The sequence below is a fragment of the Pseudomonas serbica genome (assembly GCF_028823535.1).
GTDB classification, from domain to species: domain Bacteria; phylum Pseudomonadota; class Gammaproteobacteria; order Pseudomonadales; family Pseudomonadaceae; genus Aquipseudomonas; species Aquipseudomonas serbica.
This window is the reverse complement of sequence record NZ_JAQIYM010000004.1, coordinates 57,672-168,291: the sequence shown is the minus strand read 5'-3', so window position 1 is coordinate 168,291 and position 110,620 is coordinate 57,672. Positions and strand designations below refer to the sequence as shown.

The following is a 110,620-nucleotide window of genomic DNA, read 5'->3' as shown; positions in this document are numbered from 1 at the left end:
CAGGACACGTGATTGCTGACCCACAGCATCGGCGCCTTCGGCAGTTGACCGTGCACCGTCACGGCAAAGGGCAGGGCGTTGCTCAGGCGCGCCATGAAAAAGCGCGACCAGCGCTGGCGGCGCTCCATCGAATGGGCCAGCGCCAATCGTTCGAATACACCGAACAGGGTTGCCATGCTCAGGCCGAGCCCGACCACCAGCAACACCCGGGCGATTCGCGCGTACACGCGCAAGCGACTCATTACACAGCCGCCTTGAAGTGTTTGGCGTAACGCGGGCAGAGTTCGTCGCGCTTGAGCAGGATGAACACATCGGCCACCTGGAAATCTTCGTCCCAGCACGGCTCGCCGCAGATCTTCGCGCCCAGGCGCATGTAGGCCTTGAGCAGCGGCGGCATTTCGGCGATCACGTTCGATGGAATATCCAGGGTCGGCAATGGCTTTTTCGGCTCGGCCCGCAGGTGTTCGGTGCACAGGTAGCGTTCGCGCAGACGCTGCATGATCGCGTGGGCCTGGATCCCGCCGTCCTGCATCGGAATGCTCGCGCACCCCATCAAGTAGCTGTAGCCGCCCTGGTTCAACACTTCGGCCAGCTCACCCCAGAGCACGGCGATGGTGCCGCCGTTGCGGTAGGCCGGGTCGACGCAGGTACGGCCGATCTCCAGGATCGGGCCTTGCAGATGGACCAGGCCGTGCAGGCTGAATTCTTCTTCGCTGTAGAATTTGCCCAGGCTGCTGGCGGCGGTGTGATCGAGCAGGCGGGTGGTCGCCACCAGGCGCCCGGTGTTCAGGTCGCGCACGCCGATGTGGGTGCAGTGAGCGTCATAGTCGTCCATGTCCAGGCCCAGCTCGGCACCTTTGAGCCTGGCGTTGAATTCGCCGCTGAACACGTTGAAGCGCAAGGCCTGGGCTTGCTGCAAAGCCTCGGCGCCCACCAGGCGTTCAGCTTGCAGGCGGCGTTCGTTGCCGGTGTCGCGGATGCGGGCGATCTGAGTCATGACGAATCTCCGTGCGGGCTGCTCACCCGTCTTTGGGTTACAGCGAATCGACTTTCTTTATCCAGCCTTGTTGTGCAAAGTCAGGCTATGTAGCCCCGGTGTCATCGCCATTAAGCTTTGGTGATGCTTGTATGACAGCCCTTGAGGAGCCTCTTATGCCCTGGCAAACCCTGTTGAACCGCCACGCTCGCTTGCCCGCCAACCCGGATCTGGGCGAGGGGTTCGCCACGTTGTTGCAGCAGCTGGGCAACGTCACCCCGTTTGAACTGGCCGTGGTCGGCGCACGGATGATGGCGACGCCGGGGCTGGCGTTCCTGGTGGGCTATCAGGCAGCGTTGCGCATGCTTTGGCCAAGTGCGCCGTTGAGCCTTGGCGCGTTGTGCGCGACCGAGCAGCGCAGCCTGCGGGTGGCTGACATGCAGACGCGCCTGGACGATTTGCGCTTGAGTGGTCGCAAGGATTTCGTCACCGCGGGCGATGCCGCCGACTGGCTGCTGATTGCTGCCCGCAGCGAACAGTCCGGCGAGACTGCGCGCCTGAGTCTGGCGGTGGTCTACCCCGATGAGCCGGGCGTGAGGGTGGAAAAACTGCCGCCGATCCCGTTGATGCCTGACATCAGCCATGGCCGCTTGTTTCTGGACAACGCACTGTGCGAACTGCTGGCGGGGGATGGCTGGGATGCCTACGTCAAGCCGTTCCGAACCCTCGAAGACATCTATGTATTGAGTGCCATGACGGCCTGGCTGTACGGCGTCGGCCAGGACTGTGCCTGGCCGCAGGCCTTGCAATTGCGCTTGCTGGCGCTGCTGGCCGGGTGTGCGGAAGTCAGTCGACATCCCCCGGTCAGCCCGGCGGGGCATGTGTTGCTCGGTGGGTTGTTTGCGCAGTTCGAAGGGCTCAAGGATGAAGTCAATGAAGCGTTGGCCGAGGGGCCGCCGGAGTGGGCGGCGATGTGGCAGCGGGATCAGGCGGTGATGGATCTGGCGGCGGGTGCACGGGGCAAGCGACTGGCCAAGGCGTTGGCGGTGTATTGACGGGCGCCTTCGCGAGCAAGCCCGCTCCCACATGTTGAAATGCGTTCCCCTGTGGGAGCGGGCTTGCTGGCGAAGGCGGCCTCATTGGGGACACAAATCCCGGAACTGTCATCAACCTCGACTAGGCTCTGCAGGCTATTCCTTGCGAGCCCACGCCATGTTCAAAGGCTTGTCACTGATCTTCATGTTGCTCAGCCTGACGGCTCACGCCGAAAACTGGCCTGCCGAACAATGGTCGACCGGCCGGGAAGCGACCGGGCCGGCGCTTGAGGCGTTGGAGCAGTACGCTTTCCCACCCCGCGACGACACCACTCGCCAAGGCATCCGCACCGACGCCTTGCTCGTCATCCGCGATGGCCAGTTGATCTACGAACGCTACGCCGGCCCGACCACCGCCGAAACGCCGCATCTCACCTGGTCCATCAGCAAAAGCCTGATGGCCACGGTACTCGGCGTGGCGTATGGCGAAGGCGGGTTCAAGCTGCAGGACCCGGTGGTCAAATTCTATCCACCCCTGCAAAAACACCCGGACCTGACCATGGCCGACCTGCTGCACTGGGCCTCGGGTCTGGACTGGCAGGAAGATTACGAATACGCACCGCTCAATTCCTCGGTGGTGGCCATGCTCTACACCCGAGGTCATCGGGACATGGCTGCCTTCACCGCGAATCACGGCACCTACGCGGCACCGGGGCAGTCGTTTCGTTACGCCAGTGGCGACACGAATCTGCTGTCCGCCGCGCTGAAAGCCATCGTCGGTGCAGAGCGCTACGCGGACTATCCGTGGACCGCGCTGTTCAACCCCCTGGGCATTCGCCGAGCGACCTGGGAAACCGATGCCACGGGAACCTTCGTCGCCTCGTCCTATGCCTACCTGACCGCCCGGGATCTGGCGCGCATCGGCCTGTTGATGGCGCGGGACGGTCGCTGGGGCGATAGACAACTGCTGCCCAAAAACTGGGTGGCATTCAATCGCGAGCCCTTCGCGGGCTATCGCGCCTACCGGGATGAGGCGGTGCCCGGTGGCCACTGGTGGCTCAATCGTGCAGTCGACGGGAGCGCCCGGCCCTGGCCCGATGCACCCGCCGATACGTTTGCCGCCCTGGGCCATTGGGGCCAGGCGATGTATGTGATTCCCGGGGAAAACCTGGTGATCGTGCGCTATGGCGATGATCGCGATGGCCTCTACCAGCACAACGAATTGCTCAACCTCGTGCTGAAGGCCTTTGCCGGGACGGTGAAACCATGAGCGGTTTCATGAGACGCCGACCGATCAGTTCATTGTTGTTGATCCTGCTGCTCGCCTTGCTTGGCTGGATCTGGCAGGAGCGGGTGGCGCTGTGGGCATTCCCGGACATCATCAGCGCCTACACCGCCAAGGAGTATTGTTCGTGCCGCTACGTGATGAACAACGACGCCGGCTATTGCCGTGGCTACGTCAGGCAATGGCTGCCCACCAGCGGCTTTACCGATGACGCTGCCGGCAAGCGCGTCACGGTCAGCGGGCTGGGGCGCAGCAATATTGCCGTGTGGGTCGGCGAGCACCAAGGCTGTCGCCTGAACCCCTGACCCGCAGGTTCCATCTGGTGGAACCACATTCGATTGTCCTCGCGCGCGACTCGCGGTTATCTGGTGGCGAGCGCGACCTGCCTTTCAAGCGTCGCGAAATCACTACGAACAAAAAGAACGGGAATACACCCGGCCTGAGGAAATCGTCATGACCCGACATCAACACATTCTGGCCTGGCTCAACGACGTCGCCAGCGACCTGCACGCCACCCGCCAGGACATCCATGCCCACCCTGAACTCGGCTTCGAGGAAAACCGCACGTCGGCGCTGGTAGCCAAATCGCTTTCGCAATGGGGCTACGAAGTGCATACGGGCATCGGCAAGACCGGAGTGGTCGGCGTTCTGCGCAACGGCAACAGCCCGCGCAAACTCGGCTTGCGCGCGGACATGGACGCGCTGCCGATCATCGAGAATACCGGCGCGGCCTACAGCAGCCGACACCAGGGCTGCATGCACGCCTGTGGGCACGACGGCCATACCACGATGCTGTTGGGCGCGGCGCGCTACCTGGCGGCGACGCGTCAGTTCGATGGCACCCTGACCCTGATTTTCCAGCCGGCCGAGGAAGGCCAGGGCGGCGCCGAAGCGATGCTCGCCGATGGCTTGCTCGAGCGTTTTCCCTGCGACGCACTGTTCGGCATGCACAACATGCCGGGCCTGCCAGCGGGGCACCTGGGCTTTCGCGAAGGGCCGATGATGGCCTCGCAGGATCTGCTCAACGTCTCCATTGAAGGCGTCGGCGGACACGGCTCGATGCCGCATCTGGCGGTCGATCCGCTGGTGGCAGCGGCCAGCGTGGTCATGGCCCTGCAAACCGTGGTCGCGCGCAACATCGATGCGCAGCAGGCGGCGGTGGTGACGGTCGGTGCATTGCAGGCCGGGGAGGCGGCCAACGTCATTCCCCAACAGGCGACCCTGCGCCTGAGCCTGCGTGCATTGAATGCCCAGGTGCGTGAGCAGACCCTCGAGCGGGTGTGCGCGATCATCGAATCCCAGGCCCGCAGTTTTGGTTGCAGCTCGACAATCGAACACCGTCCGGCCTATCCGGTGCTGGTCAACCACGCCGCCGAAACCGAGTTCGCCCGGCAAGTCGGCGTCGAGCTGGTCGGCGCCGACGCGGTCGATGGCAACACGCCCAAGCTGATGGGCAGCGAAGACTTCGCCTGGATGCTGCAACGTTGTCCCGGCGCCTACCTGTTCATCGGCAACGGCGTATCGCGCCCGATGGTGCACAACCCCGCCTACGACTTCAACGACGACATCCTGCTGACCGGCGCCGCGTATTGGGGCGCGCTGGCCGAGAGCTGGCTCAAGCCGGCCTGACCCTTTCACTTTCTACTGCCGCTGGACCCGGGTGCGCCAAGTCGCGCCCGACATCACCCAACAGGTTTCTGGAGAGTTCCCATGCACACTTCGAGCACAGGTGTTTCGCGCACCCGGCAGGTGGTCGCGGCCGTTATCGGCAACGCGCTGGAATGGTATGACTTCATTGTCTACGGCTTTCTGGCGAGCATCATCGCCCGGCAATTTTTCCCCTCCGACGACGAGTACGCGTCGCTGCTGATGGCCTTGGCGACCTTCGGCGTCGGTTTCTTCATGCGCCCGGTGGGCGGCGTCTTGCTGGGCATGTATTCGGACCGCAAGGGACGCAAGGCGGCGATGCAGATGATCATCCGCCTGATGACCGTGTCGATCGCGCTGATCGCCTTCGCGCCGAACTACGCCGCCATCGGCATGGGCGCACCGCTGCTGATCGTGGTCGCGCGGATGCTCCAGGGTTTCGCCACCGGTGGCGAATACGCCAGCGCCACCGCCTTCCTGGTGGAAAGCGCGCCAGCGCACCGCAAGGGGCTGTACGGCTCGTGGCAATTGGTCGGGCAATGCCTGGCGGTGTTTTCCGGAGCGGGGATGGTGGCGCTGTTCACCCATCTGCTGACCCCCGAGGCGCTGGACAGCTGGGGCTGGCGGATTCCCTTCATGATCGGCCTGTTGATCGGCCCGGTCGGGCTGTGGATTCGCAAGCACATGGAGGAACCGGAGGAGTTTCTCGAAGCGCGCAAACAAGCCAAAGGCGAGAGCCCGAGTTTGCTGCAAGTGATCCGCGAACATCGTCGCGCCATTCTGGTATCAATGGGCCTGGCCTGTGGCGCGACAGTGTCGTTCTACGTGGTGCTGGTGAACATGCCGACATTCGCCCACAAGAGCCTCGGCCTGCCGCTGGACCAGGTGCTGCTGGTGCAGATGCTCGCCGTGGCGGTGATGACCGTGGTGATTCCGCTGTCGGGCGCCTTGTCCGACCGCCTCGGCCGGCGTCCGGTGTTGATGGCCTTCACCCTGGCGTTTTTCCTGATGGTCTATCCGTTGTACGTGTGGGTCGCGGCGGCGCCCTCGGTGGAGCGTTTGCTGGTGATGCAACTGTTGCTGTGCACGGCGATCGGCGGTTTTTTCGGCCCGGCACCGACGGCGCTGGCCGAGCAGTTTCCGATTGAAGTGCGCTCCACCGGGGTGTCGGTGGCCTATAACGTGGCGGTCATGGTGTTCGGCGGTTTTGCCCCGCTGATCGTGACCTGGCTGAGCAAGGTCCTGGCCACGCCGGTGGCACCGTCGTTCTACGTGTTGTTCGCTTGCGTGCTGACGCTATTGGGCACTTACTGCATGCAGGAGGCACCACGGGCAAAGAAATCCGTTGCACTTAACCTTGGGGTGAAACCTTGAGCATGAATCCGATTGTTGAAATGGACGCTGATGCGCTGTCCCGGGCGATCCACGCGCGCCATGTGTCTTGCCGTGAAGTGATGCAGGCTTATCTGGCGCAGATCGAGCGCTTCAACCCGCAGGTCAATGCGCTGGTGTCGCTGCGACCGGCCGAGGAGTTGCTGGCAGAGGCCGATGCCTGCGACCGACAATTGGCCCAGGGCCAGTCCCGGGGCTGGATGCACGGCATGCCGCAAGCGGTCAAGGACCTGGCCGCCACCGCCGGGTTGCGCACGACCATGGGCTCGCCGCTGTTCGCCGAGCAAGTCCCGCTGCACGACGCCATCAGCGTGGCGCGAGTGCGTGCCAGCGGCGCGATCATCATCGGCAAGAGCAACGTACCGGAATTCGGCCTCGGCTCGCACACCTACAACAGCGTGTTCGGCACCACCACCAATGCCTACGATCCGTCGCTGGTCGCCGGTGGCAGCAGCGGCGGGGCGGCGGTGGCGCTGGCGTTGCGCATGCTGCCGGTGGCCGACGGCAGTGACATGATGGGTTCGTTGCGCAATCCGGCGGCGTTCAACAACGTGTTCGGTTTGCGCCCGTCCCAGGGCCGCGTGCCACACGGTCCGCAGCCCGAAGTTTTTGTCCAGCAACTGGCCACCGAAGGACCGATGGGGCGCACCGTCACCGATGTCGCCCGCTTGCTCGGTACCCAGGCCGGTTACGACCCGCGCGTGCCGTTGTCGCTGACTCAGGACCCGGAGATGTTCCATCAGTCGCTGGCGCAGGATTTCCGTGAGGTTCGCCTCGGCTGGCTGGGCGATTACAACGGCTACCTGCCAATGGAGCCTGGCGTGATGAGCCTGTGCGAGTCGGCGCTGCAGGACTTCGCAGAGCTGGGTTGCAAGGTTGAAGCCTGTCAGCCGGATTTCTCCATGGAACGCCTGTGGCAGACCTGGCTGGTGCACCGTCACTGGCTGGTGCAAGGTGGCCTCGGCGCGCTGTATGCCGACCCGCACAAACGCGAACAGCTCAAACCCGAAGCCCAATGGGAGATCGAGGGTGGCCTGCGCCTGACGGCAGCGGATGTCTATCAGGCCTCGGTCGCTCGCAGCGAGTGGTATCGCGCCTTGAACGAGTTGTTCGAGCGTTACGACTTCCTGCTGCTGCCCACGGCCCAAGTGTTTCCTTTTGATGCACAAACCCCTTGGCCACGTGTCGTCGGCGGGCGGAACATGGACACTTATCACCGCTGGATGGAGGTGGTGATCGGCCCCACCCTGGCCGGCTTGCCGAGCATGAGCGTGCCGGTGGGCTTCAACCCGGCCGGCCTGCCGATGGGCCTGCAGATCATAGGCCCGGCCCAGGCCGACCGCGCGGTGTTGCAGCTGGCTTATGCCCACGAACAGTTGACCCAGTGGGTCAAGCGCTGGCCGCCCGGTTGTCTGCCAAGTGCGTGAAACCGGTGGGCAGGCCCACATCTTGCTGCAAGAAGCGATCATCCATCAGCGCCCAAGGAGATCGAACACATGGACAGCAAGGCAGAAACCGGCAGTGTACGTTCCGTCGAGCGCGCCCTGGCGATCGTCGAGTTGCTGGGCGAGCATCAGGCACTGGGCCTGGAGGAGTTGCACTACCTGACCCGTCTGCCCAAGGCCACGGTGTCGCGCATGTTGCTGACCTTGCAGGAGCAAGGCTGGATCTATCGCGGCTTGAGCGACCGGCGTTACCGCTTGTGTGCCAGGCGCCTGTTCGGTGACAGTCGGCAGCGCTTCAAGCGGCGCCTGGTGGAGAACGCCGCGCCGCTACTGCTGGAATTGAGCGAGCGGACCGGGCTGGTGGCGGACCTGTCGTGCTTCGATGGCGAGCGGGTGGAGGTGATGGAAAGTGCGATCCCTGCCGTGCTGCGCAAGCGCTATCCGAACAACTGCCAGATCGTCGGCCAGCACGCCAGCCTGTTCCACTCGGCCATGGGCCGGGCCTGCCTGGGTGAGCTGCAAAGCGATGAAGTGGCGCGTCTGGCCGAGCGTGAGCGACTGAGCGATGAATCCCTGTTCAACGCCACCCAACAGGCATTGCATCAAGGCTTCGGCCAGCGCACCGAAGGCTACTGGGAATACCCGGTGCGATTACCTTTCCTGATTCGCGCGGTGGCCTTGCCGATTCACACCGATGGCCGGCTGGTCGGCAGCATGGCGTTGCACTGGCCGATGGATCAGGCGCCGGTGGAACGGGTGCTGAGCCTGCACCTGAGCAGCCTCGCCGCGACCATTGGCGATGTGCAGCAGGCGATGGCCTGATAGTTAAAGCGGTTTGCAATAGCGCCACGGGCAGTTAAGGTTCAGCACAGGTTTATCTGCCCCAGAGTTTCTATGTTCAAGCGGTCTGTCTGCAAAACCCTCGCCTGCCTGCTGTTGGCCGGCGCATCGCTGTCGGCCCAGGCCAACTGGTACCTGGACGGCGAGTCCTCGCGGCTGTCGTTCGTCAGCACCAAAAACGCCAATGTTTCCGAAGTGCAGCGCTTCCTGGTGTTGCACGGCAAAGTCGATCCCAGCGGAAAAGCCGAAGTGGAGGTCGAGCTGGAGTCGGTCAACAGTGGCATTCCGTTGCGCGATGAGCGCATGCGCAAGGCGCTGTTCGAGATCGACAGGTTTGCCGAAGCCCTGATCAGCACGCAAATCGACCTGCGCCCGATCAACGACCTCGCCCCCGGCGCGCAACTGGAATTGCGCCTGCCACTGATGGTCGACCTGCACGGCAAGCAGCACACCTACAACGCCGAACTGCTGGCCACCCGTCTCGATGACCGACGTTTCCAGGTGGTGACCCTGGAGCCGGTGGTGATCAATGCCGAAGACTTTGATCTGGCGCCCGGGCTGGAAGCGTTGCGCAAGGTCGCCGGCCTGTCGGCCATCAGTCTGTCGGTGCCGGTGGGTGCGGTGCTGATCTTCACGGCGCGCTGACATGGCTGGTCCGATCTTTCCCTGGCGTGAAGGCAATCGCTTCGAATTGCTGGTCGACGGCCCGCAATTTTTCCCGCGCATGTTGGTGGCGATTGCCCGTGCCGAAGAACAGGTTGAACTGGAACTTTACCTGGTGGAGGCGGGCGCTTGCGCCGAAGCCATGGTTCAGGCACTGGTCCAGGCCGCCGAGCGCGGTGTGCGGGTGCGCTGCCTGTTCGATGATTACGGCAGCCTCGCTTTTACCCTGACCCTGCGCCAGCGACTGACGGCCGCGGGCGTCGAGCTGCGTTTCTACAATCGCCTGAGCTGGCGACGCTGGGTCGGTAATTTCTACCGAGATCACCGCAAGCTGCTGCTGGTGGACCAGAGTCTGGCGGTGGTCGGTGGCACCGGTGTGACCGATGAATTCTGGACGCCGAACGAAGACGTCAGCGAGTGGCACGAAGTGATGGTGGGAATCACTGGCCCGCTGGTGCTCGACTGGCAATTGCTGTTCGACCGCCAATGGATCGCCAACCGCCATCGTCGCGCCTGGCGACCGGCTGCGCATTTCGGTCTGCCGCGCCTGCCCCGCGTGCCGTCCACGGGGGAGGGCATGGGCCGTGTCGCCTATGCCGACGCCCGCCAGCACCGGGATATCCTGCAATCGCTGATTCGTGCGTTGAACAGCGGACACAAACGCATCTGGCTGGCCACGCCGTATTTCCTGCCGACCTGGAAAGTCCGCCGTTCACTGCGCCGCGCGGCCTCCCGTGGCGTCGATGTGCGGCTGCTGCTGACCGGCCCGCGCACCGATCATCCTTCAGTGCGTTACGCCGGGCATCGCTACTACCCGCGACTGCTCAAGTCCGGGGTGAAAATTTTCGAATACCAGCCGTGTTTCCTGCATCTGAAAATGGTCCTGATCGATGATTGGGTGAGCATTGGTTCGTGCAATTTCGATCACTGGAATTTGCGATTCAACCTGGAGGCCAACCTTGAAGCGCTGGACCCTGGGTTGACCCGTGACGTGATGGCGAGTTTCGAGAAGGACTTCTCGCTTAGCCAGGAAGTGAGCCTGGAGGCATGGCAACGCCGACCGCTGTGGAAACGGGTCAAGCAGCGGGCGTGGGGGTGGGTGGATCGGTTGGTGGTCAATCTGCTGGATCGAAGGGGATAGTCGCTACACCCAATACCCTTGTAGGAGCTGGCTTGCCAGCGAAGAGGCCATAACATTCAACATCTTCGTTGGATGTTAGGCCGCCTTCGCTGGCAAGCCAGCTCCGACAAGGGGCGCGGAGTTTGAACGGTTAGAGCAACTCGAAGCTCTGCTGCGTCACATCCTGTGAATCCAGGCCGATCTGCACGTTGAACTTGCCTGGCTCCGCCGCGAACTTGAGCTGGGTGTTGTAGAACTTCAGGTCGTCTTCGGTGATGGTGAAGTGCACGACTTTCTGTTCACCGGCCTTGAGCATGACCTTCTGGAAGTTCTTCAGCTCCTTGATCGGGCGGATCATCGAGCCGGTCTCGTCCTGGATGTACAGCTGCACCACGGTTTCGCCGTCACGCTTGCCGGTGTTTTTCACCGTGATGCTGGCGTCGAGCTTGCCGGTCTTGTTCAGCGTGGTCGACGACAGCGCCATGTCGCTCAGGCTGAAATCGGTGTAGCTGAGGCCATAACCAAACGGGTACAGCGGGCCTGTAGTGTCATCGAAGTATTGCGAGGTGTAGTTGCCCGGTTTGCCCGGCGTGAATGGCCGGCCAATGGTCAGGTGGTTGTAGTAGGTCGGAATCTGGCCCACCGAGCGCGGGATGCTGATCGGCAGTTTGCCTGACGGGTTGTAGTCGCCGAACAGCACGTCGGCGATGGCGTTGCCGCCCTCGGTGCCGCTGAACCAGGTTTCCAGGATCGCGTCCGCCTGTTCTTTCTCCTCGAGAATCGTCAGCGGGCGGCCGTTCATCAACACCAGTACCAGCGGTTTGCCAGTGGCCTTCAGGGCACGGATCAGCTCGCGCTGGTTTTGCGGAATATCGAGATCGGTACGGCTCGACGATTCGTGGGACATGCCGCGGGACTCACCCACGGCGGCAACCACTACGTCGGCATTCCTGGCCGCTTTCACCGCTTCGTCGATCAGCACGTTCGCCGGACGCGGGTCATCCACCACTTCCGGGGCGTCGAAGTTGAGGAAGTTCAGGTAACCGAGAATGTTCTTGTCGCTCGTGATGTTGGCACCACGGGCGTAGATCAGTGTCGATTTATCACCCAGGGCGTTGGTCATGCCGTCGAACAGGGTCACCGATTGCGCCGGACGGCCGGCGGCGGCCCAACTGCCCATCATGTCGATTGGGGCCTTGGCCAGCGGGCCGACCAGGGCGATTTTCGCGGTTTTCTTCAGGGGCAGTGTTTCGCCCTGGTTCTTCAGCAACACCAGGCTGCGGCGCGCCACATCACGGGCCTCGGCACGGTGCAGGCGGCTGTCGGCGTAGGTGTCGACCGGATCATCCTCGGCCTTGCCAATGCGCAGGTACGGGTCCTTGAACAGGCCCATGTCGTACTTGGCGTCCAGTACTGCACGCACGGCGTTGTCGATGTCGCTCTGCTGGATCTCGCCGGCCTTGAGCAGCCCTGGCAGCTCTTTGCCGTAGAGGGTGTCGTTCATGCTCATGTGGATGCCGGCCTTGATCGCCAGCTTCGCGGCTTCACGACCGTCGGCGGCAACGCCGTGCTTGATCAGCTCGAAAATCGCCCCGTGGTCGCTGACCGCCAGGCCCTTGAAGCCCCATTCCTTGCGCAGCAGGTCGTTCATCAGCCAGGTGTTGGCAGTGGCCGGCACGCCGTTGATAGAGTTCAACGCGACCATCACCCCGCCAGCGCCGGCGTCAATCGCGGCGCGGTACGGCGGCAGGTAATCCTGGTACATCTTGACCGGGCTCATGTCGACCACGTTGTAGTCTCGACCGCCTTCAACGGCGCCATACAGGGCGAAGTGCTTGACGCTGGCCATGATGCTGTCGGCGGCGTTCGCACCAGCACCCTGGAACGCCTTGACCATCACGCCGGCAATGCGCGACACCAGGTAAGTGTCTTCGCCAAAGCCTTCGGACGTACGGCCCCAGCGCGGATCGCGGGAGATGTCGACCATCGGTGCGAAGGTGATGTCGAGGCTGTCAGCCGCAGCTTCCTTGGCGGCAATGCGCCCGGACAGGCCAATGGCATCCATGTCCCAGCTCGACGCCAGGGCCAGCGGAATCGGGAAAATGGTGCGGTGGCCGTGGATCACGTCGTAGGCGAAGAACATCGGGATCTTCAGGCGGCTGCGCATGGCCGCGTCCTGCATCGGACGGTTTTCCGGGCGGGTGATCGAGTTGAAGGTACCGCCGATGTTGCCCGCCGCGATTTCCTTGCGAATCATTTCGCGCGGCATTTCCGGCCCGATGCTGATCAGGCGCAACTGGCCGATTTTTTCTTCGAGGGTCATTTGCTTCATCAGGTTGCTGACGAAAGCGTCCTTGTTCTCCAGGGGTGCGGGCGTCGTGGCGGCCAGTACGTTATGACTGGCCAGGCTGACGAACAGGCCCAGCAAACACAGCTTCTTCATGAATAGTTTTCTCAAGGGCCCAAGCGGCGATGTACACGCCGGCCAGCCAAAATTTAGGGAGCGACTATTGTTGTTCGGGTGCTGACTCAAAAAGCGACAGCCGAAAATGGCAGTCGAACACCGGAAGCGGTTTTTGTGCAGGGCATCTTTTAGCCCATTTGCCCCGACGCGATCCAGTGCCGCGCCGATTATGCCCGAAGAGCCGGCCGAGAGGGTCGCCGGTTGTTTTTTCCATGACATGTGAACGGAGCATCACTCTGATGAATGTACGACAGTCCTACCGGTCGAGCCTGCAAGTGGTCACGTTGCTGGTGCTGGTCACATTGCTGACCGCCTGTGGCATCAACAACATCCCGACCCTCGATGAACAGGCCAAGGCTGCCTGGGGCCAGGTGCAAAACCAGTATCAGCGGCGCGCCGACCTGATTCCCAACCTGGTGGAAACCGTCAAGGGCTACGCCGCGCATGAACAGGACACCCTGACGGCCGTGATCGAAGCCAGGGCCAAGGCCACCTCGATCCAGGTCGATGCCTCCACGCTCGACAACCCGGAAAAGCTCAAGCAGTACCAACAGGCCCAGGATCAGCTCAGCGGTGCCTTGAGCCGCCTGATGGTGGTGTCCGAGCGCTATCCGGACCTCAAGGCCAACCAGAACTTCCTTGCCCTGCAATCGCAGCTTGAAGGCACCGAGAACCGGATCAGCGTAGCCCGGCGTGACTTCATCCTGGCGGTGCAGAAATACAACACCGAGATCCGCACGTTCCCCGGTCGCCTGTGGCACACCGTGATGTACAGCAACCTTCCGGAACGCCAGACATTCGAGGCCACGCCCGGTTCGGAGAAGCCACCCGAGGTCAAATTCTGAATCCTTGATGGCAGATAAATGACCCCTGTAGGAGCTGCCGCAGGGACGTGCGAGGTTGCCAATGCGAGTGTTGAAGATCGGCCTGGTGGTGTTGCTGGGGCTGTTTGCCCTGGCGGTCCAGGCCCAATTGAAGTTCCCGGAACTGACCGGACGGGTGGTGGATAACGCCCAGATGATCGAGCCAGCAGTGCGCGAGCAGCTGGTTCAGCAGTTGCAGGCCCATGAAAAGACCACTGGCGAGCAATTGGTGGTGGTCACGCTCGCCAACCTGCAGGGCACCGATATCGCCGATTTTGGCTATCAACTGGGCCGCTACTGGGGTATCGGCCAGAAAGACAAGAACAACGGCGCGCTGCTGATTGTTGCCCGTGATGAGCGCAAACTGCGCATCGAAGTCGGCTATGGCCTGGAAGATCGCCTGACCGACGCCCAGAGTTCGGTGATCATCCACCAGGTCATCACCCCGGCGTTCAAGGCTGGCAATTACAGCAAGGGCATCAGCGACGGGGTGGCAGCGATGCTGGTGGTGCTGGGCGGCAATCCCCTGGACGAGCCCTCGACGGTCTATGAGTCCAGCGGCGATCCGGGAGACGATTTCGTCTCGCGGCACCCGGGGTTGTTCGTGTTCCTGGTGTTGTTGTTCATCCTGACAGTATTTGTTTGCCAGATGCTCGGTATCCTTCCCTCCGGTCGTGGGGGCTCCGGTGGTTCCGGTGGCGGTTTTGGTGGCGGCGGATTTGGCGGTGGCGGCGGTGGATTCAGCGGCGGCGGGGGCAGTTTCGGTGGCGGCGGTTCGTCGGGCGGCTGGTAATGACTCGGCAGAAAAACTATAGCGAGCAGGCATTCAACACATGGCATTACTGACTGAACACGAACAACGCAAGGTGGCCGAGGCGATTGCCCGGGTCGAGCGCGACACCGACGCGGAGCTGGTCACCGTGCTCGCGGCCCGGGCCGATGACTACGTGTACATCCCGCTGCTCTGGGCCAGCCTGCTGGCATTGGTGGTGCCGGGGATCGTGCATTACCTGACGGGCTGGCTGACCTTGCACAGCCTGCTGCTGGTGCAATGGATCACCTTCATCGTGCTGTGCCTGGTATTGCGGTTACCGAAAATCACCACGCACCTGGTTCCTCGTTCGGTACGCCACTGGCGCGCCTCGAACCTGGCGCGCCGGCAATTCCTCGAACAGAACCTGCACCATACGGTCGGCAGCACCGGCATCCTGATTTTCGTCTCTGAAGCCGAGCGCTATGTGGAAATCCTGGTGGATGAGGGTATTTCCAGTCGGCTGGACAACAGCCATTGGGACGCGATTGTCGCGGCGTTCACCCGGCAGGTGCGACAGGGCCAGACGTTGCAGGGCTTCGTGGCCTGCGTCGAGGCGTGCGGCGAATTGCTCAAGGTGCACGTCCCGGTGACGCATGTACGCAACGAACTGCCTAACCGCCTGGTCGTGCTCAGCTAAGCGGGCCGTCGAACACTTTTGTAACGCCTGGCGGTACAACTGCGGCCGGTTGTCTGGCTGCTGCCCGGTCTTCAACATCTCCCTCCAACAGCGAACGCCCTGTGACGGGCGTTCTGACGTAGAGGGAGGTACTTATGTCAACGCATCGACCACTCGATTATTTCGCCGGTGCCGCGTCTGACGGCGCGGCAAATGAACCGCCGGTCCATCTGACGGCGAAAGAATCACAAGCCTTGATGTGGTGCTACAGGGGCAAGACTTCCTGGGAAATCGCCAGGATTCAGGATTGCTCGCCGACCACGATCAACTTTCACTTTTCCAATATTCGCCGCAAGTTTGCTGTCAGGTCCCGTCATGCTGCCTTGCTCAAAGCCATCGAGTCGGGCGTCATTTGCGTCGACAGCGTCGATGAGCGAGGTGGCCATGAACTTGTCTGATTCGGCCTATAACAGTATCAGTGGCCTGCTACTGGGATTGGGGATCGCGACGCTGCCTTCGATTGATGGCGAAGCGCTATTCGGTGCATCGCTCGGGGCGTGGCTGGTCATCACCACTCGTGCTGACTTCAAGACCTGGCAGCGTATCGGCTCCTGGTTGCTGTCGGCGGGCGTTGGCTATCTGTTTACCCCTGTCGCGCTGCCGCTGGCACCTTTCCTGACCGAAGGGGTAACGGCATTTCTTTGCGCGCTGATCATTATTCCCATCAGCGTCAAGCTCATGCAGTGGGTCGACGGCGCTGGCCTGGGTGAAATCATTGAGCGCCTGAAAGGACGACGCTGATGGGTATCAACTTGTCATGAACACGTGCAGCGGGACATTGCGGGTGTGACGCGCCTTCAAGTAAGCGGCCATATGACACTATGTTTCGTTCGACTGTTGCAATGTCGACAGGATAGACGCCATCTCTGAAAGTTTGAGTTCCATTTCACGCAGGCGACGTTTTTCCTCCAGGGCATTTTGTATGGCGCAGCGATCTTCTTCACTAAGCAATCGCCACATGGAGAGAATTGTATCTTCCCGAGTGGCTGTTTCCTGACTGAGTTCCGAGGCATTAACAGCGGCGCTATGGCGCAGGATCGGACCTTCACCCAGCAGCAACCAGTCGAGCGAAACGCCGCGCGATTGAGCGATTTCTACGCATAATGAGTATGGCGTACTGTCACGACCCTTCCAGCTGCTAAGGGTCTGCGGGCTGACTTGTAGCGCAGAAGACAAGGAGGCATCGCTTTTGGTGCCGGTTATTTGCTTCAGTCGCGCTAAAACAGCTTGTGATTTTTTGCTACGCAATTTGAGCCTATTCCTTTTGACACATGCTGTTTGAGTGCTTAACGTATGCGCAATGAGTACTTTTTTTATTATGAATAATCATTTTTCAACTATGAGTCAGATGAATTTGATGTCGAAACTTCCTAATGGTAGCAGGGTGATTTCCTACATGTTTGGTTCTTACCCATTACGCCGTTGTTCATTGCACTTTCTTTTTTCGGGGGCGCGTTACTTGCAGTGCCGGGTGGCAGCGATCATCACATCAAGCAGTATTGCGTTTGATTATGTTGATTACCACCCGATGAACAGCAGGATCCAGGCATGAGTACTTACAAGATGGTTTGTCCACACTGCTTGAGCCGGATGCGCATCCGCACCAGCGAGGGCCGTCATATTTTCCTGCGGGTAGCGTACTTGCAATGCACGTCGGAAGCCTGCGGCTGGTCGGTACGGGCAGAGTTCGAGATGACCCACGAACTTTCACCCAGTGGAATGCCCAACCCCGCCGTGCACTTGCCTTTCGCCGGGCCCGATTTGCGGCGCGACGCGCGCCCGGTTGCGCCGCCGACCACGGCGTCGCCGGAGTCATGAATATGTCCACTACGGTTGAAGGCGAGGACCTGAACGAGCAATTGCTGGGCATTGCCCAGGCATTTCTGGCCCGACATGAAGGCGATGCGGTGGTTGATGATCAGGTGCTGTTCTGTCGTGCCGTAAAACACTTGCAAGGGATTGATGTACCGATGCACCTGGCGGAGCGACTGGTCAGCCACGCCTACGGGACGCTCAAGTCCTGCAACGATCGACGACGCCTGGACATGGGCGCAAGCTCCGAAACCGTCGCTGTCATCACTGACCCCGCCAATGGCCTGACGTGGGCGGTACCGGTGGGATTGATCGTCAGGTACGTGATCAATTCACCGGTCAATCGCAAACTTCGGCTGGTGGAGCCCTGACGCATCGGTGAATACAAGCAGGTCTGGGAGGAGTATTACCGGGCCTGCGAAAATAACCCCGTGCCCAAAACCCGCATCCCCCCTAAAATATCGGGCATTCTTCGTTTCGCACTGCCCGAGGCCGTTTTTCCATGTCCGTCACCGCCACTCCCGCCAGCCTCGCGCCGGACCATCACGCCCAGTTCATCGACCTGTTGCAATCGAGCCTCGACCAGAGCGCCTTTATCAAGCTGGTGCTGGCCAAGTACGTCGGCGATGAAGCGGACCTGCAGCGGATCATCATCAAGCCGGTGACGGTCAAGGCGCAGTCTTGCCTGTCCTTCGTCTATCGGTACAAGACCCGCGACATCACCAAGAATCTGCCATTGGTCGAAGGTGTGGCAGTCATCGCCGGTTTGTTGCCGGCGTCCTTCAAGAATGCGCATTTGTTGGCATTGACCGATGAAGCCCAGCTCGAATACGGCAAAAAGGGCAAGGCTTCGCTGTTCAAGAGCAAACCCCAGCAACTGCGCGAAGTGCCGACCGCTGGGCACAACCGTGAGAAACACCGTTTCCTTGATCTGGACCGGCCGTTTCTCGTCGACCTGGGCGTCACCAACAAGCAGCATGAACTGATCCCGGCGATGTCACGCAAGTGGAAGCAGATCAACAAGTTCATCGAAGTCTTCAGCCACGCGCTGACCTCGTCGCCATTGGCGCTGGACAGCCCGGTTCGGGTGGCGGACTTCGGGTCCGGCAAGGGTTACCTGACCTTCGCGATCCATGACTATCTGAGCAATACCCTGAAGGCCGAAGCGCAAGTGACTGGCGTCGAGTTGCGCGAAGACATGGTCACCTTGTGCAACACTGCCGCAGCCAAGCTTGAGCATCCCGGGCTGGTCTTCAGGTGCGGTGATGTACGCAGCGTGGCACCGAGCGAGCTGGATGTGATGATCGCGCTGCATGCCTGCGACATCGCCACCGACTATGCGATTCATACCGGCATTCGTTCCGGTGCCTCGATCATCATGTGCTCGCCGTGCTGTCACAAACAGATTCGCCTGCAAATCCAGAGCCCGGCATTGCTCAAGCCGATGCTGCAATACGGCTTGCACCTGGGGCAGCAGGCGGAAATGGTCACCGACAGCTTGCGCGCGCTATTCCTCGAAGCCTGCGGCTACGAGACCAAGGTGTTCGAGTTCATCTCGCTGGACCACACCAACAAGAACAAGATGATCCTGGCGGTCAAGCGCGCCGAGCCGGGTGATCCGGCCCAGCTGCTGGCGAAGATCGAAGAACTCAAGGCGTTCTACCACATCACCGAGCATTGCCTGGAAACCCTGTTGCGGGCTGACGGTTACCTCTGACCCCTCAGGTTTACGCGGTGGCAATGCGTGCGGGCTTGACCGCCGTCTTACGGCCCAACACGACGGTCACGATCACCCCGCCCGCAAACAGCCAGGTGATCGGCTCGACCTGTTCGCCAAAGAACAGTGCGGAAAAGCCGATGGTGAAGAAAATCTGCAGCAGCTGGATCTGGCTGACCCGGGCAATGCCACCGATGGCCAGCCCGGCATACCAGGCAAAAAAACCGATGAATTGCGAAAACAGCGAGACGTAGCCGAAGGCCCACCAGGTTTTCGCCGAAATCTCGCCCTGATGTTGCAACCCAAGGTACAGCACCGGCCCGATCAACAGCGGCGTCGACAGCACCAGCGCCCAGCAGATCACTTGCCAGCCGCCCATTTCCCTGGCCAGGCGGCCACCCTCGGCGTAGCCCAGGCCGCCCACCGCAATTGCCCCCAGCATCAACAAGTCTCCGGCCTGAATGCTGCCGGCCCCGCTGATCAGTGCATAACCGAGCACCAGGGCACTGCCCAGCGCGGCGCAGGCCCAGAAGGCTTTCGACGGCCGTTCATGGGACAGCCACGCGGCGTACAGCGCCACGCACAGGGGCTGCAAGCCATTGACCAAGGCGCCATGGGACGCCGGCAAGGTTTGCATGGCCCAGGCGGACAGCACCGGGAACCCGAGGATCACCCCGGCAATGACCAGCGTCAGGCCTTTGACCTGCTTCCAGGTGGGCCACTTCTCACGCCGCCACAGCAACAGCAAAGCCGCGGGAATCGCCGCGAACAGTGCCCGACCCAGGCCATTGAGCAGTGGATGCATTTCCTGCACGACGATGCGTGTGAAGGGCAGGGTAAGGCTGAAGATCACAACGCCGAGCAGGCCCAGGGCCATGCCGGTGTTTTCGCGGGAGGTCATGATGGCAACCAGAATCGTGGAGGGTGAGAGATGCCTTCATCTAGCCATAAACCGCGGCGTCTGCGCTGCTACAGCTGGGCGCAGAGTTATGCGTACAGTTGGAAGCAAAGCTCTCAACGTAGGAGTTCGGTGTAGTAGCAGGTTATTACCCACCCCAATGGATAAGGTCTATGTTGAATACTCCTACGCATTTTCCAGAGGAGTCCTCCCCATGGCGGCGAAAAAAATTCTGATGCTGGTCGGCGATTACGTCGAAGACTATGAAGTGATGGTGCCGTTCCAGGCTCTGTTGATGGTCGGTCACACGGTGCATGCCGTTTGCCCGGACAAGACCGCCGGCCAGACTGTACGCACCGCCATCCATGACTTCGAAGGCGACCAGACCTACAGCGAAAAACCCGGTCACCTGTTTGCCCTCAACTTCGATTTTGCCAAGGTCAGCGCGGCGGATTACGACGCGGTGGTGATCCCGGGCGGTCGTGCGCCGGAGTACTTGCGCCTGAACGAAAAGGTCCTGGAACTGGTGCGCGACTTCGACAAGGCCGGCAAGCCGATTGCCGCCGTGTGCCACGGCGCACAATTGCTCGCCGCCGCCGGGATTCTCGAAGGGCGTGAATGCAGCGCTTACCCGGCCTGTGCGCCAGAAGTGCGCCTGGCGGGCGGTACTTTTATCGATATCCCGGTGACGGATGGCCATGTTCAAGGCAATCTGGCGACGGCACCGGCCTGGCCTGCCCACCCGAACTGGCTGGCCGGTTTCCTCGGTCTGCTGGGCACCAAAATCACGCTGTAACGGGGGACCCGTCCATGTGCGAGCTGTACGTCAAAGCCGATCCGATCCTCTACGAATCGCGCTCCCGCTCGCTGCGCATCTGCGGGGTGGTCACCACCCTGCGCCTGGAGAATCAATTCTGGGACATCCTCAGCGAAATCGCCGAGACCGACGGCATGACCACCAATCAGCTGATCGCCAAGCTGTACGAAGAGGTCATGGACTACCGCGGCGAGGTGGTCAATTTTGCTTCGTTCCTGCGGGTGAGTTGTACGCGGTATCTCAGTCAGCGGCGGACCCAGGCGCCGGAGTTGTCGGTGGTGCGGGCGGTGGTGAAGTAGCACAGGCGACAAAAATCCTGGCCTGGTCTTTACTCTGAAGCGCGCAACCTTCCAATCGCCAAGGAGAAAGAGCATGTCTGGATGGTACGAAGTGAGCAAGAGCAGCAGTGGTCAGTTCAAGTTTGTGCTGAAGGCGGCGAACGCCGAAACCATTCTGACCAGCGAGTTGTACACCACCCGCGCCGCCGCCGACAAAGGCATAACGTCGGTCCAGGCCAACAGCCCGCTCGATGAGCGCTACGAGAAGAAAACCACCAAGGACGGCCATCCCTATTTCAATCTCAAGGCGGGTAACCACGAGATTATCGGCAGCAGTGAGTCCTATTCCTCCGATGCCGCGATGGAAAAAGGCATTGCCAGTGTTAAGGCGAACGGCCCTTCCAAGGTGATCAAGGACAAAACCCTTCCTGTGCTCTGAAAACACCGACGAGCTAATGTGGGAGCGGGCTTGCTCGCGAATGCGGAATACCAGTCACATTCATGTTGCCTGGCACTCCGCTTTCGCGAGCAAGCCGCTCCCACATTTGTTTATGTGAATCCCAAGGTCAGCGCAGGGCGTTCAGCAGGCCTTGCAGTTGGCTAATACCCGCCTCGTCCAACGGGAACACCGGCAACCGCGGATCGCCCACCTCCAGCCCTGTCTCCCGCAAACCCGCCTTGATCGTCGCCGGCAACCCCCCCTTGAGAATGAAGTCCAGCAATGGCAACTGGCGATAGAACAGTTCACGTGCCTTGTTCAGGTCGTTGGCCAGCACGGCGTCGTACAGGTCGAGATTGAGCTGCGGGATCAGGTTTGGCGCCGCGGTGCACCAGCCTTTTGCCCCGGCCGCGAAGGCTTCCAGCGCCAACGGGTTGCAACCGTTGTAGAAGGGCACCTGACCTTCGCCCAGTAATTGCAGTCGATGCATGCGCTGGATGTCGCCAGTGCTCTCCTTGACCATGGTCACGTTTTCCACGGCCTTGACGATGCGCAGGATCAGGTCCACCGACATGTCGGTACCGCTGGTGGCCGGGTTGTTGTAGAGCATGATCGGCACGCCGATGCTGTCGCCGATGGCGCGGTAATGGGTGAGTATCTGCGCTTCGCTGAGTTTCCAGTATGACGTCGGCAGCACCATCACCACGTCGGCGCCATGGGCTTCAGCGAAACGGGCGCGACGTATCGCTTTGGCGGTGGTCAGGTCGGACACGCTGACGATGGTCGGCACACGCCTGGCCACGTGCCTGATACTGAATTCGGCAACCTGGTCCCACTCCGCATCGCTCAGGTAAGCGCCTTCGCCAGTGCTGCCCAGGGGCGCGATGGAATGCACGCCGCCGTCGATCAAGCGGTCGATGGAGCGTCCGAGCGCGTCCAGGTCAATGTCTTCGCCATCGGCGGTAAAAGGGGTGATGGTATAGCCGATGATGCCGTGAATGTTTGCAGTGGACATGGGTCTCTCCGTACAAAAAAGGTCTGGGTTCAGTTCAGGCAATCGGCGTGTCGACGCAGGTTCTGCCGGGCGTAGTAGTTGAACGCGGCGGCGTGGCGCTTGGGCCGGGCAATCCAGTCATGGGCTTCGCGGCCCAGCTCGGGAATGATCGGCTTGATCGTTCCGGCACTCATCGCCAGCAGCTGCAGCCTGGCGGCGCGTTCGATCAGTTGGGCGATCACACAGGCCTCCTCGATGGTGGTGCCGGTGGACAACTGGCCGTGGTGGGAAAGCAGGATCGCCCGCTTGTCACCCAGGGCACCGGCAATCAATTCACCCTCTTCATTGCCCACCGGTACGCCCGGCCAGCCTTCGAGAAACGCGCAGTCGTCGTAGAGCGGGCAGAGGTCCATGTGGGAAATCTGCAGTGGCACCTCCAGCATCGATAACGCCGCGACGTGGGTCGGGTGGGTGTGGATGATGCAGTTCACATCCGGGCGGGCGCGGTACACCCAGCTGTGGAAGCGGTTAGCCGGATTGGGCATGCCGTGGCCTTCGAGCACGTCCAGGTCTTCGTTGACCAACAGCAGGTTGCCCGCAGTGATTTCGTCGAAACCCAGGCCCAGTTGTTGAGTGTAATAGGTGCCAGGCTGTGGGCCGCGGGCGGTGATTTGCCCGGCCAGGCCAGCGTCATGGCCATTCTCGAACAGAATGCGGCAGGTCAGGGCCAGCTTTTGCCGGTCGGTCCACGTATTATCCGCGAGGGTGTTTTGCATCTGGGTCAGCGCTTGCTTGACCAGTTGATCTTTGGGCAGTGCTAATGTCGTGGCCATATCGGTGTCCTCTTTGGCTGGGTCATGCAGATGACACGAAAGATGCTATATGACACTTTGTGTCATGAGCAAGGACAATTCGTCACCATCCTTGATGGATTAATCGCTCTACATGTCTATCCGTTTGAAATTATTGAGAAAAAAACTTGGCGTGACCCTTGAAGAATTGGCGGAAAAGTCCGGCATGACCAAGAGTTATCTGTCAAAAGTCGAACGCGGCCTGAACACACCGTCGATCGCGGCCGCGTTGAAACTGGCCAAGGCACTGAACGTGAAGGTCGAGGAGCTGTTTTCCGAAGACAAGGTCAGCCTCGACAGCTATAGCCTGGTACGCAGCCATGAGCGCCAGCCCCTGGGGGCCAGCGCGGACAATCCGGGTTACGCGGTGCTGGCCCATCAGGTCAGCGAACGCAGCTTGCTGCCGTTCATCATTTATCCGCCGACAGAATTTACCGACAAAGCCTTCAAGGAACATTTGGGCGAAGAGTTTCTATTCGTTCACGAGGGGCAGGTGGAAGTGGATTTCGTCAACGAGCGGGTGCTGCTCAGCCGTGGTGATGCGCTGCACTTCAACTCACAGAAACCGCACCGTATACGCTCGGTGGGCGAGGTGCAGGCGCAGTTGCTGGTGGTGGTGCATAGCGCTGAAGAATGAGTCAGCTTTCCTCCCACAGGGATTTTGTGAACGTCGCAGGTTAACTGTGGGAGCGGGCTTGCTCGCGAAAGCGTCAAATCGGGCAATACTAGACTTCGACTGGAACCGTTAGCTTCGGGCTACCCAGCGCATGGCTCTTGGAATCAAAAAACCGCAACGCAACCCCCGTCCCCTCGAACACCTTCGCGTAATGCCGCTTCTGATGTTGGATGAACGCCTTGCTGCGCGGGTAGATCGAGATCGCCACCACCTTCGGTTTCGCCTGGCGCAGGGCGTGCACGATGTGGCTGTCTTGCTCGCCCAGGGCATGCCCGAAAATGCACAAGCTGTCGCCGTGGCCGAGCAACTGGTCGTAGCAGAACGACAGGTAATCGGAACTGCGGATGGTCTTGAGCTTGTCCGCGCTCGGTCCTTCGTTGATGAACAAGGGCACGTCGTCGAGGGTCTTGATCGTGTTGTTGATGGCGAAATTGCCCAGCAACGTGCCCTCGGTCGACATCAGTTTGCGCGCCGTGCCGTCCTGATTGCGCACCAGGTGCAGACCGCCGTGCAAGTACAGCAGGCGAGTTTTGTCGGTGGCGGTGACGCTCAGGTCGAAGGCCGGTTCAGCCCCCTGGAACAGATCGGTGATCGCCTCGGGTTGCTGCTGGATCGCCCAGTAGTTGAGCAAGTCGTAGTTGGTGGTGAACACGGTGCGATAGCGGGCCAGTTCCTGACTGATCGTCGCCAGGCTCGACGCCTCGACCAACCGCCACGGAATGTGTACCGCGTGCACGGTGTTGATCAGCGCTTCCTTGATCGCGTAGTAGCGATTGCGCGGCGCGGCGGAGCTGACGGCCAGGGCCTTGTTGACCCGGCTGGTGGTTTTCAGGGCGCTGAGCACCTGCTCGAAACTGCGGGTCTGCAGCGCCTCGAACACGCTCAGCTCGGACGGGCTGAGGGGTTTTTCCTCGACGGTGCGGGCGTTCTCGAACAGCGAGTCGTAGCCGAAGTCGTCCCACACCGCACGGCTGGCCCCATTGCCCACCAGCAGACCGTCGAACGCAGCGCTGGTGCGCAAGGCGTTCCAGTCTTCAAGTTGGGCATCGACATCCTGGAAATCGGTCATTGCGGTGGTCGTCTCGAAGCAAAAGGTCTGATGGGCGGCGACTTTATCATGGTCGGGCGCTTCAACCACGGCACGTCGCGGGCGAAGGGCGCTATGCTGCGATTTTCGTCCCAGCCGCCGTTGCCGAGTGTCCGATGCTGCAAAAAAGCCTGATCCGCCGTCTCGACCTGATCACCCTGCAACTGTTTGTCGCGGTCCACGAGGAGGGCACGCTGACCCGTGCCGCCGCGCGTGAGGCGATTGCGGTGTCGGCGGCGAGCAAGCGCTTGATGGAGCTGGAGGAGGCGCTGGGTATCAGCCTGTTCGTGCGTCAGGCCAAGGGCATGACGCTGACACCAGCGGGTGAAACCTTGCTGCACCACGCCCGGCAGATGTTGTTCAACGTCGAGAAAATGGGCCTGGAACTGGGTGAGCACAGCCACGGTGTGCGGGGCTATGTGCGGATGCTCGCCAATCTGTCGGCCATCATTCAGTTCCTGCCCGAAGACTTGCGGGATTTTTCCGAGCGTCATCCGCAGGTCAAGACCGATCTCGAGGAGCGGCCCAGTGCCGGGGTGATCCAGGGCGTCCTGGATGGCGTGGCGGATCTCGGCATCTGCTCCATCGACAGCGACATCAAGGGCCTGCACAGCGTGCTGTATCGCCAGGACAAACTGGTGGTGTTGATGCCGTCGCATCATCCATTGGCGGGCCGTTTGGGCCTGGCGTTCGCCGATACGCTGAACAGCGATTACGTCGGGTTGCACGCCGCCAGTTCGATCAACATGCGCACCCACGCCGCGGCGCGTGAGGCCGGCAAGGTCTTGCGGGTGCGGATCCATGTGCCGGGATTCGATGCCATGTGCCGCATGGTCCAGGCCAACATGGGGATTGGCGTGCTGCCGCAGCGGGCCTATGAATTGTTTGGTCGGGCCCTTGGGTTGGCGGCCGTGCCCTTGACCGATGAGTGGTCGGACCGCGCCTTGATCGTGGTGGTGCGTGATGAGGCATTGTTATCGCCAGTGAGCCGGATGTTGTTCGAGCATCTGCGCGGCTAGGACGTTCGCGTTTCGCGAACGCTCGTTGCCAACTGAAGGTTGGATTCCCACGCCCCCTGTCCTCTAGCCTTGGCCCATATTCCAAGAACAAGAGGTACCCCGCGATGACTGCCCCCTTGAGTGCGATCAAAGTGATCGAGATCGGCACGCTGATTGCCGCGCCGTTCGCCGCGCGCATGCTCGCCGAGTTCGGCGCCGAGGTGATCAAGATTGAAGCCATGGGCCAGGGTGATCCCCTGCGTAAATGGCGCAAGTTGCACCAGGGCACCTCGCTGTGGTGGTACCTGCAATCACGCAACAAGAAGTCCCTGGCGCTGAACCTCAAATCCGCCGAAGGCATCGAGCTGGTCAAGCAACTGGCGACAGGTGCCGACGTGCTGATCGAAAACCTGCGTCCCGGCGCACTGGAAAAACTCGGCCTCGGTTGGGACGTGTTGCATGCCCTCAACCCCAACCTGACCCTGGTGCGCATTTCCGGTTATGGCCAGACCGGTCCATACCGCGACCGTCCGGGTTTCGGTGCCATCGGCGAGGCCATGGGCGGCATCCGCTACACCACCGGCACCCCCGGTTCGCCACCGGCGCGGGTGGGCGTCAGCCTCGGCGATTCCCTGGCCTCGCTGCACGCCGTGATCGGCGCACTGATGTCGCTGCTGCGGGTGAAGACCGGGCAGGGCGGGGGACAGATCGTCGATGTGTCCCTGGCCGAAAGCGTGTTCAATGTCATGGAAAGCCTGGTTCCGGAATACGACATGCTCGGCCATGTGCGTGAGCGCAGCGGCGGTGCCTTGCCGGGCATCGCACCGTCCAACACTTACCTCACGGCCGATGGCGCCTACGTGGTGATCGCCGGCAACAGCGACCCGATCTACAAGCGACTGATGCAAACGATCGGCCGCGAGGATCTGGCCGACGCTCCCGAATTCGCGCATAACGATGGACGTGCGGCCAAGAGCAACCTGCTCGATGCGGCAATCACCCACTGGACCAGCAGCCTGCCGATCAACGACGTACTGGCGGCCCTGGAAGCCGCCGAAGTGCCGGCCGGACGTATCTATTCGGTGGCCGACATCGTTGCCGATCCGCATTATCAGGCGCGGGACATGCTGCTCAGTGCTGAACTGCCTGGCGGCGCCACGGTGAAGATGCCGGGCATCGTGCCGAAACTGTCGGAGACCCCGGGTGGCGTCAACTGGTCGGGCCCGGAGCTGGGCCAGCACACCGACGGCATCCTCGCGCAACTGGGTCTCACCGTGGCAGACATCGAACGCCTGAAAGTCGAAGGAGTGGTGCAATGATCACTGATTATTCCGAGCACCTGATCGTTCAGGAAGTCTCCCCGCGCGACGGCTTGCAGATCGAGCCGACCTGGGTGGAAACCGTCGACAAGATCGCGCTGATCGATCAACTGTCGCAGGCCGGTTTCAGCCGCATCGAGGCCGGTTCGTTCGTGTCGCCCAAGGCTATTCCGGCCTTGCGCGACGGTGAGTTGGTGTTCAAGGGCATCAGCCGCCAACCGGGGGTGATCTATGTCGCGTTGATCCCCAACCTGAAGGGCGCGCAACGGGCACTGGCCTGTAGCGCCGATGAACTGAATCTGGTGATGTCCGCCAGCCAGACCCACAACCTGGCGAACATGCGCATGCGTTGCGAAGACTCGTTGGCGGCGTTTGGCGAGATCGTCCAGTTCGTGCAGGGCTCGCCGGTGCGCCTGAACGCGAGTATCGCCACGACCTTTGGTTGCCCGTTCGAAGGCAGGATCGATGAGAACCGGGTGTTGCAGATCGTCGAGGCTTACCAGGAACTCGGCATCCAGGGCATCACCCTGGCCGATACCACCGGCATGGCCAATCCGCGGCAGGTCGACCGCTTGGTGCGGCGAGTGTTGCAGCGAGTATCGCCTGCGGACCTGACCTTGCATTTCCACAACACCCGGGGCCTGGGTCTGTGCAACGTGCTGGCCGCCTACGAGGCCGGTGCCCGACGTTTCGACGCGGCGCTCGGTGGTCTTGGCGGCTGCCCGTTTGCACCGGGCGCCTCGGGCAACATCTGCACTGAAGACCTGGTGAACCTGTGCGATGAGGTCGGCATTCACACCGGTATCGATTTGCCACTGTTGCTCAAGCTGTCCCGAGGCTTGCCGGCGCTGCTTGGCCACGAAGTGCCGGGACAACTGGCCAAGGCCGGACGCAATTGCGACCTGCACCCCGTGCCCTCCTGACTATACCCAAGCCCCCCTGTGGGAGCGGGCTTGCTCGCGAATACGGTCTGACATCCAGCAATGATGTCGACTGACACTCCGCCTTCGCGAGCAAGCCCGCTCCCACATTGGGGGGGCAGTTCACCGAACAGATCAACCAGACAACAAAAACAATCGGACACCCCAAGGGCAGTCCGCCTGGAGAACCACAATGAGCCTGAATGCACTGGAGGCCGGCGCGAGCCCGGCCGTTCACCACGATGAAGAAAAAGCCCTGGTCAGCAAGGTCGCCTGGCGCTTGATGCCGCTGATCATGGTTTGCTACCTGTTCGCGTTTTTCGACCGCATCAACATCAGCTTTGCCAAGTTTCAGCTGCAGACCGACCTGAGCCTGAGCGACACCGCCTACGGCCTCGGCGCCGGATTGTTCGTGGTCGGTTATGTGATTTTCGAAGTGCCAAGCAACATGATGCTGTACAAGGTCGGCGCCCGTCGCTGGATTGCCCGGATCATGATGTCCTGGGGCCTGGCCACCGCGCTCATGGTCTTCGTCAACAGCGAATGGCAGTTCTACACCCTGCGTTTCGTGATTGGTGCGATGGAAGCGGGTTTTGCCCCAGGCGTGCTGTATTACCTGACGCTGTGGTTCCCGCAGCACTATCGCGGGCGCATCACTTCGATGCTGTTCCTGTCGTCGGCCTTTGCCGGTCTGGTGGGCGCGCCGTTCTCCGGCCTGGTGCTGCAACACCTCGATGGCTTCATGGACATGCGCGGCTGGCACTGGCTGTTCCTGCTCGGTGGTGTGCCGTGCATCGGCCTCGGCTTGCTGGTGCTGACCTTGCTCAAGGACCGCATCGAAGACGCCCATTGGCTGACCCCGTCGGAAAAGACCCTGCTGGCCAGTCGCATCGCCCACCATGAACCGCACAAGAGCGGCGGCTCGCTGCTCGCCGCGCTGCGTATTCCGGGCTTCCTGACCCTCGGCCTGATCTACTTCCTGATCCAGGTGGCGTCCTACGGCCTGAACTTCTGGGCGCCGCAACTGATCCGTAGCGCGGGTACCGAGAGCCCGGTGATGATCGGCCTGCTGACGGCAGTCCCGTACATCTGCGGCGCCATCAGCATGGTGGTGATCGGGCGCTTGTCCGATGCCTCAGGCGAGCGGCGCAAGTTTGTCGCCGGCCTGGTCGCGGTCGGCGCGATCGGTTTCTTCTGTGCCGGGATCTTCGCCAACCACACCACCTTCCTGATCGTCGCCCTGGGCATGCTCGGCGCCGGCATCATCGCCTCCATCCCGAGCTTCTGGACCCTGCCGCCGAAACTGCTGGCCGGTGCCGGCGCCGGGGCGGCGGGCGGGATCGCGGTGATCAACACCCTGGGGCAGTTCGGCGGCATCGTCAGCCCGGTAATGGTCGGACGGATCAAGGACTTGACCGGCAGCACCACACCGGCGCTGTACGTCATTGGTGTCTGCGCGCTGATTGCCGTGGCGCTGTTGCTCTGGGGCCTGCCGCAGAAGTTGCGGACCCTCGACAAGTTTTAACGATTCGCAATCTACGGCAGTTCCCACAAGGACCACGCATCCTTGTAGGCGCTGCCGCAGGCTGCGATCGCCTGATCTTCAAGAAGTAGCCGTAATCGCTTTACCAGCCGACTCACCAAACTGAATCAACACCACACCGCCTATCAATAGCAATGCTCCCAATACCCGCGGCATGGTCACCTGCCGCTCCACCAACCCAAACCAGCCAAAGTGATCCAGCAACAGCGACGCCACCACTTGCCCCGCCAGCGCCAACGCCATGAACCCCGAGGCGCCAAGCTTGGGCAGCAAAACCAGGGCCAATGAAATAAAACACACCCCGAACGCCCCACCAGCCCACATCCACGTCGGTGCCTTGACGATGAACGCCAGCGATGGCAACGGCAAGCGCATCGCCAGCATGATCGGCAACAACACCACAATGCTCACCACCAATGAAGCGAGGGTCGCCCACAGCGGATGACCCAGGCCGCGCCCGAGATTTACATTGATCGCGCTCTGAAACGGCACCACCGCACCGGCGAACGCGGCAAGCAGCAACAGTCCCGCCCAATGCAACGTACTCATGATCATTCTCCAACAGGTTTTGCTGGACTCTAGAGTATTCGTCGCGCAGATTTAAATTCCGTTTTGCTATCCAGAACATGCATCAAATGAATGATCTGCGCCGCATTGATCTCAACCTGCTGGTAATTCTCGACGCCTTGCTCAGCGAGCAACACGTGACCCGGGCGGCCGAGCGTCTGCACCTGAGCCAGCCAGCCGTCAGCCATGCCCTGGCGCGGCTGCGCGATCTGCTCGGCGACCCGCTGCTGGTGCGCGCCGGTGCCAGCCTGGTGCCAACGCCGCGAGCGCTGGAACTGATGGCGCCACTGAGCGAAGCCCTGGCCCAGGTGCAATCGCTGCTGGCACCCAACGCCTTCGATCCGGCCACGGCCAAACGCACCTTTCGCCTGGCGATGTCCGATTACGGTGCCGCCATCGTCCTGCCAGGTTTGATTCGCACCTTGCGTCGCGAAGCGCCGGGCATCGACCTGCAAATCAGCCACGCCAGCCGCGAAGGCATGCTCGAAGGGGTGCTCAACGGCGATATCGATATTGCCGCCGGGGTGTTTCCGGAGATGCCCAACGAGCTGCGCAGCACGGCACTGTTCGAGGAGCATTACGCCTGCCTGGTCGACCGCCACAGCCTGCCCGACGGCGCAATCCTCGACCTGCCGACCTACCTGGCACGCCCGCACGTGCTTCTGGAAATGCGCGGCAGTGGCACCCCGGAAATCGAACGAGTCCTGACAGCCTTGGGTGAACGCCGGCGAGTCGCGATCAGCCTGCCGCACTGGAGCGTCGCTCCGCAGTTCATCAGCAGGACGGATCTGATCCTCACAGTCGCTTCTCGGGCGTTGCACGATATCGACACGTCGTCATTGATCGAGCTCCCACCGCCGTTTCACATTCCGTCGTTCACCTTTGTCCTGGTGTGGCACAAGCGACGGGGCGGGGATCAGGCACTGAACTGGTTGAATGGGCAAATCGAGCGAGCTTCAGGTGATATAGACTGGCGCCCATTTACCAGAACAACGCATAAGGACTCCCCATGACTCCCTCGCTGCTAATGGCCGTTCTCGCCTCGGGCTTCATCTATGGCATCACGCCAGGGCCGGGTGTACTGGCAGTGTTCGGCATCGGCGCAGCACATGGGCGGCGGGCGGGGGCGGGGTTTCTTTGCGGGCATTTGCTGGGGGATGTGGTCTGGTGCAGCACCGCACTGGTGGCGATCGTCGGTGCCCGGGAAATCGGCAGCACCGCCTTCGATGTGCTGGGCGTGCTCAGCGGGCTCTACCTGTTCTGGCTCGGCTGGCGTGCGGTGCGGGCGCGTCAACGGGGTGTCGAGGCGCCACAGGGACCTGCGCGGCAACCATTCTGCCACGGCATTCTGTTCGGCCTGACCAATCCGAAAGCGTACCCGGTGGCAGTGGCCACCTTCACTGCGCTATTGTCCAGCCGGGCAGAGTTGCTGACTTGGTCGATGTTGCCGTGGCTGATCGCGTTGAGCTTCGTCGGCGGCCTGCTGGCCTACGCTATCCTCATCGGCATCGTTGGGGCGCGCCAGGTGCGCACCTTGTATCAACGCCATGAATTGGCCATCACTCGGTTGTGCGGGGTGATGTTTATCGGTTTCGCCATTAACGCCTTGGCGCATGCGCTGCCGGGGCTGGTGACGAACAAGGCTTGACGCTGATCGAAGGGACGCATCGGTTGCACAGTCGGCGCTCGGGCGCCTGACCGGTCAGGGAAGGTTTTCATTTGGCTGCAATGTCCGGACATGCTCACGGCACAATGACCTCCAGGAACATCACCTCCAGAAACTCCGCTCCGTTGGCGAGCTACATCGACCTCTTGCTCGACGCCGTTTGTGCGGTCGACAAACAAGGTCGCTTCGTTTTTGTCAGCGCGGCTTGCGAGCGCATTTTCGGCTACAGCCCCGACGAGCTGATCGGCCAGCCCATGATCGACCTGGTGCACCCGGCCGATCGTCAGCGCACCCTCGACGCCGCGCGGGAAATCATGGGCGGCGAGCCCAAGTTGAATTTCGAGAACCGCTACCTGCGCAAGGATGGCCGTGTGGTCAATATCCTGTGGTCGGCGCGTTGGTCCGAGGTCGACCAACTGCGCATCGCCGTGACCCGTGACATTACCGAGCGCAAGCAGGCCGAATCCCGGCAAGCGGCGTTGTATGCCATTTCCGAAGCGGCCCATGCGGCGGAGGACTTGTTGGCGTTGTTCAAGCGTATCCACCAGATCATCGGTGAATGGTTGCCGGCGCTGAATTTTTCCGTGGCGCTGTATGACGAGCAGTGTGCGCAGCTGCAGTTTCCCTATCACGTCGGCGACCACGAGCCGCAACCGGAACAACCCGGCACCCTCACCGCACGCCTGTGCGCGGAGGTCATCCGCAGCGGCCTGCCGATCCTGCTCACCCCGGAACAGAGCGATGCGCCGTTGGGGTTCGAGGCGCTGGTGACCGGACAGCCTTCGTCCTGCTGGCTGGGCGTGCCGCTGAACTCGCAAAACGGCACCATTGGTGCCCTGATCGTCAAGAGCGTGCCGGGCGGCGAGCGCTACACCGAGCAGGACAAGGAGTTGCTGCAATACGTTTGCGCGCAAGTCGCCACCGCGATCGAGCGCAAGCAATTGCACACGCGCCTGCAGCGCATGGCCCAGTACGACCAGCTGACCCAACTGCCTAACCGCGAACTGCTGCGTGACCGTCTCAAGATCGCGCTGGAATCGGCTCGGGAGGACAGTGGACGCATGGCCCTGTTGTACGTCGATCTTGACCGCTTCAAGGAAGTCAACGACACCCACGGCCATGCGGTCGGCGACATGTTGCTGCAAACCGTGGCCAATCGGCTCAAGGGCTGCGTACGGGAAACCGACACGGTGGCGCGCATTGGCGGTGACGAATTCGTGGTGTTGCTGCACCGCATCCACGCCTCGGGTGATGCCGACTGTGTGGCTGGAAAAATTCGCCAGGTACTGGCGGCACCTCTGCGTCTGGACGGGCACAGCCTGCACATTCACCCGAGCATCGGCGTCGCCCAATACCCCGAGCACGGCACTGAAGAAAAACAGCTGTTCAGGCACGCCGACGAAGCGATGTATACCGCCAAGCGCGCCAATCACCTGCGACTCGTCTGAAAATATCGCCACCGTTCGTCGTGACGATTCCAGGTTTTCTAAACCTTTTGATGCGTGGAAATTCAGATTCTATGCGGGCTACAGCTCGCCGAGATCATCATCAAGAGGTAGAGAATCATGCCTAACTCAAGAAACTCGAACTCGGGAAACTTCGCCAATGATCGAACGAAGGCGTCTGAAGCCGGTCGCAAAGGTGGGAAAACCACCACCACGACTGTCGATAAAGAGCCTACGAAACCCATGGGCCGTAAACCTGGACAAAAGTCCAAGTAATCGATGAAGGTGGTTTTGATCGAGAAGCGGGAGCGAAAGCTCCCGTTTGAATCTTTACCGAGGAGGGCGCGACCATGAACCGCATGGCCACCCGATTACGCAACGGCGGCCTGGCCGCTTTACTGGGCCTGTGTGCCACCAGCGCCTTCGCCCAAAGCCCCACCGAATTCATCAACGATGCGTCGGCCCAGGGTATCGCCGATATCGAAGCCAGTCGCCTGGCGCATCAGAAGTCCGAATCCAAAGAGGTCAAGGACTACACCATCGTGGTGATCAACGATCGCACCACCGCCAACCAGCACCTGGCAAAAATCGCCAAGCAACTGGATCTGCCGGTGGCACCGCGCGAAGAGGTAGTGGAAAAAGCCAAGGCCCTGATGCCGCCAGTCACGGAAGGCGCATCGTTCGATGAGGCCTACGCGGCCAGTCAGGTCAAGACCACCGAGCAAGCCATCGAGCAGCTCGAACAAACGGCGCAGACCACCGACGTGCCGCAGATCAAGGCGTTCGCTGAAGAGACCCTGCCAAAACTGCAAAATCACCTGCAAATGGCCAGGGCCCTGCAAGCCAGTCGCTGACCCTTAGCGTATGCGGGTGACTTTGGGTCACCCGCATACGCTCCATCAGCAGTTATTCAGATCCTGTTTGCCTTTCTCCTGGACCACGGTGCCATCGATGGAAATGGTCTGGCCTTCACCAAGGCTGCGGTAGTGCTTTCTCAAGGCTTCCAGTTCCTTGAGGTCCAGCGCCTCGAGGCCCAGCATCGCGTTCTGAGCCTCCTTCGTCACCCGCAGCAGCTCATCGACCTTCAGGTGCAGAATGTCCGTGTCGCGGTTCTGGGTGTTCTGGATCAGGAATACCATCAGGAAAGTGATGATGGTGGTCGAAGTGTTAATGACCAGCTGCCAAGTATCGTTGAACCCGAAAATCGGCCCACTCAACCCCCACACTAAAATCAGGATGATCGCTCCCAGGAATGTCGTGGGGCTGCCGGTCCAGAGGGCAAGCTTTTGTGCGATTTTTGCGAATTTCATGGCCGTTTTCCTTATTGGGGATGCACCTGAAATTCAGACATCGGTGGCGAGATGAAAATTCGGCTTTTTACCCGCTCCAATGGAAAATCCCGTAGCCGTCCTCATAACCCCCAATCTCCAGCGGCCGCCCCCAATCCACTGTAGGAGCTGGCTTGCCAGCGAAGGCGCCCTCATGGCCGTCCCATCTTTACCGGTCCCACCCGATCCACTGTAGGAGCTGGCTTGCCAGCGAAGGCGGCGGAAAGACTACCGCAATCTTCAAGGTGCAATAGAGCACCGCCCACCAGTCGATGTATCGTAGCGAACCCGTTGTCAGCCAAGCCCCAGACAACGAACCAACAGGAGAACGCAATGAGTTGGTCCGCCAAACAATACGTCGCTTTTGAAGATGAACGCACCCGTCCCGCCCGCGACCTGCTGGCCGCCATCCCCGCCGGGACGGTGCGCTCGGCCATCGACATCGGTTGCGGTCCGGGTAATTCGACCGAGTTGCTGGTGGAACGCTTCCCCGATGCCACGGTGCGCGGGCTGGACAGCTCAACGGACATGATCGAGGCCGCGCGCAAGCGCTTGCCCCAAGTGCAGTTCGACATCGCGGACATCGACACCTGGAGTGACACTGGCCCGTTCGACGTGATTTTCGCCAACGCGGTGCTGCAGTGGATACCCGATCACGCAACATTGCTGCCTGCGCTGGTGAGCAAGCTCGCGCCCGGAGGCAGCCTGGCGATCCAGATGCCGGACAACCTCAATCAACCCTCACACCGCTTGATGCGCGAAGTCGCGGCGCAAGGCCCTTGGGCCGAAAAACTGGCAGGCGTCGCCAAACAACGGACCGAAATGGCCGATGCCAGCGTTTATTACTCGATGCTCAAAGCCTGTTGCACCCGCGTCGACGTATGGCGCACCACGTACCATCATCCGCTGGCGGGGGGCGCGTCGGGCGTGGTGGAGTGGTTCAAGGGCAGCGGCTTGCGGCCGTTCCTCGAACCGCTGGATGAGGCAGAATGCGTGCAGTATCTGCAGCAGTATCAGTCTGCAATCGTACAGGCCTATCCGGCATTGGCCGACGGTTCGGTGTTGCTGCCGTTCCCGCGGTTGTTTCTGGTGGCGACGCGCTGACTCATCTATCAGCGCTGTACCGCAACCAGCAGCATCATCGGTCGCTCCCGCTCTTCGGCCAATGCCGGTTGCGCTTCAACCTCGGCATCCGTGGGGCCCCATTCGTTGACATGCTGGATGCTGAAACCAGCGCCAATCAATGTGTTGAGCAAGGTGCCGAGGGTGCGATGCTGCTTGATCACGCCGTCGGCCAACCAGTTGGTCACACGCTCGCCTTCCCTCTGATAACCATCGACCGGCCAGCTCCTGCGGCCCTCGGCATCGGTGATCCAGCCGGGATCACGCGGCGCCATGAAGATCGGATGCTCGATGGAAAACACAAAACGTGAACCGGGTTTGAGCGCTGTGTGGATAGTCGCGAACAGCCCCGGCAAGTCCTTGATGTAATGCAGCGCAAGAGAGCTGTAGGCCAGGTCGAAACTGTCTGCCGGCAGATCGAGCCGTTCCAGGTCTGTGTGTTCGTAGCGGATGTTGCTGGCAGACGTTGTGCTACGAGCCTGATCGAGCATTTTCTGCGAAACGTCCAGGCCCAGCACACTGTGGGCGCCTTGCTCACTGGCCCAGCGGCAAAACCAGCCGTAACCGCAACCGAGATCCACCACTTTCAAACCTTGCATGGGCGGCAACATCGCCCTCAGCGCAGGCCATTCCGGTGCGGCATCGAGGCCGTCAATCGAACGGGCCATTTGACTGTAGCCCTGAAAAAATCCGGGATCGTCGTAGATGTTTTGAGTCATGGTAGTGGTGCTCTGCTGAGATCGTTTGGGTTAGCGCAAACCTTGTGGGAGCGAGCCTGCTCGCGATGACGGTCGCACAGTCACATCTGAGTTGCCTGCCAGGCCACCATCGTGAGCAAGGTGTTACGTCAGGACGTTTCGGCATCCATGCGTCGAGCGATGACATCCAGCACATCGCAGCCATCGCGCAAAGGGATGCAGCACAACAATGCGAAGTCGCTGAGGATGACCGAGTCTGTGCTGATTTCACCTCGCATCGCGAGGTTTTCGAGAACCTGCGTCACGGCACCGATCCGGTATCGGGCACTGCTGAGCAGTGAGTGCAACGGTTGAGTGGTGTTGACGTAAAACGAGGGGAGGTCGTCGGCGTTGCTGGTTAGAGCCATGTATTCATTCATGAGTGATTTCCATGGAGAGGAGATGTCCCACCACTCAATCGTCGCCAAACAATAGGGTGGTAGCTGTACGCGGGTTGGCGAACCGGGCCATGGTAAACCGGCAGACCCTAGGGTCTCCCACGCACAGCCACCAAAAAACAGGTAGCCAAGTGCGTTCAAAAGCGCTCCGAGAAAATCTCGGAGGCTTCTGTACCACGGCATCGAGTCGCCAAACCCGATACGCCATTTGGGGCGCGCTCGGACTATAGGTCTCATGACTAAGGCACAGCAATGCGCGAGTGTACGGACATTTCCCAGACTATTGTAGGACGTTGCTTTTTTTAGAAATGGCATCACGTGAGATCCGGCAATTCACTAAATTGCGGCGACAAAAAAACCGGCCACGTGGGGCCGGTTGATGCATCACCGCAATAAGGTCATGAGCTCTGCTGCAATACCTTGAGCGCTGCCGAGGCCAGAAAGCCCGAACGGCTTTTCTCTTCCGGATGGTGCAGCACGTATTCATCGATACGGTTTAGCAGGTACCCAGGCAGGGTGATGTTCAGCTTCTGGGCCTTGCCTAGATACTTGGTAACGTCGATGTCCACCAGTGCCCACGCACATCCCGCGTATTTTGGGTTGGCTGCGTGCAATGTCACTTTATTCGCGGGGGGAATGGCTGAACCGCTTTCGGCCAGAATCTCGAAATGGCCTTCAATGGCTTCTCGGGCCATCGCCATCGCATCATCCAGATCTTCCCCGGCGGAAAAGCAGCCCGGGATGTCAGGGACTTCAACGCCCCAGGCGTGCTCCTCATCTCCCATTGAAATCGCAATTGGGTAAAGCATTGTCATTGTCCTCCGAGGACTCGGCGCAGCGTCTGTCAGAGCAGCGCTTGTTGCAAGATACTGATGGCCGTTTTCTTGAGAAGATCTTTCTTCGGGTGAGGGACTGTCACCAGCCCCGGTTTGGTCGGATGCTTGAAGTGATGATGGCTGCCTCTGATACGTACCAGATACCAGCCGTCCGCAACGAGTTGGCTTATCAAAAATCGGCTATTCACATCACCTCCCTGTGGTGTGCTTGTGGTTACTATACCTACTGGTTATTTTTAATCAATACTATAACCACCAAGTCATCCTGGCTCGGTGGGACAGCGACAGGATTGGAGTCTAGAAGGGCGCTGCGGACATGCCTTTGGGCAAGCCTGAAAGGAGAGGGTTGGAGTATTGCGAGGTTTTGCGCGTAGGGATCGGTAGACGTGAAAAGGCTAATGCTTGATGAAAAATGATACTGAAACCGTATTTTTTAAAAAAAAACGCTAACCGGTTCAGAGTAGTCGCGACAGCGGCGGGGATATTTGCTAGTCGACCAGCGGAAATGACATGGCGAATCTCACCAAACCCCACGCATAAAAAAACCGGCCATCTAAGCCGGTTTTTCTTTACCTGCATCCCCCGTCAAAAAACAACGTGAGACAAGAATTCGGTTGGAGCGGGTGAAGGGAATCGAACCCTCGTTATCAGCTTGGGAAGCTGGAGTAATGCCATTATACGACACCCGCTCAGAGCGGTGACTTTGTACCAGATGTGCGCGTGGAAATGAAGTTTTTCTTTGCGTTTGATGGCTTTAGCGCGGGTGAAACACATGCACGGACCCTGTGGCGGTCGTTCGCGGGCAAGCCTCGCGCCTACAGATTATGTAAGGGCAGCGGGGCTTGCTCGCGATGACGCTGTTTCAGAGGGACAATGCATGGTGGTCCTGAACGTAGTGGTAACGCGGTCGGCTATCGTGCTGTGCCGGCTTCAGGAACCCCATTAATGCGTTGCGGCTGTCTCGGCAGGCGGCTTTGTGTTCCATGTCGAGAAAGTGGCCGGTAGCACCCAGGGTCGTGAAGGTGGCGTCTTGCACGTGGCCGGCGAACAACCGGGCACCTTCGGCGGCGGTGTATTCGTCCCATTCGCCGTTCATGAACAGCACCGGTACGTTGATTTTCTGCGCCGCCTTGAAGAAGCACTGGCGGTCGCTGTGCAGCAGGTCGCTGATGTGGAAGTGCATCTGCCCGTATTCGTGATCGGCCAGGCTGCTGACGTGACGATAGTTGAAGCGCTTGAACAGCGTCGGCAGGTGTTTGCCGATGGTGCTGTTGACCAGGTTGCCGACCCGGTCACCGTCACGGCTGCCGAGGTAATCCACACCGCGCTCGAGGTAGTCGAGCATGTGCGCATTGATCTCCGGGGAGAACGAGCTGATAACGGCTTTTTCGATGCGCCGTGGCTGTTGGGCCAAGGCGACCAGGGTCGCGGCGCCACCCCAGGAAAACGACAGTACGTGTTCGGCGGCGAAGTGGTCGATCAGCTCAAGGAGGATCTGCCCTTCGACTTCCTTGGTCAGCAATTTCTCATGCAGGTTGTGGGCTTTGGACCGGCCCGCGTAGGGCTGGTCGTAGCAGACCACATTGAACTGCGGGTGGAGGTTCTTCACGGTTTGTGCAAACGACGCAGTCGTGGCCATCGAGCCGTTGACCAGAATAATGGTCTTTTCTGCGGCGTCTGCGCGATAGAACTCCGTGTAAACCCGATACTGACCCTGTATATCCAACACAGCGATTTCTGGCCTCATGTCATAAGACTCCTGGCAAGCGGGTATGCGCGCAAAAGAGATTGCACGAGCTTTGTGACAGGTAGGCATACGCCTTGGAAATTGTTAGCCCATGTCGATCCATTGAAGTCCGGTCGACGGGTATTGTTATTGGCGGGCAGTCTGCCGGCTGAGGCCGGAACCCAAGGGTTCCTACCGGCAAAAAGTTTCTTAGATACGTCTTGTGACTCATCGGTCACATTTCGGCCGACGTCCTGATTCAAGCAGGGGTCACGTCATCGCGCAAGTGCCTTTGGTAAATTGTTCGACAACTTCTGCTCAGCGGTAGGCTGCTTAGATCAATTCGATCTCATCATCGCTCAGCGGGCGGTATTCGCCCGGTTTCAACGCGTTGTCGAGCACCAGCGGGCCCATGGATTCGCGATGCAGGCGCAGCACCTTGTTGTTGAAGTGACCGAACATGCGCTTGACCTGGTGGTAGCGGCCTTCGACGATGCTCAGGCGAGCACATTTGGGGCCCAGTAGCTCTAGCCCGGCGGGTTGGGTGGTGAGATCTTCGAAGGCGAAGTACAGGCCTTCGCGGAAGGTGATCGCGTATTCGGGGCCGATGTCCTGCTCGGTTTCAACGTAATAGACCTTCGCCAGTTTGGTCTGCGGCTGGGTCAGGCGTCGCGACCAACTGCCGTCGTTAGTGATGAGCATCAGCCCGGTGGTGTTGAAATCCAGGCGTCCGGCGATGTGCAGGTCGTCCTTGTCCGGTTCCGCGATCAGGTCGAGGACGGTGGGGTGCTGCGGGTCGCGGGTGGCGCTGACGCATCCGGCGGGTTTGTTGAGCATGAAGTGACGCAGCGGCTTGCCGGCTTGCAGCAACTGGTCGTCGACTTCGACGCGGCTGAATTCACGGACGTCGGCATGGGGATCGCTGACGGTCTTGCCGTCGATCCTGACGCGTTTTTCCACCAGCAACAGGCGTACCTGCTTGCGGTTGAAGCAGGGCAGGTTGCTGAGAAAACGGTCGACGCGCATGACGTGAAAATCAGTGAAGAAAGGGGGCGCGCATCTTACTTGATCAACTGCGCCGATGCTTGCAACTGCGCCTCGACCTCGGCGCAACGCGGGCACAGGCAGGCCGCGTTGCGCAGTTCGGAGGGCAGCGCCTGGAGCACCGCCGGGTCGATGCTGACGCCGTAGCACCAGCAGGCCCGGTCAGCGGTTCGCGGGTCGGCCAGGGTGCAGTCGTTGGGTGCGCCGCAGGCAGGGCAGAGGTCAGGCTTTTTCATAGGCAGGATGCGGCAGTTCCACGCAGATTCGGTTGCGGCCCGATTGTTTGGCCCGATACATCGCATGATCGGCCCGAGACAGGAGGGTGTGCAAGGTGTCATCGGGCAGCAGGGTGGTCAGGCCGATGCTGACGGTCAGTTGCAAGCGGTTGCCATTGTACGCATAGGGCTGTCGCTCCACATGCTGGCGTATTTTCTCGGCGATTACCTGGCCGCCATCACCGTCGGTGTCCTTGAGCAGCACGATGAATTCTTCACCGCCCCAGCGACAGACGATGTCGGAGTGGCGCAGGCAGCTTTCCAGGTCCCGGGCGAAGCCGATCAGCACCTGGTCGCCGGCCAGGTGGCCGTAGGTGTCGTTCAAGGCCTTGAAGTGGTCCAGGTCCAGCAGCAGCGCCGTCAGCGGCCTGGGTTCGCGCTGGGCTTCCTGCAGCGCTTGCGCGGCCAGCAGGTCGAAACCGCGGCGGTTGGGCAGTTCCGTCAGGCTGTCGAGCGTGGCCTGGGTCTGGATCTGTCCCTGGTAGCGCTTGATCACGTGGTTGAGCAAGGCCAGCACGATCAGTGTGACGATCAGGCAGATCAGCAGGTTGAGGTACAGCGAGCGGCGGATGTCGCTGAGGTCACCGTCTTCGCGCTTGTCGACGAACAGGTACCAGTTCAGTTCCGGGATGAAGCGCACGTTGAGGAAATGGCCCTGGCCCTGGCCGGAATATTCGTAGCTGCCGCTGTGGGGCTTGGGCAGTTGGCTGAGCAGGCTCTTCATGCTGTCGAGTTCGGCCAGGGTCTGCCCGGCCACGGCACCCTGCGGCCCGCCCTCGGCCCCGGTGAGTACCAGGCGGCCGAAGGTGTCGACGAAGTACACGCTGCGTTGGTAGCGCTGCTGGTATTTGTCGATCAGCTTGATCACCGCATCGACCGTCAGCCCGACACCCGCGGCGCCGATGAAGCGGTTGTTGTAGTCGTAGACCTTGTAGTTGATGAAAACGGTCAGGTTGTCCTTGTTGGCGAGGTCCGGATCGACGTTGATCTCGTAGGGATCCTTCATGTCACGGACACGGAAGTACCAGGCATCGCGGGGCTCGGTGACCTTGACCTGCTTGAGCACACCCTTGGCGTGGTAGTAGGTCAGGCTGGCGTCGGAAACGAAAAACGCCGTGTAGGCACCGTAGTGGGTCATGACCTCGTCGAGGTAGCGGGTCATCTGCCCGGTATCGCGTTCGCCGTTGACCACCCAGTCGCGCATGAAGGTGTCGCGGGACATCATCGAGGAAATCAGGATCGGCCGGACCAGGTCTTTCTGGATTTCCGAGTAGACGGTGTCCGAGGTCAGCGGCAGTTCGGTGTTGACGATGTTGTCGCGGATCGACGCTCGCGAGGCGTAGTAACTGAGAAAGGAGGTGGCCAGGAAGCCCGCGCCCAGCAACGCGATCAGCGTGAGAACCAACGACCGTTGGGAATACAGCGGCGAGCGAAGTGGCATGGCAGTTCCATTGTCAGCAATCCGATGGCAAGCATTCTAAGGGCTGGCGCGGGAAATAACTGCCCCATGTGCGCCGCGAATGGTCGTTCCTGTGTTGTGGCACAGATTGCAGATCGTTCCCACGCACCTGCGTGGGAATGCAGCCAGGGACGCTCTGCGTCCCCTCCAAAGCCGAACGCGGGGCGTCCGTTGAGGCATTCCCACGCGGAGCGTGGGAACGATCTCAGCTTCGAGACTGCAGGTAGGCGCGCCATCCACCCAGATGGCTGATATCCACTGCCCCCTCCAATCCATAGGCCTCACAGATAAACCCGCTTTCCCAGCGACCATCTGCCAGTTGCACCTTGCCCAGCCCCAGCGGTGCCGGGATGCCGGTGAGGAACGAGCCCAGTTCGCTGCTCGGCAACTCCCAGACTTCCACTGCAATCGCCACGCCGCCTTCCTTGACCCGGACCATGCCCGGACGCAACGGCGGGCCACCGGCCAAGGCATAGAGTTGATAATCGGCCGAGCTGAACGTCGATTCCACCAGGCGCGCGCCGCGCTGTTTGAGCTGCCAGTTCAACGCCAGGCCATCCAGGTGCGCGCCACAGACCACCAGCCGCGCCCGGTCATGTCGCGCAACAGCGGTCGGTGACGGGGCCGCCAAGCCTTGCTGGCGCTGCAAGCCGTCGGCCAGGCTCAACAGATACTGATCGGTGAACGCCCGCCCGAACAAGGTCACGCCCCAGGGCAGGCCGTTGTCCATGAACGCGCTGGGCACCGCGACGGCGGCGTAGTCGAGCAGGTTCATGAAGTTGGTGTAGTAGCCCAGTTCGCTATTGCGCCGTACCGGTTCGGCGTCGAGTTCTGCCAGGGAGACCGGGCGGCCAATGGTCGGCGTGATCACGCAGTCGAGGTTTTGCAGCGCTTGGTCGCACAGGGCTTTGAGCGCTTGCAGCCGGTATTGGGCGCGGAAGGTTTGCACACCGCTGACCGCCGGCGCCTTGGCCAACACAGCGCGGATCACCGGCAACACGGCTTGCGGGTTTTCCTCCATCAGCTCGCCAGCCACGCTGTAGCGTTCCGCCACCCACGGGCCTTCGTAGAGCAAACGCGCCGCTTCGAGGAAGGGCGACAGGTCCAGTTCTACCGCTTCACCACCGAGGGTCTTGAGTCGCTCGATTGCATCGGCAAATAACCGTGGGCCTTCAATGCAACCGAAAAATTCCAGGTCCTGCGCCCGCGGTACACCGAAACGGAACGCACGCACGGCGCCGAACGCCGAGCCGTCATTCCACAATGGATTACTGCGGCTGTACTCATCCCGTGGATCAAGTTTCGCGGTCAATGCGAGCAGTTGACTCGCCTCCCGGGCGGTCGCGGTAAAGGTTGTCACGCAATCGAGGGTGCGACAGGCCGGCACCACGCCCGCGGTGGAAATCAGGCCCTTGGTGGCTTTCATCCCGACCAGGTTGTTCAACGCCGCCGGCACCCGCCCGGAACCCGCGGTGTCAGTGCCCAGGGAAAAACTCGCCACACCGAGGGCCACCGCCAGGGAAGAGCCGGCGCTGGAACCACCCGACGGGTACTCCGGCAACACGCTGTTGGGGCACGCGCCATAGGGCGAGCGCGTGCCGTTGAGGCCGGTGGCGAACTGATCGAGGTTGGTCTTGCCCAGCGGCACGGCGCCCAGTGCCAGCAGTTGCTCGACGATGGTGGCTGAACGTTGCGGTACATAGGCAAACGCCGGGCACGCCGCTGTGGTCGTTATGCCGGCCAGGTCGATGTTGTCCTTGATCGCGAACGGCACGCCATAGAGGGGCAGGCTGTCGATGTCGCGGCCGTCGAGTGCGGCGAGGTAGGGTTCCAGTTCTTCGGCGCTGAGCAAATGGATGAACAGGTGATAGTCCGGGTTCAATGCCGCTGCTTTATAGCGCAGGCTTGATAACAATTGACGAGGCGTGGTGCTGCCGTCGCGATAAGCGTTGCGCAGGGCGTCGAGTTGCAGGTTGATGTTCATGGTATTCGTCCTTTCGAAATAGGTTCAGTCGAGTTCCAGCACCACGACGCGTTGTCCGGCGCGCACCGCCGAACCCGGCTGCACGCGAATCTCGCGCACCACGCCGGCCATTGGGGCGAGCAGGGGGATTTCCATCTTCATCGACTCCAGGATCACCAGCACGTCACCGGCTTCGACCCGGCTGCCGGCCTGCACCTGGACTTGCCAGAGGTTGCCGGCGATGTGGCTGTCGACGCTCTGCTGACCGCTGACCAGAGGCGCGTCTTCGCTCGCTTCTGGAACCAGCTCTTCGCTGTCGAAATGCGCCTGGCCGCTGGCGATCCAGCGCTCGCGCTCGGCGTTGAATGCGGTTTGTTGCTGATCACGAAAAGCGCTGATGGTCTCTGCTTCCTGTGCCAGGAAAGCCTGGTAGTCCGCCAGGTTCAGCTGGCTGTGTTCGATGTTCAGATCGAAACGCCCGAGGGGGAAATCCCGGCGAATGCGCAGCAGTTCATCGGCGCTGACCGGGTAGAAACGGATCTGGTCGAAGAAGCGCAGCAGCCAGGGTTTGCCATCGAACGCGGCGACTTCGCGGTAGCGATTCCACATCTGCAAGGTGCGCCCGACAAACTGATAACCGCCGGGGCCTTCCATGCCGTACACGCACATGTAGGCGCCGCCGATGCCCACCGAATTTTCCGCGGTCCAGGTGCGCGCCGGGTTGTACTTGGTGGTCACCAGGCGATGGCGCGGATCGAGCGGGGTGGCGACCGGTGCGCCGAGGTAGACATCGCCCAGGCCCATCACCAGGTAGCTGGCGTCGAACACCGTGCGTTGCACTTCGTCGAGGTTCGGCAGGTCGTTGATGCGGCGGATGAACTCCAGGTTGCTTGGGCACCAGGGGGCGTCCTTGCGCACGGTGGTCATGTATTTCTCGATCGCCAGCTGACAGGCCGGGTCGTCCCAGGACAGCGGCAGGTGGACGATGCGCGAAGGCACCTGCAGGTCCTTGGCCGCGCACACGGCGTCCCATTCCCCAGCCACGATGCCGAGCAGGTCGGCGAGCGGCAATTGCTCGGGTTGGTAGTGCACTTGCAGCGAGCGGATGCCCGGGGTCAGGTCGATCACACCGTGCAGGTCTTTGCTTTCCAGCGCCTGCATCAGGGCGTGGGCGCGGAAGCGCAGGACGAGGTCCAGTTCGGGGGCGCCGATTTCAAGGAGCAGATGGGTATCGCCGGAAAGGCGCGCCACCAGGCGCGTGTCGTCCTGACCAATGTCCAATACAACAGGCGACACCATCCCCTGTGGAAGCGGCGGTGCGGCGATCCGACTTGCTCGCGAAAGCGGTGCTTCAGACACATCAATGTTGACTGACACGCCCCCTTCGCGAGCAAGCCCGCTCCCACATTGATCCCATTTCAAGGCCAGGGTGCGGGCGGTCTTGATGTCGACGGGGGAGAACTGCACCTTGTCTCCAGCCTTGAGCTGCCCAAGTTGCCAAAGATCCGCCTCGATCACCGTCACCGGGCACACGAACCCGCCCAGGCTCGGGCCATCCGGGCCGAGGATCACCGGCATGTCACCGGTGAAATCCACTGCGCCAATGGCGTATGGATTGTCGTGAATATTTGATGGGTGCAGCCCGGCCTCACCACCATCGGCGCGCACCCATTCAGGCTTTGGCCCGATCAGGCGCACGCCGGTGCGGCTGGAGTTGAAATGCACTTCCCACTGGGTCGCGAAGAAAGTGCCGATGTAGTTTTCGGTGAAGTATTCCGGTGCGCCGTGAGGGCCGTAGATCACGCGAATTTGTCGTACCGCAGGCAACTCGGCGATATCAGGCAGTTGCGCACCGACGCTACGGTCACAGAGCGCCGGTAGGTGCAAGACATCCCCGGCGCGTAGAGCACGACCGCCATGCCCGCCAAACTGGCCGAGGGTGAAGGTACTTTTGCTGCCCAGATAATCCGGGACCTGCAAGCCACCGCGCAGGCACAGATAGCTACGCGCGCCAGCGCCGGCAATGGTGCCGAGACTCAATGTGGCACCGGCCGGAATCAGCAGAGCGGTGTTCATCGGCACGGCTTCACCGTTCAGCGTGAGCGGAATTTGCGCACCGGTCACCGCCACCACCGCATCACAATTGAACCGCAGCAACGGCCCGCTCATGGTGATTTCCAGCGCTGCGGCGCCTTCGTCATTGCCCAGCAAGAGGTTGCCCAGGCGCAACGCGCGACTGTCCATCGGCCCCGATGGCGGCACGCCTACCGCCCAATAGCCGAGGCGGCCGGGATAGTCCTGGACGCTGGTCTGGGTGCCGGCGTTGAGTACTTCGAAGGTGTTGGCCTGATACACCAGGCCTTCCAGGCAACGGGTCCATGGCTGGCCGCTGGCGAAAGGCACATCCAGCAGAATCTGCCGCAGGTAATCGCGGTTGGTTTCCACGCCATAGAGCAGGCTTTTACCCAATGCCTCATGCAGATCGGCGCGCGCTTCTTCGCGGGTCGGCGCCCAGCTGATGACCTTGGCGATCATCGGGTCGAAGTAGGGCGGGATCTCGCAACCGGCCTCGACCCAGGTGTCGATGCGCAGCTGTTTGCCGTCGGCGCCGGGAAAATCTACGGCAGTCAGCAAGCCCGGACTCGGTTGAAAATCCCGCCCCGGATCTTCGGCATAAAGTCGTGCCTGAATCGCATGGCCGTCAGCTTTCAAGTCCTGGCTCAACGCGCTCAGCGGCGGCAGATCACCGGCTGCCAATTGCACCATCCAGCGCACCAGATCGACGCCCCAGACTTGCTCGGTAACGCCGTGTTCCACCTGCAAGCGAGTGTTCACTTCCAGGAAGTAGAAACGCCGTGCATCGCTGTCAAAGACGAACTCGACTGTGCCGGCGCTGCGGTAACTGACCGCCTTGGCCAGCTTGATCGCGGCTGCGCAGAGTTCATCGGCCATGCCCTCGGGCAGGTTTGGCGCCGGGGTTTCTTCGAGGACTTTCTGGTTGCGCCGCTGCACCGAACAGTCGCGCACGCCCAGGGCGATTACCTCGCCACGGCCGTCGCCAAACACTTGCACTTCCAGGTGCCGGGCGCGCTGGATGTACTTCTCGATGAACACGCCGGCGTCGCTGAAATTGTTCTGGCCCAGGCGCTTGACCGCCTCGAAGGATTCGCTCAACTCGACCGCGCTGCGGCACACACGCATGCCGATGCCGCCACCGCCGGCGGTGCTTTTAAGCATGACCGGATAACCGACTTGCTCGCCGGCGATCAGCGCTGCGTCGAGGCTGTCGAGCAACTCGGTGCCTTCGAGCATCGGCACGCCGTGTTGTCTGGCCAGGGCGCGGGCGGTGTGCTTGAGGCCGAATACGCGTAGCTGCTCTGGGGTCGGGCCGATGAAAGCGATGTCGGCGGCTTCGCAGGCTTCGGCGAAGGCGGCGTTTTCCGAGAGAAAGCCGTAGCCGGGGTGAATCGCCGTGGCGCCTGTGGCCTTGGCGATGGCGAGGATTTTGTCCACCGCCAGGTAGGTGCCAGCCGCCGCGCCTTCACCAAGGCAATGGGCCTCATCGGCTTGCAGGATGTGCAGGCTCGCGGCATCGGCTTCGGAGTACACGGCAACGCCTGCCACCTGCAGTTCGCGCAGGGTGCGCAGGATGCGGCAGGCAATCGCGCCACGGTTGGCAATCAGGACTTTTTCGAACATGGCATAACCCCTGGAGGGGATGCGGGCCGTCCCGCAGTTTTTTGACATGCATCGGGGCCGTCCCCGATGACAGAAATTCACACCACCCCCTATAGGAGCTGGCTTGCCAGCGAAGACGGAGTGTCAGTCGACATCCATGCTGGATGTGACGACCCCTTCGCTGGCAAGCCAGCTCCTACAGAGAGAAGTGGTCACTTAATGCACTGCCCGGAGCGGGCCTGGCACAGGGCGAATAACCATTTACGCAAACGGCTGAGTGTCAGTTCCATACCAGCAGCTCCGCAGGGGTCGGGTTGTAGGCGTTGCACGGGTTGTTCAGTTGCGGGCAGTTGGAGATCAGCACGATCACGTCCATCTCGGCGCGCAGGTCGACGTACTTGCCCGGTGCGGAAATGCCGTCTTCGAACGTCAGCCCGCCGTCTGCCGTGACGGGTACGTTCATGAAGAAATTGATGTTCGGCCCGATGTCGCCTTTGCCCAGGCGCCCGTCATGCACGCAGGCGCGCAGGTAGTTGTCGCGGCAGCTGTGCATATGGCGTTTTTCCAAGGCGTAGCGCACGGTGTTGCTCTCTTGCGCGCAGGCGCCGCCGAGGGTGTCGTGGCGCCCGCAAGTGTCGGCGACGATAGTCAGCATCGGCTTGCCGAGGTTGGAATACAGCACGCTGCCGGTCGTGAGGTACACGCTGTTCTGCCGCCGCAGGGTGCGCTGCACGTCGTAGCGTTCCTTGGGATTGGCGACGCTGTAGAACAGGGTGTCGACAGCCTGGTTGCCTTCCAGGTCGAGGATGCGCAGGGTCTGGCCGGCCTTGACCTCCATCAGCCAGGGTTCGCCGGCGGGGATGGTTGCACGGTAGACCGCGGTTTCTGGCTGCGGGTGAACTGTGGCGATTGCAAGTGACATGGCAGCGATCCTCAGGCGAACAGACGGTCGGTGTTGATGAAGCCGCGCTCGTTTTCCGGGCGCGAGGTACGGCAGTGTTCGGCGACGCTGGAGTCGGCGTTCATCCAGCTCAGCTTCAAGGGTTTCGGGGCGTACTCCGGGGCCGGGTCCATCGGATGCTGCAGGGCGGTGAGCACCACCAGGGTGTCCATCGGCGCGTACAACTCGATGTAGTCGCCGGCCTTGGAATTGCCTTCGACGAAGTGGAAGCGCCCGGCGTCGTCGACGTTCACCCGGCTGAACAGGTTGAGGGTCATCAGCAGGTCGGACAGGCCCAGGCCCCACTTGCCCAGTTCCACCAGCAGGTTGTCGGTGCCGTTGCGGAAGAAGCCGTTACGCAGTTCCTGATAGCGGCCCTGGCCGTATTTTTCTGCCACTTCTTCAGCGCAGAGCACGCCGCCAAGGCTGTCGCTCCAGCCGCAGGTGTCAGCGGTGATGGCGGCCAGTACGCGGCCCATGTCCGAGTACAGGCAATGGCCGGCGGTGAGCTTGGCAGTGTGTTGGCATTTGAGGCTGTCAGGCAGGTTCAGGCGTTCGGTTTTTTCATTGGCGTTGAGCAGCGTCAGGCTGACGTTGGCGCCGCCGCGCAGGTCGGTCAGGCGCAGCAGCTGGCCGCGTTTGAGCACGAAGGAACGGTGGCCGCCACCGGGCAGCATTTCTTCGGCGAAGGGCGGGAACAGTTGGGTCGAATCAGTCATGTCGAAGTCCTCTCAAGCGGTTCGTAGCGCGCCTGCCAGTTGCACCGGCAAGGCGTCGACGGCGGCACGGCAGGTGCGGCGGTCGCTGTTCAAAGGGATGTCGTAGGTGATGCGTGCGCCATAGGCGCCGGGGGCGTGCGGGTCGAGGCGGACCTTGTCGAACACCAGCAGGCGAGTGCCGAGGCTGAAGCCTTCGGACAGGTCATGGGTGACCATGAATACCGTCAGTCGGGTCTCGCGCCACAGCTCCAGCAGCAGGGCGTGCATGTCCTTGCGGATGCCCGGATCGAGGGCGCCGAAGGGTTCGTCGAGCAGCAACACCCGTGGCTTCATGATCAGCGCCTGGGCGATGGCGAGGCGTTGTTGCATGCCGCCGGAAAGCTGCGCCGGGTACTTGTCCAGCGAGTGCCCGAGGCCGACTTTGTGCAGCAGCACCGTAGCCTGTTCGCGGGCCTGCTTTTTAGCGCTGCCGAACAGGCGTCCGAGCAAGGGCGAGCGGGGCAGTTCGAGGCCGAGGGCGACGTTGTCCAGCACGCTCAGATGCGGGAATACCGAATAGCGCTGGAACACCACGCCGCGGCTGGCATCCGGCTCTGCGGCCAAGGGCTGACCGTCGAGCAGGATCTCGCCGCGACTGGCGCGTTCCTGGCCGAGCAGCAGGCGCAGGAAGGTCGATTTACCGCATCCGGAGGCGCCTACCAGGGTGCAGAACTCACCCTCGGCGACGCTCAGGTTCAGACCTTCGAGCACCACCTGGTCGGCGTATTGCTGCCAGACGTTTTTCACCGTGATGAAACTCATGCCCGCGCTCCTTCGTACCAGGGGAATGCACGCAGGGTCAGGCGCTTGAGGCCCCAATCCATCAGCCAGGCGAGCAGGGTGATCCACACCACGTACGGCAGGATCACGTCCATCGCCAGGTAGCGGCGCACCAGGAAAATCCGGTAGCCGAGGCCGTCGGTGGAGGCGATGGCTTCGGCGGCAATCAGGAACAGCCACGCCGAACCCAGCATCAGGCGCAGCGAGATCAGCAGGCGCGGCAGCAATTGCGGCAGCACCACCCGCAGCATCAGGGTCCAGGTCGATGCACCGAGGGTCTGCGCCTTGATCAGCAGTTCCACGGGAATTTCCCGGGCGCGCTGTTCCAGGTCGCGGGCCAGGGCCGGCGTGATGCCGATCACGATCAGCATCACTTTCGACAATTCCCCCAGGCCGAAGACGATGAACAGGATCGGCAGGATCGCCAGCGGTGGCACCATCGACAGCACGGTCAGCAAGGGTGACAAGGGCGCGCCGAACAGCGGCAGGGTGCCGGCGGCAATGCCCAGGCACAGGCCGGTGAGCGCGCTGATGCCCAAGCCGATGGCCAGGCGTCGCAGGCTGGAGGCGCTGTCCTGCCAGAGCAGGTATTCGCCGGTGCGGCTGTCGGCCACGAAGGCCAGGCGCTGCACGGCGTCGCTCATTTGTACGGCGCTGGGCAGCAGCTTGTCGTTGGGATTGTCTGCCAGCCGCTCGGCCGAGCCCATGAAGTAGGCGAACAGCAGCAGGGCGAACGGCAGGATCACCAGCAACAGGCGGCTCGGGCGATCCGGGTGGCGATTGATCAGGCGCATGGCCAAGTCCTCTGGTTACAACTTGGCGTCGGCAGCCATCTGCACGTAACTGGGGTCGAAGCGCAGCTTGAGGTTGCCCTTGTCGCCGCTGGTGACCCCGTTGGCGAAGGCCATGCCGACCGCGCTGGTGTCTTTGGCGCCTTCACCGAGCAAGCCGTGCTGGAAGGAAAACTCGGCCACCTTGCGCATGGTTTCCGGCAGTTGCTTGCTGGTGCTGAACGCCAGGGCTTCCTGGGGGGTGGCGAACAATTTGGTGGTGTCCAGCTGCGCCTGGAAACCGGCCAGGTCGGTGCCCGAGGCTTTGGCCATGTGCTCCAGTGCGGCCTTGCTCGCGGCGTTTTTCGCGTTCATCAATTCGATCACTTCGAACCAGGCGCCGGTCAGCGCTTTACCCAGGGCCGGGTTGTCCTTGAGGGTCTGGGAGTTGACCACCATCATGTCCATGATCTCGCCCGGTATCTGGCTGGAATTGAATACCTCGGTCACCCCGGGCTTGGCCTTGATGTCCGACAGCATCGGGTTCCAGGTGGTGACGGCGCTGACCTGGTCGGTGTTGAAGGCGGCGGAGATGTCGGCGTCGGAGGTGTTGACCACTTTCAGGTCTTTCTCGGTGAGGTCTACCGAATCCAGGGCCCTGGCCAGCAGGTAGTGCGACACCGAGAGTTCGACCAGATTGACGTCCGTGCCCTTGAGGTCGGCGACTTTCTTGCCTTCGCCCTTGAGCACGATGCCGTCGTTGCCGTTGGAGAAGTCGCTGACGATCAGCGCGGTGCTGTCGACGCCGCCAGCGGCCGGAATGGTCAGCGCATCCATGTTGGTCATGGTGCAGCCGTCGAATTGGCCGGCGGTGTACTGGTTGATCGATTCGACGTAGTCATTGAGCTGCACCACATCGATCTTGATGCCGTACTTCTTCGCCCACTTGTCGACGATGCCTTGGCTGCCAGCGTATTCCCATGGCATCCAGCCGGCGTAGATCGTCCAGCAGACGCTGAAGTGGTCTTTCTGGGCGGCGTGGGACGAGAGGCTCACGAGGGCTGCGAAGGCAGCGGCGAGCAGGGCGGGTAAACGATGCTGGGACATGGTGGTTCTCCAGTTGATCAAGGGCGGACAGGAAGGCAGCGGCACCGCGAACGGTGGCTTGTCTCCCGGGCTTTTGTCCCGCCGTGTAACCTCAACTGGAGGTCGCCAACTCTCGGACCAGCCACTCGCGCTTGCGAGCCGGAACCCTAGTCAGCCATTGCAAATTGTGGTGCCGCGAACCTGTGATGACTCCTGCACGTATTTGCTAAAGCGAGAGACGTGCCAAGTCGATTGAACCGCTCTGGTCCGCGGGGTTGTTCTACTGATCATGTAACAAGGTCGCTTGCGGCTGCCTTGTGATGGTGCGCGGGTGCACCGCAATGGGACGTGTTGGCCATCGTTAACGGATGAAAAACCTTTCATCGACGAGATGTTTCAACGTATTGCGGAAACGCACCAGATCTCGAATTCGATGTCTGATCTATCGACAGTCACAGAAAGTTTGACTGTCGCTTGCCAGCGTCGCTGGTATGGCTCACTCGCGGTCCAGGAGGCCGCTATGCATCGACAAATTCTTCTGATTGCCGTGTTGGGTTTGTTTCTGAATGGTTGCGTACCATATTCCGATGGAGGAGCCGGTTATTACAGTTCCGAGGTCTACACCTCGCCAGCGCCCTATTACGCCGGCGGCGGCTCTTACTACTCCAACGGCGGCGGTTACTACACGCCACCGCGCCGGTACTACGCGCCGCCTGCACGGTATTACCAGCCCACACCGCGCTATTACCACCAGCCGCGGGTTTATCAACCGGCGCCGCGCTATTACCAACCGGCACCACGCTATTACCAGGCTCGCCCAGACTACCGGGCGCATGGTTGGGATGGCCGTAACCGCGGCGGCTGGAACAACGATGATCGGGGTGGACGCAACAACAACCGCGGCGGTCGAGGTGACCATAACGGCCGGGGCGATCATAACGGTCGCGGTGATCACGACGGCCGGGGCAACCACCGCTAGTCTCATGCATTAAAGCAATACCTGTGGGAGCGGGCTTGCTCGCGAATAGGGCGTGTCAGGAAACGTTAATGTCGACTGTCACTCCGCCTTCGCGAGCAAGCCCGCTCCCACATTTGGTTCAGTAATCCGACAGATCCGCCAACGGATGACGACCTTCCCAGACCTTGTGGAAATGCGCCTCTACCACCGCATCCGGCACGTTGTTGACGTCCGGCCAATGCCAGTGGGGTTTCTGGTCCTTATCGATCAACCGTGCGCGCACGCCCTCGCTGAATTCGGGATGGCGACAGCAGTTGAGGCTCAGGGTGTATTCCATCTCGAAGACTTGCGCCAGCGACAGGTGGCGGGCTCGTTTGATCTGTTCCCAGACCAGATGCGCGGTCAGCGGCGAGCCTTCGATCAGGTTGCGCGCGGCGCGGTTGAGCAGCGGGTCGGCGTGATCGCGCAGGGCGGCGATGGCCTTCCAGGCACAGCGCACATCACTGACGTCCAGCAGTTCATCGATCTGCTGGCGGCGAGGCAGCCACTGGGCTTCGGGCATCTGCGCAACGGCCTCCTGCTGCAAGGCCTTGAGCAGGCTGTTGAGTTGCATCGGCGTCTGTTCCTGCCAGTTCAACTGCAGCAGGCCTTCGATCAGCTGTGGCTGCTGCTCGTCGAGCAGGAAACGATCAGCCAGGTCGAGATCGATCGCATCGCGACCGTTCATGTGGGCACCGGTCAAGCCCAGAAACAATCCGAGTTTGCCGGGCAAGCGTGACAGGAACCAGCTGGCGCCGACGTCCGGGTACAGGCCGATGGTGATCTCCGGCATGGCCAGCCGGCTGCTCGGGGTGACAATCCGAATGCTCGCTCCCTGCAACAGCCCCATGCCGCCCCCCAGCACATAGCCGTGGCCCCAGCAGATCAGCGGTTTTGGATAGGTATGCAGACTGAAGTCCAGGCGATATTCCGCGGCGAAGAAATTTGCGGCCAAGGGGGGGACTTCGCCCGGATGGGCGCGACAGGCCTCGACCAGGCTGCGCACTTCGCCGCCGGCACAGAAGGCCTTGATGCCGTGACCGCGCAGCATCACGCAAACGATTTGCGGTTCCTTGGCCCAGGCGTCCAACCTGTCGCGCAGGGCGTTGATCATCGGCAGGGACAGGGCGTTCAACGATTGCTCGGCATCCAGTGTGGCAATGCCGATGCGGGCGCCGTCAGTGCCGGTGAGTTCTTCGAAATGCAGATTCATCGGTGACCTCGCTGGGGAATTTGAGGGTTAAGTATGATCGCTGTGTGGGAAAGTGCCGGATCTGTGTCAGATCAATTGACAAGCGTGATGGGCTTTCCTAGGGTTCGCCCCATTGTTTTTGCCGGATGTAACCATGACTGCTGACGACCGTATCAAACTCGAACCGAGCTGGAAGGAGGCACTGCGTGCCGAATTCGACCGGCCCTACATGGCAGAGTTGCGAAAATTCCTCCAGGACGAGCGGGCGGCGGGCAAGGAAATCTATCCGCCGGGGCCGATGATCTTCAACGCGCTCAATTCCACGCCGCTGGACAAGGTCAAGGTGGTCATTCTCGGCCAGGACCCGTATCACGGCCCGGGCCAGGCGCACGGCCTGTGTTTCTCGGTACAACCGGGCGTGCCGGCGCCGCCGTCGCTGGTCAATATCTATAAAGAATTGAAGCGCGACCTGAACATCGACATCCCCAGCCATGGCTACCTGCAAAGCTGGGCCGAGCAGGGCGTGTTGATGCTCAATACCACCATGACCGTGGAGCGTGCCAACGCCAACGCGCACAAGGACAAGGGGTGGCAGTTTTTCACCGACCGGATCATTGAAGTGGTCAGCCAGCAGCAACCGCATCTGGTGTTCATGCTGTGGGGCGCCCATGCCCAGAGCAAACAAAAGCTGATCGATGCCACCAAGCACCTGGTGCTGACCTCGGTGCACCCGTCACCGCTGTCGGCCTATCGCGGCTTCCTCGGGTGCGGGCATTTCAGCCGGACCAACAAGTTCCTGGAGCAGAATGGCGAGACGCCGATCGAGTGGCGCTTGCCACCGGTCGTCCAATGATCGTTCCCACGCTCTGCGTGGGAATGCCTCAACGGACGCTCCGCGTTCGGCTCTGAATGGGACGCAGAGCGTCCCGGGCTGCATTCCCACGCAGAGCGTGGGAACGATCAGGTCAGGAGGACTCTGGATTGCGGTTCCAGTACTTGAACAACGGCTCCGCCAGAAACAACACGAACAACAGCCGCATCACCTGCATCGCCGTTACCAGCGGCACCGACAATTGCAGGGTTTCGGCGGTCAGGCTCATCTCGGCAATCCCGCCGGGCATCATGCCCAGCGTCAGCGAGCGCAGATCCAGGTGAGTCAGCGCACTCAAGCCCAGCGCTGCCGCCGTGGCGATCAACATGGTCAACACCGTGCCGATCAAGGTCCGGCCCATGAACGACGGCGCGCGCCGGAAAAACTGACGATTGAAGTGACACCCCAGGCCGCTGCCGATCAGCCATTGGCCGATCTGGCTGCCACCGTTGGGCAAGCCGATGTGCAGGTCCCAACCAATGCTCACCGATGCGCTCACCAGCAAGGGACCGAACAGCCAGGGATTGGGTTGACGCAGTCGTTCCCAGACCCAGGCCGCCACCGCCCCTGCCGGTATCAACACCGCCAGCCAGCCCCAATCGATGCTGCCGGCGTGGGCAATCGGCGCACCGTCACCCAACAAGTATTTGAAGGCCGCCGGTACGCAAAGCACGACCACCAATACCCGCAAACTTTGCCCGGCCGCGACCCGACTGAGCACCGCACCGTTGCGTGCGCCAAGATTGACCATCTCCCCGGAACCACCGGGCATGCTGGAAAAGAACGCCGTGGCGCGATCTTCACCCGTGCGACGCATCAGCCACACGCCGACGACCGCTGACAGGCTGGTGACCAGGGCGCCGAAGAAGATCAGGCCGAAATGGCTCAGCACCTGCTCCATCACCACCGGGGTGAAGTGCAGGCCGATGCCGATGCCGATGATCCACTGGCCGCACTTGCGCCCGCCAGGGATTTCCGCCAGTTGCCAGGGTGTCAGGCAGCGCACCAGGATGATCGCCAGCAACGAGCCGACCATCCACGGTAAAGGCCAGCCGACCTGGCTGGCGAGATAACCGCCCAGCAGGCCGACCAGCGGGGTTCCCCACCAGAGTATGAAGGGGGACCGATCAGACATCGGCGATAGCGCGTTGCGCGGCCGAACGTTTGCGCCAGATGCGGATAAGCGGCATCAACAGCATGATCGCCGTCAGGACCCAGCAACCGAAAGTGATCGGGCTAGACCAGAGGATTTCCAGCGCACCGTTGGAAATCGACAGGGCACGACGCAGGTTCTGTTCCATCAGGCCGCCGAGAATGAAACCCAGCAACACGGGCGACAGTGGGAAGTCCAGCTTGCGCAGAATGTAGCCGAAGATGCCGATGCCGATCATCAGGAACAGGTCGAAGGTGGTGGCGTGCACCGCATAGACGCCGATCCCGGTAATGATCGCGATCACCGGCACCAGCGCCCAGTTCGGCACGGCGAGGATACGGGTGAAGATGCGGATCATCGGAATGTTGAGGATCACCAGCATCACGTTGGCGATGAACAACGAGGCGATCAGGCCCCAGACGATGTCCGGTTGCTGTTGGAACAGCAGCGGGCCGGGGGTGATGTTGTACAGCGACAGGGCGCCGATCATCACCGCCGTGGTGCCCGAGCCCGGAACGCCGAGGGTCAGCATCGGCACCAGGGCACCGCAGGCCGCGCCACCGATGGCGGTTTCCGGGGCCGCGAGGCCACGCATGTCACCCTGGCCGAACGTGCCCTTGGCGCCCGCCATGCGTTTTTCGGTCATGTAGGCCACGGCACTGGCCAGGGTCGCTCCGGCACCCGGCAATACGCCCATGATGAAACCCAGGACGCCGCAACGAAGGTTCACCACGAACACCGACGCCGCTTCCTTGAAGTTGAACATCATGCGGCCGGTGGCTTTCACCGCTTCCTGGCCGTGGTGGGTTTTCTCCAGTAACAGCAGGATTTCACTGATGGAGAACAGGCCCAGCACCAGTACCACGAACTGAATGCCGTCGGTGAGGTGGATGTTGTCCCCGGTGAAGCGGTACACGCCGCTGTTGGCGTCGATGCCGACGGTCGACAGGAACAGGCCGATCAGCGCCGCGATGAAGGTTTTCAACGGGCGGTCACCGGCCATGCCGCCAAGACAGACAATGGCGAACACCATCAGCACGAAGTATTCCGCCGGGCCGAAGGCGATCGCCCATTTCGCCAGCAGCGGGGCGAACAGCACCATGCCGCAGGTGGCGATGAAGGCACCGATGAACGAGCTCCACGCCGACAGCGACAACGCCACGCCGGCCAGGCCTTTGCGGGCCATCGGGTAGCCATCGAGGGTGGTCATCACGGTGGAAGCTTCGCCCGGAATGTTCAGCAGGATCGAGCTGATCCGGCCGCCGTATTCGCAACCCAGGTACACCGCCGCCAGCAGGATCAGTGCCGATTCCGGTGGCAGACCGAGAGCGAAGGCGATGGGGATCAGCAGCGCCACGCCGTTGATCGGCCCCAGGCCCGGCAGCAGGCCGACCACGGTGCCGATCAGGGTGCCACAGAGTGCGGTCACCAGGTTGTACGGGCTCAGCGCGACGCCGAAGCCCTGACCCAAATAGCCAAGAGTATCCATATCAGTTCTCCAGAACGTCGAGCACGCCAAGTGGCAGTGGCACGTCCATCAACTTGTCGAACAGCAGGTAGAGGCCGACGGCCATCAGGCTGATGATCACGATGCTTGGCACCCAGCGACCGCCATACAGACGGGCCATGGGCACGCCGATCAGGATGCTGGCGACGATGAAACCCAGCGGTTCGAAGGTGCCGGCGAACACCAGTAGCAGCGCTACGCAGATGCCGATCTTGGTCAGGGTTTCGCGATCCAGCGGCGGCTCGTCTTCGCTGTGCTTGATCGGAGCCGGACGGAACACCATGTACAACAGCGCTGAGCCCATCAGGCCAAGCATCAACAGCGGAAAGGCCCGAGGCCCCACCGGTTCGTAGGAAAAAGCCGCTTGATACGGCCAGGCCATCAGCGCGAGGCCGAGACAGGCCAGCAACAGCACCGAAGCAAAAATGCGTTGTAAGAGCATGGGGGAACTCCTGTGCCGCGACTCCGCCAAACGGAGTCGCAGCCGCTAGACAGAGGCGATCACTGGATCAGGCCGAACTCTTTGGCCAGCACTTTGTAGTCCGCAACCTGTTTCTTCACGTAGGTGTCCAGTTCCGGGCCGGTCATGGCGAACGGGAACAGTTCACGCTGATCGCGCAGCTTGGCGAACTCGGGGGAGGCCAGCAGTTTGTCGAAGGAGTCTTTCCACCAGGCATAGTCTTCGTCGCTGACTTTTGGCCCGAGGTAGAAACCGCGCACCACTGGCCAGACGATGTCGTAGCCTTGCTCGCGGGCGGTCGGAATGTCTTTCATCTCCGGCTCGTCCAGGCGCTTGTCGGAGAACACTGCCAGCAGGCGCATGTCGCCGCTCTGGATGTGCGGCATGGAGTCGGAGATGTCGGTGCTGCCGACCTGGATGTGGCCGCCGAGCAGGGCGGTGGCGATTTCACCGCCGCCTTCGAGGGCGACGTAACGCAGGTCACGCGGGTTGATCCCGGCGGCCTTGGCGATCAGCGCGGTCTGCATCCAGTCCTGGCTGCCGACGGTGCCGCCGGAACCGATCACCACTTTGCTCGGATCTTTCTTCAGCGCCTGCACCAGATCGTCCAGGGTCTTGTAGGGCGAATCGCTTTTCACTGCGATGGCGCCGTAGCTGGTGCCGACGGCGGCCAGCCAGCGCACGTTGGTTTCATCGAAACGACCGAACTTGCCCTGGGCCAGGTTCAGCAACGAACCGCTGGACCAGGCCACCAGCGTGCCGGCATCCGCCGGGCGCTGGGCGACCACTGCGTTATAGGCCACTGCGCCGACACCGCCGGGCATGTAGGTCACGCGCATCGGCTTGGTCAGCAGCTTTTCGTTGACCAGCGCGCTCTGCGCCAGTTTGCAGGTCAGGTCGAAACCGCCGCCGGGCGAGGCCGGGGCGATGCATTCCGGGCGCTTGGGCTCGGCCATCAGTTGGCCGGCAAACAGCATGCAGCTGGCGGCGAGGGCGAAACGGCGCAGTGATCGATTCATGTTTGTCTCCACAGGAGTTTTTGTTTTTGGGGGATGTTTCAGATGCAGCGGTTTCGCTTCGCGCAGCCGATAACGGCGCCGGCAAGCGTAAACGACGGGGAGCGGGAAAAGGGGCGGGGTGGGCAAATCTGGCGCTGGCTGGACAGCATGGCGAAGTACCTCATTATTGTTCTTATTGGCGAAAACGCATCGAGGCGTTTTTCGGGAGCTACATTTCAAAGCACGATCGATGGCTGTGATCGAAACCATCCGTGGGTCGACTCTAACGGTCGAACCTTTCGCTAACCTTTCATCGGGCTTTCACGGTTTTTCGGGCTTCACAGAGGCGGATGCCGCTGTAAACTCCGCGCCAAAGAATGGCGTCGACCATCCCTGAACGAGGTAATGATCCATGCGTGTCCTGCTCGTCGAAGACCATCTGCAGCTCGCCGAAAGCGTCGCCCAGGCGCTCAAGAGCACCGGGTTGACCGTGGATGTGCTGCACGATGGCGTCGCGGCCGACCTGGCGCTGGGTAGCGAGGAATACGCCATGGCGATTCTCGACGTCGGCCTGCCGCGCATGGATGGTTTCGAGGTGCTGGCGCGCCTGCGTGCCCGTGGCAAGAACCTTCCGGTGTTGATGCTGACCGCCCGCAGCGACGTCAAGGATCGCGTCCATGGCCTGAACCTGGGCGCCGACGATTACCTGGCCAAGCCTTTCGAGCTCACCGAGCTTGAAGCCCGGGTCAAGGCCCTGTTGCGCCGCAGCGTGTTGGGTGGCGAGCGCCTGCAACGCTGTGGTGTGCTGGCTTACGACCTGGAGACCCGGCGCTTTACCCTTGGTGAAGAATTGCTGACCCTGACCTCCCGCGAGCAGGCCGTACTCGAAGCCCTGATCGCCCGTCCCGGCCGGGTGATGAGCAAGGAGCAACTGGCCTCACAGGTCTTCGGCCTCGACGAAGAAGCCAGTCCTGACGCCATCGAAATCTACGTACACCGCTTGCGCAAGAAACTCGACGGTCACCCGGTGGCCATCGTGACGTTCCGCGGTCTCGGCTATTTGCTGGAAAGCCGTGATGCATAAGGCCAGCAGCCTGCGTTGGCGGTTGTTGTCGAACCTCGCGCTGTTGCTGGTGGTATTGATGCTGGCCAGTGGCTTGAGTGCTTACTGGAACGGGCGCGAAGCGGCCGACACGGCCTATGACCGGACATTGCTGGCCTCGGCGCGGACCATCGCCGCCGGCCTGTCCGAACGTGATGGCAGCCTCAGCCTGGACGTGCCCTACGTGGCCCTCGATACGTTCGCCTACGACAGTGCAGGGCGGATTTTCTACCTGGTCAACGACATCAACCAGAAGCTGATTTCCGGCTACGAAAACCTGCCGGCGCCGCCACCTGGAACTCCGCGCACCGACGACTACCCGGCGCTGGCGCGTTTTTACAACGCGACTTATCGGGGGCAGAACGTGCGCGTGGTCAGCCTGCTCAAGGCTGTCAGCGAGCCGAACATGAACGGCATGGCGGAGATCCGCGTGGCGGAGACCGATGAGGCCCGCGTCAGCATGGCCCGCAGCCTGGCCGGCGACACCCTGTTGCGCCTGGGCATGCTGGCGATTGGCGCCTTGATGGTTGTGTGGTTTGCGGTCAGTGCGGCGCTGCGTCCACTGGAGCGTTTGCGTACCGCGGTGGAGGAGCGCCAGCCCGATGACTTGCGGCCGCTGCCCCTGGTCGAAGTGCAGCGAGAGTTGTGGCCTCTGGTGCGTGCGCTCAATCATTTCACCGAGCGACTACGTGGACAGTTCGAAAAACAAGCGCAATTCATCGCCGATGCCGCCCACGAACTGCGCACGCCCTTGGCGGCACTCAAGGCGCGGCTGGAACTGGGCCTGCGCTCGAGCGAGCCGCAAACCTGGCGCAGCACGCTGGAAACTGCCGCCCAGGGCACCGATCGCCTGACCCATCTAGCCAATCAATTGCTCTCCCTGGCCCGGGTGGAAAACGGTGCCAGGGCGATTGCCGAGGGCGGCGCGCAATTGCTCGACCTCAGTCAATTGGCGCGTGACCTGGGCATGGCCATGGCGCCGCTGGCTCACAAGCGCGGTGTGGCCCTGGCGCTGGAAGCGGACGAACCGGTGTGGTTGCGCGGCGAACCGACGCTGCTCAACGAACTGTTGAGCAACCTGGTGGATAACGCGCTGGCCCATACGCCTGCCGGCGGCAACGTGATCTTGCGGGTGTCGGCCCCGGCGGTGCTGGAAGTCGAGGACGACGGGCCGGGGATTCCCCTCGATGAGCGTGATCGGGTGTTCGAGCGTTTCTACCGGCGCAATCAGCAGGTGGCGGGTTCAGGCCTGGGGTTGGCGATTGTCGGCGAGATCTGCCGCGCGCACCTGGCGCAGATCAGCCTGCATGACGGAGAGAAGGCGGGGCTGAAGGTGCGGGTGAGTTTTATGGCCGGGGAATGATGGGGGCTGTTCTGGCCTCTTCGCGAGCAAGCCCGCTCCCACATTGAAAGGCATTCCAATGTGGGAGCGGGCTTGCTCGCGAATGGGGCGACGCGGTGTTCGGTCAATAAAACATCAACCGCGTTTCTTCCAGGTCAGCACACATCGCCTTGTTGTCCGGATCGATCCCAAGCTTGACGAAGGCCGGTACGCCAAAGGGGTCGATGCGCGAAATCGGGTGGTCGGTGTCTTTGTGGCAGTACAGGCTGGCCACTTGGACGAGGTCGACATAATCGACCTTCGCGGACTTTCGCTTGAAGTCCAGGTAGTGCCGCGGCACCTGCACCAGCGGCTCCGGAAACTCCCAGACCCGCAGCAGCTTGTCGCCGAGCAATGGATGAATACGGTCGATCACATGGTTGAGGCTGACCGGATCGGACAACAGTTCGTAGTGATCTTCGGCGTACGTCAGGATCGGCAATACCCCGATCTGGTGCACCAGCCCGCCAAGGGCCGCCTGATCAGGCTTGAGCTGGGTGTAGTAGCGGCACAGCGCATAGCTGACGCCGGCGATTTCCAGGCTTTTGCGCCAGACATCGCGCATTTTCTGTTCGACCACGGCGGAGCGTGCATGGAAGATCTGTTCCATGACCAGGCCGATGGCCAGGTTGCTGCTGTAGTTGATGCCCAGCCGCGTGATCGCGGTGTGCAAGTCGGTGACTTCCTGTGCCGCGCGCAGCAATGGGCTGTTGACCACCTTGATCAGCCGCGCTGACAGGGCGGTGTCGCGGCCAATCACTTTGCTCAGGCTACCGATACTGATTTCCGGGTCTTCGGCGGCCTTGCGTATCTGCAAGGCCACTTCCGGTAACGTTGGCAGAACCAGGTCATCGTTATCGATGGCCTCAACCAAATCCTGTTGGACCTTTTCCGCCAGCTCTCTCATCACGCTTCTCTAGGTGTTGCAAAAAAGTACCGCGGTTAACGCTGGATTTCGCGATCGCGGTCCAGTTCATACGGCAGGTCGAGCAGGAGCAGGGCCGGGCCGTCGAGTGCGCCCAGATGAATGTCGCCGCCTTCTGCAGCTTCGGCTTGCAACACGGCCAACAGTTCAATGTGATTGGCGGCATTGGCGGCCAGCACCACTTCACCGATCGAACTGCCGTGACTCGGGGCAAACAGCTGGGTACCGGGTTCCGGGAGTTCGCCGGCATCCAGTTGCAGGCGATACAGGCGGCGCTTGAGTTTGCCCAGGTACTGCATGCGCGCGACGATTTCCTGGCCGGTGTAGCAGCCTTTCTTGAAACTCACGCCACCGACGGCTTGCAGGTTGAGCATCTGCGGGATGAACAGCTCGCGGGTGCTTGGCATCACCTGGCCGATGCCGGCGCGAATCTGGCCCAGCAGCCAATGATTGAGGTCACCTTCGCGCAGCAGGGCGGACAGCTTGTCCTTGATCCCGTCGGCTTGATCGGCGGCCACCCAGAGTTCGGCGCGTTCGGGCGAGACGCGAATGGCGATCAAGCCGTCATGGCGCACCACGCTGTCGGTCTCTGCCGGCAAATCAAGGCCGAGACTTTTCAACGCCGCATCGCCATGCTCCACGCCGAAACGCACCCAGGCAGCGCTTTCATCAGTCAGTTTGGACTTGGAAAACACCGCGTATTTTTTCAGGTCCGCCAATTGCGGTTCGAGCAACTCGCTGGCCATGGCCAGGAGTACGCCATCACCTTCGAGCAGGATGCGGAAGCTCGACTGCATCCGGCCTTTCTGCGTGCAACGCGCGCCGAGGCTGGCCTGGGTGTCGCTCAGGTAATTGAGGTTGCAGGTCAGTTGGCCTTGCAGGAATTTGCCGGCGTCCGCGCCGCGGACCGCCAGGACACCTTCATGAGACAGCGTGCAGAAAAAAGCGGAATCGGCCATGGGTCATCGCAGGGTAGAGAGTCTGGTGGACATGATAAGGGGCTGCCCTTGAAATGGGTAGTTCACAAAGGTTCGTCGTGCCCGACCAAAGCCGACTGTTCGATGGGGCGCGGGGCTGTATACTTGCGGCCTATTTGAGGAGCGCTCCATGGTCGAAGATGTTGAACTGAATCGCCTCTACTGGCACAGCCGCCGCGGCATGCTTGAGCTTGACGTGCTGCTGGTGCCGTTTGTGAAAGAGGTTTATCCGCACCTCAACGAAGTGGATCGCGCCTGCTACGTCAGGCTGCTCGAATGCGAAGATCAGGACATGTTCGGCTGGTTCATGGAGCGCGCCGAATCCGAAGACCCTGAACTTCAGCGCATGGTTCGCATGATCCTGGATCGTGTCCAGCCCAAGTAACGGGTTCGAATGCCGCTGGCATGCCTCACGGCAGTTGCTGGCGGCGTATCTTGTGGCCCAGGCGTTCGCGCTGGGTGCGTTGTACCTGCTCGCCATACCGCTCTGGGCCAGTCTGCCCGGTGCCTTGTGCTGTCTGTTGCACGGCGCCTGGACCTTGCCTCGGCAGATTTTACTGACGCACCCACAGGCATTTCGCGGCTTGCGTCGTGACGCCGATGGCTGGCAGCTGTGGAATCAGGCGAAGGGATGGCAGGCGGTACAACTGCGTCCGGATAGCCTGGCGTTGCCGTTGATCGTGGTGTTGCGCTTTCGTCTACGCGGTGAGCGGCGGCTCAGGACAATCTGCGTGCCCCGAGACTCGCAGGCGGCGGATCTGCACCGACGCCTGCGAGTACGGCTCAAGTTTAGCCGGCGTAGGTGGGCGGCACCAGGATAGTGTCCCGGGCGACCGGCAGCATGTTCGGGTAGTCGAGGGTGTAGTGCAGGCCGCGACTCTCCTTGCGCTCCATGGCTGACAGGATCATCAGCTCAGCCACCTGGGCGAGGTTGCGCAGTTCGATCAAATCCCGGCTGACCTTGTAGTTGCTGTAGAACTCGTCGATTTCGTCGAGCAACAGGCGCACCCGGTGTTGCGCCCGCTGCAGGCGCTTGTTGGTGCGCACGATGCCCACGTAGTCCCACATGAACCGGCGCAATTCGTCCCAGTTGTGCGCAATGATCACGTCTTCATCGGAATCGGTGACCTGGCTGGCGTCCCAGGCGGGCAGGGCGACCGGGGCCGAGATCTGCGGCAATTGTTCCACGATGTCCGCCGCCGCCGAGCGCGCGTAGACGAAACACTCCAGCAACGAGTTGCTGGCCATGCGGTTGGCACCGTGCAGGCCGGTGAAGCTGGTTTCGCCGATCGCGTACAGCCCTGGCACGTCGGTGCGACCTTGCTGGTCGACCATCACGCCGCCACAGGTGTAGTGCGCCGCCGGCACCACCGGGATCGGCTGTTTGGTGATGTCGATGGAAAACTCGAGGCAGCGTTCGTATACCGTGGGGAAGTGCGTCTTGATGAAGTCTTCGGATTTGTGGCTGATGTCCAGATAGACACAGTCGATGCCAAGCCGCTTCATCTCATGGTCGATGGCCCGGGCGACGATGTCCCGTGGTGCCAGTTCGGCCCTGGGGTCGAAGCGCGGCATGAAGCGTTCGCCATTGGGCAGCTTGAGGTGCGCACCCTCGCCGCGCAGGGCTTCGGTGACCAGGAAGCTCTTGGCTTGCGGGTGGTACAGGCAGGTGGGGTGGAATTGGTTGAATTCCAGGTTCGCCACCCGACAGCCCGAGCGCCAGGCCATGGCGATGCCATCACCGCAGGCGCCGTCGGGGTTGCTGGTATAGAGGTAGACCTTGGCGGCACCGCCGGAGGCGAGGATCACGAAACGGGCGCCGTAGGTGTCGACTTCACCGGTGCCACGGTTGAGCACGTAGGCACCCAGGCAGCGATCGCCTTCAAGGCCCAGGCGCTTTTCGGTAATCAGGTCGACTGCGACCCGCTGTTCCAGCAATTCGATGTTCGGCCGTTGCTGGGCCTGGGTGAGCAGCGTCCGGAAAATCGCCGCGCCGGTGGCATCGGCGGCATGGATGATGCGCCGATGGCTGTGTCCGCCCTCACGGGTCAGGTGGAACTCGAATCCGCCATCTTCGGTGCCGGACTGTTCATCGCGGGTAAACGGCACGCCCTGGTCGATCAGCCATTGAATGGCCTCTCTGCTGTGCTCGACGGTAAAGCGCACGGCATCTTCGTGACATAGCCCGCCACCGGCGTTGAGGGTGTCATCGACGTGAGACTCGACAGTGTCGGTGTCATCCAGTACGGCGGCGACCCCTCCCTGGGCCCAGAACGTCGAGCCATTGGCGAGGTCGCCTTTGCTCAATACGGCGATGCGCAAATGACCGGGCAAGGTCAGCGCAAGGCTCAAGCCGGCAGCACCGCTGCCGATTACCAGGACATCGTGTTGAAACTGTTGGCTCATTTCAGGATTCCGCTCAAAGCGACCCGGGTCGGGGTAGGTGCCAGACATCTGGACAGGCATGCCCGGCAGCCGCACAGCCCACTAGTATATAGAGGGGGGGAGCGGCACAATAGCCGAGCCGATATGGCATTGTGAAACTACTGTGACGGAAAACGGCCGACGCTTCGTCGGATGTTTTTTCCACCGGTTCGGCGACAAGCGAACTGTATCGTGGATTTAACACTCTTTTTCGCTTCAGGGTTGCACAATGTCGATTTCGGGCAGCTATATTTTTTGGAACTTTTGCCAAAGGCCCAAGATCAATAGACGGTTGCCTGAATCAAGGGACAGTGTCGGTTTCATCGCAGGATGGCGGTTGGAATCCTTGCCGGCGAAACCGATGACAAGATTATTCGCGCAGCCGGGGAATCTCGCGCTGCGTTTTTCGTGCGTGCCGAATCAGAGCCCGCAGGAAACTTGCCTGGAGGGGGAGAACTTTTGCGAAAAGCCCGAGTCTATGTTTGCAAGCCCGGTCGTTTAGTAATGCAAGCCTCCTCCGAGCTTATCGAGGAGTGTTCATGCTAACCCAGGAAGAGGATCAGCAGCTGGTCGAACGCGTTCAGCGCGGCGACAAGCGTGCATTCGATCTGCTAGTGCTGAAATACCAGCACAAAATTCTCGGGTTGATCGTGCGTTTTGTGCACGACACCCATGAAGCCCAGGATGTAGCGCAGGAAGCCTTTATCAAGGCCTATCGTGCACTTGGTAATTTTCGCGGAGACAGCGCGTTTTATACGTGGCTTTACCGCATCGCCATCAACACGGCGAAGAACTATCTGGTTTCACGCGGCCGTCGGCCGCCGGATAGCGATGTCAGTTCCGAGGATGCAGAGTTCTACGATGGCGATCATGGCCTCAAGGATCTCGAGTCGCCAGAACGGGCTTTGCTGCGGGATGAGATCGAAGGCACCGTCCATCGAACCATTCAGCAACTGCCAGAAGATTTGCGTACGGCTTTAACTTTACGCGAATTCGATGGTCTGAGTTACGAGGACATTGCGAGCGTCATGCAATGTCCGGTGGGTACCGTGCGCTCCCGGATCTTCCGCGCCCGGGAGGCCATCGATAAAGCCCTGCAGCCGTTGTTGCAGGAAAACTAAAGACAGCGGCGACAGCCAAGAGAGGAACGCCATGAGTCGTGAAGCCCTGCAGGAATCGCTGTCCGCAGTGATGGATAACGAAGCGGACGAATTGGAATTGCGTCGGGTACTGAGTGCCTGTGACGATGTTGAAACCCGTGAAACCTGGGCTCGTTATCAGATCGCTCGGGCAGTGATGCACAAAGACCTGCTGCTTCCACGCCTGGATATTGCCGCGGCTGTTTCTGCTGCATTGGCTGACGAAGCCGTACCGGCAAAAGCCACCCGTGGTCCATGGCGCAGCCTGGGTCGCCTGGCCGTTGCCGCTTCGGTGACCCTGGCGGTATTGGCAGGTGTTCGCCTGTACAACCAGGACGAGATCGCTGGCGTCGAACTGGCGCAGCAATCCACCCAACCTGGCCTGGCAGTTCCACAAGTCAAGGGCCCGGCTGTTCTGGCAGGCTACAATGAGAGTTCGGAAGCCACTGGTCCGATGGCCAATGGTGTATTGCAAGGTCAACCAGGCTGGAATGATCAACGTCTGCCTGGCTACTTGCGCCAACACGCTCAACAGGCTGCACTGAAAGGTACCGAGAGCGCTCTGCCTTACGCTCGTGCAGCAAGCCTGGAAAACCGTTAAGGAGGATCATGCGCGCCATACCTCTACTTACGCTTTTGCTCGGTGGCTGGTTCATTGTTCCAGCCCACGCCGATCAGGCTCAAGACTGGTTGACCCGTCTGAGCCAGGCCGAGCAGCAGCAAAGCTTTCAAGGTACTTTTGTCTACGAGCGTAACGGTAGTTTTTCTACCCACAACATCTGGCACCGCGTCCAGGATGGCAAAGTCCGCGAGCGTTTGATCCAGCTCGACGGTTCCGCTCAGGAAGTCGTGCGCATTGATGGACGTACTCAATGCGTAAGCGGCAACCTGATGGCAGGGCTGGGGGATACCTCCAACTCGCCAGCTCGTTCACTTGATCCACAAAAGCTCAAGAATTGGTATGACCTTGCTGTCATTGGCAAGTCGCGCGTGGCCGGGCGTCCGGCAGTGATTGTCTCGCTGACACCCCGTGACCAGCATCGCTACGGTTTTGAACTGCATCTGGACCAGGAAACCGGCCTGCCCCTGAAGTCATTGCTGCTGGATGATAAAGGACGGCTGCTGGAGCGCTTCCAGTTCACCCGACTCGACCCCTCTACGGTTCCCACCGACAGCGACCTGCAGGCAGGCACCGAGTGCAAGCCGGTCAAGCTCGACAGCGACAAGGCGTCGGCGGTCAAGGAGGCGCGGGTCTGGCATTCCGACTGGGTGCCACCGGGTTTCGAATTGACCAGCAGTACAGTACGCAAAAATCCCGAGACCAAGGCCCAGGTCAGCAGCCTGATGTATGACGATGGCCTCGCGCGCTTCTCGGTATTCCTGGAGCCTTTGAGCGGTTCAGGTGTCACCGACACCCGTACGCAACTGGGTCCGACCGTTGCCGTCTCCCGGCGCTTGAGCACGCCGCAAGGCGAGATGGTGGTGACGGTAGTGGGTGAGATCCCGATCGGCACCGCTGAACGGATAGCCTTGTCCATGCGCACCGACGCCGCTGCAACCCAGCAGTGACGTTAAATCGAAATGTTTAGTGAGCATTTCAATTTGCAAATCCCTCCAATATTTTTTATAGGTCAGAGCCCCTCGGCTCTGGCCTTGTTTGTTGTTCCCGGAACAAAAATACCGGCGTATCGTTCCCGGTGTTCCTTGCTCCATATCGCTTAACCATGCTCGTCGTAACGGGAGCCGTATGTCGATACCACGCTTGAAGTCTTACCTCTCCATTTTTGCCACCGTGCTGGTGCTCGGTCAGGCGGTCGCTGTTCAGGCGGTCGAATTACCTGATTTCACGCAACTGGTTGAGCAGGCGTCGCCTGCGGTGGTAAACATCAGTACTACGCAAAAACTGCCTGAGCGCAGAGTGAACCAGCAGATGCCCGACCTCGAAGGCTTGCCGCCGATGCTGCGCGAGTTTTTCGAGCGCGGCATGCCGCCGGAGCCTCGGTCCCCCCGTGGTGATCGCCAGCGCGAAGCGCAATCGTTGGGTTCGGGCTTCATCATTTCGCCTGACGGCTACATCCTGACCAACAATCATGTGATTGCCGATGCCGACGAAATCCTCGTGCGTCTGTCCGACCGCAGTGAAATGAAGGCCAAGCTGATCGGCACCGATCCGCGCTCCGACGTGGCGCTACTGAAAATCGAAGCCAAGGATCTTCCGGTCCTGAAACTGGGCAAGTCCCAGGATCTGAAAGCCGGGCAATGGGTCGTGGCAATCGGCTCGCCGTTCGGTTTCGACCATACCGTGACCCAGGGTATCGTCAGTGCTGTCGGACGTAGCCTGCCCAATGAAAACTACGTGCCGTTCATCCAGACTGACGTGCCTATCAACCCGGGTAACTCGGGTGGGCCGCTGTTCAACCTCAATGGTGAAGTGGTCGGGATCAACTCGCAGATCTACACCCGTTCCGGCGGCTTCATGGGTGTATCGTTCGCGATCCCTATCGATGTGGCCATGGACGTGTCCAATCAGCTGAAAAGCGGCGGCAAGGTAAGCCGTGGCTGGCTGGGTGTGGTGATTCAGGAAGTGAACAAGGACCTGGCGGAATCGTTCGGCCTGGATAAACCGGCCGGTGCACTGGTCGCTCAGATCCAGGATGACGGCCCGGCTGCCAAGGGCGGTTTGCAGGTAGGCGATGTGATCCTGACCATGAATGGCCAGCCGATCGTCATGTCCGCCGATCTGCCACATCTGGTGGGCGCATTGAAGGCGGGCTCCAAGGCCAATCTGGAAGTGATCCGTGAAGGCAAGCGCAAGAATGTCGAGCTGACTGTTGGCGCAATCCCGGAAGAAGGCAAGGAGCTGGACGACCTGCCGCAGTCGAGCATCGAGCGCAGCAGCAACCGCCTTGGCGTCGCTGTGGCCGAGCTGACGGACGAACAGAAGAAAACCTACGACCTCAAGGGTGGCGTGGTGATCAAGGAAGTCCAGGACGGTCCTGCGTCGATGATCGGCCTGCAGCCAGGCGATATCATCACTCACCTGAACAATCAGGCGATCGGTTCGGCCAAGGAGTTCACGGACATTGCCAAGGCGTTGCCGAAGAATCGTTCGGTGTCGATGCGCGTACTGCGCCAGAACCGTGCGAGCTTCATCACCTTCAAGCTGGCTGAATAATCTGCTGGTTGGCTGAATGAAAAAACCGCCTCGAAAGAGGCGGTTTTTTTTTGCGGGTGCGCAAACTTGTCAGCCCATCATGTCCTTGATCATGCGTTCCTGCTCCATCAGCTCGCGCTGGCGGGCATCGATGCGCGAGGACAGAGGGAAGTTCGTGCCGGCTTTGCGTTTGGCAAAGTCCAGCTGCTGGATGGCCTGGCGATAGTCGCCCACCAGCGCGAAATACTCGGCGCGCGCCTGGTGCAGGCCAATGATATTGCCTGACAGTCCGCGTGTTTCGGCGACCTGATACCACACATCCGGATCGTCCGGACGCGATTTGAGCAGGCCTTCGAGGGCCTTTTCGGCATCGGCGGCGCGGTTCTGTTTCAGCAACAGGTCGACGCGAACCTGGTTCAGCGGATAATTGCCGGGGTACTGCGCCAGCATCCGGTCCACCCGGGACTGTGCATCCGGCAGGCGATTGTTGGTGATGTCCAGATCGACCTGGGCGAGGTTGTAGATGATCTCGTTCGGCGCCTTGGCCAGCAGCAACTTGAGGTTTTCCCGTGCTTCGTTCAGCTGGCCACCCTTGATCTGGGCGATCGCAAGACCGTAGCGCGCCACATCGCTTTTCGGGTTTTCATCCAGCAGGGCGCGGAAACGCTTGGCGCCCAGGCCCGGGGTTTCTTCATAGATCAGCTGCACCCGTGCGCGAATCAACTGATAGCGCAGGGTGTCTTCGATGCCGCCTTGCGGGGCCTGCTCGGCACGGTTGCGGGTGTCAGCGATACGTGATTCGGTCACCGGGTGAGTCAGCAGGAATTCCGGTGGCTTGGCGTCGAAGCGGTACTGGCGCCCCAGGCGTTCGAACATGGTGGGCATGGAGCGCGGGTCGTAGCCGGCCTTTTCCAGATTGACGATGCCGATGCGATCGGCTTCCTGTTCGTTTTGCCGAGAGAATCGCCGCTGCTCCTGGATAGCCGCCGCCTGCGTCCCTGCAATCGCCGCAATACCGGCATCGCCGCCACCGGCCGCCGCGATCACGATACCGGCCAGCAACGCGGCCATCATTGGTACTTGCATGCGTTGCTGGGCCTCGACGCCACGGGCAAAGTGGCGCTGCGACAAGTGAGCCAATTCGTGAGCCAGTACCGAGGCATATTCGCCTTCGGTCTGCGCATTGAGGAACAGGCCGCCGTTGACCCCGACAATTCCGCCGGGCGCCGCGAACGCGTTGAGTTGCGGGCTGTTGATCAGGATGAACTCCAGGCGCCGGTCATTGACCTGGCTGGTCTCCACCAGGCGGTAGACGCTGGACTCGACGTAGTCCTTGAGCTGCGGGTCGTTGAGCTGCGCCACCTGGCTGCGCAACAGGGCAAGCCAGGCGCGGCCCAATTGGTATTCCTGTTGCGGCGAGACAATGGCAGAACTGGCGTCGCCGAGTGACGGCAGGTCGTCGGCGAAGCCCGGTGAGGCGAGCAGGCAAGCGAGCGTCAGCAGGGTAGGGCGCAAAAAAGTCATGCACAGAGCCTTAGTCGACAAAGAGCTTACTGTAGCCGGACACCAGCCTTGCGACCAGATATTCTAGGTAACTCAACCACCTGACCCGGAGTGATGCAATGATCGACGCTGTAGCCCATGATGTTGAGCTCGACGCCAGTGGCCTCAATTGCCCCTTGCCGTTGCTCAAGGCCAAGATGGAACTTAACCGGATGGCCAGTGGCGCGGTGCTCAAGGTCATTGCCACCGATGCGGGTTCGCAGCGTGATTTCCGCACCTTTGCCCGATTGGCCGGTCATACGCTGCTTCGTGAAGAAGATGAAGCGGGCATTTACCGTTACTGGTTGAAAAAAGCCTGAAACCTGCTGCGTTCGTTCTTAAGGATTATTGATGTTCAAAGTGTTGCGCGACTGGATTCAGCGCTATTTCTCCGACGAAGAAGCCGTGGTTCTGGCGGTCCTGTTGTTCCTGGCATTCACCGCCGTGCTGACCTTGGGCGGAATGCTCGCGCCGGTGCTGGCGGGGATGGTACTGGCCTACCTGATGCAGGGCCTGGTGGTGAGCCTCGAGCGCTTGCGGGTGCCGGGTGGCGTCGCGGTGGGGCTGGTCTTCGCGCTATTCATGGGGCTGCTGCTGGTGTTCATGGTGGTCGTGGTGCCGTTGCTCTGGCATCAACTGATCACTCTTTTCAACGAATTGCCTGGCATGCTCGCCAAGTGGCAGACGCTGTTGCTGTTGCTGCCGGAGCGCTACCCGCACCTGGTGTCCGACGAGCAGGTGCTGCAGGCCATCGAAGTGGCGCGGGGCGAGATCGGCAAGTTTGGCCAATGGGCGCTGACGTTTTCGCTGTCCAGCCTGCCCCTGCTGGTCAACATCATGATCTACCTGGTGCTGGTGCCGATCCTGGTGTTCTTCTTTCTCAAGGACCGGGAGATGATCGGCCAGTGGGTGCGCGGCTACCTGCCCCGCGAGCGGGCGCTGATCACCCGCGTCGCCCGTGAGATGAACCGACAGATCGCCAACTACATTCGTGGCAAAGTCATCGAGATCTTCATTTGTGGTGGGGTGACCTACGTCGCCTTTGTGGTCCTGGACCTCAACTACGCGGCGCTGCTGGCCTTGCTGGTGGGCATCTCGGTGGTCGTGCCCTACGTGGGGGCGGTGGTGGTCACCGTGCCAGTGTTCCTGATTGCGCTGTTCCAGTGGGGCTGGAGCGATCAGTTCATTTATCTGATGGCGGTGTACGGGATTATCCAGACGCTGGACGGTAACGTGCTGGTGCCGTTGCTGTTCTCGGAAGCGGTAAACCTGCATCCGGTGGCGATCATCTGCGCGGTGTTGTTGTTTGGCGGGCTATGGGGCTTCTGGGGGGTGTTCTTTGCGATTCCCCTGGCGACGCTGTTCAAGGCCGTGCTGGATGCGTGGCCGCGCAAGGAGCCGGTGGTGGCGCCGCTCCTTTGAATACGGGCTTTGAGGGCCTCTTCGCTGGCAAGCCAGCTCCTACAAGGTGCGCGCGACCATTGTAGGAGCTGGCTTGCCAGCGAAGGCGTCAGAACAGACATCCAATTAATCAGGCTTGGTTAAGGGCCTGTGCCGCCGCCAACACCGCATCCACATGCCCCGGTACCTTCACGCCACGCCATTCCTGACGCAGCACACCGTCCTTGTCGATCAGGAACGTGCTGCGATCCACGCCCATGTATTCCTTGCCATAGAGCTTTTTCAGCTTGATCACATCAAACAGCTGGCAGAGCGCTTCTTCCTTGTCGCTGATCAGCTCGAAGGTAAAGGCCTGCTTGGCCTTGAAGTTCTCATGGGACTTGAGGCTGTCGCGGGACACACCGAACACTTCGGTGTTGGCCGCCTTGAAGGCGTCCAGCTGATCGCGAAAGCCCTGGCCCTGGGTGGTGCAGCCCGGCGTGCTGTCCTTGGGGTAGAAGTAGATGACTACCTGCTTGCCCTTGAGGTCGGCGAGGCGCACGGTTTGCCCGCTGGTGGCGGGTGCTTCGAAGTCGGCAACCGGTTGGTCGAGTGCAACGGCCATGAATGCTTCCTTACATTGGGTTCTGTGGACGCCATGGTTCGATCAGGGCGTCGAGGTTCAGTGCGTCGGCGAAGTCGAGGAACTGGTCGCGCAACCAGCTGATTTGCACACCGGCCGGCAAGGTCACGGTAAACGTGGCGTTGAGCATGGTGCCGCCGGTCTGAGGCGCCTGATAGGTGTCACAGGTCAGGTTTTCCAGCTCGACGTTGTGATCCATGAAGAACTGGCACAGCTCGTTGATGATGTCCGAGCGGTAGGCCGAGCTGACATAGGCCACGTAGGGCAACGCCTGGGGACGGTTTTCCAGGGCCGCGCTGCGGACCACATTGACGGTGAAGGCGTGCCGCTTTGCCAGGGTCGGCAGGCTGCCTTCCAGGCGAGCCAGGGCGTCCCAGCTGCCAGAGATTTCGAGGACCAGCGCACTGCACTCGCCATGACGGGTCAGGCGGGAGGTGACCACGGCGCAGCGATTTTCATGGCTGGCGCGGCACAGGACGTTAGTCAGCTCCATGGGGTTGGCGCCGAGGGCACTGATGACAAGGAATTGTTCGCGAACTGTGGGGGTGGACATGCAGCATTCCTAAAGCGATGAGCGGTCGGTACTTCTATCGGCGGGTTTTGCCGGGAGCGAGCCTGCGCATGCGAATTCGCAAAGCCTCGGGCACAAGGTCGCAACGTGGCTCCAGAGCGGCAGGAGCGGGGGTGGCAACCCTGGATCGGGGGCTTGTGATGTCGAAAATGGAGGCGCAAACCCGAAATACGAGCTTAGCAGTATCGATCAAAGTCTGAAGGGTAGCGAAAAGCAGCGCCAAGGGGAATGGCGGCAGCGCAGTACTTCGCTTGTACAAGCATCTTGGCGCCAGTACCATTACGGCTCTCTTTTTCCGGCAGGAGCGGTTGCATGATTGCGGGCAGTATGGTGGCACTGGTCACACCCATGGATGCACAAGGTCGTCTCGACTGGGACAGCTTGAGCAAACTGGTGGACTTTCACCTGCAAAACGGCACCCACGCCATCGTGGCGGTCGGCACTACAGGTGAATCGGCCACCCTTGATGTGAGCGAACACATCGAAGTGATCCGTCGCGTAGTCAAGCAGGTCAACGGCCGCATTCCGGTCATCGCCGGTACCGGCGCCAACTCGACTCGCGAGGCGATCGAGCTGACCACCAATGCGAAGAACGCTGGCGCCGATGCTTGCCTGCTGGTCACGCCGTACTACAACAAGCCGACCCAGGAAGGCCTGTACCAGCACTTCAAGGCGATCGCCGAAGCCGTCGACATCCCGCAGATCCTCTACAACGTGCCAGGCCGCACCGCTTGCGACATGCTGGCCGAGACCGTGATCCGCCTGTCGACCGTCAAGAACATCATCGGTATCAAGGAAGCCACCGGCGACCTGCAGCGCGCCAAGGCCATCATCGACGGCGTCGACAGCAACTTCCTGGTGATCTCCGGTGACGACGCCACCGCTGTCGAACTGATCCTGCTGGGCGGTAAAGGCAACATTTCGGTGACGGCCAACGTCGCCCCGCGTGACATGGCCGACCTGTGCATTGCTGCACTGAACGGCGAAGCCGAGAAGGCCCGCGCCATTCACCAAAAACTGATGCCACTCAATAAAACCCTGTTTATCGAGTCCAATCCAATTCCCGTGAAATGGGCGCTGCATGAAATGGGCCTGATGCCGGACGGAATCCGTCTGCCGCTCACCTGGCTCAGCGCCGAATGTCACGAACCGCTGCGGCAGGCCATGCGCCAGTCCGGCGTCCTGGTTTAATTGAGGAAGTACAACGCATGAAGCGAATGGCCGGACTTTCCGCGCTTGCCTTGATCATCTCCAGCACCAGTGGCTGTGGATGGCTCTGGGGCCCGGATGGTTATTTCCGTGACCGTGGTAGCGACTACCTGGAAGCGCAACAGACTGCACCGATGCAATTGCCACCGGATATCACCACCGCCAAGCGCCTGGATCCGCTGTTGCCGATTCCGCGCAACGTCGCCGATGACACCGCCAAGGGCGAATACGTCGTACCGCGGCCTCAGCCATTGACGGCCGCCGCCGACGCCAGCGCCTACTCGCTGCAAAAGAGCGGCGATACGCGCTCGATCCTGGCGCAGAACCCGCCAGCGGAAGCCTGGCCCGTGGCCGTACAGTTCTTTCAGGACAACGGTTTCCGCCTGGACGAACAGCGTCCGCAAACCGGCGAGTTCACCACCACCTGGCAGCATTCCGACGAACTGTCCGCCGCAATGGCCAAGCGCCTGAGCGCAGCCGGCGTCGCCTCTGACAGCGAAATCCGTGCCCGGGTACGTATCGAGCCGGGTGTACAGCGCAATACCAGTGAAATCTACGTGGTTACCGCCGAGCGTCCTGCCGGCAGCACTGCCGATGTCGCCTTTACCAACCGTTCGGTCAACACTGGCCTGGACGCGGCACTGGTCGACGACATGCTGGCGAGCATGAGCCGTATCTCCGAGAAGGGCGGTTCGGTGTCCATGCTGGCGTCCCGTGACTTTGACGCGCCAAGCCGCATCAGCCTGAGCGAAGATGGTAGCGGCAACCCGGTGCTGAACGTCGGTACCGACCTGGATCGTGCCTGGTCGAGCGTCGGTCGTGCGCTGGAGCAAGGCGAATGGCGGGTTGAAGACATCAACCGCAGCCTTGGCCTGTACTACATCAACCTCGCTGAAAAAGCCGAGAAGAAAGACGACAAGCCCGGGTTCTTCAGCGGCCTGTTCGGCAGCGCGCCGAGCAAGGAAGAAGTCGAGTCCCGTGCCGAGCGCTATCAGGTTCGCCTGAGCAAGGTCGGCGAGAACGTCCAGGTCACCGTCGAGAAAAACATCAACACCGTGGCGCCGGCTGACGTGGCGCGCAAAGTGTTGAGCGTGATTCAGGACAATTTGGGCTGATCACATGCGTTTTGCCGTTCTCGGCAGCGGTAGCCAAGGGAATGGCACGCTGATAGCCAGCGCTGATACGTATGTGCTGGTGGATTGTGGTTTCTCCCTGCGGGAAACCGAAAAACGCTTGCTGCGCCTGGGTGTAGACCCTGCGCAGTTGAGCGCGATACTCGTGACCCACGAACATGCCGACCACGTGCATGGCGTGGGTTTGCTGTCTCGGCGCTACAATCTGCCTGTCTACCTCAGTCGCGGCACCCTGCGCGGGATGCGCAAGCCGGTCGAGCCCGCGGGCTTCCTGGCCGGTGGCGAACAACTGCAGATCGGCAGCTTGAGCATTGGTGTCATTGCCGTGGCCCACGATGCGCAGGAGCCGACGCAATACGTGTTCAGTGACGGTGAGCGGCGCTTCGGCCTGTTGACCGACCTGGGCTCATATTGCGACAAGGTGCTGGAAGGCTACCGCGACCTCGATGCATTGATGATCGAGGCCAACCATTGCCGGGACATGCTGGCCCGCGGTCATTACCCGTACTTTCTCAAGCAACGGGTGGGCGGTGAGCTGGGACATTTGAACAACCATCAGGCGGCATTCCTGGTGTCCGAGTTGGGCTGGAAAGACCTGCAACACCTGGTCCTGGCCCATCTGAGCAGCAAGAACAACCTGCCGCGGCTGGCCCGGCAATGTTTTGTCGACACCCTTGGGTGCGACCCGGACTGGCTGCAACTGGCCGATCAAGATTCAGGGCTCGACTGGCGTCACATCGCCTAGCCCACCTACTTAGCAAGCGGAGCCCATCATGGAAAAACGTGAAGAACTCTACCGCGGCAAAGCCAAATCGGTTTACAAGACCGACGACGCTAACCGCTTGATCCTGCTGTTTCGCAACGACACTTCGGCGTTCGACGGCAAGCGCATCGAACAGCTGGACCGCAAAGGCATGGTGAACAACAAGTTCAACGCCTTCATCATGCAGAAACTCGAAGCCGCCGGCGTGCCGACCCAGTTCGACAAACTGCTGGGTGACAACGAGTGCCTGGTGAAGAAGCTCGACATGATCCCGGTCGAGTGCGTCGTGCGTAACTACGCCGCCGGCAGCCTGGTCAAGCGCCTGGGCGTCGAAGAAGGCATGAAGCTCAACCCTTACACCTTCGAACTGTTCCTGAAAGACGACGCCAAGGGCGACCCGTTCATCAACGAATCCCACGTCGTGGCGTTCGGTTGGGGCACTGCCGAGCAACTGGCGCGCATGAAGGAGCTGTCGCTCAAGGTCAACGAAGTCCTGAGCAAACTGTTCGACGACGCCGGCCTGCTGCTCGTCGACTTCAAACTGGAATTCGGCGTGTTCCACGACGGCTCCATCGTCCTGGGCGACGAATTCAGCCCGGACGGCTGCCGCCTGTGGGACAAGGCGACCAAGAAGAAAATGGACAAGGACCGCTTCCGCCAGGGCCTCGGTGACGTCATCGAAGCCTACGAAGAAGTCGCCAACCGTCTGGGCGTACCGCTTTAATCGACGCAAGCATCTGATAGCACAGAAAAAATTTGCTAAAGAGGGTTTGCTTTCGGCAAAAGTGTTGATATGATGCGCGCCGTTGGAGAGATGCCAGAGTGGCCGAATGGGACGGATTCGAAATCCGTTGTACCTTCACCGGTACCTAGGGTTCGAATCCCTATCTCTCCGCCATTACATAGAAAAAGCCCCGTAGCTGAAAAGTTACGGGGCTTTTTTGTTTGTGCAAAAAACTGTCAGGGATTTTAGCTGCGCGGGTACGCAGGGCGAATCAGTTACCCATGGTGGCGTGGGTGATGATTTCGTTCTCGACCAGCAGGTTGATCCGTGCGGGGTTGTAGTCCTTGGTCAAGATGAACCCGTTGCCCCTCGGTCGTACCGCCAGGCCGGTCTTGTTGGCGAGTTCTTCGCGAAGTTCCTCGGTGTATGGCCGGCCGATGTATTGATTGGCGGTGTCCAGGTGTTGTTTCAAGTCCATGGTCATTTATTGCTTCCTTGCGATAATTTAAATAAGTACGTGTGCTTCTATCATCCGGGTTGGATGACGCAGGGATATTCTGGAATAACCGAGCTTCTTTATCATCCGCTGGATTGTGTCGGGATGTTTGACTTCGTTGCTTGCAATGTGCGCATGTTTGTTGTTCTTGCGAAAGACCTTGTTTCAAAACTCTCAAGTAATCTGTGAGCGTGATATTCATAATTGATGGCTAGTGAGCAATCAGGTAATTGTTGCACGCTAATCTGAAGAATATTCCTACAGAATATCTGATACTAATTCCTGCAAGTCCAAGAGAGGTCAATATGCTCCGGAGCATTACCGCTGCCATGGTATTCATTTCCGCGCCAGCCTGGGCTGCCCAGGCGCCGGCGTCCTTTACCGGTACGGATTATAGCGGGCGCTATGAATGTGTCGGCAAGGACAGTCATGCGGGTGATTATAAAGGTGTCGTCGAAATGAAGCTCAATGCAGAGCAAAGTGTCGGGAAGTTCGGGGCCTATGCCTTTGTACTGACGATGGAGGACAACTCCAGGTATGTCGGGTTCGCGGCCGCTACGTCCGATTCGCTGGCGGTGTCTTTTGCGCATACTGATCCGGCGTTGAAGGATTATGGGGTCGGTGTTGCGCAACTTGTTACAACGCCCGAGGGCAAAGTGTCTTTCACTAAATATTATTACGGTCCTGAATACAATGGTGGCGGGCACGGTATGGAATACTGCGTCAGAAGTTGAATTGGCCAAAGGCGCTAACAATAAAGTGTCTGTCCAGGAAATCCTCGATGTCAGCACAGAAGCTGCCTTGAGAGGCTGGGCCAAATCGGAGGCGAAATAAAAATCCGCGTGTGAACCTGTTGGCATTAAACCAGGATCTCTCGCGGCATTCGCTAAGTCGCGTAGACACCGCTTGTTACACCTCCCTAAACTGTCGATAGTTTTTGAGCGCGGGGTCAATGGATGAATCGCAACGAACTACGCAAGGCCGACATCAACCTGATGGTGGTGTTTGAAACGCTGATGCTCGAACGCAACGTCACCAAGGTGGCGAAGAAGCTGTTTCTTGGTCAGCCGACCATCAGTTCGGCACTCAACCGCTTGCGTACCATGTTCAACGATCCGTTGTTCATCCGCGTCGGGCATCGCATGGAGCCGACGGCGCGGGCTGAAGAGATCTTTCGGCATTTGTCGCCGGCGCTGGATTCGTTGTCGGTGGCGTTGAGCCTGACCCATGATTTCGACCCGAGCAGCAGCACCATGACCTTTCGCATCGGGATGTCCGACGATGTCGAGTACGGCCTGTTGCCGCCATTGCTGCGGGCGTTGCGCCAGGAAGCGCCGAAGGTGGTATTCGTGGTGCAGAATGTCGATTACTGGCGCATTCCCGACTTGCTGGCGTCAGGAGACATCACGGTCGGAGTCAGCCAGACCCGCGGTCTGCCGGCCAACGCCAAACGCAAGTTGTTGCGGCACATCCAGCCCAGCGTTCTACGCGCCGATGCCAGTGATACACCGTTGACGCTCGATGAGTACTGCTCGCGCCCTCATGTGCTGGTATCCCATATTGCCAACGTCAGTGGCTTCGCGGACGAGTGGCTGTCGGCAATCGGCCGCACGCGCCAGGTGGTGCTCTCGGTGCCGCAATACAGTTCGTTGCCGGCCTTGCTCGCCGGGACCGATCTGCTGGCCAGCCTGCCGGATTACACGGCAGAGGCCATGGCGGCGTCCGGCCAGTTGTTCAAGGAGCCGTTTCCGTTCAAGACACCGACCCTGGAGCTGTCCATGGTCTGGCTCAGCCACGTCGACAGCGACCCCGCCGAGCGCTGGCTGCGCTCACGGCTCGAAGCCTTCATGGGCGAGCGCAATCTGTTGTCGCTGCCCCAGTGAGCAAGGCAGCGCCGTGTTATACCTATGAACTTTTCCACCGACCTAAGGGAGTTACGCCATGCCTCACCTGCACCTGGAATATACCGCCAACCTGCCTGACCTGAACGCCGATGTGGCGTTGATGCGCCTGAACAATACGCTGGTGGGCTCCGGTCAGTTCGGTGCCGAACTCGACATCAAGAGTCGCGCGGTGAAGGTCCAGACGTTCAGGGTCGGCACGGCATTGGCCGAGCGGGCGTTCGTGCATGTGAAACTGGCCGTGCTGAGCGGTCGCTCTGCGGAGATCAAGAAGCAGCTGTCCGACAGTCTGCTGGCCGTGCTCAAGGATCTGTGTGAATGGCCGACGGGGGTGGAGGTGCAGTTGTGCGTGGAGATTCTCGACATTGATCGCGAGTCCTATGCCAAGACTACCGTCGGCGTCTGAGTTTCAGGCCGTGTCCAGTTCCGCGCAGGCCTCGATCACCTGCTCGCGTAGCCAGATGTTGGCGCTGTCCTGATCGGCGCCCTGGCTCCATTGCATGTCGAGGGTGAAACCCGGCAAGCCATTGGGTGCTTCGCAACGCTCGAAGGCGGTCTCGTCGGCCAGCAATTGCTGGATGCGCCGGGGCAGGGTGAGGAGGAAGTCGGTGCCGCCGATCATCTTCAGGGCCGCGCCGTAGCTGTTGGCCCGCGCGACGATCTGCCGTTGGCGGTTTTGCTGGGCCAACCAGCCGTCGACCATGTTGCTGGTGGAGGTCCAGGGGGTCGGGAACACGTGTCGGCGCTCGATGAAGGTTTGCAGGCTCAGGCGTGGTTGCGACGAAGCGCTGCGTTTGTCGAGGACGCAGACGAAATCGTCTTCCAGCAGCGTGCGTACATGGCAGTCAGCGTGGCTTCGATGAAAGTCGGGGCCAAAACCAATCGCCAGATCCAGGCTGCCCTCACGCAGCGCCTGGGCCGGGATGTCAGTCTCGAGTTTATGCACATTGACCACCACAGCAAGCTCGGCGAGCGCGAAGCGCTTGAGCAGGCGCGGTAGAACCAGCTGCTCGAAGTATTCCGGTGCGCAGAGGTTGAAAACCGTGGGTTGCAGGGTGGGATCGAATGCCGACGCACTGGCGTGACACAGGTTGATGCTGTCGAGGATCTTCAGCACGTGGGGGTACATGCTGTCGGCCTTGTAAGTGGGGCGCATCCCGGTGCGGGTGTTGATGAACAATTCGTCCTCAAACCCTGCACGCAGTTTTTTCAGGCAGTAACTCACGGTGGACTGGCTGACGCACAGCGTCTCGGAAACGCCGGAGACGCTGTTGTGCTCATACACGGCGACGAACACCATCAAGTCCTGCATGTCGAGCTTTCGTAGCACGTTGCTGTTCAGCATCCTTTCTGGCTCATGTGCAAACTTGAGCGACTGATCCTAGCTCAATGACGGCAACAGGAGAATGTCTGGTAGGCGTTCGGAGTCACCGCATGTGCCTGGCGTAATGGCGTGGATCGAAGCGCAAGGCCATCAGGATCATCAGGGCTACGACCCCCGTGAGCGACCACCAGGCCCATTCGAAACTGCCGAGTTGATCGCGGATCATCCCGGCCACCAGCGGCGAGACCCCCGCAATCAGATAGCCGATGCCTTGCACAAACGCCGTGAGCCCACCCGCTTGCCGGGGCTCGTCCAGATGATCCAGCGACACGATCAGGCTCATTGGGAACAGCCCGCCGATTCCAAGTCCCAGGAGGCATGGCCACAGGAGGCCGAAGTTATCCGGGCTGAGAATCAACCCGCAAAAACCAATCATGATCAGCGCCAGCAACACCACCAGCACCAGGCGCCGATCGCGGCTGCCGTTGGCAATGGCTGGAACCAGCAGGCCGGACAACACCTCCATCGCGGTGAGGAAGCCCAGCAACAACCCGGCGTCCTGTTCGCTCCAGCCCTTTTCCACGTAGTACGGCGCCATCCAGGCCAGCACGCAGGTATAGGACGCCGTGCCCAGGCCGAAAAACACCGCGAGCAGCCAGGCGCGGGGGTGACTGAAGAACGAGCGGTGGCTGGTTGATCCCGGTGTCGGTGCCCCCACCCGTTGACCGCACCAGAACAGCAGCGCGAGCGCGGCCAGCACCGCCCAGATGGCCAGGCCCAGGCGCCAACTGCCTGTATGGACCATCACCAGTGGGGCGAAAGAGGCGGCAATGGCGGCGCCACCCATGATCGACGTGACGTAGAGCCCCATGCACAGGGCCACGTTGTCGCTGAAGCGGGCTTTGATCAGCGTCGGCATCAGTGCCTGGATCAGTGCGATACCGATGCCGGCCAGCATGGCACTAAGGATCAGTTCCAGCGCCGAATCGAGGAGCAACCGCGATGCAGTCGCCAGGCCGATGACCAGCAGCGACAGCACGACTGTGCGGCGCTCGCCGAGGCGTTGACTGATCGCCAGCCCAAAGAACATTGCCAGCCCCATGGTCATGACCGGCAGCAGGGTCAGCAGCGAGGCGAGGCTGAAACTCAGCGGGATATCGCCACGAATCGCCGACAGCAAGGGACCGACCGCAGCCATGGAAGGCCGCAGGTTAAGGGCGACCAGCATGATGCTGAACATCAGCCACAGGGCAGGGCGGGAGGTAACGCGAATGTTTTCCATGATCGGACCTTGATAAGTCAGGGGCCGATTAGGCGCGATGGGTTCGCAGCCGGCAAATCAGAAAGTCACGGGCAGTATCGGGAAATTAAATAATGCTGCGGTGAGTGATTTTGCTGAACCAGGGCTGAACCATTCTCAAATAACCTAAAAGTTTCATCAAGTGCCGGTGGGGCCACTAATCGTTGGCTTCTTTTTCACGAAAAATTGATGGTTGGCTGCCTAGAGTTAGTGCTGTCTTGATAAATGAAATTTTCACACTTGTCCAAGGCACTTCTATTCAGGAATAGCCGATCACCATGTTGAAGATTAAAGCCGTGCGCCCGGAGTGGGTGACACTGATTGCCAGCGCCTTTTTATTGACTGCCTGCAATTTCGTCTTGTGGCAACACCTCTTCGATATTACCTCGTCTGACGGTAAAGGCATCGTCATGCGCGTGGCATTTGGGGCGATGATTCTCGCGGCGTTCAACATTATCCTGATCTTGCTGGCGTTCCGCCCGGTGCTGAAGCCGGTGCTGACCCTGCTGTTCATGATCAGCGCGGGTGTCGCTTATTTCATGAGCCAATATGGCGTCCTGATTGACGTTGGCATGTTGCGAAACTTCGCGCAAACCAATGCCACGGAAGTACGGGACTTACTGTCGTTAAAGTTGCTTGCTTATATTGTTTTCCTCGGTGTACTTCCGTCCTGGTTATTGTGGAAAACGCCGGTTGAATATCGCCGCTGGCATCGAGAGTTATTAAGCAAGGTTCTCGTGACGTTTGCCTCGGCGGCGGTCATTGGTGGTGTCGCGCTGATCAACTATCAAGGCCTTTCTTCGCTGTTTCGCAATCACCACGAACTGCGCTTGATGGTGGTGCCGAGCAACTACATAGGTGCCTCCGCCGGTTACTTGCGTGAGCAGATCGCGTTAGCGCGCCAGCCCTTTGTCAAAGTTGGTGAAGATGCCCAGCGCGATTCCGCCTGGCAAACCCATGGTCGCAAGTCCCTGACGGTTCTGGTGGTGGGTGAAAGTGCCCGGGCAGAGAACTTCGGCGTTCTGGGCTACAACCGCGACACCACGCCGAAACTGGAAAAGGAAGCCGGGCTGATCGCGTTCACCGACGTCAAGTCTTGCGGCACTGAAACAGCCGTGTCGGTGCCCTGCATGTTCTCCAACATGGGGCGCAAGGATTACAACGCGAGCAAGGCCAAGAACGAAGAAGGCCTGCTGGATGTGCTCAAGCGTGCGGGCCTCGATGTGATCTGGCGTGACAACCAGTCTGGCTGCAAGGGGACCTGCGATCGCGTCACTCTTGACGACCTCAGCAACCTGAAAGACCCGGTGCTGTGCGCCAACAGTGAATGTCGCGATGAAATCCTGCTGCAAGGCCTGCAACACTTCATCGATACCCTGGATAAAGACACGGTACTGGTATTGCATCAGATGGGCAGTCACGGTCCGGAGTACTACAAGCGCTACCCGAAGGAATTCGAGCGCTTTACCCCGGTCTGCAAGAGCAATGCACTGAACAACTGCAGCCGCGAAAGCATCATCAACGGCTACGACAATACGCTGGTGTACACCGACCATGTGCTGTCGACCTTGATCGATCTGTTGCGCAGCAACCAGGACAAGGTTGATACCGCGATGCTTTATCTGTCGGACCACGGCGAATCCCTGGGCGAATACAACCTGTTCCTCCATGGCACGCCTTACATGCTGGCACCGGATCAACAGAAACACGTGGCGATGCTGGCATGGTTCTCCGACAGCTATCAGAAGTCGTTCTCGGTAGACACCCATTGCCTGCAACTGAGTCGTGAAAAACCCTTGAGCCAGGACAACCTGTTCCATTCGATGCTGGGGCTGCTGGAGGTCGACAGCAAGGTTTATAACCAGGACCTGGATATGTTTGCCGGGTGCCGTAGAGCGGCGATCGATGGCGTATTGGCCAAAGATTGAGTGCTGCGACGTTCATTCACGCAACGGCCTGCGGTCGGCCAGTCTTCGCCAAGAGCCATAGCCCATGTCAGCCCAATCCCCCTCCGCCATCGAGCTTGAGTTCGCCCGGCAGTATGACCAGGAGCACGCCCTCGTCTGCCTGCAGCCGCAAGCGCAGGACCTGGGAGAGCGGCTGGCGTTCTGGCGTGACGAGCAACTGGTGCGCCGGGCGCTCAAGGTCGCTGGCGAGCCGGGCTTGATTCTCGATGTGGCTTGCGGCGTCGGGCGCTTCTGGTCGGTGCTGGGCGAGCGGGCGAACCGGGTGATCCTGGCGATGGATCCGTCCCAGGGGATCCTTGAACATGCCCCAAGCCACCATTCGCATTGCCTGATGCAGCGAGTCAGGACCTTTCAAAGCTCAGCCTTCAACATTGGCTTGTCGGAAAATGCGGTTGACTGCATTTTTTGCATGCAGCTGTTTCAGTACATTGCCAGCCCCGAGCTTCGTTTAGCGATGTTGGGCGAGTTTTGCCGGGTCAGCCGAGATACGGTGATTGTGGCGGTGCGCATCGGTGGTCGTTTCAAGCGTAGGCGCACCGACGGGCAGGGGCCTGCCACTCAACCGCTGATCAGCAAGGTCCAGGTAGAAGCTGAATTCAAACAGGCAGGATTGCGCGTGATCGGCCATCAGGACTTTCTGCCCGGCTGCGCACCGAGGCGGGTTTACGTGCTGGGTAAGGTCGATTAGATCGTGTTTGTCGGACTATTCTTGCCATCAGGCAGGCATTTTCGCTAAAGCTCTTGTTCAGTGGATGCGCGGAAATCGTCGAGGGCGATATATACTGCGCGCCATTCTTCAAGGGAGAGCCGTGTGGCCATCGATATTCACTGGATTCGCGACAACGATAGCCTCGGTCGGTTTTGCACCGAGTGGCAGCAACTGCCGTTCGTTGCCCTCGACACCGAATTCATGCGGGTCGACACCTTCTACCCGATCGCAGGCCTGCTGCAGGTCGGCGATGGCGAACGTGCCTACCTGATCGATCCTCTGACCATCGACAACTGGCAGCCCCTGGCCGCGTTGCTGGAAAATCCGGCCGTGATCAAGGTTGTCCATGCGTGCAGCGAAGACCTCGAAGTCCTGCTGCGCCTGACCGGTAGCCTGCCGGCACCGCTGTTCGACACGCAACTGGCCGCCGCTTACCTGAACCTGGGCTTCTCCATGGGCTATTCGCGGCTGGTGCAGGAAGTGCTGGGCATCGACCTGCCCAAGGGCGAAACCCGTTCCGACTGGCTGCAACGTCCGCTGTCCGAAACCCAGATCAGCTACGCCGCCGAAGACGCCGTGCACCTGGCGGAAGTCTTCGTCAAGTTGCGCCCGCAACTCTCGGACGACAAATACGCCTGGGTCCTGGAAGACGGAGCGGAGCTGGTGGCCAACCTGCGCCGTGAAATCGACCCGTACGAGGTCTATCGCGACGCCAAGCTGGCCTGGAAGCTGTCCCGCGCGCAACTCGCCGTGTTGCGTGAACTCTGCGCCTGGCGCGAGCAAGAGGCGCGTGCCCGTGACCTGCCGCGTAACCGCATCATCCGCGAGCATTCGCTGTGGCCGCTGGCGCGCACGCAGCCGGACAACCTCGGCGCATTGGCGAAAATCGAAGACATGCACCCGCGCACCGTGCGTCAGGACGGTGAGTTTCTGCTTGATCTGATCAAGCGCTCTGGCAGTGTGTCGCCCGAGCAATGGCCGCCCGCCGTGCCTGAGCCGTTGCCGGTGGACGCCGCCGCGCTGCTCAAGCGGCTCAAGGCCATCGGCCAGGCCGAGGCCGAGCGCCTGAACATCGCGCCTGAGGTGATGCTGCGCAAGAAAACCCTGGAAGCCTTGCTCAAGAGCGGCTTCCCCAATGGTCCCTACCAATTGCCTGATTCATTGCGTGGCTGGCGCCGCGAATTGATGGGCCAGGCGCTGCTCGACAGCCTGGCCACCGCCGGAGAACAGCCTTGAAACGTATTTGCTCCATCTACCGCAGTTCGAAGAAAAACGAGATGTACCTCTATGTGCTCAAGAGCGATGCCCTGGAGCGTGTACCGGAACCCCTGATGGCCGCCTTCGGCAAAGCTATCCACGCGTTCGACCTGGTATTGAGCCCCGAGCGCAAGCTGTCGCGCGAGGACATTGCCGTGGTTCTTGAAAACCTCGAAAAGCAGGGTTATCACCTGCAAATGCCGCCAGCGGAAGAGGAATACATCGAACACTTGCCGGAAGAATTGTTGCGACGCAACGATCCCATGTGATCGACAGACAGGCTTTGTTCGAAGCCTCGATGGACACTTGAATGATTTTGGCGATGGCTGCAGCGACGGAGCAGGGCTCTGTCGGCGGCCGTCCGCACTGTTTTTCGAAAGGTTTGAAGCATGCGCGTCCTGATTGCTGAACACGATCACCCGGTGTACGCCCGACTGTTGCAAGAGGCGGCGCCTGAGGTGGAAGTCCTGACCAGCGGCGATTCCGCCGAACTGGCTCGTCTGGCCGCCGATTGCCCGGTCTGGCTCGGCCAACCCGACTTGCTGGCGACCCTGCTGCGTCAGGGCCATCAGCCGCAATGGCTGCAATCGACCTGGGCGGGGATCACGCCGCTGCTGGCCGATGGCTTGCCCAGGCACTATCGCCTGACCCGCGCGGTGGGCATTTTCGGTCAGGTCATGGCTGAATACGTGCTTACCTACATGCTCGGCCACGAACGTGAAGTGCTGGCGCGGCTGGTCAGCCAGGTCGAGCGCAAATGGGACAGTCGTCACGGCCAGAGCCTGGCGGGGCGCAAGGTCTTGATCGTCGGCACCGGTGATATCGGGCAGACGGTGGCGCAGTTCCTCGTGCCTTTTGGTGTCCAGCTGTATGGCATCGCCAGTGAGGCCCGTGAGCAGTCACCCTTCATCGAAGTCGGTTCGCTGGCGGATCTGCCGCGCTTGGTCGGTGAAGTGGATTACGTGGTCAATCTGCTGCCAAATACCCCGAACACCCACGATATTTACAACGCGGCGTTGTTCAAGCAGTTCAAGCCGACCGGGTTGTTCATCAACGTCGGGCGCGGTGTTGCGGTGGTGGATGCGGATCTGGTGGAAGCCTTGAAGGAAGGGCATCTGGTGGGCGCCGTGATCGACGTCTGTCGCCAGGAGCCGCTGCCACAACGTCATCCATTCTGGACGGCTTTTGGCCTGCTGCTGACGGGCCACAGCTCGGCACCGACCTCGCCTTCGCTGATGGTGGATCTGTTTATCGAGAACCTGCGGGCGTATCAGGCGGGAGAGGCATTGCGCGGGGAAGTGGATTTCAATCGCGGATACTGAGTTGACGCTAAACCTGTAGGAGCCGAGCTTGCTCGCGAAGAGGCCATCACATTCAACATCATCGTTGACTGTGACACCGCTATCGCGAGCAAGCTCGGCTCCTACAGTAGATATGCGTTGTGGTTTAGAGGGTGAAGTCGCCTTCAGCCGCCAACTCGTTCAACGGACGCCGCGGGCTCGGCTCCTCACGGGCTTGCAGGTAGTCCGCCAGCGTTGCTTTATCCCCCAATTTACCCACGGCCACGGCCGCATGCAGGGCATAGCCCTCAGGAATGTTCAGCTCCTTGCGGGTCAGCTCCTGATCGAAACCGGCCATGCCGTGGGTGTGCCAGCCGCTGATGCTGGCTTGCAGCGCCAGGTGGCCCCAGGCGGAACCGGTGTCGAAGGTGTGCCACAGCGCCGGGGTTTCTTCACTGGCGCCAGGCGCGGTGAAGGTGGTTTTCGAGATCACGATCACCAGTGCCGAGGCGTGTTGCGCCCAGCTGCGATTGAATTCGTTCAGCAGGCCCAGGTAACGCTCCCAGTTCGGCGTATCGCGACGCGCATAGAGAAACCGCCAAGGCTGCGAGTTGTAGGCCGACGGCGCCCAACGCGCGGCTTCGAAGAAGCTCAGCAGGGTCTCTTCAGGAATGCTTTCGCCGGTGAAGGCACGGGGCGACCAGCGATCGGTGAACTGAGGGTGAATGGCGTATTCGGCAATACGGGGATTTGCACTCATCAAGAGATTCCTTGCTACGTTTGAAAGTGGGAGCGACGCAAAACCCTACTTGGCGACGCAATAACTGACAAGCCCGTTCTACCGGCAGTCGCCAATGCTTGGCCCGCGGGGCTGCGGGCACTAGACTGGCGGCCTTTTCACCACCTGATGTCGATGCTCGAACCATGGCCGCCAAAGTAGAACCGTTCTGGATACGAAAAACCCTCGATCAACTCGATCAGCAGGAATGGGAATCGCTGTGCGACGGCTGTGGCCTGTGCTGCCTGCAAAAGCTCGAGGACGAAGACGACAACAGCGTCTATTACACACGCATTGCCTGCAAACTGCTGGACCTGAAAACCTGCCAGTGCAGCGACTACCCCAACCGTCGCGCCTCGGTGCCGGACTGCATCCAGCTCACACCGGGCAAGGCCGACGAGTTCAAATGGTTGCCACCGACCTGCGGCTATCGCCTGGTCAGCGAGGGCAAGGACCTGCCGCTGTGGCATCACCTGGTGTGCGGTGATCGCGATGCGGTGCACCACGAACGTATTTCCCAGTCCGGGCGCATGCTCGCCGAAGGCAGCGTGGCGGAAGAGGACTGGGAAGACCATCTGATTTTCCGCGCAGGTTAAAGCGCAGCGCAGGTCAAGGTTCCACCAAGGAGTGTGTATGGCTGTGGGATGGCGGCAGGCGCTGGTCATTGGGTTGTGCGCCCTGAGCTTGCCCGTGTGGGCGGCGAAGAAAGTCGATCTGGATTACCACGTGCGCCTGTTGCCGCAAAGCGACCAGGCTGAGGTGCGCCTGACCCTGGCCCAGGGCGCGGCGGTGCGCAGCCTGGATTTCGACCTCGGCGACGGCAGCCAATACAGCGATTTCAAGGCCGACGGCCAATGGCAGCTGACCGCAGGCAAGGCGGCCCGCGGGGTATGGCGCCCGACGGCCGAGAAGGCCAGTCTGACCTATCGGGTGAAGATCAGTCACGGGCGCAAGAACGGCAGTTTCGACACGCGCATGACCCCGACCTGGGCGTTGATGCGTGGTGACGATCTGGTGCCGCCGGCCAGGCTCGATCAGCAGGACGGCACCGAGTTGGTTTCACGCCTTGAATTCGAGTTGCCCAATGGTTGGCAAAGCGTCGAAACCGCCTGGCCGCGCATCGGCAAGCATAAATTTCGTATCGATAACGTTTCCCGGCTGTTCGACCGACCCACGGGCTGGATGCTCGCCGGGCACCTGGGCAGTCGACGAACGCGCTTGGGCGAAACCGAAGTCACCGTCGCCTCGCCGCGCGGGCAAGGCATGCGGCGCATGGATGTGCTGACGCTGCTGACGTTTGTCTGGCCCCAGGTGCAGGCCGTGTTTCCTCGTCACCCGACCAAGTTGCTGATTGTCGGCGCCAACGATCCCATGTGGCGTGGCAGCCTGTCGGCGCACGAATCGATTTATCTGAATAGCCGCCTGCCGCTGGTCGGTGAAAATGGCAGGAGCCCGTTGGTTCGAGAGTTGGCCCAGGTGTTCGGGCGGATCAACGATCAGCAGCGCAGCGACTGGATCAGTGAAGGTTTCGCCGAGTACTACGCCATCGAACTGGTGCGCCGGGCCGGCGGCATGAGCGATGAGCGTTATGAGGATCTGCACGGGAAGCTGGTCAAGGAAAGCCAGAAAGTCACCAGTTTGCGGGGCGAGCAGATCAACCCTGCGCAGGTCGCGAAGGCGGTGGTGTTGCTACAGGAACTGGATCGCGAGATTCGCCTGAAGACACGCAACAAGCGCTCGCTGGATGATGTGCTGCGCGGGGCGATGCACCTGGGGAGCATTGATACCAAGCAATTCGTACAGCTCAGTGAGAGCGTGCTTGGGGAGTCTTCCAAGGTATTGGATAGCGGGTTGCTTCGGTAATACCGCCCTCGCCAGCAGGCTAGCTCCCACAGGGGGCTTCTTTGTCGTGTGATAGCGAAGATCACTGTGGGAGCCAGCCTGCTGGCGATGAGGCCATAAGCCCTGGCGCAAACTCCGGATCAAACCCCGGTTTTAGGCGACTTCAGGGAATCATTGCCGGTAACGGTCGCGGTTTTGGTCGCCGCCTCGGCATTGGCTTTCAACCGATTCAACTCTTCACCTGCGCGCTGAATTTTCGCCCGCACGTTATTCATGTCCTGTCGGCTTTTTTCCAGCAGGCTTTTAGCCGAGCTGTGGCCGGTGATGCCACGGGCCAGGGCCACGCCGCCGATCGCCACTTGAATCAAGCCGAACAGGCCGCCGCGACGCAAACCCTTGCCGACCATGACCACGCCGCCAGCCAGTGAGCCGATGCGTTCCCAGCCATGCACATTCTGTTCGGAGGGGGTCTGGAATGGGGTGGATTCGATGCGCTCTACGCGTTTGAGTTCGCTCATGATCTGACTCCAGGCTTGAGTTATGGATAGATAAGCTGACTGCTGGTGCAGGCCACTTGTTCCATCGGATGTGCGCCGCTTCAGCGGAATTTTGGCCCCGAACGGGTGTTGAGGCCCTTGGCCATGCGGTCGTAGAGCACGACGTTGACCGTGGCGGCCAGGTTCATGCAGCCGGTGGTCGGGATGTAGACCACGTCTTCGCACCAGTCACGGATCTCTTTATCCAGCGAGCCGTCCTCCGGGCCGAAGATGTACAGCGCACGGTCCGGGTGAGTGTACTCCGGCAACGGGCGGGCGCCATCGACCAGTTCCACGGCAACGGGAACACAGTTGAGGGGCAGGATTTTCTTCAGGTCGTCGATGCCGATCAGCGGAATATCGTAGTGGACGCGCTTGGTATCGGTAACGAAGTCGGCGGCGCGTTCATAACGCTTGCCGGTGTAGAACACCGATGCCACGCCATAACAGCCAGCGGCGCGCATCACCGAACCGACATTCTCCGGTGATTTGGGGTTATACAAACCTATGCAGCTGTACCGTTTATCTGCCACGAGCGGGGTGCCTTTGGAAAAAAGCGCGATTATACGGGGATTGGGTGGCAGCGGTCAGGTCACAGATTGGCGGTGCCTGGGCAATCGCTTTCGCGAGCAGGCTCGCTCCCACAGGGGATCTCCCGTGCAACAGAGATCCAATGTGGGAGCGAGCCTGCTCGCGAAGGGGCCAGTCTAGGCGCTGAAGATTCAGTCGTCCTTCTTCATCAACCCTGCCAACGCCGCAAACGGGTTGTGCGTCGCCTTGGCGATCTTCGGCGTGCTCAGCGAGCCTTCGCCGAAATACTGCTGGTCGGTATAACGCGAGTGTTCGTTATCGTGGCAGTACAGGCACAGCAATTCCCAGTTCGAACCGTCCTGGGGGTTGTTGTCGTGGTTGTGGTCGCGGTGGTGCACGGTCAGCTCGCTCAGGCGCTTGCCGGAGAATTCACGGGCGCAGCGGCCGCACACGTGCGGGTACATCTTCAGGGCCTTGTCGCGGTAGCCCATTTCCTTGTCGCGCTGGTTGTCGGCCAGGATGCGGTCCAGCTTCGAGGTGTTGGTCGGGGTGGACGAACTCATGGGTTCACCTTTGTTGAATGACTAATGACGGTATAAGCGCAGTTTAGCTCAGCCCTTGAGCTTCTCGGCAATCCAGATGGTGTGGCGGGTGCCCTTGTTGCCGTGGGCGAAGACCTGCACTTCCTCGGCCTTGAAACCGGCTTTTTTCAGTTTGTCGGAAAACTGCCGGTCTGCGCTGGCCGACCAGACCGCCAGCACGCCTTTTGGTCGCAGGGCCTTGGCGCAGGCGCTCAGGCCGCCGGCGGAGTAGAGCCAGCTGTTGGCCCGCTGGGTCAGGCCTTCGGGGCCGTTGTCGACATCGAGCATGATTGCGTCGAAACCTTGCGGCTCTGCCTGCAGGACCTTGGCCACGTCTTCCAGGCGGATCACGGTGCGCGGGTCTTGCAGGGGGTTGCCGGCTTTTTCGCCCAGCGGCCCACGGTTCCACTCTACGACGCCGGGCACCAGTTCGGCGACCACCACTTCAGCGGACTTGCCCAGGTGCTTGAGCGCCGAGGCGAGGGTGAAGCCCATGCCCAGGCCACCGATCAATACCCGCGAGTTCGGCCGTCCCGCGACCTTGCGGCAGGGGATCTCGGCCAAGGCATCCTCGGAGCCGTGCATGCGCGTATTCATCAGTTGTCCGCCGTCACCGCCCTGGATCTTGATGACGAAATCCTCGCCATACTCGAACAGGCACAGGGCCCCACCGTTCTCGGGAATAGGGGCGGTATCGAGTAGAACAAAACGTTTCATGAGGCTCACTTGAGGAAAATGGCAGCACAGGGGAAGGCAAAAGGGCGCAGTTGGGAGTAGCCTGCAAAAGACCACAAGGCCAACGGAGCCATTGATGAAGCGCACCATTCTAACGGCCATTGCCCTGACCGCGCTCTCGATAACTGCAGTGCAGGCCCAGCAACTGCAGACAACGCCGATCAGTCCCGCGCCAATGCCCGGTTCGCCAGGCACCGCAACGCCCACGCCGTATCCGCAGATCAGTCCTGCACCCCAGCCTAAAGTGGGTCCAGGCAGTAGCGGCCCACCCTTGGTGCCGATCGAGATGCCGAGCCCCCCAACCAAGGACCAGCCGGTGCCGGGGATCGAGCAGAACCCGCCGAAGGTCAAGCCGCCCGGCGGTTAAACCTGTTGCGCCAGCAGTTGCCCGTCGGCCATGCGCAAGCGTTTGGAGAGTGAGACGGCGAGGGCACGGATGATTTTGGCAGCGATTTTCGGAGCCTCATTGAGCATCTTTTCCAGCGAATCCTTGCCCAGGTTGAGCAACTGGCAGTTGCTCGCGGCCACGCAACTGGCCGAACGGCGTTCGCCGTCGAGTACGGCCATTTCGCCGAACGAGCGACCGCTGCGCAGCGTCGCGATGGTCACCTGCTGGCCGTCGCTGGTGGTCTTCTGCACCGCCACCTGGCCGGTATGGATGATGCACATGAAGCTGCCGGCATCGCCCTCGTGGAAGATTTCTTCGCCTTGGGCAATGGTGCTGAGGCTGAAATAGCCCGAGGCCGCGGCGAACTCCGCCGGCAGCAGCTGATTGAACAGGCCGCAGTCCATCAGCCAGTTGCGAATTTCGTTGTTCAGTAAGGTGGGTTCTGACATGTCGTGCGGTCCGGTAACCCTGTGGAAGCGGGCTTGCTCGCGAAGCGGCCAAAATACTCAACACAGAGGTTGACTGAAAAATCGCCTTCGCGAGCAAGCCCGCTCCCACAGGTGGGTCAGTGTTGTATCGGCTTGCGTTGTGCGCGATTAAGACCCGCGCACCCAGCCAAGTTCCTCAGGCAACCCCCAACACCTTGAACAAAAATGCATATTCGAGCGCTACGTCACGCAATCCCTGGTATCGACCGCTCATCCCGCCATGGCCGGCGCCCAGTTCGGTCTTGAGCAGCAATGGATTGTTGTCGGTCTTGGTGGCGCGCAATTTCGCCACCCATTTGGCCGCTTCCCAATACTGCACGCGACTGTCGTTGTAGCCAGCGATCACCAGAGTCGGCGGATAGGCTTGCGCGGTGACGTTTTCGTAAGGCGCATAAGCATTGATCCGATCATGCACGTGCGGCTCTTCAGGATTGCCCCACTCGTCGTATTCGGTAACGGTCAAGGGCAGCTCCGGGTCGAGCATGGTGTTGAGCACATCGACGAACGGCACTTCGGCGATCGCCGCGCCAAACAGCTGCGGCCGCTGATTAAGCACTGCCCCGATCAGCAGGCCGCCGGCGCTGCCCCCGCTGATCGCCAGTTGCGGCGCGGTGGTCAGGCCATTGGCGATCAGGTGTTCGGCGCAGGCAATGAAGTCGCTGAAGGTATTCTGCTTGTGCTCCTGCTTGCCGGCGCGATACCAGGCTTCGCCCAGTTCACCGCCGCCGCGAACGTGAGCGATGGCGAACGCCATGCCGCGATCGAGCAGGCTCAGGCGCGCGTGGGAGAACCACGGGTCGAGGCTTTCGCCATAGGCGCCGTAGCCGTACAGGTAAAGCGGAACCGGCTTGCCGAGTGCTTCGCGCTTGACCACCAGGCTGATCGGCACTTGCGTGCCATCGGGCGCCGTTGCCCACAAGCGCTGGCTGACGTAGGCGTCGGCGTCGAACGGGCCCAGCACCGGGGTTTGCTTGAGCACTTTCTGCTCGCCGCTGACCAGTTCCAGCTGGCGGATTTGCGCCGGACGGTTCAACGCTTCGTAGCGCAGGCGTATCCGCTCGCTGACGAATTCCAGGCTGTTCTGCACGTGCAGGCTGTAGGCTGCGTCCGGCAGTTGCACCCGATAGCTCGGCAGGTCCTGCGGGTGAACCTCGATCACCGGCAAACCGCCGACCCGCAGGCTCAGGGTCATGGCGCCCGCGTTCAGGCTCATGCCATCGATCATCACCGTGTCGCTATGGGGAATCAGGTTCTGCCAATCGGCTTCGGTCGGCGCCACGCCGGTATCGACGGCGGTGTACAAGGCAAAGTTGATGCCGTCGCGATTGGTCCGGATGAACCAGGTCCATTGGCCGTCGAGCGCGCCGTGGTCAACATCGTACTCATGGTTTTCCTGGCGGGGCGCCACGCAGGTAAAGGGCAGGTGCGGGAGATTGGCGTCGAGCACCCAGGCTTCGCTGGTGGTCTTGCTGCCCACGGACAGCAGCAATTGCTGTTCGGAGCTCGAACGGTAGCAATGCATGAAGAAGCGGCCGTCCGTTTCATGGAACACTTCTTCGGCCGCCGTGCCATCCAGGCGGTACCGCAACAGCTTGTGCGGACGGTGAGTGTCGTCCAGTTCGCCGAAAAACAGGGTCAGGCTGTCGTTGGCCCAGGTCATGCTGCCGTCGCAGTCCTGGAACTCCAGTTCACTGACGCGCCCGTCGGACAATTCCTTGACGAACAGCGTGTAGATCTCATCGCCAGTGGAATCGACGCTGTAGGCCAGGCGTTGATGATCGGGGCTGATGCTGAACGCGCCGAGGGAAAAGAAACCGCCTTTGGCCAGTTCGTTAGGGTCCAGCAGCAGTTGCTCACGGCTTTCGTCGAGGACCAGGCTGTCGTCGGCCGGGCGCGGGCAGCGGTAGTGACGGGCATACTCGTCGCCGGCCGTGGTGCGCGTGTAATACAGGTACGGTCCCCACGGCGAGGGCAGGGACAGGTCGGTTTCGAGAATCCGGCCCTTGATCTCCTCGAACAGGGTTTCACGTAACCCGGCCTGATCGGCGGTTTGCGCTTCCTGATAGCGGTTTTCAGCCTTGAGATAGTCGAGCACCGCTGCGCTGTCGCGCTCCTGCAGCCAGGCGTACGGGTCGGGTCCTTCGGCCTTGCGGGCGATCGGGGCGTCGGAAACGTTGGCGGATAGGGGCATGAAAGTCTCTCGAACAGTTTACTGAATAGGGGGTTCACAACCTGTGGGAGCGGGCTTGCTCCGGGCGGCGCTCCGACGAAGGGGTCAGCAAATTCAACATCTCTGTTGACTGACACACCGCTTTCGCGAACAAGCCCGCTCCCACAGGGGTCGTGAGTTGCTGGCTGGATTTGGGCAGCCTGATGGACGAAAAGCCGTTATCATAAGCGCCTCTTTGCCTGCCTTGCCATGGACACCATGACCGAGAACGACTATCTGATCGCTTGGGGCCTCTACGCCTTTGCCGCCTTGGGCTGCCTGCTGGTGTGGATGCGCATCACCCGCTGGATGTGGCGCTGGCTGCGCGAACCCCTGCGTTTACTGGTGGCGGTGCTGCTGTTCAGCCCGACCATCATCGACCCGGTGAAGGAAAAAGTGGCCCCGGCCCTTGCCATCACCGCCCTTGACCTGTTGTTCAAGGTCGGCAACAACGCGTGGCGGGCGATTTCCGACCTGTTGATGTACGCCATGATCGCTTTTGGTATCTACCTGGTGTTCGCGGGGGCGCGTTTCATGCTCGAACGCGGCGCCAAGGCCCGCCGGGAACAGGCCGCCGCGGCCCAGGCTGCTGCCCGCGCCGACGAGCCGGAAGAGGACCACCCTTTCGGCGGTGCCGGCGATGATCGCTACGGTCGTCCGCCTGTGCCGGGCAATCCCCAGCGGATGCGCGTCGAACCCCGTCTGTAACCGTGTCCCTGCCATGAAGCGAGAGTCCGAGCATGTGTGAGCTATTGGGCATGAGCGCCAATGTCCCGACCGATATCGTGTTCAGCTTCACCGGGCTGATGCAGCGCGGTGGGCGTACCGGTCCGCACCGTGACGGCTGGGGCATCGCTTTCTACGAAGGCCGGGGCTTGCGCCTGTTCCAGGACCCGGCGGCGAGCTGCGAGTCGGAAGTGGCTAACCTGGTGCAACGCTACCCGATCAAGAGCGAAGTGGTGATTGGGCATATCCGCCAGGCCAACGTCGGCAAGGTCTGCCTGTCCAATACCCATCCCTTCGTGCGCGAGTTGTGGGGCCGTAACTGGTGTTTTGCCCATAATGGCCAACTGGCGGATTTTCAGCCCACGGCCAGCTTCTACCGCCCCGTTGGCGATACCGACAGCGAAGCGGCGTTCTGTGACTTGCTCAACCGCGTGCGGGCGGCCTTTCCCGAGCCGGTGGAGGTTGAAGAACTGCTGCCGGACCTGGTCGCCGCCTGCGCCGAATACCGCAGCAAGGGCGTGTTCAATTGCCTGCTCAGCGATGGCGACTGGCTGTTCTGCTATTGCTCGACCAAGCTGGCGCAGATCACCCGTCGAGCCCCGTTCGGCCCGGCGCGCCTGAAGGACGTCGATGTGATCGTCGACTTCCAGGCCGAAACCACGCCCAATGACGTGGTCACGGTGATCGCCACCGAACCCTTGACCGAAAATGAAACCTGGACCCGCTACGAGCCAGGCCAATGGAGCCTGTGGCGACGCGGCGAATGCGTCAGCCAGGGCAGGACCGCATAAGGATCATCCCCATGTTGCTCAGTTATCTACGGCTGGTGTTGTTTGCGGCGGGCCTGTTGATCGGTGTCCAGGTGCCGGGGTTCATCAACGATTATGCCAAGCGGGTCGAAGCGCACCTGATTGAAGCGCAGGCCGGGTTGAGCGGGTTCCAGAACACGGCCAATCAGTTCTTCAAGGGCGACATGCAGGCATTGGTCGCCCACTACCGCGCCAGTGAAGACCCGATCTTTCGCAGCGACGCCGACAGCCTGGGCAACCTGCTGACCCGCCAGGTGGCGCTGGACAAGCAGTTCCAGGCGATGCAGGGGCCGTGGTACATCCGCTTCCTGCAAGTGGTGCTGGCTGCGGACGCGGACATTCGCAAGGAAACCTGGAATGGCTACAGCTACCAGATCCTGCTGACCCCGGAGGCGATGATCTGGGGCATGAGCGGCGCGTTGCTGCTGTCGTTCGGGATCGAGTGCCTGTTCCGCCTGATCGACTGGGTGGTGTTGGGCGGCAAGCGTTTGCGTCAGAGCCGGCCGATCGAAGAGCGGGATTTGCGCGGTTTGTAGGAGCTGGCTTGCTAGCGAATCAAGCGATGCGGTGTGTCAGGCATTGCGCCTTCGCTGGCAAGCCAGCTCCTACAGGATCTTCAGCGATTCAAAACGATGTAGTCTTCACCCACCCGGCGTGCATACCCCTCCAGCACCTGCTGACACAACGCCACAATCTCCTCGACCCATTCCACGCCGACCCGCCACGACACCACCACTTGCAGGTCCGGTGGTCGCTGGTCGATGTCCAGCAAGGTCAATTCACCCCGCGCCAGTTCCTCGGCCACCAGTACCGGGGGCAATGCACCGATGCCGAAGCCGTCGCGCAGCAGGCGAGTGATCGCCGAGACCGAATTCACGCAGTTCAGCCGAGGCGCAATCACGCCATTGGCCTGCATCAGCGCGAGCACTTCCTGATGGGGATGGGAGTTTTTCGAGTAGGTGATGATCCGCTCATTGGCGAGGTCGGCGATGCCTGAGTAATCGCGGTTGTAGAGCGAGTTGCTGGCGACGATCCAGCCCATGGGGTGGCTGGCCAGTTCCAGGCTGCGCACGCTTTCCTGGCGCAGCAGGTCGGTTTGCAGGATCACATCGAGAAAGCCTTTTTGCAGCTGATCGCAGAGGTTCAGCGAGGTATCGGCCACCAGTTCGATTTCCACCAGCGGATAGTGATCGGTCATCTGCGCCACCAACGGGCTCAGCCAGGTGTGGATCACCGTGTCCATCACACCGATGCGCACGCGCCCGGCCTTGCAGGAACGGGTTTCGATCGACTGCTTGAGCGCTTGCATGGTGTCCATCATCTGCTCGGCGTATTCGAGCACTTTCAAACCTTCGGGCGTCAGGCTCACACCCCGTGAATCGCGCAGGAACAGCTTTACCCCAAGCTCGCCTTCGAGCACGGCGATGCGGCTGGAAATCGACGCCTGGGTGGTGAAGAGCTTGTCGGCGGTGAGGCGGAAACTCTTGAGCCGGGCGACCCAGACGAAGGTCTCGAGAAACTTCAGGTTCATGTGATCAAGTTTTTCTTATGGCTAGGGCGGGTTTTTATTAGTTGGACGCAGAGCGCTGGCGCGTCCAAAAATCGGCACATCCGGTTCCCACGATAGGCGTCGTCGGGGCTCAGAACAATACCAATAAAATCAGCGCGGAGATTTGCCATGAGTGCGCCCGACACCACCGTCATTCCGAAAGCCACGGCTCGCCCGGGACCTTTCGACTGGTACCGCAACATCAATCAGCAGGAACGCCGCACCTTCTGGAGCTGCAAGATCGGCTATGGCCTGGATGGCATGGACACCCAGATGCTCAGCTTCGTGGTGCCGACCCTGATTGCCATGTGGGGCATCACCACTGGCCAGGCCGGGCTGATTCACACCAGCACGCTGATCGCTTCGGCCATCGGTGGCTGGGTGGCGGGAATTCTCTCCGACCGCATCGGTCGCGTGCGCACCTTGCAACTGACGGTGCTGTGGTTTGCCTTCTTCACCTTCCTTTGCGGTTTCGCCCAAAGCTACGAACAACTGCTGATTGCGCGGACCCTGATGGGCTTTGGTTTCGGCGGCGAGTGGACCGCCGGCGCTGTGCTGATCGGTGAAGTCATCCGCGCCCAGGACCGCGGCAAGGCCGTCGGCATGGTGCAATCGGGCTGGGCGCTGGGCTGGGGCCTGACCGCGATCCTGTATGCGCTGCTGTTCTCGATCATGCCGCCGGAAGACGCCTGGCGTGCGCTGTTCATTCTCGGCATCGTGCCGGCGATTTTCGTGATCTTCGTTCGCCGCCTGGTCAAGGACCCGGAAATCTACCGCGAAGCCAAGGCCAAACAGGAACCCAGCAACCCGTCGAAGTTCTACGAGATCTTCGCGCCCGGCATGCTCTTCACCACGATTCGCGCTTCGCTGCTGACCACCGGTGCGCTGGGTGGTTACTACGCCATCACCTCCTGGCTGCCGACCTTCCTGAAGAACGAACGCGGCTTGAGCGTACTCGGTACCGGCGGTTATCTGGCGATGGTGATCGTCGGTTCCTACGTTGGTTATGTCATCAGCGCTTATCTGACCGACATTCTCGGTCGCAAAAAGAACTTCATCCTGTTCGCTGTCGGTTCGTTCACCATTGTGCTGCTGTACACGCAAATGCCGGTCAGCAACGGTGTGATGCTGTGGCTGGGCTTTCCGCTGGGCTTCTTTGCCTCGGGCATCTTCAGTGGCATGGGTGCGTTCCTGACCGAGCTGTTCCCTACGCGCATTCGGGGTTCGGGCCAAGGCTTCTGCTACAACATCGGCCGGGCGCTGGCGGCATTGTTCCCGCTGCTGATCGGCCTGCTCAGCCAGACGGTACCGCTGAGTGTCGGCATCGGTGCCTTTGCGGCGGTGTCCTACGGCGTGGTGATCCTCGCAGCCCTGAGCCTCCCGGAAACCCGTGGCAAGCAACTCGACGCCCAGTAACTGGTAACCTGCGGGGCGTGTCATACGGATATGTCCCACAGCTAAAAAGAATAATGCCTACAGGAGTGTTCAGCGTGAGCCGCCTGCTATTGAACTGCGACATTGGCGAAAGCTTTGGCAACTGGACCATGGGTCTGGACGCGGAAGTCATGCCCTTCATCGATTGCGCCAACATCGCCTGCGGCTTCCATGCCGGCGACCCGAGCATCATGCGCAAGACCGTCAGCCTGGCCCTCAGCCACGGCGTGCAGATCGGCGCCCACCCGGCCTATCAGGATCTGGTCGGTTTCGGCCGCCGTTCCATGGCCTATGCCACCCAGGAACTGCAGGACATCCTGCATTACCAGATCGGCGCCCTCGACGGCATCTGCCGGGCCCAGGGTGGGCGGGTCAGCTACGTCAAGCCCCATGGCGCGATGTACAACGACATGATGGCCAACCCGGCGCAACTACGCGCGGTGCTGCAGGCCGTGGCGTCCTATGACCGCAGCCTGCCGTTGATGCTGATGGCCACCCGTGATAACAGCGCCGCGCAGCAGTTGGGCGAGGAGTACGGTGTGACCCTGTGGTTCGAAGCCTTCGCCGACCGCGCCTACGATAGCGCCGGCAGGCTGGTGTCGCGGCAACTGCCAGGGGCAGTGCATCATGATCCGGAAACAATCATCGAGCAGGCGTTGATCATTGCCCGTGGCGACGACCTCACTGCCAGTGACGGCAGCGCCTTGCACCTGCAGGCCAATACCCTGTGCGTGCACGGCGACAACGCCAGTTCGGTGGCCGCCGTGCGACGCATTCGTGAAGCCCTGAATCAGCAGGGCGCGTCATGAAACTGCGGGTAGAAGTGGTCGCGCTCGATTGCCTGATGGTGCGTCTGTTCGATGAGATCGCCGAAGCCAACATGCCGTGGATGCTCGCAGCCAGCGAAAGTCTGCGAGCAGCGTTCGGTGAACAGCTGATCGACCTGGTGCCGTCCTACACGACCTTGATGGTGCATTACGACTTGACCCGCCTGAGCCCGGGCCAGGCCCGGGAATTGATTGCCGAAGCGTTGATCGACTTGTCGCCCAATGCGCGCACTCCCGGCAAGTGTCATGTGCTGCCGGTGTGGTATGACTTGAGTGTCGGGCCGGAATTGAGCTTGTTGTCGCAACGCAGTGGGTTGGCGGTCAAAGAGGTGATCCGCTGCCACAGCGCCCGCGAGTACCAGGTGTTCGCCCTGGGCTTCGCACCGGGGTTCGCGTTCATGGGCCTGGTGGAAGAAGTCCTCGCCGCCCCGCGCCTGGGCACGCCGCGCAAAAAAGTCGCCGCTGGCAGTGTCGGCATTGCTGAACGGCAGACGGCTGCCTATCCGGTGGTATCGCCAGGCGGCTGGAACCTGATCGGTCGCACCCCGGCCAAATTGTTCGACCGCAACCGCGATGGCTACAGCCTGATGCAACCGGGCGACACCGTGCGCTTCGAAGCGATCGGTCATGCCGAATTCATCAACCTGGGCGGTGACGACACGCCACTGGAGGCCCAGGCATGAGCCGACTGACGATTGAAGCAAGTACACCGCTGTGCCTGTTGCAAGACGCCGGTCGTTTTGGCGTGCGGCACCTGGGCGTGACCCAGGGGGGCGCGGCTGATTGGCGTTCGATGTCCTGGGCCAACTGGCTGCTGGGTAACGGGCTGGATGCGCCAGTTATCGAAATCACCCTCGGCGGGTTTACCGTAGTGGCCGAGGAAGAATGCGTGCTGGCCTTGGCCGGGGCGGATCTTGGCGCGCAGGTGGACGGCGAACCGCTGGCACCGTGGCGCAGCTTCAGGCTGCAAAAGGGGCAGCGTTTGCATTTCACCCAGCCATTGCTCGGTGCCCGTGCCTACCTGGCCGCGCCGGGAGGCTTCGATGCGCCGAAGGTGTTGGGCAGCAGCGCAACAGTGGTTCGTGAGGAGCTCGGCGGACTCGATGGCATGGGGCATGCGCTGGGCAAAGGGGCGAGCTTGAGCTATTCGGGCAACTCAGTGATGTTGTTGCGGGAGTTGACCGCAGACCAGCGGCCAAATCTGAATCTTGAGGCGCCGTTGGATCTGGTGCTCGGTGCGCAAATCGGTGAGTTCAGCGGGCAGAGTCTGTTCGATGCGTTCAACAGCGCATGGAGCCTCGACAGTCGTGCTGATCGCATGGGCATTCGTCTGCTGGGCACGGCGTTGCAGTACCAGGGCAAGCCGATGATTTCCGAGGGCATTCCGTTGGGGGCGGTGCAGGTGCCGCCGGATGGACAGCCGATTGTGTTGCTCAATGATCGGCAGACCATTGGCGGTTATCCGCGATTGGGGGCGTTGACGCCGTTGGCGCTGGCGCGGCTGGCGCAGTGTCTGCCGGGGGCGCAGGTTCGACTTAAACCAGTTGTACAAGAAGTCGCACATCGGGAGCAGATCGAGTATTTGCGCCGATTTACCCCACAATGATCGTTCCCACGCTCTGCGTGGGAATGCCGCCCGGGACGCTCCGCGTCCCTGTGACGCGGAGCGTCACTTGATGCATTCCCACGCAGAGCGTGGGAACGATCGGCGTCCTACTTGGACAAAAACCGCATCCCTTCCTCCAACCCCCGAAGAGTCAGCGGATACATCTGGTCCTCGATCAAATCCCGCACGATGTTGGTCGATGAGGTATAGCCCCAGGTGTCCTTTGGATACGGGTTGATCCAGATGAGTTTCTTGTACTTCTCCTTGAAACGCTGCATCCAGACATAACCGGCTTCTTCGTTCCAGTGCTCGACGCTGCCACCCGGCTGGGTGATTTCGTAAGGCGCCATGGCGGCGTCGCCGATGAAGATCACTTTGTAGTCGGCGCCGTACTTGTGCAGCAGGTCCATGGTCGAGGTGCGCTCTGAGGTGCGACGCATGTTGTTCTTCCACACCGATTCATAGATGAAGTTGTGGAAGTAGAAATACTCCAGATGCTTGAACTCGGTCTTGCAGGCCGAGAACAGCTCTTCGCAGATCTTCACGTGGGCGTCCATCGAGCCGCCGATATCGAACAGCAGCAACAATTTGACGGTGTTACGACGCTCCGGCCGCATCTGGATGTTCAGCAGTCCGGCATCCTTGGCGGTGTGGTCGATGGTGCCATCGATGTCCAGCTCCTCCGCCGCACCCTGGCGAGCAAACTTGCGCAAGCGGCGCAGGGCGACCTTGATGTTGCGCGTGCCCAGTTCGACTGAATCGTCGAGATTCTTGTACTCGCGCTGGTCCCAGACTTTCACCGCCTTGCCCTGGCGCTTGCCGGCATCGCCGACCCGAATGCCCTCCGGGTTGAAACCGCCGGAACCGAACGGGCTGGTACCACCGGTGCCGATCCACTTGTTGCCGCCGGCATGGCGTTCCTTCTGTTCTTCCAGGCGTTTCTTGAATTCTTCGATCAGCTTGTCGAGGCCGCCGAGGGACTGGATCGCCGCGCGCTCTTCATCGGTCAGCGAGCGCTCGAACTCCTTGCGCAGCCAGTCTTCCGGAATCAACGCCTGCAGGTGATCGTCGAGCTTTTCCAGGCCATTGAAGTAGGCCCCGAAGGCCCGGTCGAACTTGTCGAAATGCTTTTCGTCCTTCACCAGGATCGCCCGGGACAGGTAATAGAACTCGTCCATGTCGGCGAAGGTCACGCGCTGTTTCAGTGCGTTGATCAGGTCCAGCAGCTCGCGCACCGAGACCGGTACCTTGGCTGCGCGCATTTCATTGAACAGGTTGAGCAGCATGGCATCAGCCTCTTAGCGGGTGCCGCGACGGCTCATGAACGCCAGACGCTCCAGCAGTTGCACGTCCTGTTCGTTCTTCACCAAAGCGCCGGCCAGCGGCGGGATGGCCTTGGTCGGATCGCGTTCGCGCAGCACCGCTTCGCCGATATTGTCGGCCATCAGCAGCTTCAGCCAGTCCACCAGTTCGGAAGTCGAGGGTTTTTTCTTCAGGCCTGGCACCTTGCGCACGTCGAAGAACACATCCAGCGCTTCGCTGACCAGGTCTTTCTTGATGTCCGGGTAATGCACGTCGACGATCCGCTGCATCGTCGTGCGATCCGGGAAAGCGATGTAGTGGAAGAAGCAGCGGCGCAGGAAGGCATCCGGCAGCTCTTTCTCGTTGTTGGAGGTGATGATGATGATCGGGCGCTTCTTGGCCTTGATGGTCTCGTCGATCTCGTAGACGTAGAACTCCATCTTGTCGAGTTCTTGCAGCAGGTCGTTGGGGAACTCGATGTCGGCCTTGTCGATTTCGTCGATCAGCAGGATGACCCGCTCTTCCGATTCGAAGGCTTCCCAGAGCTTGCCCTTTTTCAGGTAGTTGCGAACGTCGTGGACCTTCTCTGTGCCGAGCTGCGAATCGCGCAGGCGGCTGACGGCGTCGTACTCATAGAGGCCCTGGTGCGCCTTGGTGGTGGACTTGATGTGCCAGGTGATCAGCTTGGCGCCAAAGGAGTCGGCCAGTTGCTCGGCGAGCATGGTCTTGCCGGTGCCTGGTTCGCCCTTGACCAGCAGTGGCCGCTCCAGGGTGATGGCGGCGTTGACCGCCAGCTTCAGGTCATCGGTGGCGACGTAGGCCTGGGTGCCTTCGAACTTCATCTGCTAATCCTCGAACGGTAACGCCGGCCTGAGCGAGGCAGGGCGCAAGGTGCAATAAAAGGTGCAATAAAATAGTCAGCCCCGACTATAACGCGCAGTCCGGTCGACTGTGAACGCAGACGGCTTATTCAGTCTCTGAATGGAGCGTCACATCTTGACCGAGTCTTGGCGGCTGGCCAGTATCGAGCTATCGCCATTTTGGCGATATGGATGCGCTCGCAGCCCGCCGCCCGCAGCATCTGTCGAGTACACCGGGCGTTACACCGTCATGGGCAACGTTAACCGGCGTCCGGCTTGGGTCGTTCATACTGGGCATTGAATGCCTGAATGAAACCATTGCGTAAAATCTGCAAAAACGCCTCGAACGCGCTGATATTTTTTTGATGGACGTTGCCCCGGAGTTCGACGCGGGTCGCAAACTGATTCTTGCCCTGGTTTTTCAGCACGGTTTCCGAGCCGCCGACGATCGCCTCCCAAATGGAGCGAAAAATCCCCTTGTCCTTGTTTTCCACGTCCTGTTGCCAGTTGAACACGTCGACGTCCCTGAGCAGCGGTTTGATATAACCCGTCAATTTGGCTTTTTTCGCCTCGGCTTCGATGACCACATCACCATGGCCGGCATTGAAATCGAACTTTCCGTAGGCCGAAGCAAAGTCGTTCATGCGTTTGAGCTCAATGTCCCGGGCCCGCATGCGAAACTCGAAGTCTTCGAAATTACTCAGCGGATCGAAGGTGGCCGTGGTTTCCAGAGGGGCGTGCCCCAACAGCAGCGCCTTGCCTTCGAAGCGGGCGTCGCGCCTGCCTTTGGAATCGACCACGTTGGTGAGGTTGTAAATACTCAGGTCGACCTTGGTGGCATTCATGTTCACCGGTGGTTTGGAATTGAAGTTGCGAAAGCTGATCTTGCCATCGTTGATCCGCACTTCATTCAGGGTGATTGGCAGCAATTTACCCAGTTGGGCACGCCAGTCGGTGCCTTCACCGGTTTGCGAGTTTTGCTTATTGGCTCCGCCGTCGACGAAGTTGACTTCGGGCTTTAAGAACATCACCTCAGCAACCACCGCGTGGTCGTACCACAGGGAATGCCAGCTGACCGAAAGGTCGATCAGTGGCGCGTTGACGAAGGGCACAGGCACCTTGCCCTCGACCTTGACGATTTTCAGGCCGTTGATCTTGTAGGCTCCGCGCCACAGCGCCAGGTCCACGTCGGTGATCTGGCCGCGGTAATCGCCCATGTTCGCCAACCTGTCATTGAGGTAGTCGCGCACCAGGTAGGGCAGGGCGAAGTGCAGGGCAATCAACAGCACAAGGAGGCCGGCGAAGCTCCACAACGGCCAGCGGTATCGACGTTTCATGGTGGTAATTCTCTGGCGTTCTAAAGCCATTGACTGCGCTGCTGCCCGGACGTTCGACCTGACTGGACGCCCAAGGGCAAGAGGCTTACCTTGATGCCCTATTTCAATGCTGTCGTTAAGGACCCAGCCATGAGCCGTATCTACGCTGACAATGCCCATTCCATCGGCAACACGCCGTTGGTGCAGATCAACCGTATCGCGCCGCGCGGCGTCACCATCCTGGCCAAGATAGAGGGGCGCAACCCTGGTTATTCGGTCAAGTGCCGAATTGGCGCCAACATGATCTGGGACGCCGAAAGCACAGGCAAACTCAAGCCGGGCATGACCATCGTCGAGCCGACTTCCGGCAACACCGGTATCGGCCTGGCCTTCGTTGCCGCCGCCCGTGGTTACAAATTGATGCTGACCATGCCGGCATCCATGAGCATCGAACGCCGCAAGGTACTCAAGGCACTGGGGGCGGAACTGGTGCTGACCGAGCCGGCCAAGGGCATGAAAGGCGCGATCGAGAAGGCCGGTGAAATAGTGGCCAGTGATCCGGCCCGCTATTTCATGCCGGCGCAGTTCGACAATCCGGCCAACCCGGCCATTCACGAAAAAACCACAGGGCCGGAAATCTGGAACGATACCGATGGTGCCGTGGATGTCCTGGTGGCCGGTGTCGGAACAGGCGGAACCATTACCGGCGTTTCGCGGTATATCAAGAATACCCAGGGCAAACCTATCGTCTCGGTGGCGGTGGAGCCCGCCGTATCACCGGTGATTTCCCAGGCGTTGGCCGGTGAAGAAATCAAGCCGAGCCCGCACAAGATCCAGGGTATCGGCGCCGGTTTCGTGCCGAAAAACCTCGACCTGTCGATCGTCGACCGGGTGGAGCTGGTCACCGACGAGGAGTCCAAGGCCATGGCCCTGCGCTTGATGCAGGAAGAAGGCATCCTGTGCGGCATCTCCTGCGGCGCCGCGATGGCCGTGGCGGTACGCCTGGCGGAGACCCCGGAAATGCAGGGCAAGACCATTGTGGTGATCCTTCCGGATTCCGGTGAACGTTATTTGTCGAGCATGCTGTTCAGCGATCTGTTTACCGAGCAGGAGAACCAGCAGTAACAGGCGGGGAAGGCTGAGTGATGGAGAAGGGGAGCCCCTTCTCCACCGGGTGTAACTGACGCGCATCAGCAAGCGTTCAGCCACCTTATGTTAAGAAATGCTTTGTTACGCATTCCTTAATACTCTATGTCGGACAACACGGGTTTTTCCCGTGGTTGGTAGTGTTTATCATGCCAATGGCTGCGTCGGGGAATGGCGTAGCGTAGATGTCTATCGATCAAGGAGTTGTTGATGAGCGTTTCGGTTGCCGCGAAAGCGTCGTTGTTGCTGCTGTTTCTGGGCAGTACCCTCTATGTGCATTTGCGGGGGAAGGCGCGTTTGCCGGTCTTGCGTCAGTTCGTCAACCATTCAGCCCTGTTCGCGCCCTATAACGCCTTGATGTATCTGTTTTCCAGCGTGCCTTCAAAACCCTATCTGGACCGCACCCGGTTTCCCGAACTGGACGTGCTCAAGGACAATTGGCAAGTTATCCGCGACGAAGCGATGCACCTGTTTGACGAGGGTTACATCCGCGCTGCGGAAAAAAACAACGATGCCGGATTCGGTTCCTTTTTCAAGAAAGGCTGGAAGCGCTTCTACCTCAAGTGGTACGACGAACCCTTGCCCTCGGCCGAATTGCTGTGCCCGAAGACCGTGGCGCTGCTCAGCGCCATTCCCAATGTCAAGGGGGCGATGTTTGCCTTGCTGCCGGGTGGCAGTCATCTCAATCCGCACCGCGATCCATTCGCCGGCTCGTTGCGTTACCACCTGGGATTGTCGACGCCCAATTCCGACGCTTGCCGCATCTTCGTCGACGGTCAGGGCTACGCCTGGCGTGATGGTGAAGACGTGATGTTCGACGAAACCTATGTGCACTGGGTCAAGAACGAAACCGACAAGACCCGGGTCATCCTCTTTTGCGACATCGAGCGACCGCTCAGTAACCGTATGATCACCCGCATCAACTGCTGGATCAGCGGGCTGCTGGGGCGTGCCACCGCGCCGCAGAATCTTGCGCACGAGCGGGTGGGCGGGATCAACCAGGCCTATGCCTGGAGCAAGCAGTTCAGCGACAGGTTCAGTGGAGCGATCAAGCAGTGCAAGCGCCGTCATCCCAAGGCATATCGGGTAATGAGGCCGGTCTTGGCGATTGGCGTGCTGGGGTTGCTGGGCCATTGGCTGTTGGGCTGAACACCATGGCGGGCAACGCCCGGGAAAAAGATCGCCATCAGGCGATCTTTTTTTTATTTTTGGGAGCTAAGCTATATTACGAATGTCGCCTGTAAATGCCGTTCAGGGCGTCAGGGGAGTCTATACAGAGCCGGTCGCAGAGCTGGCGTGCATTGTTGAATGTTCAAAACCTTATCCAAATCCTTGCGACAGCAGAGCAACCTTGGCAGTAACGCCATTGGGGGGCCGATCCTCGCAACCTTACTGAAAAAAAGGTCTGAATCAATGACCATCCTGGTAACTGGCGGTGCAGGCTTCATCGGGGCGAATTTCGTATTGGACTGGCTCGCTCATTCCGATGAAACCGTAGTCAATCTGGACAAGCTGACCTATGCCGGCAACCTGAATAACCTCAGCAGCCTGACGGGCAATTCGCAGCATGTATTCGTGCAGGGCGATATCGGTGACAGTGCCTTGGTCAAGCACTTGCTCGAAGAGCACCAACCCCGCGCCATTCTCAATTTTGCCGCCGAGTCCCATGTCGATCGCTCCATCCACGGCCCGCAAGCATTCATCGACACCAATATCGTTGGCACTTTCCACTTGCTCGAAGCCGTGCGCGCCTACGCCAAAGCGCTGGCGCCCGATGCACTGCAGGCGTTGCGCTTTTTGCATGTGTCCACTGACGAGGTCTATGGTTCGCTGGCCAAAGACGAAGCGGCGTTCGATGAAAGCCACCCGTATGAGCCCAACAGCCCATACTCGGCGAGCAAAGCTGCCAGCGACCACCTGGTGCGCGCCTATCATCACACCTATGGCCTGCCCGTACTGACCACCAACTGCTCGAACAACTACGGGCCGTATCACTTTCCGGAAAAGCTCATTCCGTTGATGATCGTCAACGCGCTGTCCGGCCAGGCATTGCCGGTCTATGGCGATGGCCAGCAGATTCGCGACTGGTTGTATGTCAAGGACCACTGCAGCGCCATCCGCCGCGTATTGGAGGCCGGTAGCGTGGGTGAGGTCTACAACGTCGGTGGTTGGAACGAAAAAACCAATCTCGAGATCGTGCACACCGTCTGTGCGCTGCTCGATGAGCTGCGTCCGCGTGCCGACGGCCAGCCCTACCATGCACAAATCAGCTACGTCACCGATCGGCCCGGCCACGACCGACGTTATGCCATCGATGCCCGCAAGCTTGAAC

Annotated in this window: 118 protein-coding genes, 2 tRNA genes and 1 riboswitch (2 of these 121 only partly in view); of the genes, 69 read left to right on the top strand and 51 right to left on the bottom strand. The window is 60.8% G+C overall.

Translation table 11 applies throughout. The features are described from left to right. Positions 1-242 carry the 5' portion of a lysophospholipid acyltransferase family protein gene (locus NQL71_RS07775; protein WP_274642496.1) on the bottom strand. It extends 550 nt beyond the left edge of the window, so 242 of the gene's 792 nt are visible here — the first part of the coding sequence; the start codon lies at positions 240-242; its stop codon lies off the left edge, out of view. Further along, positions 242-997, bottom strand: coding sequence for an L-ornithine N(alpha)-acyltransferase (gene olsB, locus NQL71_RS07770; protein WP_046816692.1), 756 nt, complete (start codon positions 995-997; stop codon positions 242-244). The genes NQL71_RS07775 and olsB overlap by 1 nt, the downstream gene beginning before the upstream one ends. Positions 998-1,152: 155 nt before the next feature. On the opposite strand from olsB, the gene NQL71_RS07765 reads away from it, so the two are divergent. The 9 genes from NQL71_RS07765 (at position 1,153) to NQL71_RS07725 (ending at position 10,423) form a co-directional block, all read left to right on the top strand. Continuing rightward, complete coding sequence (locus NQL71_RS07765; protein ID WP_046816693.1) at positions 1,153-2,031, top strand: acyl-CoA dehydrogenase family protein; 879 nt, start codon at positions 1,153-1,155, stop codon at positions 2,029-2,031. Between the two features lie 157 nt (positions 2,032-2,188). Beyond that, positions 2,189-3,280, top strand: coding sequence for a serine hydrolase domain-containing protein (locus NQL71_RS07760; RefSeq protein ID WP_274642495.1), 1,092 nt, complete (start codon positions 2,189-2,191; stop codon positions 3,278-3,280). Continuing rightward, the gene (locus NQL71_RS07755) at positions 3,277-3,600 is read left to right on the top strand and encodes an amidase (RefSeq protein ID WP_274642494.1); all 324 of its coding nucleotides are present in this window, start codon (positions 3,277-3,279) and stop codon (positions 3,598-3,600) included. Before NQL71_RS07760 ends, NQL71_RS07755 begins: the two co-directional genes overlap by 4 nt. A gap of 148 nt (positions 3,601-3,748) precedes the next feature. Beyond that, on the top strand, positions 3,749-4,924 hold the full coding sequence (locus NQL71_RS07750) for a M20 aminoacylase family protein (protein ID WP_046816696.1): 1,176 nt from the start codon (positions 3,749-3,751) through the stop codon (positions 4,922-4,924). An 81-nt stretch (positions 4,925-5,005) separates the two neighbouring features. Then, positions 5,006-6,316: a citrate-proton symporter gene (locus NQL71_RS07745; protein WP_274642493.1), complete on the top strand. Its 1,311-nt coding sequence runs from the start codon at positions 5,006-5,008 to the stop codon at positions 6,314-6,316. 2 nt (positions 6,317-6,318) lie between these two features. Continuing rightward, the gene (locus NQL71_RS07740; protein ID WP_274642492.1) at positions 6,319-7,761 is read left to right on the top strand and encodes an amidase; all 1,443 of its coding nucleotides are present in this window, start codon (positions 6,319-6,321) and stop codon (positions 7,759-7,761) included. Positions 7,762-7,830: 69 nt separating this feature from the next. Continuing rightward, complete coding sequence (locus NQL71_RS07735) at positions 7,831-8,601, top strand: IclR family transcriptional regulator (protein WP_046816699.1); 771 nt, start codon at positions 7,831-7,833, stop codon at positions 8,599-8,601. Positions 8,602-8,673: 72 nt separating this feature from the next. Then, positions 8,674-9,264, top strand: a complete 591-nt coding sequence (locus NQL71_RS07730; RefSeq protein WP_046816700.1) for a YceI family protein — start codon at positions 8,674-8,676, stop codon at positions 9,262-9,264. Position 9,265: 1 nt separating this feature from the next. Beyond that, positions 9,266-10,423, top strand: coding sequence for a phospholipase D-like domain-containing protein (locus NQL71_RS07725; RefSeq protein ID WP_077184239.1), 1,158 nt, complete (start codon positions 9,266-9,268; stop codon positions 10,421-10,423). 130 nt (positions 10,424-10,553) lie between these two features. On the opposite strand, the gene bglX is transcribed toward NQL71_RS07725, so the two are convergent. Continuing rightward, positions 10,554-12,845, bottom strand: a complete 2,292-nt coding sequence (gene bglX / locus NQL71_RS07720) for a beta-glucosidase BglX (RefSeq protein WP_046816702.1) — start codon at positions 12,843-12,845, stop codon at positions 10,554-10,556. Positions 12,846-13,105: 260 nt separating this feature from the next. Between bglX and NQL71_RS07715 the strand changes: the two genes are divergently transcribed. The 5 genes from NQL71_RS07715 (at position 13,106) to NQL71_RS07695 (ending at position 15,960) form a co-directional block, all read left to right on the top strand. After that, the gene (locus tag NQL71_RS07715; RefSeq protein ID WP_274642491.1) at positions 13,106-13,711 is read left to right on the top strand and encodes a LemA family protein; all 606 of its coding nucleotides are present in this window, start codon (positions 13,106-13,108) and stop codon (positions 13,709-13,711) included. A gap of 61 nt (positions 13,712-13,772) precedes the next feature. Further along, positions 13,773-14,522, top strand: a complete 750-nt coding sequence (locus tag NQL71_RS07710) for a TPM domain-containing protein (protein ID WP_248686107.1) — start codon at positions 13,773-13,775, stop codon at positions 14,520-14,522. Positions 14,523-14,562: 40 nt separating this feature from the next. After that, positions 14,563-15,180 (top strand): TPM domain-containing protein, encoded by a 618-nt coding sequence (locus tag NQL71_RS07705; protein ID WP_046816705.1) that lies wholly within the window; start codon positions 14,563-14,565, stop codon positions 15,178-15,180. 134 nt (positions 15,181-15,314) lie between these two features. After that, a complete protein-coding gene (locus NQL71_RS07700; protein WP_046816706.1) occupies positions 15,315-15,617 on the top strand; it encodes a helix-turn-helix domain-containing protein in 303 nt (100 codons plus the stop codon). Beyond that, positions 15,604-15,960: a putative holin gene (locus tag NQL71_RS07695; RefSeq protein WP_046816847.1), complete on the top strand. Its 357-nt coding sequence runs from the start codon at positions 15,604-15,606 to the stop codon at positions 15,958-15,960. The genes NQL71_RS07700 and NQL71_RS07695 overlap by 14 nt, the downstream gene beginning before the upstream one ends. A 78-nt stretch (positions 15,961-16,038) precedes the next feature. On the opposite strand, the gene NQL71_RS07690 is transcribed toward NQL71_RS07695, so the two are convergent. Then, positions 16,039-16,467, bottom strand: a complete 429-nt coding sequence (locus NQL71_RS07690; RefSeq protein WP_235431831.1) for a helix-turn-helix domain-containing protein — start codon at positions 16,465-16,467, stop codon at positions 16,039-16,041. Between the two features lie 300 nt (positions 16,468-16,767). Here NQL71_RS07690 and NQL71_RS07685 point away from each other — a divergent pair, with 300 nt between their 5' ends. The 3 genes from NQL71_RS07685 (at position 16,768) to NQL71_RS07675 (ending at position 18,748) form a co-directional block, all read left to right on the top strand. Continuing rightward, positions 16,768-17,037 carry an Ogr/Delta-like zinc finger protein gene (locus NQL71_RS07685; protein WP_046816707.1) on the top strand — a complete coding sequence of 90 codons (270 nt, stop codon included), beginning with the start codon at positions 16,768-16,770 and terminating at the stop codon, positions 17,035-17,037. Between the two features lie 2 nt (positions 17,038-17,039). After that, positions 17,040-17,402 (top strand): hypothetical protein, encoded by a 363-nt coding sequence (locus tag NQL71_RS07680; protein ID WP_046816708.1) that lies wholly within the window; start codon positions 17,040-17,042, stop codon positions 17,400-17,402. A gap of 131 nt (positions 17,403-17,533) precedes the next feature. Beyond that, a complete protein-coding gene (locus NQL71_RS07675) occupies positions 17,534-18,748 on the top strand; it encodes a class I SAM-dependent methyltransferase (protein WP_077184233.1) in 1,215 nt (404 codons plus the stop codon). Between the two features lie 10 nt (positions 18,749-18,758). On the opposite strand, the gene NQL71_RS07670 is transcribed toward NQL71_RS07675, so the two are convergent. Then, on the bottom strand, positions 18,759-19,649 hold the full coding sequence (locus tag NQL71_RS07670; protein ID WP_046816710.1) for a DMT family transporter: 891 nt from the start codon (positions 19,647-19,649) through the stop codon (positions 18,759-18,761). A 211-nt stretch (positions 19,650-19,860) separates the two neighbouring features. Here NQL71_RS07670 and NQL71_RS07665 point away from each other — a divergent pair, with 211 nt between their 5' ends. The 3 genes from NQL71_RS07665 to NQL71_RS07655 all read left to right on the top strand — a co-directional run bounded on the left by NQL71_RS07665 (position 19,861) and on the right by NQL71_RS07655 (position 21,180). Beyond that, on the top strand, positions 19,861-20,442 hold the full coding sequence (locus tag NQL71_RS07665; RefSeq protein WP_077184231.1) for a DJ-1/PfpI family protein: 582 nt from the start codon (positions 19,861-19,863) through the stop codon (positions 20,440-20,442). A gap of 14 nt (positions 20,443-20,456) precedes the next feature. After that, on the top strand, positions 20,457-20,762 hold the full coding sequence (locus NQL71_RS07660) for a ribbon-helix-helix domain-containing protein (protein ID WP_274642490.1): 306 nt from the start codon (positions 20,457-20,459) through the stop codon (positions 20,760-20,762). Between the two features lie 73 nt (positions 20,763-20,835). Beyond that, the gene (locus NQL71_RS07655) at positions 20,836-21,180 is read left to right on the top strand and encodes a YegP family protein (protein WP_046816713.1); all 345 of its coding nucleotides are present in this window, start codon (positions 20,836-20,838) and stop codon (positions 21,178-21,180) included. 127 nt (positions 21,181-21,307) lie between these two features. Here the strand turns inward: NQL71_RS07655 and NQL71_RS07650 are convergent, their stop codons facing one another. Both NQL71_RS07650 and NQL71_RS07645 read right to left on the bottom strand, forming a co-directional pair. Continuing rightward, positions 21,308-22,195 (bottom strand): dihydrodipicolinate synthase family protein, encoded by an 888-nt coding sequence (locus tag NQL71_RS07650; RefSeq protein ID WP_046816714.1) that lies wholly within the window; start codon positions 22,193-22,195, stop codon positions 21,308-21,310. A gap of 29 nt (positions 22,196-22,224) precedes the next feature. Further along, on the bottom strand, positions 22,225-23,007 hold the full coding sequence (locus tag NQL71_RS07645; protein WP_166622113.1) for an aldolase: 783 nt from the start codon (positions 23,005-23,007) through the stop codon (positions 22,225-22,227). 112 nt (positions 23,008-23,119) lie between these two features. Between NQL71_RS07645 and NQL71_RS07640 the strand changes: the two genes are divergently transcribed. Further along, a complete protein-coding gene (locus NQL71_RS07640; RefSeq protein WP_046816716.1) occupies positions 23,120-23,662 on the top strand; it encodes a helix-turn-helix domain-containing protein in 543 nt (180 codons plus the stop codon). Positions 23,663-23,750: 88 nt separating this feature from the next. Here the strand turns inward: NQL71_RS07640 and NQL71_RS07635 are convergent, their stop codons facing one another. Further along, entirely contained in the window at positions 23,751-24,770 is a 1,020-nt protein-coding gene (locus tag NQL71_RS07635) for a DUF4917 family protein (RefSeq protein WP_166622114.1), read from the bottom strand. Positions 24,771-24,904: 134 nt separating this feature from the next. Here NQL71_RS07635 and NQL71_RS07630 point away from each other — a divergent pair, with 134 nt between their 5' ends. The 4 genes from NQL71_RS07630 (at position 24,905) to NQL71_RS07615 (ending at position 29,550) form a co-directional block, all read left to right on the top strand. Next, positions 24,905-25,807: a LysR family transcriptional regulator gene (locus tag NQL71_RS07630; protein ID WP_248686111.1), complete on the top strand. Its 903-nt coding sequence runs from the start codon at positions 24,905-24,907 to the stop codon at positions 25,805-25,807. A 104-nt stretch (positions 25,808-25,911) separates the two neighbouring features. Next, on the top strand, positions 25,912-27,105 hold the full coding sequence (locus NQL71_RS07625; protein ID WP_248686112.1) for a CaiB/BaiF CoA transferase family protein: 1,194 nt from the start codon (positions 25,912-25,914) through the stop codon (positions 27,103-27,105). Beyond that, positions 27,102-28,028: a hydroxymethylglutaryl-CoA lyase gene (locus tag NQL71_RS07620; protein ID WP_077184223.1), complete on the top strand. Its 927-nt coding sequence runs from the start codon at positions 27,102-27,104 to the stop codon at positions 28,026-28,028. The genes NQL71_RS07625 and NQL71_RS07620 overlap by 4 nt, the downstream gene beginning before the upstream one ends. A 190-nt stretch (positions 28,029-28,218) precedes the next feature. Beyond that, positions 28,219-29,550, top strand: coding sequence for an MFS transporter (locus tag NQL71_RS07615; RefSeq protein WP_077184221.1), 1,332 nt, complete (start codon positions 28,219-28,221; stop codon positions 29,548-29,550). A 78-nt stretch (positions 29,551-29,628) separates the two neighbouring features. On the opposite strand, the gene NQL71_RS07610 is transcribed toward NQL71_RS07615, so the two are convergent. Next, positions 29,629-30,117 (bottom strand): DMT family transporter, encoded by a 489-nt coding sequence (locus tag NQL71_RS07610; RefSeq protein WP_046816721.1) that lies wholly within the window; start codon positions 30,115-30,117, stop codon positions 29,629-29,631. A 77-nt stretch (positions 30,118-30,194) separates the two neighbouring features. Here NQL71_RS07610 and NQL71_RS07605 point away from each other — a divergent pair, with 77 nt between their 5' ends. From NQL71_RS07605 to NQL71_RS07585, 5 genes are all read left to right on the top strand, one after another. After that, positions 30,195-31,148: a LysR substrate-binding domain-containing protein gene (locus tag NQL71_RS07605; RefSeq protein WP_274642489.1), complete on the top strand. Its 954-nt coding sequence runs from the start codon at positions 30,195-30,197 to the stop codon at positions 31,146-31,148. Continuing rightward, positions 31,145-31,783: a LysE family translocator gene (locus NQL71_RS07600; protein ID WP_274642488.1), complete on the top strand. Its 639-nt coding sequence runs from the start codon at positions 31,145-31,147 to the stop codon at positions 31,781-31,783. The genes NQL71_RS07605 and NQL71_RS07600 overlap by 4 nt, the downstream gene beginning before the upstream one ends. Before the next feature lie 119 nt (positions 31,784-31,902). Continuing rightward, entirely contained in the window at positions 31,903-33,249 is a 1,347-nt protein-coding gene (locus NQL71_RS07595) for a sensor domain-containing protein (protein ID WP_274642533.1), read from the top strand. A gap of 117 nt (positions 33,250-33,366) precedes the next feature. Next, the gene (locus tag NQL71_RS07590) at positions 33,367-33,522 is read left to right on the top strand and encodes a KGG domain-containing protein (RefSeq protein WP_077184220.1); all 156 of its coding nucleotides are present in this window, start codon (positions 33,367-33,369) and stop codon (positions 33,520-33,522) included. Between the two features lie 74 nt (positions 33,523-33,596). Continuing rightward, a complete protein-coding gene (locus tag NQL71_RS07585; protein WP_046816724.1) occupies positions 33,597-34,100 on the top strand; it encodes a DUF4142 domain-containing protein in 504 nt (167 codons plus the stop codon). Positions 34,101-34,145: 45 nt separating this feature from the next. Here the strand turns inward: NQL71_RS07585 and NQL71_RS07580 are convergent, their stop codons facing one another. Then, positions 34,146-34,556 carry a low affinity iron permease family protein gene (locus NQL71_RS07580; RefSeq protein WP_046816725.1) on the bottom strand — a complete coding sequence of 137 codons (411 nt, stop codon included), beginning with the start codon at positions 34,554-34,556 and terminating at the stop codon, positions 34,146-34,148. A 351-nt stretch (positions 34,557-34,907) separates the two neighbouring features. Between NQL71_RS07580 and tam the strand changes: the two genes are divergently transcribed. Continuing rightward, positions 34,908-35,678 (top strand): trans-aconitate 2-methyltransferase, encoded by a 771-nt coding sequence (gene tam / locus NQL71_RS07575; RefSeq protein WP_274642487.1) that lies wholly within the window; start codon positions 34,908-34,910, stop codon positions 35,676-35,678. Positions 35,679-35,686: 8 nt separating this feature from the next. Here tam and NQL71_RS07570 read toward each other — a convergent pair whose 3' ends face one another. The 16 genes from NQL71_RS07570 to NQL71_RS07495 all read right to left on the bottom strand — a co-directional run bounded on the left by NQL71_RS07570 (position 35,687) and on the right by NQL71_RS07495 (position 52,167). Continuing rightward, complete coding sequence (locus NQL71_RS07570) at positions 35,687-36,415, bottom strand: class I SAM-dependent methyltransferase (protein ID WP_274642486.1); 729 nt, start codon at positions 36,413-36,415, stop codon at positions 35,687-35,689. Positions 36,416-36,543: 128 nt separating this feature from the next. Next, entirely contained in the window at positions 36,544-36,813 is a 270-nt protein-coding gene (locus NQL71_RS07565; RefSeq protein ID WP_046816728.1) for a hypothetical protein, read from the bottom strand. Positions 36,814-37,229: 416 nt separating this feature from the next. After that, complete coding sequence (locus tag NQL71_RS07560) at positions 37,230-37,640, bottom strand: type II toxin-antitoxin system HicB family antitoxin (protein ID WP_166618653.1); 411 nt, start codon at positions 37,638-37,640, stop codon at positions 37,230-37,232. A gap of 35 nt (positions 37,641-37,675) precedes the next feature. Next, positions 37,676-37,855: a type II toxin-antitoxin system HicA family toxin gene (locus NQL71_RS07555; RefSeq protein WP_077184214.1), complete on the bottom strand. Its 180-nt coding sequence runs from the start codon at positions 37,853-37,855 to the stop codon at positions 37,676-37,678. Positions 37,856-38,282: 427 nt separating this feature from the next. Further along, positions 38,283-38,356, bottom strand: a tRNA-Gly gene (locus NQL71_RS07550). 173 nt (positions 38,357-38,529) lie between these two features. Continuing rightward, positions 38,530-39,414 carry an alpha/beta fold hydrolase gene (locus NQL71_RS07545; protein ID WP_274642485.1) on the bottom strand — a complete coding sequence of 295 codons (885 nt, stop codon included), beginning with the start codon at positions 39,412-39,414 and terminating at the stop codon, positions 38,530-38,532. A gap of 312 nt (positions 39,415-39,726) precedes the next feature. Continuing rightward, positions 39,727-40,419 (bottom strand): pseudouridine synthase, encoded by a 693-nt coding sequence (locus tag NQL71_RS07540; RefSeq protein ID WP_166618655.1) that lies wholly within the window; start codon positions 40,417-40,419, stop codon positions 39,727-39,729. 35 nt (positions 40,420-40,454) lie between these two features. Then, the gene (locus tag NQL71_RS07535; protein WP_274642484.1) at positions 40,455-40,673 is read right to left on the bottom strand and encodes a cysteine-rich CWC family protein; all 219 of its coding nucleotides are present in this window, start codon (positions 40,671-40,673) and stop codon (positions 40,455-40,457) included. After that, the gene (locus NQL71_RS07530) at positions 40,660-42,153 is read right to left on the bottom strand and encodes a sensor domain-containing diguanylate cyclase (RefSeq protein WP_274642483.1); all 1,494 of its coding nucleotides are present in this window, start codon (positions 42,151-42,153) and stop codon (positions 40,660-40,662) included. The genes NQL71_RS07535 and NQL71_RS07530 overlap by 14 nt, the downstream gene beginning before the upstream one ends. Before the next feature lie 223 nt (positions 42,154-42,376). After that, positions 42,377-44,155: an allophanate hydrolase gene (gene atzF / locus NQL71_RS07525; protein ID WP_274642482.1), complete on the bottom strand. Its 1,779-nt coding sequence runs from the start codon at positions 44,153-44,155 to the stop codon at positions 42,377-42,379. A gap of 24 nt (positions 44,156-44,179) precedes the next feature. Next, positions 44,180-47,833 carry an urea carboxylase gene (gene uca / locus NQL71_RS07520; protein WP_274642481.1) on the bottom strand — a complete coding sequence of 1,218 codons (3,654 nt, stop codon included), beginning with the start codon at positions 47,831-47,833 and terminating at the stop codon, positions 44,180-44,182. Between the two features lie 259 nt (positions 47,834-48,092). Beyond that, entirely contained in the window at positions 48,093-48,734 is a 642-nt protein-coding gene (locus NQL71_RS07515; protein ID WP_046816736.1) for an urea amidolyase associated protein UAAP2, read from the bottom strand. An 11-nt stretch (positions 48,735-48,745) separates the two neighbouring features. Further along, positions 48,746-49,471 carry an urea amidolyase associated protein UAAP1 gene (locus tag NQL71_RS07510; RefSeq protein ID WP_046816737.1) on the bottom strand — a complete coding sequence of 242 codons (726 nt, stop codon included), beginning with the start codon at positions 49,469-49,471 and terminating at the stop codon, positions 48,746-48,748. Positions 49,472-49,483: 12 nt separating this feature from the next. Then, complete coding sequence (locus NQL71_RS07505; RefSeq protein WP_274642480.1) at positions 49,484-50,272, bottom strand: ABC transporter ATP-binding protein; 789 nt, start codon at positions 50,270-50,272, stop codon at positions 49,484-49,486. Then, entirely contained in the window at positions 50,269-51,084 is an 816-nt protein-coding gene (locus tag NQL71_RS07500; RefSeq protein WP_274642479.1) for an ABC transporter permease, read from the bottom strand. Before NQL71_RS07500 ends, NQL71_RS07505 begins: the two co-directional genes overlap by 4 nt. A gap of 15 nt (positions 51,085-51,099) precedes the next feature. Beyond that, positions 51,100-52,167: a putative urea ABC transporter substrate-binding protein gene (locus NQL71_RS07495; RefSeq protein WP_046816740.1), complete on the bottom strand. Its 1,068-nt coding sequence runs from the start codon at positions 52,165-52,167 to the stop codon at positions 51,100-51,102. Between the two features lie 60 nt (positions 52,168-52,227). After that, a riboswitch (guanidine-I (ykkC/yxkD leader) is annotated at positions 52,228-52,328 on the bottom strand. A gap of 338 nt (positions 52,329-52,666) precedes the next feature. On the opposite strand from NQL71_RS07495, the gene NQL71_RS07490 reads away from it, so the two are divergent. Then, entirely contained in the window at positions 52,667-53,125 is a 459-nt protein-coding gene (locus tag NQL71_RS07490; protein WP_077184201.1) for a hypothetical protein, read from the top strand. A 118-nt stretch (positions 53,126-53,243) separates the two neighbouring features. Here the strand turns inward: NQL71_RS07490 and dspII are convergent, their stop codons facing one another. Further along, a complete protein-coding gene (gene dspII / locus NQL71_RS07485; protein ID WP_046816742.1) occupies positions 53,244-54,356 on the bottom strand; it encodes an enoyl-CoA hydratase/isomerase DspII in 1,113 nt (370 codons plus the stop codon). A gap of 133 nt (positions 54,357-54,489) precedes the next feature. Here dspII and ung point away from each other — a divergent pair, with 133 nt between their 5' ends. Continuing rightward, entirely contained in the window at positions 54,490-55,188 is a 699-nt protein-coding gene (gene ung, locus NQL71_RS07480; RefSeq protein WP_046816743.1) for a uracil-DNA glycosylase, read from the top strand. A gap of 112 nt (positions 55,189-55,300) precedes the next feature. Here the strand turns inward: ung and NQL71_RS07475 are convergent, their stop codons facing one another. Genes NQL71_RS07475 through NQL71_RS07460 form a run of 4 tightly spaced genes read right to left on the bottom strand, consistent with a single transcriptional unit; the run spans position 55,301 to position 59,345 of the window. Beyond that, a complete protein-coding gene (locus NQL71_RS07475) occupies positions 55,301-56,341 on the bottom strand; it encodes an AbrB family transcriptional regulator (protein ID WP_046816744.1) in 1,041 nt (346 codons plus the stop codon). After that, positions 56,334-57,848: a tripartite tricarboxylate transporter permease gene (locus tag NQL71_RS07470; RefSeq protein WP_046816745.1), complete on the bottom strand. Its 1,515-nt coding sequence runs from the start codon at positions 57,846-57,848 to the stop codon at positions 56,334-56,336. The genes NQL71_RS07475 and NQL71_RS07470 overlap by 8 nt, the downstream gene beginning before the upstream one ends. Position 57,849: 1 nt before the next feature. Next, positions 57,850-58,308 carry a tripartite tricarboxylate transporter TctB family protein gene (locus tag NQL71_RS07465; protein ID WP_046816746.1) on the bottom strand — a complete coding sequence of 153 codons (459 nt, stop codon included), beginning with the start codon at positions 58,306-58,308 and terminating at the stop codon, positions 57,850-57,852. A gap of 59 nt (positions 58,309-58,367) precedes the next feature. After that, entirely contained in the window at positions 58,368-59,345 is a 978-nt protein-coding gene (locus NQL71_RS07460) for a Bug family tripartite tricarboxylate transporter substrate binding protein (RefSeq protein WP_077184197.1), read from the bottom strand. Positions 59,346-59,736: 391 nt separating this feature from the next. Between NQL71_RS07460 and tctD the strand changes: the two genes are divergently transcribed. Together tctD and tctE are read left to right on the top strand one after the other, a co-directional pair. Further along, positions 59,737-60,408 carry a two-component system response regulator TctD gene (tctD, locus tag NQL71_RS07455; RefSeq protein ID WP_008055965.1) on the top strand — a complete coding sequence of 224 codons (672 nt, stop codon included), beginning with the start codon at positions 59,737-59,739 and terminating at the stop codon, positions 60,406-60,408. Then, positions 60,401-61,789: a two-component system sensor histidine kinase TctE gene (gene tctE, locus NQL71_RS07450; protein WP_274642478.1), complete on the top strand. Its 1,389-nt coding sequence runs from the start codon at positions 60,401-60,403 to the stop codon at positions 61,787-61,789. Before tctD ends, tctE begins: the two co-directional genes overlap by 8 nt. 103 nt (positions 61,790-61,892) lie before the next feature. Here tctE and NQL71_RS07445 read toward each other — a convergent pair whose 3' ends face one another. Both NQL71_RS07445 and ygfZ read right to left on the bottom strand, forming a co-directional pair. Continuing rightward, the gene (locus NQL71_RS07445; RefSeq protein WP_046816750.1) at positions 61,893-62,714 is read right to left on the bottom strand and encodes an HDOD domain-containing protein; all 822 of its coding nucleotides are present in this window, start codon (positions 62,712-62,714) and stop codon (positions 61,893-61,895) included. 35 nt (positions 62,715-62,749) lie between these two features. Then, positions 62,750-63,691, bottom strand: a complete 942-nt coding sequence (ygfZ, locus tag NQL71_RS07440) for a CAF17-like 4Fe-4S cluster assembly/insertion protein YgfZ (RefSeq protein ID WP_274642477.1) — start codon at positions 63,689-63,691, stop codon at positions 62,750-62,752. 148 nt (positions 63,692-63,839) lie between these two features. Between ygfZ and NQL71_RS07435 the strand changes: the two genes are divergently transcribed. Together NQL71_RS07435 and NQL71_RS07430 are read left to right on the top strand one after the other, a co-directional pair. Beyond that, a complete protein-coding gene (locus NQL71_RS07435; protein WP_007898624.1) occupies positions 63,840-64,094 on the top strand; it encodes an FAD assembly factor SdhE in 255 nt (84 codons plus the stop codon). Beyond that, a complete protein-coding gene (locus NQL71_RS07430) occupies positions 64,078-64,530 on the top strand; it encodes a protein YgfX (RefSeq protein WP_046816752.1) in 453 nt (150 codons plus the stop codon). Before NQL71_RS07435 ends, NQL71_RS07430 begins: the two co-directional genes overlap by 17 nt. Here the strand turns inward: NQL71_RS07430 and nadB are convergent. Further along, positions 64,499-66,115: an L-aspartate oxidase gene (gene nadB, locus NQL71_RS07425; RefSeq protein ID WP_046816753.1), complete on the bottom strand. Its 1,617-nt coding sequence runs from the start codon at positions 66,113-66,115 to the stop codon at positions 64,499-64,501. The genes NQL71_RS07430 and nadB overlap by 32 nt on opposite strands. A 557-nt stretch (positions 66,116-66,672) precedes the next feature. Between nadB and rpoE the strand changes: the two genes are divergently transcribed. From rpoE to NQL71_RS07405, 4 genes are all read left to right on the top strand, one after another. Further along, positions 66,673-67,254, top strand: coding sequence for an RNA polymerase sigma factor RpoE/AlgU (gene rpoE, locus NQL71_RS07420; RefSeq protein ID WP_003172477.1), 582 nt, complete (start codon positions 66,673-66,675; stop codon positions 67,252-67,254). Positions 67,255-67,285: 31 nt separating this feature from the next. Beyond that, on the top strand, positions 67,286-67,873 hold the full coding sequence (locus NQL71_RS07415; RefSeq protein WP_077184187.1) for a sigma-E factor negative regulatory protein: 588 nt from the start codon (positions 67,286-67,288) through the stop codon (positions 67,871-67,873). Positions 67,874-67,881: 8 nt separating this feature from the next. Then, positions 67,882-68,841, top strand: coding sequence for a MucB/RseB C-terminal domain-containing protein (locus tag NQL71_RS07410; protein ID WP_046816755.1), 960 nt, complete (start codon positions 67,882-67,884; stop codon positions 68,839-68,841). Between the two features lie 178 nt (positions 68,842-69,019). Continuing rightward, positions 69,020-70,447: a DegQ family serine endoprotease gene (locus NQL71_RS07405; RefSeq protein ID WP_046816756.1), complete on the top strand. Its 1,428-nt coding sequence runs from the start codon at positions 69,020-69,022 to the stop codon at positions 70,445-70,447. A 69-nt stretch (positions 70,448-70,516) separates the two neighbouring features. Here NQL71_RS07405 and NQL71_RS07400 read toward each other — a convergent pair whose 3' ends face one another. After that, positions 70,517-71,950, bottom strand: a complete 1,434-nt coding sequence (locus NQL71_RS07400; protein WP_046816757.1) for a M48 family metalloprotease — start codon at positions 71,948-71,950, stop codon at positions 70,517-70,519. A gap of 98 nt (positions 71,951-72,048) precedes the next feature. On the opposite strand from NQL71_RS07400, the gene NQL71_RS07395 reads away from it, so the two are divergent. Further along, positions 72,049-72,288 (top strand): sulfurtransferase TusA family protein, encoded by a 240-nt coding sequence (locus NQL71_RS07395; protein ID WP_020797803.1) that lies wholly within the window; start codon positions 72,049-72,051, stop codon positions 72,286-72,288. A gap of 31 nt (positions 72,289-72,319) precedes the next feature. Further along, a complete protein-coding gene (locus NQL71_RS07390; RefSeq protein WP_046816758.1) occupies positions 72,320-73,390 on the top strand; it encodes an AI-2E family transporter in 1,071 nt (356 codons plus the stop codon). 109 nt (positions 73,391-73,499) lie between these two features. On the opposite strand, the gene NQL71_RS07385 is transcribed toward NQL71_RS07390, so the two are convergent. Continuing rightward, entirely contained in the window at positions 73,500-73,973 is a 474-nt protein-coding gene (locus NQL71_RS07385; RefSeq protein ID WP_046816759.1) for a peroxiredoxin, read from the bottom strand. 10 nt (positions 73,974-73,983) lie between these two features. Next, positions 73,984-74,544, bottom strand: a complete 561-nt coding sequence (locus tag NQL71_RS07380) for a glycine cleavage system transcriptional repressor (protein ID WP_008055980.1) — start codon at positions 74,542-74,544, stop codon at positions 73,984-73,986. Between the two features lie 330 nt (positions 74,545-74,874). Here NQL71_RS07380 and dapA point away from each other — a divergent pair, with 330 nt between their 5' ends. The 5 genes from dapA (at position 74,875) to NQL71_RS07355 (ending at position 78,565) form a co-directional block, all read left to right on the top strand. Next, complete coding sequence (gene dapA, locus NQL71_RS07375) at positions 74,875-75,753, top strand: 4-hydroxy-tetrahydrodipicolinate synthase (RefSeq protein WP_046816760.1); 879 nt, start codon at positions 74,875-74,877, stop codon at positions 75,751-75,753. 17 nt (positions 75,754-75,770) lie between these two features. Then, positions 75,771-76,886, top strand: a complete 1,116-nt coding sequence (bamC, locus tag NQL71_RS07370; protein WP_046816761.1) for an NlpB/DapX family lipoprotein — start codon at positions 75,771-75,773, stop codon at positions 76,884-76,886. 4 nt (positions 76,887-76,890) lie between these two features. After that, a complete protein-coding gene (locus NQL71_RS07365) occupies positions 76,891-77,649 on the top strand; it encodes an MBL fold metallo-hydrolase (RefSeq protein WP_077184183.1) in 759 nt (252 codons plus the stop codon). A gap of 28 nt (positions 77,650-77,677) precedes the next feature. Then, entirely contained in the window at positions 77,678-78,391 is a 714-nt protein-coding gene (gene purC, locus NQL71_RS07360; protein ID WP_046816763.1) for a phosphoribosylaminoimidazolesuccinocarboxamide synthase, read from the top strand. 84 nt (positions 78,392-78,475) lie between these two features. Continuing rightward, positions 78,476-78,565, top strand: a tRNA-Ser gene (locus NQL71_RS07355). A 97-nt stretch (positions 78,566-78,662) separates the two neighbouring features. On the opposite strand, the gene NQL71_RS07350 is transcribed toward NQL71_RS07355, so the two are convergent. Next, positions 78,663-78,875 (bottom strand): hypothetical protein, encoded by a 213-nt coding sequence (locus tag NQL71_RS07350; RefSeq protein WP_046816764.1) that lies wholly within the window; start codon positions 78,873-78,875, stop codon positions 78,663-78,665. A gap of 245 nt (positions 78,876-79,120) precedes the next feature. Between NQL71_RS07350 and NQL71_RS07345 the strand changes: the two genes are divergently transcribed. The 3 genes from NQL71_RS07345 to NQL71_RS07335 all read left to right on the top strand — a co-directional run bounded on the left by NQL71_RS07345 (position 79,121) and on the right by NQL71_RS07335 (position 81,194). Continuing rightward, entirely contained in the window at positions 79,121-79,621 is a 501-nt protein-coding gene (locus NQL71_RS07345) for a hypothetical protein (protein WP_274642476.1), read from the top strand. Positions 79,622-79,843: 222 nt separating this feature from the next. Then, complete coding sequence (locus NQL71_RS07340; RefSeq protein WP_046816766.1) at positions 79,844-80,770, top strand: LysR family transcriptional regulator; 927 nt, start codon at positions 79,844-79,846, stop codon at positions 80,768-80,770. A gap of 58 nt (positions 80,771-80,828) precedes the next feature. After that, positions 80,829-81,194, top strand: a complete 366-nt coding sequence (locus NQL71_RS07335; protein ID WP_274642475.1) for a 5-carboxymethyl-2-hydroxymuconate Delta-isomerase — start codon at positions 80,829-80,831, stop codon at positions 81,192-81,194. 3 nt (positions 81,195-81,197) lie between these two features. Here the strand turns inward: NQL71_RS07335 and NQL71_RS07330 are convergent, their stop codons facing one another. Next, positions 81,198-82,133: a LysR family transcriptional regulator gene (locus tag NQL71_RS07330; RefSeq protein WP_274642474.1), complete on the bottom strand. Its 936-nt coding sequence runs from the start codon at positions 82,131-82,133 to the stop codon at positions 81,198-81,200. A gap of 82 nt (positions 82,134-82,215) precedes the next feature. Next, positions 82,216-83,394 carry a cyanate transporter gene (locus tag NQL71_RS07325; RefSeq protein ID WP_274642473.1) on the bottom strand — a complete coding sequence of 393 codons (1,179 nt, stop codon included), beginning with the start codon at positions 83,392-83,394 and terminating at the stop codon, positions 82,216-82,218. A 296-nt stretch (positions 83,395-83,690) separates the two neighbouring features. On the opposite strand from NQL71_RS07325, the gene NQL71_RS07320 reads away from it, so the two are divergent. From NQL71_RS07320 to NQL71_RS07300, 5 genes are all read left to right on the top strand, one after another. Next, the gene (locus NQL71_RS07320; RefSeq protein WP_274642472.1) at positions 83,691-85,340 is read left to right on the top strand and encodes a phosphoethanolamine transferase; all 1,650 of its coding nucleotides are present in this window, start codon (positions 83,691-83,693) and stop codon (positions 85,338-85,340) included. Between the two features lie 64 nt (positions 85,341-85,404). Beyond that, positions 85,405-86,067, top strand: coding sequence for a class I SAM-dependent methyltransferase (locus NQL71_RS07315; protein WP_274642471.1), 663 nt, complete (start codon positions 85,405-85,407; stop codon positions 86,065-86,067). A 123-nt stretch (positions 86,068-86,190) separates the two neighbouring features. Beyond that, entirely contained in the window at positions 86,191-87,324 is a 1,134-nt protein-coding gene (rnd, locus tag NQL71_RS07310) for a ribonuclease D (RefSeq protein WP_046816772.1), read from the top strand. Then, the gene (locus NQL71_RS07305) at positions 87,321-87,614 is read left to right on the top strand and encodes a YcgL domain-containing protein (protein WP_046816773.1); all 294 of its coding nucleotides are present in this window, start codon (positions 87,321-87,323) and stop codon (positions 87,612-87,614) included. Before rnd ends, NQL71_RS07305 begins: the two co-directional genes overlap by 4 nt. Positions 87,615-87,734: 120 nt before the next feature. Continuing rightward, positions 87,735-88,667: a D-2-hydroxyacid dehydrogenase gene (locus tag NQL71_RS07300; protein ID WP_248686126.1), complete on the top strand. Its 933-nt coding sequence runs from the start codon at positions 87,735-87,737 to the stop codon at positions 88,665-88,667. Positions 88,668-88,791: 124 nt separating this feature from the next. Here the strand turns inward: NQL71_RS07300 and NQL71_RS07295 are convergent, their stop codons facing one another. Then, positions 88,792-89,385 (bottom strand): nitroreductase family protein, encoded by a 594-nt coding sequence (locus NQL71_RS07295; protein WP_077184167.1) that lies wholly within the window; start codon positions 89,383-89,385, stop codon positions 88,792-88,794. 164 nt (positions 89,386-89,549) lie between these two features. Here NQL71_RS07295 and NQL71_RS07290 point away from each other — a divergent pair, with 164 nt between their 5' ends. Both NQL71_RS07290 and NQL71_RS07285 read left to right on the top strand, forming a co-directional pair. After that, positions 89,550-89,999, top strand: coding sequence for a YcgN family cysteine cluster protein (locus tag NQL71_RS07290; RefSeq protein ID WP_020797823.1), 450 nt, complete (start codon positions 89,550-89,552; stop codon positions 89,997-89,999). 37 nt (positions 90,000-90,036) lie between these two features. Beyond that, entirely contained in the window at positions 90,037-91,266 is a 1,230-nt protein-coding gene (locus tag NQL71_RS07285; RefSeq protein ID WP_274642470.1) for a hypothetical protein, read from the top strand. A 119-nt stretch (positions 91,267-91,385) separates the two neighbouring features. On the opposite strand, the gene NQL71_RS07280 is transcribed toward NQL71_RS07285, so the two are convergent. The 4 genes from NQL71_RS07280 to NQL71_RS07265 all read right to left on the bottom strand — a co-directional run bounded on the left by NQL71_RS07280 (position 91,386) and on the right by NQL71_RS07265 (position 93,610). Then, positions 91,386-91,763, bottom strand: a complete 378-nt coding sequence (locus NQL71_RS07280; RefSeq protein WP_046816777.1) for a YgaP family membrane protein — start codon at positions 91,761-91,763, stop codon at positions 91,386-91,388. 80 nt (positions 91,764-91,843) lie between these two features. After that, positions 91,844-92,314 carry an RNA methyltransferase gene (locus tag NQL71_RS07275; RefSeq protein WP_046816778.1) on the bottom strand — a complete coding sequence of 157 codons (471 nt, stop codon included), beginning with the start codon at positions 92,312-92,314 and terminating at the stop codon, positions 91,844-91,846. 189 nt (positions 92,315-92,503) lie between these two features. Further along, positions 92,504-92,875, bottom strand: coding sequence for a YajD family HNH nuclease (locus tag NQL71_RS07270; RefSeq protein WP_008034789.1), 372 nt, complete (start codon positions 92,873-92,875; stop codon positions 92,504-92,506). Positions 92,876-92,923: 48 nt separating this feature from the next. Beyond that, positions 92,924-93,610, bottom strand: coding sequence for a spermidine synthase (locus tag NQL71_RS07265; RefSeq protein WP_046816779.1), 687 nt, complete (start codon positions 93,608-93,610; stop codon positions 92,924-92,926). A gap of 94 nt (positions 93,611-93,704) precedes the next feature. Here NQL71_RS07265 and NQL71_RS07260 point away from each other — a divergent pair, with 94 nt between their 5' ends. Beyond that, a complete protein-coding gene (locus NQL71_RS07260) occupies positions 93,705-93,995 on the top strand; it encodes a hypothetical protein (RefSeq protein WP_046816780.1) in 291 nt (96 codons plus the stop codon). Here NQL71_RS07260 and NQL71_RS07255 read toward each other — a convergent pair. Then, a complete protein-coding gene (locus tag NQL71_RS07255; protein ID WP_077184161.1) occupies positions 93,992-94,465 on the bottom strand; it encodes a cyclic nucleotide-binding domain-containing protein in 474 nt (157 codons plus the stop codon). The genes NQL71_RS07260 and NQL71_RS07255 overlap by 4 nt on opposite strands. A gap of 175 nt (positions 94,466-94,640) precedes the next feature. Next, entirely contained in the window at positions 94,641-96,695 is a 2,055-nt protein-coding gene (locus NQL71_RS07250; RefSeq protein WP_274642469.1) for a S9 family peptidase, read from the bottom strand. A gap of 228 nt (positions 96,696-96,923) precedes the next feature. Here NQL71_RS07250 and NQL71_RS07245 point away from each other — a divergent pair, with 228 nt between their 5' ends. The 3 genes from NQL71_RS07245 to NQL71_RS07235 are packed head-to-tail and all read left to right on the top strand — an operon-like array spanning position 96,924 to position 98,784. After that, positions 96,924-97,421: a hypothetical protein gene (locus NQL71_RS07245; protein WP_046816783.1), complete on the top strand. Its 498-nt coding sequence runs from the start codon at positions 96,924-96,926 to the stop codon at positions 97,419-97,421. Positions 97,422-97,453: 32 nt separating this feature from the next. Next, positions 97,454-98,230, top strand: coding sequence for a class II glutamine amidotransferase (locus NQL71_RS07240; RefSeq protein ID WP_046816784.1), 777 nt, complete (start codon positions 97,454-97,456; stop codon positions 98,228-98,230). Positions 98,231-98,241: 11 nt separating this feature from the next. Next, positions 98,242-98,784, top strand: a complete 543-nt coding sequence (locus NQL71_RS07235; RefSeq protein WP_046816785.1) for a DUF2937 family protein — start codon at positions 98,242-98,244, stop codon at positions 98,782-98,784. A gap of 80 nt (positions 98,785-98,864) precedes the next feature. Here NQL71_RS07235 and NQL71_RS07230 read toward each other — a convergent pair whose 3' ends face one another. After that, complete coding sequence (locus tag NQL71_RS07230) at positions 98,865-99,779, bottom strand: LysR family transcriptional regulator (protein WP_046816786.1); 915 nt, start codon at positions 99,777-99,779, stop codon at positions 98,865-98,867. 147 nt (positions 99,780-99,926) lie between these two features. Here NQL71_RS07230 and NQL71_RS07225 point away from each other — a divergent pair, with 147 nt between their 5' ends. The 4 genes from NQL71_RS07225 to NQL71_RS07210 all read left to right on the top strand — a co-directional run bounded on the left by NQL71_RS07225 (position 99,927) and on the right by NQL71_RS07210 (position 103,664). After that, positions 99,927-101,213, top strand: coding sequence for an MFS transporter (locus NQL71_RS07225; RefSeq protein ID WP_077184155.1), 1,287 nt, complete (start codon positions 99,927-99,929; stop codon positions 101,211-101,213). 74 nt (positions 101,214-101,287) lie between these two features. Continuing rightward, a complete protein-coding gene (locus NQL71_RS07220; protein ID WP_046816788.1) occupies positions 101,288-102,040 on the top strand; it encodes a 5-oxoprolinase subunit PxpA in 753 nt (250 codons plus the stop codon). Further along, positions 102,037-102,741 (top strand): 5-oxoprolinase subunit B family protein, encoded by a 705-nt coding sequence (locus NQL71_RS07215; RefSeq protein WP_046816789.1) that lies wholly within the window; start codon positions 102,037-102,039, stop codon positions 102,739-102,741. Before NQL71_RS07220 ends, NQL71_RS07215 begins: the two co-directional genes overlap by 4 nt. Further along, on the top strand, positions 102,738-103,664 hold the full coding sequence (locus tag NQL71_RS07210) for a 5-oxoprolinase subunit C family protein (RefSeq protein ID WP_274642468.1): 927 nt from the start codon (positions 102,738-102,740) through the stop codon (positions 103,662-103,664). Before NQL71_RS07215 ends, NQL71_RS07210 begins: the two co-directional genes overlap by 4 nt. A 107-nt stretch (positions 103,665-103,771) precedes the next feature. Here NQL71_RS07210 and NQL71_RS07205 read toward each other — a convergent pair whose 3' ends face one another. From NQL71_RS07205 to NQL71_RS07195, 3 genes are all read right to left on the bottom strand, one after another. Beyond that, complete coding sequence (locus NQL71_RS07205; RefSeq protein ID WP_046816791.1) at positions 103,772-104,950, bottom strand: vWA domain-containing protein; 1,179 nt, start codon at positions 104,948-104,950, stop codon at positions 103,772-103,774. A 12-nt stretch (positions 104,951-104,962) separates the two neighbouring features. Beyond that, positions 104,963-105,808 carry an AAA family ATPase gene (locus NQL71_RS07200; RefSeq protein WP_046816792.1) on the bottom strand — a complete coding sequence of 282 codons (846 nt, stop codon included), beginning with the start codon at positions 105,806-105,808 and terminating at the stop codon, positions 104,963-104,965. 278 nt (positions 105,809-106,086) lie between these two features. Then, positions 106,087-107,193, bottom strand: a complete 1,107-nt coding sequence (locus NQL71_RS07195) for a DUF748 domain-containing protein (protein ID WP_444875453.1) — start codon at positions 107,191-107,193, stop codon at positions 106,087-106,089. 99 nt (positions 107,194-107,292) lie between these two features. Between NQL71_RS07195 and cysK the strand changes: the two genes are divergently transcribed. The 3 genes from cysK to rfbB all read left to right on the top strand — a co-directional run. After that, positions 107,293-108,267 carry a cysteine synthase A gene (gene cysK / locus NQL71_RS07190; protein ID WP_046816794.1) on the top strand — a complete coding sequence of 325 codons (975 nt, stop codon included), beginning with the start codon at positions 107,293-107,295 and terminating at the stop codon, positions 108,265-108,267. 231 nt (positions 108,268-108,498) lie between these two features. Beyond that, positions 108,499-109,437 (top strand): aspartyl/asparaginyl beta-hydroxylase domain-containing protein, encoded by a 939-nt coding sequence (locus NQL71_RS07185; protein ID WP_046816795.1) that lies wholly within the window; start codon positions 108,499-108,501, stop codon positions 109,435-109,437. Between the two features lie 264 nt (positions 109,438-109,701). Continuing rightward, a protein-coding gene (gene rfbB, locus NQL71_RS07180; protein ID WP_248686131.1) for a dTDP-glucose 4,6-dehydratase crosses the window boundary here: on the top strand, positions 109,702-110,620 show its 5' portion. It continues 152 nt past the right edge of the window; the window shows 919 of its 1,071 coding nt (coding positions 1-919); it begins with the start codon at positions 109,702-109,704; its stop codon lies beyond the right edge, outside the window.

Coding starts and splice junctions, on each gene's coding strand:
- NQL71_RS07300 (WP_248686126.1), top strand. CDS start 87,735: ATGCGCGTCCTGATTGCTGAACACGATCACCCGGTGTACGCCCGACTG.
- NQL71_RS07445 (WP_046816750.1), bottom strand. CDS start 62,714: ATGAGAGAGCTGGCGGAAAAGGTCCAACAGGATTTGGTTGAGGCCATC.
- NQL71_RS07620 (WP_077184223.1), top strand. CDS start 27,102: ATGATCACTGATTATTCCGAGCACCTGATCGTTCAGGAAGTCTCCCCG.
- NQL71_RS07755 (WP_274642494.1), top strand. CDS start 3,277: ATGAGCGGTTTCATGAGACGCCGACCGATCAGTTCATTGTTGTTGATC.
- NQL71_RS07510 (WP_046816737.1), bottom strand. CDS start 49,471: ATGACTGATTCGACCCAACTGTTCCCGCCCTTCGCCGAAGAAATGCTG.
- NQL71_RS07715 (WP_274642491.1), top strand. CDS start 13,106: ATGAATGTACGACAGTCCTACCGGTCGAGCCTGCAAGTGGTCACGTTG.
- NQL71_RS07585 (WP_046816724.1), top strand. CDS start 33,597: ATGAACCGCATGGCCACCCGATTACGCAACGGCGGCCTGGCCGCTTTA.
- NQL71_RS07505 (WP_274642480.1), bottom strand. CDS start 50,272: ATGAGTTTCATCACGGTGAAAAACGTCTGGCAGCAATACGCCGACCAG.
- NQL71_RS07385 (WP_046816759.1), bottom strand. CDS start 73,973: ATGGCCGTTGCACTCGACCAACCGGTTGCCGACTTCGAAGCACCCGCC.
- NQL71_RS07395 (WP_020797803.1), top strand. CDS start 72,049: ATGATCGACGCTGTAGCCCATGATGTTGAGCTCGACGCCAGTGGCCTC.
- purC (WP_046816763.1), top strand. CDS start 77,678: ATGGAAAAACGTGAAGAACTCTACCGCGGCAAAGCCAAATCGGTTTAC.
- NQL71_RS07365 (WP_077184183.1), top strand. CDS start 76,891: ATGCGTTTTGCCGTTCTCGGCAGCGGTAGCCAAGGGAATGGCACGCTG.
- NQL71_RS07700 (WP_046816706.1), top strand. CDS start 15,315: ATGTCAACGCATCGACCACTCGATTATTTCGCCGGTGCCGCGTCTGAC.
- NQL71_RS07735 (WP_046816699.1), top strand. CDS start 7,831: ATGGACAGCAAGGCAGAAACCGGCAGTGTACGTTCCGTCGAGCGCGCC.
- NQL71_RS07765 (WP_046816693.1), top strand. CDS start 1,153: ATGCCCTGGCAAACCCTGTTGAACCGCCACGCTCGCTTGCCCGCCAAC.
- NQL71_RS07515 (WP_046816736.1), bottom strand. CDS start 48,734: ATGTCACTTGCAATCGCCACAGTTCACCCGCAGCCAGAAACCGCGGTC.
- NQL71_RS07750 (WP_046816696.1), top strand. CDS start 3,749: ATGACCCGACATCAACACATTCTGGCCTGGCTCAACGACGTCGCCAGC.
- NQL71_RS07570 (WP_274642486.1), bottom strand. CDS start 36,415: ATGACTCAAAACATCTACGACGATCCCGGATTTTTTCAGGGCTACAGT.
- NQL71_RS07315 (WP_274642471.1), top strand. CDS start 85,405: ATGTCAGCCCAATCCCCCTCCGCCATCGAGCTTGAGTTCGCCCGGCAG.
- NQL71_RS07680 (WP_046816708.1), top strand. CDS start 17,040: ATGTCCACTACGGTTGAAGGCGAGGACCTGAACGAGCAATTGCTGGGC.
- NQL71_RS07235 (WP_046816785.1), top strand. CDS start 98,242: ATGTTGCTCAGTTATCTACGGCTGGTGTTGTTTGCGGCGGGCCTGTTG.
- tctE (WP_274642478.1), top strand. CDS start 60,401: ATGCATAAGGCCAGCAGCCTGCGTTGGCGGTTGTTGTCGAACCTCGCG.
- NQL71_RS07210 (WP_274642468.1), top strand. CDS start 102,738: ATGAGCCGACTGACGATTGAAGCAAGTACACCGCTGTGCCTGTTGCAA.
- tctD (WP_008055965.1), top strand. CDS start 59,737: ATGCGTGTCCTGCTCGTCGAAGACCATCTGCAGCTCGCCGAAAGCGTC.
- NQL71_RS07215 (WP_046816789.1), top strand. CDS start 102,037: ATGAAACTGCGGGTAGAAGTGGTCGCGCTCGATTGCCTGATGGTGCGT.
- NQL71_RS07605 (WP_274642489.1), top strand. CDS start 30,195: ATGCATCAAATGAATGATCTGCGCCGCATTGATCTCAACCTGCTGGTA.
- bamC (WP_046816761.1), top strand. CDS start 75,771: ATGAAGCGAATGGCCGGACTTTCCGCGCTTGCCTTGATCATCTCCAGC.
- bglX (WP_046816702.1), bottom strand. CDS start 12,845: ATGAAGAAGCTGTGTTTGCTGGGCCTGTTCGTCAGCCTGGCCAGTCAT.
- NQL71_RS07335 (WP_274642475.1), top strand. CDS start 80,829: ATGCCTCACCTGCACCTGGAATATACCGCCAACCTGCCTGACCTGAAC.
- NQL71_RS07330 (WP_274642474.1), bottom strand. CDS start 82,133: ATGCTGAACAGCAACGTGCTACGAAAGCTCGACATGCAGGACTTGATG.
- NQL71_RS07320 (WP_274642472.1), top strand. CDS start 83,691: ATGTTGAAGATTAAAGCCGTGCGCCCGGAGTGGGTGACACTGATTGCC.
- NQL71_RS07740 (WP_274642492.1), top strand. CDS start 6,319: ATGAATCCGATTGTTGAAATGGACGCTGATGCGCTGTCCCGGGCGATC.
- NQL71_RS07610 (WP_046816721.1), bottom strand. CDS start 30,117: ATGAGTACGTTGCATTGGGCGGGACTGTTGCTGCTTGCCGCGTTCGCC.
- NQL71_RS07475 (WP_046816744.1), bottom strand. CDS start 56,341: ATGTCTGATCGGTCCCCCTTCATACTCTGGTGGGGAACCCCGCTGGTC.
- NQL71_RS07600 (WP_274642488.1), top strand. CDS start 31,145: ATGACTCCCTCGCTGCTAATGGCCGTTCTCGCCTCGGGCTTCATCTAT.
- NQL71_RS07725 (WP_077184239.1), top strand. CDS start 9,266: ATGGCTGGTCCGATCTTTCCCTGGCGTGAAGGCAATCGCTTCGAATTG.
- dapA (WP_046816760.1), top strand. CDS start 74,875: ATGATTGCGGGCAGTATGGTGGCACTGGTCACACCCATGGATGCACAA.
- NQL71_RS07380 (WP_008055980.1), bottom strand. CDS start 74,544: ATGTCCACCCCCACAGTTCGCGAACAATTCCTTGTCATCAGTGCCCTC.
- NQL71_RS07670 (WP_046816710.1), bottom strand. CDS start 19,649: ATGACCTCCCGCGAAAACACCGGCATGGCCCTGGGCCTGCTCGGCGTT.
- NQL71_RS07285 (WP_274642470.1), top strand. CDS start 90,037: ATGGCTGTGGGATGGCGGCAGGCGCTGGTCATTGGGTTGTGCGCCCTG.
- NQL71_RS07405 (WP_046816756.1), top strand. CDS start 69,020: ATGTCGATACCACGCTTGAAGTCTTACCTCTCCATTTTTGCCACCGTG.
- NQL71_RS07615 (WP_077184221.1), top strand. CDS start 28,219: ATGAGCCTGAATGCACTGGAGGCCGGCGCGAGCCCGGCCGTTCACCAC.
- NQL71_RS07730 (WP_046816700.1), top strand. CDS start 8,674: ATGTTCAAGCGGTCTGTCTGCAAAACCCTCGCCTGCCTGCTGTTGGCC.
- NQL71_RS07530 (WP_274642483.1), bottom strand. CDS start 42,153: ATGCCACTTCGCTCGCCGCTGTATTCCCAACGGTCGTTGGTTCTCACG.
- NQL71_RS07225 (WP_077184155.1), top strand. CDS start 99,927: ATGAGTGCGCCCGACACCACCGTCATTCCGAAAGCCACGGCTCGCCCG.
- NQL71_RS07655 (WP_046816713.1), top strand. CDS start 20,836: ATGTCTGGATGGTACGAAGTGAGCAAGAGCAGCAGTGGTCAGTTCAAG.
- olsB (WP_046816692.1), bottom strand. CDS start 997: ATGACTCAGATCGCCCGCATCCGCGACACCGGCAACGAACGCCGCCTG.
- NQL71_RS07490 (WP_077184201.1), top strand. CDS start 52,667: ATGCATCGACAAATTCTTCTGATTGCCGTGTTGGGTTTGTTTCTGAAT.
- NQL71_RS07590 (WP_077184220.1), top strand. CDS start 33,367: ATGCCTAACTCAAGAAACTCGAACTCGGGAAACTTCGCCAATGATCGA.
- NQL71_RS07290 (WP_020797823.1), top strand. CDS start 89,550: ATGGCCGCCAAAGTAGAACCGTTCTGGATACGAAAAACCCTCGATCAA.
- NQL71_RS07695 (WP_046816847.1), top strand. CDS start 15,604: ATGAACTTGTCTGATTCGGCCTATAACAGTATCAGTGGCCTGCTACTG.
- NQL71_RS07280 (WP_046816777.1), bottom strand. CDS start 91,763: ATGAGCGAACTCAAACGCGTAGAGCGCATCGAATCCACCCCATTCCAG.
- NQL71_RS07710 (WP_248686107.1), top strand. CDS start 13,773: ATGCGAGTGTTGAAGATCGGCCTGGTGGTGTTGCTGGGGCTGTTTGCC.
- NQL71_RS07350 (WP_046816764.1), bottom strand. CDS start 78,875: ATGACCATGGACTTGAAACAACACCTGGACACCGCCAATCAATACATC.
- NQL71_RS07185 (WP_046816795.1), top strand. CDS start 108,499: ATGAGCGTTTCGGTTGCCGCGAAAGCGTCGTTGTTGCTGCTGTTTCTG.
- atzF (WP_274642482.1), bottom strand. CDS start 44,155: ATGAACATCAACCTGCAACTCGACGCCCTGCGCAACGCTTATCGCGAC.
- dspII (WP_046816742.1), bottom strand. CDS start 54,356: ATGAATCTGCATTTCGAAGAACTCACCGGCACTGACGGCGCCCGCATC.
- ung (WP_046816743.1), top strand. CDS start 54,490: ATGACTGCTGACGACCGTATCAAACTCGAACCGAGCTGGAAGGAGGCA.
- NQL71_RS07195 (WP_444875453.1), bottom strand. CDS start 107,193: ATGGCTTTAGAACGCCAGAGAATTACCACCATGAAACGTCGATACCGC.
- NQL71_RS07635 (WP_166622114.1), bottom strand. CDS start 24,770: ATGACCGATTTCCAGGATGTCGATGCCCAACTTGAAGACTGGAACGCC.
- cysK (WP_046816794.1), top strand. CDS start 107,293: ATGAGCCGTATCTACGCTGACAATGCCCATTCCATCGGCAACACGCCG.
- NQL71_RS07625 (WP_248686112.1), top strand. CDS start 25,912: ATGACTGCCCCCTTGAGTGCGATCAAAGTGATCGAGATCGGCACGCTG.
- NQL71_RS07760 (WP_274642495.1), top strand. CDS start 2,189: ATGTTCAAAGGCTTGTCACTGATCTTCATGTTGCTCAGCCTGACGGCT.
- NQL71_RS07200 (WP_046816792.1), bottom strand. CDS start 105,808: ATGAAGTTCGAAGGCACCCAGGCCTACGTCGCCACCGATGACCTGAAG.
- NQL71_RS07465 (WP_046816746.1), bottom strand. CDS start 58,308: ATGCTCTTACAACGCATTTTTGCTTCGGTGCTGTTGCTGGCCTGTCTC.
- NQL71_RS07705 (WP_046816705.1), top strand. CDS start 14,563: ATGGCATTACTGACTGAACACGAACAACGCAAGGTGGCCGAGGCGATT.
- NQL71_RS07650 (WP_046816714.1), bottom strand. CDS start 22,195: ATGTCCACTGCAAACATTCACGGCATCATCGGCTATACCATCACCCCT.
- NQL71_RS07500 (WP_274642479.1), bottom strand. CDS start 51,084: ATGCGCCTGATCAATCGCCACCCGGATCGCCCGAGCCGCCTGTTGCTG.
- uca (WP_274642481.1), bottom strand. CDS start 47,833: ATGTTCGAAAAAGTCCTGATTGCCAACCGTGGCGCGATTGCCTGCCGC.
- NQL71_RS07245 (WP_046816783.1), top strand. CDS start 96,924: ATGGACACCATGACCGAGAACGACTATCTGATCGCTTGGGGCCTCTAC.
- NQL71_RS07675 (WP_077184233.1), top strand. CDS start 17,534: ATGTCCGTCACCGCCACTCCCGCCAGCCTCGCGCCGGACCATCACGCC.
- NQL71_RS07580 (WP_046816725.1), bottom strand. CDS start 34,556: ATGAAATTCGCAAAAATCGCACAAAAGCTTGCCCTCTGGACCGGCAGC.
- NQL71_RS07560 (WP_166618653.1), bottom strand. CDS start 37,640: ATGCTTTACCCAATTGCGATTTCAATGGGAGATGAGGAGCACGCCTGG.
- NQL71_RS07255 (WP_077184161.1), bottom strand. CDS start 94,465: ATGTCAGAACCCACCTTACTGAACAACGAAATTCGCAACTGGCTGATG.
- NQL71_RS07390 (WP_046816758.1), top strand. CDS start 72,320: ATGTTCAAAGTGTTGCGCGACTGGATTCAGCGCTATTTCTCCGACGAA.
- NQL71_RS07470 (WP_046816745.1), bottom strand. CDS start 57,848: ATGGATACTCTTGGCTATTTGGGTCAGGGCTTCGGCGTCGCGCTGAGC.
- NQL71_RS07295 (WP_077184167.1), bottom strand. CDS start 89,385: ATGAGTGCAAATCCCCGTATTGCCGAATACGCCATTCACCCTCAGTTC.
- NQL71_RS07535 (WP_274642484.1), bottom strand. CDS start 40,673: ATGAAAAAGCCTGACCTCTGCCCTGCCTGCGGCGCACCCAACGACTGC.
- NQL71_RS07415 (WP_077184187.1), top strand. CDS start 67,286: ATGAGTCGTGAAGCCCTGCAGGAATCGCTGTCCGCAGTGATGGATAAC.
- NQL71_RS07230 (WP_046816786.1), bottom strand. CDS start 99,779: ATGAACCTGAAGTTTCTCGAGACCTTCGTCTGGGTCGCCCGGCTCAAG.
- tam (WP_274642487.1), top strand. CDS start 34,908: ATGAGTTGGTCCGCCAAACAATACGTCGCTTTTGAAGATGAACGCACC.
- NQL71_RS07270 (WP_008034789.1), bottom strand. CDS start 92,875: ATGAGTTCGTCCACCCCGACCAACACCTCGAAGCTGGACCGCATCCTG.
- NQL71_RS07265 (WP_046816779.1), bottom strand. CDS start 93,610: ATGAAACGTTTTGTTCTACTCGATACCGCCCCTATTCCCGAGAACGGT.
- NQL71_RS07565 (WP_046816728.1), bottom strand. CDS start 36,813: ATGAATGAATACATGGCTCTAACCAGCAACGCCGACGACCTCCCCTCG.
- NQL71_RS07340 (WP_046816766.1), top strand. CDS start 79,844: ATGAATCGCAACGAACTACGCAAGGCCGACATCAACCTGATGGTGGTG.
- NQL71_RS07540 (WP_166618655.1), bottom strand. CDS start 40,419: ATGCGCGTCGACCGTTTTCTCAGCAACCTGCCCTGCTTCAACCGCAAG.
- NQL71_RS07325 (WP_274642473.1), bottom strand. CDS start 83,394: ATGGAAAACATTCGCGTTACCTCCCGCCCTGCCCTGTGGCTGATGTTC.
- NQL71_RS07205 (WP_046816791.1), bottom strand. CDS start 104,950: ATGCTGCTCAACCTGTTCAATGAAATGCGCGCAGCCAAGGTACCGGTC.
- NQL71_RS07745 (WP_274642493.1), top strand. CDS start 5,006: ATGCACACTTCGAGCACAGGTGTTTCGCGCACCCGGCAGGTGGTCGCG.
- ygfZ (WP_274642477.1), bottom strand. CDS start 63,691: ATGGCCGATTCCGCTTTTTTCTGCACGCTGTCTCATGAAGGTGTCCTG.
- NQL71_RS07685 (WP_046816707.1), top strand. CDS start 16,768: ATGAGTACTTACAAGATGGTTTGTCCACACTGCTTGAGCCGGATGCGC.
- NQL71_RS07645 (WP_166622113.1), bottom strand. CDS start 23,007: ATGGCCACGACATTAGCACTGCCCAAAGATCAACTGGTCAAGCAAGCG.
- NQL71_RS07460 (WP_077184197.1), bottom strand. CDS start 59,345: ATGAATCGATCACTGCGCCGTTTCGCCCTCGCCGCCAGCTGCATGCTG.
- nadB (WP_046816753.1), bottom strand. CDS start 66,115: ATGAGCCAACAGTTTCAACACGATGTCCTGGTAATCGGCAGCGGTGCT.
- NQL71_RS07250 (WP_274642469.1), bottom strand. CDS start 96,695: ATGCCCCTATCCGCCAACGTTTCCGACGCCCCGATCGCCCGCAAGGCC.
- rpoE (WP_003172477.1), top strand. CDS start 66,673: ATGCTAACCCAGGAAGAGGATCAGCAGCTGGTCGAACGCGTTCAGCGC.
- NQL71_RS07640 (WP_046816716.1), top strand. CDS start 23,120: ATGTCTATCCGTTTGAAATTATTGAGAAAAAAACTTGGCGTGACCCTT.
- NQL71_RS07410 (WP_046816755.1), top strand. CDS start 67,882: ATGCGCGCCATACCTCTACTTACGCTTTTGCTCGGTGGCTGGTTCATT.
- NQL71_RS07260 (WP_046816780.1), top strand. CDS start 93,705: ATGAAGCGCACCATTCTAACGGCCATTGCCCTGACCGCGCTCTCGATA.
- NQL71_RS07630 (WP_248686111.1), top strand. CDS start 24,905: ATGCTGCAAAAAAGCCTGATCCGCCGTCTCGACCTGATCACCCTGCAA.
- NQL71_RS07665 (WP_077184231.1), top strand. CDS start 19,861: ATGGCGGCGAAAAAAATTCTGATGCTGGTCGGCGATTACGTCGAAGAC.
- NQL71_RS07240 (WP_046816784.1), top strand. CDS start 97,454: ATGTGTGAGCTATTGGGCATGAGCGCCAATGTCCCGACCGATATCGTG.
- NQL71_RS07545 (WP_274642485.1), bottom strand. CDS start 39,414: ATGAGGCCAGAAATCGCTGTGTTGGATATACAGGGTCAGTATCGGGTT.
- NQL71_RS07660 (WP_274642490.1), top strand. CDS start 20,457: ATGTGCGAGCTGTACGTCAAAGCCGATCCGATCCTCTACGAATCGCGC.
- NQL71_RS07400 (WP_046816757.1), bottom strand. CDS start 71,950: ATGACTTTTTTGCGCCCTACCCTGCTGACGCTCGCTTGCCTGCTCGCC.
- NQL71_RS07435 (WP_007898624.1), top strand. CDS start 63,840: ATGGTCGAAGATGTTGAACTGAATCGCCTCTACTGGCACAGCCGCCGC.
- NQL71_RS07495 (WP_046816740.1), bottom strand. CDS start 52,167: ATGTCCCAGCATCGTTTACCCGCCCTGCTCGCCGCTGCCTTCGCAGCC.